Origin of the sequence: Microbacterium sp. CH12i, from assembly GCF_000685355.1 — a bacterium.
GTDB lineage: Bacteria > Actinomycetota > Actinomycetes > Actinomycetales > Microbacteriaceae > Microbacterium.
This window is the reverse complement of sequence record NZ_JHET01000004.1, coordinates 173,015-283,709: the sequence shown is the minus strand read 5'-3', so window position 1 is coordinate 283,709 and position 110,695 is coordinate 173,015. Positions and strand designations below refer to the sequence as shown.

At 63.2% G+C, this 110,695-nt stretch carries 105 protein-coding genes and 11 pseudogenes (1 of these 116 only partly in view); 76 read left to right on the top strand and 40 right to left on the bottom strand.

The genetic code is table 11. From position 1 onward, the window contains the following. Together DC31_RS06385 and DC31_RS06380 are read right to left on the bottom strand one after the other, a co-directional pair. A partial coding sequence (locus DC31_RS06385) for an NAD(P)/FAD-dependent oxidoreductase (RefSeq protein WP_036278237.1) occupies positions 1 to 886 on the bottom strand: 886 nt, incomplete at its 3' end. After that, positions 883 to 1,266: a thioredoxin family protein gene (locus DC31_RS06380; protein WP_036278234.1), complete on the bottom strand. Its 384-nt coding sequence runs from the start codon at positions 1,264 to 1,266 to the stop codon at positions 883 to 885. The genes DC31_RS06385 and DC31_RS06380, both read right to left, overlap by 4 nt. A gap of 44 nt (positions 1,267 to 1,310) precedes the next feature. Between DC31_RS06380 and DC31_RS19245 the strand changes: the two genes are divergently transcribed. Continuing rightward, complete coding sequence (locus tag DC31_RS19245) at positions 1,311 to 1,541, top strand: IS3 family transposase (protein ID WP_372460301.1); 231 nt, start codon at positions 1,311 to 1,313, stop codon at positions 1,539 to 1,541. A 440-nt stretch (positions 1,542 to 1,981) separates the two neighbouring features. Further along, a complete protein-coding gene (locus DC31_RS06370; protein ID WP_051606499.1) occupies positions 1,982 to 2,212 on the top strand; it encodes a VOC family protein in 231 nt (76 codons plus the stop codon). 252 nt (positions 2,213 to 2,464) lie between these two features. Here the strand turns inward: DC31_RS06370 and DC31_RS19870 are convergent, their stop codons facing one another. Next, positions 2,465 to 2,599, bottom strand: coding sequence for a hypothetical protein (locus DC31_RS19870; protein WP_268748217.1), 135 nt, complete (start codon positions 2,597 to 2,599; stop codon positions 2,465 to 2,467). Between the two features lie 174 nt (positions 2,600 to 2,773). Here DC31_RS19870 and mobF point away from each other — a divergent pair, with 174 nt between their 5' ends. Next, the gene (gene mobF, locus DC31_RS06365; protein ID WP_081813742.1) at positions 2,774 to 6,331 is read left to right on the top strand and encodes a MobF family relaxase; all 3,558 of its coding nucleotides are present in this window, start codon (positions 2,774 to 2,776) and stop codon (positions 6,329 to 6,331) included. Positions 6,332 to 6,396: 65 nt separating this feature from the next. Here mobF and DC31_RS06360 read toward each other — a convergent pair whose 3' ends face one another. Then, positions 6,397 to 7,401 (bottom strand): DNA-processing protein DprA, encoded by a 1,005-nt coding sequence (locus DC31_RS06360; RefSeq protein WP_051606497.1) that lies wholly within the window; start codon positions 7,399 to 7,401, stop codon positions 6,397 to 6,399. Between the two features lie 600 nt (positions 7,402 to 8,001). Here DC31_RS06360 and DC31_RS06350 point away from each other — a divergent pair. The 7 genes from DC31_RS06350 to DC31_RS06320 all read left to right on the top strand — a co-directional run bounded on the left by DC31_RS06350 (position 8,002) and on the right by DC31_RS06320 (position 18,379). After that, positions 8,002 to 8,760, top strand: a complete 759-nt coding sequence (locus DC31_RS06350; RefSeq protein WP_235201370.1) for an AAA family ATPase — start codon at positions 8,002 to 8,004, stop codon at positions 8,758 to 8,760. Between the two features lie 245 nt (positions 8,761 to 9,005). Then, positions 9,006 to 11,567, top strand: a complete 2,562-nt coding sequence (locus DC31_RS06345) for a S8 family peptidase (protein ID WP_036278228.1) — start codon at positions 9,006 to 9,008, stop codon at positions 11,565 to 11,567. Positions 11,568 to 11,750: 183 nt separating this feature from the next. Next, positions 11,751 to 15,011 (top strand): NACHT domain-containing protein, encoded by a 3,261-nt coding sequence (locus tag DC31_RS06340; protein ID WP_235201369.1) that lies wholly within the window; start codon positions 11,751 to 11,753, stop codon positions 15,009 to 15,011. Positions 15,012 to 15,377: 366 nt separating this feature from the next. After that, positions 15,378 to 15,632 (top strand): helix-turn-helix domain-containing protein, encoded by a 255-nt coding sequence (locus DC31_RS06335; protein ID WP_036278368.1) that lies wholly within the window; start codon positions 15,378 to 15,380, stop codon positions 15,630 to 15,632. Positions 15,633 to 15,636: 4 nt separating this feature from the next. Continuing rightward, complete coding sequence (locus DC31_RS06330) at positions 15,637 to 16,803, top strand: tyrosine-type recombinase/integrase (RefSeq protein ID WP_036278224.1); 1,167 nt, start codon at positions 15,637 to 15,639, stop codon at positions 16,801 to 16,803. Beyond that, a complete protein-coding gene (locus DC31_RS06325) occupies positions 16,800 to 17,465 on the top strand; it encodes a type IV toxin-antitoxin system AbiEi family antitoxin domain-containing protein (protein ID WP_235201368.1) in 666 nt (221 codons plus the stop codon). Before DC31_RS06330 ends, DC31_RS06325 begins: the two co-directional genes overlap by 4 nt. Next, entirely contained in the window at positions 17,462 to 18,379 is a 918-nt protein-coding gene (locus DC31_RS06320) for a nucleotidyl transferase AbiEii/AbiGii toxin family protein (RefSeq protein ID WP_036278221.1), read from the top strand. Before DC31_RS06325 ends, DC31_RS06320 begins: the two co-directional genes overlap by 4 nt. Before the next feature lie 438 nt (positions 18,380 to 18,817). On the opposite strand, the gene DC31_RS06315 is transcribed toward DC31_RS06320, so the two are convergent. The 5 genes and pseudogenes from DC31_RS06315 to DC31_RS20200 form a co-directional block, all read right to left on the bottom strand. After that, positions 18,818 to 19,501, bottom strand: coding sequence for an alpha/beta hydrolase fold domain-containing protein (locus DC31_RS06315; protein WP_200872872.1), 684 nt, complete (start codon positions 19,499 to 19,501; stop codon positions 18,818 to 18,820). A 302-nt stretch (positions 19,502 to 19,803) separates the two neighbouring features. After that, positions 19,804 to 20,679: an alpha/beta hydrolase gene (locus tag DC31_RS06310; RefSeq protein ID WP_081813741.1), complete on the bottom strand. Its 876-nt coding sequence runs from the start codon at positions 20,677 to 20,679 to the stop codon at positions 19,804 to 19,806. Between the two features lie 3 nt (positions 20,680 to 20,682). Continuing rightward, positions 20,683 to 20,880, bottom strand: a complete 198-nt coding sequence (locus tag DC31_RS20210; RefSeq protein WP_200872871.1) for a hypothetical protein — start codon at positions 20,878 to 20,880, stop codon at positions 20,683 to 20,685. Between the two features lie 31 nt (positions 20,881 to 20,911). Beyond that, a pseudogene (locus tag DC31_RS20205) lies at positions 20,912 to 21,216 on the bottom strand (SDR family NAD(P)-dependent oxidoreductase); the annotation flags it as partial. Continuing rightward, complete coding sequence (locus DC31_RS20200; protein WP_200872870.1) at positions 21,108 to 21,698, bottom strand: SDR family NAD(P)-dependent oxidoreductase; 591 nt, start codon at positions 21,696 to 21,698, stop codon at positions 21,108 to 21,110. The gene DC31_RS20200 and the pseudogene DC31_RS20205, both read right to left, overlap by 109 nt. A gap of 106 nt (positions 21,699 to 21,804) precedes the next feature. Here DC31_RS20200 and DC31_RS06300 point away from each other — a divergent pair, with 106 nt between their 5' ends. Together DC31_RS06300 and DC31_RS06295 are read left to right on the top strand one after the other, a co-directional pair. Beyond that, positions 21,805 to 22,530, top strand: a complete 726-nt coding sequence (locus tag DC31_RS06300; protein ID WP_036278218.1) for a TetR/AcrR family transcriptional regulator C-terminal domain-containing protein — start codon at positions 21,805 to 21,807, stop codon at positions 22,528 to 22,530. A gap of 294 nt (positions 22,531 to 22,824) precedes the next feature. Next, the gene (locus DC31_RS06295) at positions 22,825 to 23,292 is read left to right on the top strand and encodes an AAA family ATPase (protein WP_200872869.1); all 468 of its coding nucleotides are present in this window, start codon (positions 22,825 to 22,827) and stop codon (positions 23,290 to 23,292) included. Positions 23,293 to 23,819: 527 nt separating this feature from the next. On the opposite strand, the gene DC31_RS19230 is transcribed toward DC31_RS06295, so the two are convergent. From DC31_RS19230 to DC31_RS06280, 5 genes and pseudogenes are all read right to left on the bottom strand, one after another. Further along, on the bottom strand, positions 23,820 to 24,065 hold the full coding sequence (locus DC31_RS19230) for a tyrosine-type recombinase/integrase (protein ID WP_235201377.1): 246 nt from the start codon (positions 24,063 to 24,065) through the stop codon (positions 23,820 to 23,822). A 122-nt stretch (positions 24,066 to 24,187) separates the two neighbouring features. Continuing rightward, the gene (locus tag DC31_RS06290; protein WP_235201367.1) at positions 24,188 to 25,048 is read right to left on the bottom strand and encodes a site-specific integrase; all 861 of its coding nucleotides are present in this window, start codon (positions 25,046 to 25,048) and stop codon (positions 24,188 to 24,190) included. Continuing rightward, positions 25,032 to 25,199, bottom strand: a complete 168-nt coding sequence (locus DC31_RS17505; RefSeq protein ID WP_081813740.1) for a helix-turn-helix transcriptional regulator — start codon at positions 25,197 to 25,199, stop codon at positions 25,032 to 25,034. Before DC31_RS17505 ends, DC31_RS06290 begins: the two co-directional genes overlap by 17 nt. After that, positions 25,196 to 25,710: pseudogene (locus tag DC31_RS17500) on the bottom strand (type IV secretory system conjugative DNA transfer family protein); the annotation flags it as partial. The pseudogene DC31_RS17500 and the gene DC31_RS17505, both read right to left, overlap by 4 nt. A 193-nt stretch (positions 25,711 to 25,903) precedes the next feature. Then, positions 25,904 to 27,801, bottom strand: a pseudogene (locus DC31_RS06280) (heavy metal translocating P-type ATPase). Positions 27,802 to 28,446: 645 nt separating this feature from the next. On the opposite strand from DC31_RS06280, the gene DC31_RS06275 reads away from it, so the two are divergent. After that, positions 28,447 to 28,692 (top strand): metalloprotease family protein, encoded by a 246-nt coding sequence (locus DC31_RS06275; protein ID WP_152545354.1) that lies wholly within the window; start codon positions 28,447 to 28,449, stop codon positions 28,690 to 28,692. 520 nt (positions 28,693 to 29,212) lie between these two features. Then, entirely contained in the window at positions 29,213 to 29,821 is a 609-nt protein-coding gene (locus tag DC31_RS06270; protein WP_200872868.1) for a hypothetical protein, read from the top strand. Here DC31_RS06270 and DC31_RS06265 read toward each other — a convergent pair. Then, on the bottom strand, positions 29,754 to 29,942 hold the full coding sequence (locus DC31_RS06265; protein ID WP_036278204.1) for a hypothetical protein: 189 nt from the start codon (positions 29,940 to 29,942) through the stop codon (positions 29,754 to 29,756). The two genes, DC31_RS06270 and DC31_RS06265, sit on opposite strands and share 68 nt — an antisense overlap. Positions 29,943 to 29,979: 37 nt before the next feature. Between DC31_RS06265 and DC31_RS06260 the strand changes: the two genes are divergently transcribed. From DC31_RS06260 to DC31_RS06250, 3 genes and pseudogenes are all read left to right on the top strand, one after another. Continuing rightward, entirely contained in the window at positions 29,980 to 30,579 is a 600-nt protein-coding gene (locus DC31_RS06260) for a class I SAM-dependent DNA methyltransferase (protein WP_036278356.1), read from the top strand. 303 nt (positions 30,580 to 30,882) lie between these two features. Beyond that, positions 30,883 to 31,110 (top strand): hypothetical protein, encoded by a 228-nt coding sequence (locus DC31_RS06255; protein WP_051606489.1) that lies wholly within the window; start codon positions 30,883 to 30,885, stop codon positions 31,108 to 31,110. Positions 31,111 to 31,206: 96 nt separating this feature from the next. Continuing rightward, positions 31,207 to 32,123, top strand: a pseudogene (locus tag DC31_RS06250) (phosphodiesterase). Here DC31_RS06250 and DC31_RS06245 read toward each other — a convergent pair. Together DC31_RS06245 and DC31_RS06240 are read right to left on the bottom strand one after the other, a co-directional pair. Then, positions 32,071 to 33,669 (bottom strand): stealth conserved region 3 domain-containing protein, encoded by a 1,599-nt coding sequence (locus DC31_RS06245; RefSeq protein ID WP_036278202.1) that lies wholly within the window; start codon positions 33,667 to 33,669, stop codon positions 32,071 to 32,073. The pseudogene DC31_RS06250 and the gene DC31_RS06245 overlap by 53 nt on opposite strands. 196 nt (positions 33,670 to 33,865) lie before the next feature. After that, positions 33,866 to 35,647, bottom strand: a complete 1,782-nt coding sequence (locus tag DC31_RS06240) for a molybdopterin-dependent oxidoreductase (protein WP_081813739.1) — start codon at positions 35,645 to 35,647, stop codon at positions 33,866 to 33,868. 309 nt (positions 35,648 to 35,956) lie between these two features. Here DC31_RS06240 and DC31_RS06235 point away from each other — a divergent pair, with 309 nt between their 5' ends. From DC31_RS06235 to DC31_RS19215, 3 genes are read left to right on the top strand one after another with little or no spacing between them, the layout of a single operon-like run. Next, the gene (locus DC31_RS06235; protein WP_081813738.1) at positions 35,957 to 36,643 is read left to right on the top strand and encodes a Crp/Fnr family transcriptional regulator; all 687 of its coding nucleotides are present in this window, start codon (positions 35,957 to 35,959) and stop codon (positions 36,641 to 36,643) included. 12 nt (positions 36,644 to 36,655) lie between these two features. Beyond that, entirely contained in the window at positions 36,656 to 37,330 is a 675-nt protein-coding gene (locus DC31_RS19220) for an MFS transporter (RefSeq protein WP_235201366.1), read from the top strand. Continuing rightward, entirely contained in the window at positions 37,327 to 37,899 is a 573-nt protein-coding gene (locus DC31_RS19215) for an MFS transporter (protein WP_235201365.1), read from the top strand. Before DC31_RS19220 ends, DC31_RS19215 begins: the two co-directional genes overlap by 4 nt. Positions 37,900 to 37,918: 19 nt before the next feature. On the opposite strand, the gene DC31_RS06225 is transcribed toward DC31_RS19215, so the two are convergent. Continuing rightward, a complete protein-coding gene (locus DC31_RS06225; RefSeq protein WP_036278199.1) occupies positions 37,919 to 38,353 on the bottom strand; it encodes a pyridoxamine 5'-phosphate oxidase family protein in 435 nt (144 codons plus the stop codon). Positions 38,354 to 38,458: 105 nt separating this feature from the next. Here DC31_RS06225 and DC31_RS06220 point away from each other — a divergent pair, with 105 nt between their 5' ends. Further along, on the top strand, positions 38,459 to 38,815 hold the full coding sequence (locus DC31_RS06220) for a LuxR family transcriptional regulator (protein WP_036278196.1): 357 nt from the start codon (positions 38,459 to 38,461) through the stop codon (positions 38,813 to 38,815). Between the two features lie 6 nt (positions 38,816 to 38,821). Here DC31_RS06220 and DC31_RS06215 read toward each other — a convergent pair whose 3' ends face one another. Then, on the bottom strand, positions 38,822 to 39,046 hold the full coding sequence (locus DC31_RS06215) for a hypothetical protein (RefSeq protein WP_036278194.1): 225 nt from the start codon (positions 39,044 to 39,046) through the stop codon (positions 38,822 to 38,824). Between the two features lie 282 nt (positions 39,047 to 39,328). Between DC31_RS06215 and DC31_RS06210 the strand changes: the two genes are divergently transcribed. The 5 genes and pseudogenes from DC31_RS06210 (at position 39,329) to DC31_RS20185 (ending at position 42,680) form a co-directional block, all read left to right on the top strand. Further along, positions 39,329 to 39,568, top strand: coding sequence for a heavy-metal-associated domain-containing protein (locus tag DC31_RS06210; protein ID WP_036278346.1), 240 nt, complete (start codon positions 39,329 to 39,331; stop codon positions 39,566 to 39,568). Positions 39,569 to 39,603: 35 nt separating this feature from the next. Beyond that, complete coding sequence (locus tag DC31_RS06205) at positions 39,604 to 41,547, top strand: heavy metal translocating P-type ATPase (RefSeq protein ID WP_036278192.1); 1,944 nt, start codon at positions 39,604 to 39,606, stop codon at positions 41,545 to 41,547. After that, positions 41,516 to 41,944 carry a cupin domain-containing protein gene (locus DC31_RS06200; protein WP_051606487.1) on the top strand — a complete coding sequence of 143 codons (429 nt, stop codon included), beginning with the start codon at positions 41,516 to 41,518 and terminating at the stop codon, positions 41,942 to 41,944. Before DC31_RS06205 ends, DC31_RS06200 begins: the two co-directional genes overlap by 32 nt. Positions 41,945 to 41,971: 27 nt before the next feature. After that, positions 41,972 to 42,202 (top strand): annotated as a pseudogene (locus DC31_RS20190) (alcohol dehydrogenase catalytic domain-containing protein); the annotation flags it as partial. Positions 42,203 to 42,311: 109 nt separating this feature from the next. Further along, on the top strand, positions 42,312 to 42,680 hold the full coding sequence (locus tag DC31_RS20185) for a hypothetical protein (protein WP_327036828.1): 369 nt from the start codon (positions 42,312 to 42,314) through the stop codon (positions 42,678 to 42,680). A gap of 49 nt (positions 42,681 to 42,729) precedes the next feature. On the opposite strand, the gene DC31_RS18405 is transcribed toward DC31_RS20185, so the two are convergent. The 4 genes from DC31_RS18405 to DC31_RS06185 form a co-directional block, all read right to left on the bottom strand. Beyond that, positions 42,730 to 42,891, bottom strand: a complete 162-nt coding sequence (locus DC31_RS18405; RefSeq protein WP_160173208.1) for a hypothetical protein — start codon at positions 42,889 to 42,891, stop codon at positions 42,730 to 42,732. Continuing rightward, entirely contained in the window at positions 42,888 to 43,094 is a 207-nt protein-coding gene (locus tag DC31_RS06195) for a hypothetical protein (protein ID WP_036278189.1), read from the bottom strand. Before DC31_RS06195 ends, DC31_RS18405 begins: the two co-directional genes overlap by 4 nt. A gap of 110 nt (positions 43,095 to 43,204) precedes the next feature. Next, complete coding sequence (locus tag DC31_RS06190; RefSeq protein WP_036278187.1) at positions 43,205 to 44,281, bottom strand: DUF998 domain-containing protein; 1,077 nt, start codon at positions 44,279 to 44,281, stop codon at positions 43,205 to 43,207. Between the two features lie 27 nt (positions 44,282 to 44,308). Next, positions 44,309 to 45,031 carry a VIT1/CCC1 transporter family protein gene (locus tag DC31_RS06185; RefSeq protein WP_036278184.1) on the bottom strand — a complete coding sequence of 241 codons (723 nt, stop codon included), beginning with the start codon at positions 45,029 to 45,031 and terminating at the stop codon, positions 44,309 to 44,311. Between the two features lie 161 nt (positions 45,032 to 45,192). Between DC31_RS06185 and DC31_RS06180 the strand changes: the two genes are divergently transcribed. Genes DC31_RS06180 through DC31_RS06150 form a run of 8 tightly spaced genes read left to right on the top strand, consistent with a single transcriptional unit; the run spans position 45,193 to position 51,811 of the window. Then, a complete protein-coding gene (locus DC31_RS06180; protein ID WP_036278182.1) occupies positions 45,193 to 45,786 on the top strand; it encodes a hypothetical protein in 594 nt (197 codons plus the stop codon). Then, complete coding sequence (locus DC31_RS06175; protein ID WP_152545353.1) at positions 45,738 to 47,615, top strand: FtsX-like permease family protein; 1,878 nt, start codon at positions 45,738 to 45,740, stop codon at positions 47,613 to 47,615. The genes DC31_RS06180 and DC31_RS06175 overlap by 49 nt, the downstream gene beginning before the upstream one ends. Further along, the gene (locus DC31_RS06170; protein WP_160173207.1) at positions 47,612 to 48,028 is read left to right on the top strand and encodes an FtsX-like permease family protein; all 417 of its coding nucleotides are present in this window, start codon (positions 47,612 to 47,614) and stop codon (positions 48,026 to 48,028) included. Before DC31_RS06175 ends, DC31_RS06170 begins: the two co-directional genes overlap by 4 nt. Next, positions 48,025 to 48,966, top strand: a complete 942-nt coding sequence (locus DC31_RS06165) for an ABC transporter ATP-binding protein (protein ID WP_036278174.1) — start codon at positions 48,025 to 48,027, stop codon at positions 48,964 to 48,966. The genes DC31_RS06170 and DC31_RS06165 overlap by 4 nt, the downstream gene beginning before the upstream one ends. After that, positions 48,963 to 49,703 (top strand): ABC transporter ATP-binding protein, encoded by a 741-nt coding sequence (locus DC31_RS06160; protein WP_081813737.1) that lies wholly within the window; start codon positions 48,963 to 48,965, stop codon positions 49,701 to 49,703. The genes DC31_RS06165 and DC31_RS06160 overlap by 4 nt, the downstream gene beginning before the upstream one ends. After that, positions 49,685 to 50,257, top strand: a complete 573-nt coding sequence (locus DC31_RS20180) for an FAD-dependent oxidoreductase (RefSeq protein ID WP_327036824.1) — start codon at positions 49,685 to 49,687, stop codon at positions 50,255 to 50,257. The genes DC31_RS06160 and DC31_RS20180 overlap by 19 nt, the downstream gene beginning before the upstream one ends. After that, positions 50,155 to 51,051: a dihydrolipoyl dehydrogenase family protein gene (locus DC31_RS19865; RefSeq protein ID WP_327036826.1), complete on the top strand. Its 897-nt coding sequence runs from the start codon at positions 50,155 to 50,157 to the stop codon at positions 51,049 to 51,051. The genes DC31_RS20180 and DC31_RS19865 overlap by 103 nt, the downstream gene beginning before the upstream one ends. 40 nt (positions 51,052 to 51,091) lie before the next feature. After that, complete coding sequence (locus tag DC31_RS06150; protein WP_235201364.1) at positions 51,092 to 51,811, top strand: alpha/beta hydrolase; 720 nt, start codon at positions 51,092 to 51,094, stop codon at positions 51,809 to 51,811. Positions 51,812 to 51,826: 15 nt separating this feature from the next. On the opposite strand, the gene DC31_RS06145 is transcribed toward DC31_RS06150, so the two are convergent. Continuing rightward, complete coding sequence (locus DC31_RS06145) at positions 51,827 to 52,525, bottom strand: NADPH-dependent F420 reductase (protein ID WP_036278171.1); 699 nt, start codon at positions 52,523 to 52,525, stop codon at positions 51,827 to 51,829. Between the two features lie 44 nt (positions 52,526 to 52,569). Beyond that, positions 52,570 to 53,214, bottom strand: coding sequence for a DedA family protein (locus DC31_RS06140; RefSeq protein ID WP_036278168.1), 645 nt, complete (start codon positions 53,212 to 53,214; stop codon positions 52,570 to 52,572). Positions 53,215 to 53,307: 93 nt separating this feature from the next. Between DC31_RS06140 and DC31_RS06135 the strand changes: the two genes are divergently transcribed. After that, the gene (locus DC31_RS06135; protein ID WP_036278165.1) at positions 53,308 to 53,688 is read left to right on the top strand and encodes a hypothetical protein; all 381 of its coding nucleotides are present in this window, start codon (positions 53,308 to 53,310) and stop codon (positions 53,686 to 53,688) included. Positions 53,689 to 53,692: 4 nt separating this feature from the next. On the opposite strand, the pseudogene DC31_RS06130 reads toward DC31_RS06135, so the two are convergent. From DC31_RS06130 to DC31_RS06120, 4 genes and pseudogenes are all read right to left on the bottom strand, one after another. After that, positions 53,693 to 57,090 (bottom strand): annotated as a pseudogene (locus DC31_RS06130) (error-prone DNA polymerase). Further along, positions 57,090 to 57,269, bottom strand: coding sequence for a hypothetical protein (locus tag DC31_RS20175; RefSeq protein ID WP_327036823.1), 180 nt, complete (start codon positions 57,267 to 57,269; stop codon positions 57,090 to 57,092). Before DC31_RS20175 ends, DC31_RS06130 begins: the two are co-directional and overlap by 1 nt. A gap of 59 nt (positions 57,270 to 57,328) precedes the next feature. Then, positions 57,329 to 58,657, bottom strand: coding sequence for a DNA polymerase Y family protein (locus DC31_RS06125; RefSeq protein ID WP_327036822.1), 1,329 nt, complete (start codon positions 58,655 to 58,657; stop codon positions 57,329 to 57,331). Further along, positions 58,654 to 59,322 (bottom strand): hypothetical protein, encoded by a 669-nt coding sequence (locus tag DC31_RS06120; RefSeq protein ID WP_235201363.1) that lies wholly within the window; start codon positions 59,320 to 59,322, stop codon positions 58,654 to 58,656. The genes DC31_RS06125 and DC31_RS06120 overlap by 4 nt, the downstream gene beginning before the upstream one ends. 219 nt (positions 59,323 to 59,541) lie before the next feature. On the opposite strand from DC31_RS06120, the gene DC31_RS06115 reads away from it, so the two are divergent. From DC31_RS06115 to DC31_RS06090, 6 genes are all read left to right on the top strand, one after another. Then, positions 59,542 to 60,024 (top strand): prepilin peptidase, encoded by a 483-nt coding sequence (locus tag DC31_RS06115; RefSeq protein ID WP_036278162.1) that lies wholly within the window; start codon positions 59,542 to 59,544, stop codon positions 60,022 to 60,024. Between the two features lie 66 nt (positions 60,025 to 60,090). Next, positions 60,091 to 60,306 carry a hypothetical protein gene (locus tag DC31_RS06110; protein ID WP_036278158.1) on the top strand — a complete coding sequence of 72 codons (216 nt, stop codon included), beginning with the start codon at positions 60,091 to 60,093 and terminating at the stop codon, positions 60,304 to 60,306. Continuing rightward, on the top strand, positions 60,296 to 60,913 hold the full coding sequence (locus DC31_RS06105) for a CYTH domain-containing protein (RefSeq protein WP_036278157.1): 618 nt from the start codon (positions 60,296 to 60,298) through the stop codon (positions 60,911 to 60,913). Before DC31_RS06110 ends, DC31_RS06105 begins: the two co-directional genes overlap by 11 nt. 43 nt (positions 60,914 to 60,956) lie before the next feature. Then, complete coding sequence (locus tag DC31_RS06100; RefSeq protein ID WP_036278154.1) at positions 60,957 to 62,117, top strand: type III polyketide synthase; 1,161 nt, start codon at positions 60,957 to 60,959, stop codon at positions 62,115 to 62,117. After that, complete coding sequence (locus DC31_RS06095; protein WP_036278151.1) at positions 62,114 to 62,824, top strand: methyltransferase domain-containing protein; 711 nt, start codon at positions 62,114 to 62,116, stop codon at positions 62,822 to 62,824. Before DC31_RS06100 ends, DC31_RS06095 begins: the two co-directional genes overlap by 4 nt. Then, positions 62,811 to 64,091, top strand: coding sequence for an FAD-dependent oxidoreductase (locus tag DC31_RS06090; RefSeq protein WP_051606483.1), 1,281 nt, complete (start codon positions 62,811 to 62,813; stop codon positions 64,089 to 64,091). The genes DC31_RS06095 and DC31_RS06090 overlap by 14 nt, the downstream gene beginning before the upstream one ends. On the opposite strand, the gene DC31_RS06085 is transcribed toward DC31_RS06090, so the two are convergent. Both DC31_RS06085 and DC31_RS06080 read right to left on the bottom strand, forming a co-directional pair. Then, complete coding sequence (locus tag DC31_RS06085) at positions 63,998 to 64,906, bottom strand: YegS/Rv2252/BmrU family lipid kinase (protein WP_036278149.1); 909 nt, start codon at positions 64,904 to 64,906, stop codon at positions 63,998 to 64,000. The two genes, DC31_RS06090 and DC31_RS06085, sit on opposite strands and share 94 nt — an antisense overlap. Before the next feature lies 1 nt (position 64,907). Beyond that, positions 64,908 to 66,536 (bottom strand): FAD-binding oxidoreductase, encoded by a 1,629-nt coding sequence (locus DC31_RS06080; RefSeq protein ID WP_036278147.1) that lies wholly within the window; start codon positions 66,534 to 66,536, stop codon positions 64,908 to 64,910. A 20-nt stretch (positions 66,537 to 66,556) separates the two neighbouring features. Between DC31_RS06080 and DC31_RS06075 the strand changes: the two genes are divergently transcribed. Then, positions 66,557 to 67,168, top strand: coding sequence for a TetR/AcrR family transcriptional regulator (locus DC31_RS06075; protein ID WP_235201362.1), 612 nt, complete (start codon positions 66,557 to 66,559; stop codon positions 67,166 to 67,168). Further along, positions 67,165 to 68,748, top strand: coding sequence for a glycerol-3-phosphate dehydrogenase/oxidase (locus DC31_RS06070; RefSeq protein ID WP_036278145.1), 1,584 nt, complete (start codon positions 67,165 to 67,167; stop codon positions 68,746 to 68,748). The genes DC31_RS06075 and DC31_RS06070 overlap by 4 nt, the downstream gene beginning before the upstream one ends. A 70-nt stretch (positions 68,749 to 68,818) precedes the next feature. On the opposite strand, the gene lpdA is transcribed toward DC31_RS06070, so the two are convergent. Together lpdA and DC31_RS06060 are read right to left on the bottom strand one after the other, a co-directional pair. Further along, positions 68,819 to 70,216, bottom strand: a complete 1,398-nt coding sequence (lpdA, locus tag DC31_RS06065; RefSeq protein ID WP_036278141.1) for a dihydrolipoyl dehydrogenase — start codon at positions 70,214 to 70,216, stop codon at positions 68,819 to 68,821. 9 nt (positions 70,217 to 70,225) lie between these two features. Next, positions 70,226 to 70,885, bottom strand: coding sequence for a copper resistance CopC family protein (locus DC31_RS06060; RefSeq protein ID WP_036278138.1), 660 nt, complete (start codon positions 70,883 to 70,885; stop codon positions 70,226 to 70,228). A 100-nt stretch (positions 70,886 to 70,985) separates the two neighbouring features. Here DC31_RS06060 and DC31_RS06055 point away from each other — a divergent pair, with 100 nt between their 5' ends. The 3 genes from DC31_RS06055 to DC31_RS06045 all read left to right on the top strand — a co-directional run bounded on the left by DC31_RS06055 (position 70,986) and on the right by DC31_RS06045 (position 72,805). After that, complete coding sequence (locus DC31_RS06055; protein WP_036278135.1) at positions 70,986 to 71,471, top strand: FHA domain-containing protein; 486 nt, start codon at positions 70,986 to 70,988, stop codon at positions 71,469 to 71,471. Continuing rightward, positions 71,471 to 72,160, top strand: a complete 690-nt coding sequence (gene ftsR / locus DC31_RS06050) for a transcriptional regulator FtsR (protein ID WP_036278133.1) — start codon at positions 71,471 to 71,473, stop codon at positions 72,158 to 72,160. The genes DC31_RS06055 and ftsR overlap by 1 nt, the downstream gene beginning before the upstream one ends. 99 nt (positions 72,161 to 72,259) lie before the next feature. Further along, positions 72,260 to 72,805 carry a MerR family transcriptional regulator gene (locus DC31_RS06045; protein ID WP_036278130.1) on the top strand — a complete coding sequence of 182 codons (546 nt, stop codon included), beginning with the start codon at positions 72,260 to 72,262 and terminating at the stop codon, positions 72,803 to 72,805. A 57-nt stretch (positions 72,806 to 72,862) separates the two neighbouring features. Here DC31_RS06045 and DC31_RS06040 read toward each other — a convergent pair whose 3' ends face one another. Then, on the bottom strand, positions 72,863 to 73,675 hold the full coding sequence (locus tag DC31_RS06040) for a ParA family protein (RefSeq protein WP_036278326.1): 813 nt from the start codon (positions 73,673 to 73,675) through the stop codon (positions 72,863 to 72,865). Positions 73,676 to 73,768: 93 nt separating this feature from the next. On the opposite strand from DC31_RS06040, the gene DC31_RS06035 reads away from it, so the two are divergent. From DC31_RS06035 to DC31_RS06025, 4 genes are read left to right on the top strand one after another with little or no spacing between them, the layout of a single operon-like run. Beyond that, complete coding sequence (locus DC31_RS06035) at positions 73,769 to 77,176, top strand: pyruvate carboxylase (protein ID WP_036278127.1); 3,408 nt, start codon at positions 73,769 to 73,771, stop codon at positions 77,174 to 77,176. 43 nt (positions 77,177 to 77,219) lie between these two features. Next, the gene (locus DC31_RS19200) at positions 77,220 to 78,257 is read left to right on the top strand and encodes a hypothetical protein (protein ID WP_235201361.1); all 1,038 of its coding nucleotides are present in this window, start codon (positions 77,220 to 77,222) and stop codon (positions 78,255 to 78,257) included. Further along, a complete protein-coding gene (locus DC31_RS19195) occupies positions 78,209 to 78,901 on the top strand; it encodes a MinD/ParA family ATP-binding protein (RefSeq protein WP_235201374.1) in 693 nt (230 codons plus the stop codon). The genes DC31_RS19200 and DC31_RS19195 overlap by 49 nt, the downstream gene beginning before the upstream one ends. After that, a complete protein-coding gene (locus DC31_RS06025; protein ID WP_036278122.1) occupies positions 78,901 to 79,392 on the top strand; it encodes a peptide deformylase in 492 nt (163 codons plus the stop codon). The genes DC31_RS19195 and DC31_RS06025 overlap by 1 nt, the downstream gene beginning before the upstream one ends. A gap of 51 nt (positions 79,393 to 79,443) precedes the next feature. Here DC31_RS06025 and DC31_RS06020 read toward each other — a convergent pair. After that, a pseudogene (locus tag DC31_RS06020) lies at positions 79,444 to 81,271 on the bottom strand (AMP-dependent synthetase/ligase). 182 nt (positions 81,272 to 81,453) lie between these two features. Between DC31_RS06020 and DC31_RS06015 the strand changes: the two are divergent. Together DC31_RS06015 and DC31_RS06010 are read left to right on the top strand one after the other, a co-directional pair. Further along, positions 81,454 to 82,139 (top strand): annotated as a pseudogene (locus DC31_RS06015) (lysophospholipid acyltransferase family protein). A gap of 38 nt (positions 82,140 to 82,177) precedes the next feature. Then, on the top strand, positions 82,178 to 83,518 hold the full coding sequence (locus tag DC31_RS06010) for a class II 3-deoxy-7-phosphoheptulonate synthase (RefSeq protein ID WP_036278120.1): 1,341 nt from the start codon (positions 82,178 to 82,180) through the stop codon (positions 83,516 to 83,518). A gap of 28 nt (positions 83,519 to 83,546) precedes the next feature. Here DC31_RS06010 and pknB read toward each other — a convergent pair. Both pknB and DC31_RS06000 read right to left on the bottom strand, forming a co-directional pair. Continuing rightward, positions 83,547 to 85,492: pseudogene (pknB, locus tag DC31_RS06005) on the bottom strand (Stk1 family PASTA domain-containing Ser/Thr kinase). A 74-nt stretch (positions 85,493 to 85,566) separates the two neighbouring features. Beyond that, a complete protein-coding gene (locus tag DC31_RS06000; RefSeq protein WP_051606481.1) occupies positions 85,567 to 86,544 on the bottom strand; it encodes a LysM peptidoglycan-binding domain-containing protein in 978 nt (325 codons plus the stop codon). 129 nt (positions 86,545 to 86,673) lie between these two features. Between DC31_RS06000 and DC31_RS05995 the strand changes: the two genes are divergently transcribed. Next, positions 86,674 to 87,024: an Rv2175c family DNA-binding protein gene (locus DC31_RS05995; RefSeq protein ID WP_327036821.1), complete on the top strand. Its 351-nt coding sequence runs from the start codon at positions 86,674 to 86,676 to the stop codon at positions 87,022 to 87,024. 9 nt (positions 87,025 to 87,033) lie between these two features. Here the strand turns inward: DC31_RS05995 and DC31_RS05990 are convergent, their stop codons facing one another. Beyond that, on the bottom strand, positions 87,034 to 88,110 hold the full coding sequence (locus DC31_RS05990; protein ID WP_036278117.1) for a polyprenyl synthetase family protein: 1,077 nt from the start codon (positions 88,108 to 88,110) through the stop codon (positions 87,034 to 87,036). A 99-nt stretch (positions 88,111 to 88,209) separates the two neighbouring features. On the opposite strand from DC31_RS05990, the gene DC31_RS05985 reads away from it, so the two are divergent. The 19 genes and pseudogenes from DC31_RS05985 (at position 88,210) to DC31_RS05895 (ending at position 106,377) form a co-directional block, all read left to right on the top strand. Beyond that, positions 88,210 to 88,599 (top strand): DUF3040 domain-containing protein, encoded by a 390-nt coding sequence (locus tag DC31_RS05985; RefSeq protein WP_036278114.1) that lies wholly within the window; start codon positions 88,210 to 88,212, stop codon positions 88,597 to 88,599. A 263-nt stretch (positions 88,600 to 88,862) separates the two neighbouring features. Beyond that, positions 88,863 to 89,294 (top strand): division/cell wall cluster transcriptional repressor MraZ, encoded by a 432-nt coding sequence (gene mraZ, locus DC31_RS05980; protein ID WP_036278111.1) that lies wholly within the window; start codon positions 88,863 to 88,865, stop codon positions 89,292 to 89,294. Between the two features lie 100 nt (positions 89,295 to 89,394). Then, positions 89,395 to 90,333: a 16S rRNA (cytosine(1402)-N(4))-methyltransferase RsmH gene (rsmH, locus tag DC31_RS05975; RefSeq protein ID WP_036278107.1), complete on the top strand. Its 939-nt coding sequence runs from the start codon at positions 89,395 to 89,397 to the stop codon at positions 90,331 to 90,333. Continuing rightward, positions 90,330 to 90,899, top strand: coding sequence for a hypothetical protein (locus DC31_RS05970; protein WP_036278104.1), 570 nt, complete (start codon positions 90,330 to 90,332; stop codon positions 90,897 to 90,899). Before rsmH ends, DC31_RS05970 begins: the two co-directional genes overlap by 4 nt. A gap of 23 nt (positions 90,900 to 90,922) precedes the next feature. After that, positions 90,923 to 92,707 carry a peptidoglycan D,D-transpeptidase FtsI family protein gene (locus DC31_RS05965; RefSeq protein ID WP_036278102.1) on the top strand — a complete coding sequence of 595 codons (1,785 nt, stop codon included), beginning with the start codon at positions 90,923 to 90,925 and terminating at the stop codon, positions 92,705 to 92,707. A gap of 27 nt (positions 92,708 to 92,734) precedes the next feature. Further along, a pseudogene (locus tag DC31_RS05960) lies at positions 92,735 to 94,146 on the top strand (UDP-N-acetylmuramoyl-tripeptide--D-alanyl-D-alanine ligase). After that, positions 94,143 to 95,255, top strand: a complete 1,113-nt coding sequence (gene mraY / locus DC31_RS05955) for a phospho-N-acetylmuramoyl-pentapeptide-transferase (RefSeq protein WP_036278099.1) — start codon at positions 94,143 to 94,145, stop codon at positions 95,253 to 95,255. The pseudogene DC31_RS05960 and the gene mraY overlap by 4 nt, the downstream one beginning before the upstream one ends. Continuing rightward, the gene (gene murD, locus DC31_RS05950; protein ID WP_036278097.1) at positions 95,252 to 96,787 is read left to right on the top strand and encodes a UDP-N-acetylmuramoyl-L-alanine--D-glutamate ligase; all 1,536 of its coding nucleotides are present in this window, start codon (positions 95,252 to 95,254) and stop codon (positions 96,785 to 96,787) included. Before mraY ends, murD begins: the two co-directional genes overlap by 4 nt. Beyond that, complete coding sequence (ftsW, locus tag DC31_RS05945; protein ID WP_036278094.1) at positions 96,756 to 97,949, top strand: putative lipid II flippase FtsW; 1,194 nt, start codon at positions 96,756 to 96,758, stop codon at positions 97,947 to 97,949. The genes murD and ftsW overlap by 32 nt, the downstream gene beginning before the upstream one ends. After that, on the top strand, positions 97,946 to 99,019 hold the full coding sequence (locus tag DC31_RS05940; RefSeq protein WP_036278091.1) for a UDP-N-acetylglucosamine--N-acetylmuramyl-(pentapeptide) pyrophosphoryl-undecaprenol N-acetylglucosamine transferase: 1,074 nt from the start codon (positions 97,946 to 97,948) through the stop codon (positions 99,017 to 99,019). Before ftsW ends, DC31_RS05940 begins: the two co-directional genes overlap by 4 nt. Positions 99,020 to 99,038: 19 nt before the next feature. Beyond that, entirely contained in the window at positions 99,039 to 100,439 is a 1,401-nt protein-coding gene (murC, locus tag DC31_RS05935; RefSeq protein WP_036278087.1) for a UDP-N-acetylmuramate--L-alanine ligase, read from the top strand. Positions 100,440 to 100,442: 3 nt separating this feature from the next. Further along, positions 100,443 to 101,345 (top strand): FtsQ-type POTRA domain-containing protein, encoded by a 903-nt coding sequence (locus DC31_RS05930; RefSeq protein WP_036278086.1) that lies wholly within the window; start codon positions 100,443 to 100,445, stop codon positions 101,343 to 101,345. 165 nt (positions 101,346 to 101,510) lie between these two features. Next, positions 101,511 to 102,648: pseudogene (gene ftsZ, locus DC31_RS05925) on the top strand (cell division protein FtsZ). A 7-nt stretch (positions 102,649 to 102,655) separates the two neighbouring features. Further along, complete coding sequence (locus tag DC31_RS05920; protein ID WP_036278082.1) at positions 102,656 to 103,336, top strand: YggS family pyridoxal phosphate-dependent enzyme; 681 nt, start codon at positions 102,656 to 102,658, stop codon at positions 103,334 to 103,336. A 40-nt stretch (positions 103,337 to 103,376) separates the two neighbouring features. Continuing rightward, a complete protein-coding gene (locus DC31_RS05915) occupies positions 103,377 to 103,859 on the top strand; it encodes a cell division protein SepF (RefSeq protein WP_036278079.1) in 483 nt (160 codons plus the stop codon). 3 nt (positions 103,860 to 103,862) lie between these two features. Beyond that, positions 103,863 to 104,162, top strand: coding sequence for a YggT family protein (locus DC31_RS05910; protein WP_036278077.1), 300 nt, complete (start codon positions 103,863 to 103,865; stop codon positions 104,160 to 104,162). A 116-nt stretch (positions 104,163 to 104,278) separates the two neighbouring features. Next, complete coding sequence (locus DC31_RS05905) at positions 104,279 to 104,899, top strand: DivIVA domain-containing protein (protein ID WP_036278069.1); 621 nt, start codon at positions 104,279 to 104,281, stop codon at positions 104,897 to 104,899. 48 nt (positions 104,900 to 104,947) lie between these two features. Continuing rightward, positions 104,948 to 105,475, top strand: a complete 528-nt coding sequence (gene lspA, locus DC31_RS05900; RefSeq protein ID WP_235201373.1) for a signal peptidase II — start codon at positions 104,948 to 104,950, stop codon at positions 105,473 to 105,475. A 2-nt stretch (positions 105,476 to 105,477) separates the two neighbouring features. After that, positions 105,478 to 106,377 carry an RluA family pseudouridine synthase gene (locus DC31_RS05895; RefSeq protein ID WP_036278064.1) on the top strand — a complete coding sequence of 300 codons (900 nt, stop codon included), beginning with the start codon at positions 105,478 to 105,480 and terminating at the stop codon, positions 106,375 to 106,377. A 50-nt stretch (positions 106,378 to 106,427) separates the two neighbouring features. Here DC31_RS05895 and DC31_RS19190 read toward each other — a convergent pair whose 3' ends face one another. Together DC31_RS19190 and DC31_RS05890 are read right to left on the bottom strand one after the other, a co-directional pair. Continuing rightward, positions 106,428 to 106,598, bottom strand: coding sequence for a hypothetical protein (locus DC31_RS19190; RefSeq protein ID WP_235201360.1), 171 nt, complete (start codon positions 106,596 to 106,598; stop codon positions 106,428 to 106,430). Next, a complete protein-coding gene (locus DC31_RS05890; RefSeq protein ID WP_235201359.1) occupies positions 106,577 to 107,026 on the bottom strand; it encodes a TetR/AcrR family transcriptional regulator in 450 nt (149 codons plus the stop codon). Before DC31_RS05890 ends, DC31_RS19190 begins: the two co-directional genes overlap by 22 nt. Before the next feature lie 113 nt (positions 107,027 to 107,139). Here DC31_RS05890 and DC31_RS05885 point away from each other — a divergent pair, with 113 nt between their 5' ends. From DC31_RS05885 to dnaE, 4 genes are all read left to right on the top strand, one after another. Next, complete coding sequence (locus DC31_RS05885; protein ID WP_036278061.1) at positions 107,140 to 107,736, top strand: DUF6230 family protein; 597 nt, start codon at positions 107,140 to 107,142, stop codon at positions 107,734 to 107,736. A gap of 93 nt (positions 107,737 to 107,829) precedes the next feature. Beyond that, positions 107,830 to 108,174 (top strand): DUF6114 domain-containing protein, encoded by a 345-nt coding sequence (locus DC31_RS05880; RefSeq protein WP_051606479.1) that lies wholly within the window; start codon positions 107,830 to 107,832, stop codon positions 108,172 to 108,174. Beyond that, a complete protein-coding gene (locus DC31_RS05875) occupies positions 108,171 to 108,881 on the top strand; it encodes a hypothetical protein (protein ID WP_051606478.1) in 711 nt (236 codons plus the stop codon). Before DC31_RS05880 ends, DC31_RS05875 begins: the two co-directional genes overlap by 4 nt. A 47-nt stretch (positions 108,882 to 108,928) precedes the next feature. Then, a protein-coding gene (gene dnaE, locus DC31_RS05870) for a DNA polymerase III subunit alpha (RefSeq protein WP_036278059.1) crosses the window boundary here: on the top strand, positions 108,929 to 110,695 show its 5' portion. The gene runs 1,752 nt beyond the window's last position; only the first 1,767 of its 3,519 coding nucleotides appear in the window; its start codon is at positions 108,929 to 108,931; the stop codon falls past the right edge of the window.

The following is a 110,695-nucleotide window of genomic DNA, read 5'->3' as shown; positions in this document are numbered from 1 at the left end:
CGACCGGCCGGCGCACCCCGGTGACCGGATCGACGCTGACCGTTGCGTCTCCGACCGCCCAGACCCCATCGAGGGAGGTCCTGCCGTGCTCGTCCACGACGAGCGCGCCCTGCTCGCACACAACACCCGCGGCCTCGAACACGGCCGTGTCCGGCCGCACCCCGGCGGCCAGCACGATCACATCCGCCGCCAGACGGGTGCCATCATCGAGCACCACCGTGTCCTGATCGGGGCCGGTCACGATGCTGCGTGCCGCGGTCCCGGTGTGCACGGCGATGTCAAGCCTGGTCAGTTCCTCTTGCACGAGCCAGGCGTGCTCGGCCTCCAACGGGGGAAGCACCTGCGGGGCGCACTCTACCACCGAGGTGGCCAAGCCCTGCCGGGCCAGCGCTTCGGCGGCCTCCAGCCCGATGAATCCCGCGCCCAGCACCATCGCCCGTCGCGCGCCCGCCTCCACGCGCTCGCGCAGCCCGGTCGCATCCTCCACCGTCCGCAGCGTCTGCACCCGCAGCGAGTCCAGCCCCTCGATCGGCGGGCGAGCGGCTACCGCCCCTGGCGAGAGCACCAGCGCGTCGTAACCGATCCGTTCCTCACCGGCCGAGGTGCGCACCACCACCTCGCGAGCGGCCGCATCGAGCGCCACGACCTCGTGACCGGTGCGCACATCCAGGTTCAGCGCCGCCCGCAGACGCTCCGGCGTCTGCACCAGCAACCGATCCGCTTCGACGATCTCCCCGCCCACGTAGTACGGCAGACCACAGTTCGCGAACGACACATACCGCCCACGCTCCAGCACGATGATCTCCGCGGACTCGTCTAGGCGCCGCGCCCGTGCCGCACAGCTCATCCCGCCGGCCACGCCGCCGACGACCACCACACGGGTCACCGTCGCGTCTCCGAAGCCTTGTCGTCCCGAGCTGCCACGGCCGTACGAACCTCATCCATGTCCAGCCCGCGCATCCCGGCGATCATCTGCTCCAACTGCGGCGCCCGCAGCGCACCCGGCTGAGCGAATACTATGACGCCCTCCCGGAACGCGACCAGCGTTGGGATCGAGGTGATCCCGAATCCCGCCGCCAGTTCCTGTTGCGCCTCGGTGTCGATCTTGCCGAATACCACGTCCGGGTGCGCCTCCGACGCCGCCTCGAACACCGGCGCGAAGCTCCGGCATGGACCACACCAGTCCGCCCAGAAATCCAGCAGCAGCATCGGACTGTCCTCAACCACCCGGGCCAGGTTCTCACTCGTGATCTCTCTCGTCGCCATGAGACCATTATACCCCCTGGGGTATTTTCACCAAATAGTCATCCCTGCGACGTGGCCGCCCGCCGCTTCTCGCGCAGTCCGCCAACCTCCGGCTGCGCGGCCCCTGGAAGACTGTCGAGCAGGTCGAGCTCGCGACCCTCGAGTGGGTGTGGTGGTGGAACAACCAGCGCCTCCACGGCGAGCTCGACATGCGCACCCCGATCGAGGTCGAGACGGCGTACTACGCTGACATCGAATCAGCCAATCCGGCATCCGCCGGGCAAGGCTCCCGATAGAAACGAAAGTCAGGCCGATTCAAGGTGAGGTTGAACCGGGGCGGGAACCGGCGGATGAACGCTGCGATCCGCCGCATCGCGATCACCTAGAAGCGCATGCACCAGCCCGCGCAGGACTACCTCGCCGCCGGGCGGGCGCTGGGGAACTCCAACACCGAGGCCATCCGTGCGCTGAAACGACACCCCGCCAGGCGAGTTTTCCCCCTGCTCCGGTCGACCGAGCCCGTAACGCTGGTGTCCGATCGGCGTTCGGTCGCGCTGTTAGCCGTGTAGCCGAGAACTCGCTCTCGACGTCACGATCACTTGCACGAGACAATGGGACGCATGGACGTGTAGAGCGTGACGGTCGGGCTACCAGTCAGCGACTCGAACCGAGCCGTCAAGTGGTATGAGGACGTGTTCGCTCTGGCGATCCAGACCTCGCACCCGCCGAAGGTGTCGTGGAGTTTCGGCTGGGCACGATTTGGCTACAGCTCGGCGAAGAGCCGACAAGCCGCTCCGGGGCGGAGGTCGTGACCCGGTTCGAAGTCAGCGACGCCGCCGCAGAACGGGAACGTCTGATCGGAGAAGGCATCGAGCGCGGGCCGCTCGAACACGTCCCGGACGCTATGGACTACTTCGACTTCCCCGACCCCGACGGCAACAAGCTCAGCTTCTACTCCGAGGTATAGCCCTCGGATGACTGTCGACCGCGGAGCTTCGAGCTGCTGGACCCAATCCCGTCCGTGACATTGAGGCAGAGGAACCCGCCGCAGAGCACATCGACGGGCTCAGCCTGGCTCCAGTCGATGGTGGTGATGTCGCCGAGATTCGGGGCGTCGGGCCAGCGGTGCGCGAAAACCGCGGGCGACGGGCTCGTTGATCTCGGAGAACCACACGGTGTGGGCGCCGAACACCTGCTCGACGGCGAGGTCGAGCCCGCCCTAGCCGGAGGACAGCGGCCCGGCCGGCAGACGGCGGTCGGCGTTCTCGTTGTTCAGCTCGCGCATGAAGACTCCGGCGGATCGGTGGTCCCCGCTCAACGCCGGGTTCGTCAGCAGCCAGGTGCTCGCACCCACTCCCGAGATCGTTCCGAGTCCGTCCGTCCGGCGCCGCGCGGAGCCGTCGTTCCGACTGTCCCTCAGGGCTGCCACGCGTCTTGCAGATCGAGGTCGCGACAACTCGCGTGTGATTTCTGAAGTCGCCGATCCTGCTTGTTTACCTCCTCCTTGATGGAGGGAAGGTGAGCTGCGGTGACGGTGTCGATGCGGGTGATGTCGGCGGGCGACGGCTACAAGTACCTGCTGCGCACAGTGGCCGCCGGTGACGGCGACCGAGATCTCTCGACTCCGTTGACGAGGTATTACAACGCGGACGGCACGCCGCCGGGGCGATGGATGGGCAGCGGCCTCGCGGCACTCGGAAGCGGGCAACTAAGCGACGGCGATGAGATCACCGAGGCGCAGCTCCAGCTGCTGATCGGCATGGGTCGTGACCCGCTTACCGGCGTGCCGCTCGGCCGATCCTACCCGGCGTACAAGTCGGTGGCTGAGCGAGTTCAGGAGCGAGTCGGTGCGCTCGATCCGGGGCTGGGTCCGACCGCTCGAGGCCGGGCCGTCGCGGCGATCGAAGCGGAGGAATCCGAGCGTGGCACTCGACGGGCGGTGGCCGGATATGACTTCACCTTCTCTATCCCGAAGTCCGCCTCCGTGCTGTGGGCAGTCGCTGACACAGGAACGCAATCACTCATCGTCAGTGCACACCATGCAGCGGTTGCAGAGGTGGTTGCGTTTATGGAGCGCGAGGTTGCAGCCACGCGCGCCGGTGCAACCCCTGGGGACGGTGCCGTTGCACAGGTCGAGGTGCGTGGGTTGATCGCGACAGCCTATGACCACTACGACTCACGCGCGGGTGACCCCCATCTGCACACGCACGTCGTGATCAGCAACAAGGTGCAGACAGTGCTCGACAACAAGTGGCGAAGCTTGGACGGGCGGCCCCTGCACGCTGCGACAGTGGCGCTCTCCGAGTTCCACGAAGCCGTGTTCGCCGATCACCTCACGCGGCTCTTCGGAGTTGAGTGGGAAACGCGTGAGCGCGGACGGGAGCGCAATGCGGCATGGGCGATCGCGAAGGTCCCTGAACAACTTGTGTCCGAGTTCTCGTCGCGGTCGCGGCACATCGACGAGGAGAAGGATCGTCTCATCGCTGCGTACGTGGAGAAGCACGGCAGGCAACCCTCCAGCACGACGATTATCAAGCTGCGTGCCCAGGCGACACTCGCTACACGCCCGGAGAAAGAGATCCACTCCCTCGCCGACCTCACTGCTCAGTGGCGGCAGCGGGCGGGCAACATCCTTGGTGGCGAGGCAACCCGCTGGGCACGTGAGGTCACCGCGAATAACGCGCCGTTGCTCTTGCGCGCTGATGATGTGCCGCTTGACGTCGTTCGCGGGCTGGGACAGAGCGTCGTGACTGTAGTTGGGGAGAAGCGTTCGACGTGGCGCCGGTGGAATCTCACGGCCGAAGCTGCCCGGCAAACGATGCGGTACCGTTTCGCGAGCACACGCGATCGTGAAGCGATCATCGGCATGGTTGTGGATGCTGCTGAGGCTGTGTCGATTCGACTCACGCCGCCCGAACTGGCATCCAGCCCTGCCGTCTTTCGCAGGAGTGACGAGACGTCGGTGTTTCGGCCGAAGAACTCCACGGTGTTCTCGTCTGGTGAGCTGCTCGACGCCGAGGAGCGCCTGCTTCAACTCGCGCACACAACGACGGGCCCGACTGTCTCGTTGGAGACGGTCGAGCGGATCGTGCGAAAGCCTGATCGTGAGCGGTTGGTGCTGGGGGAGGACCAAGCGTCCGCGCTGGCGGAGATCACGGTGTCCGGTCGCATCGTCGATCTGCTTGTCGGTCCCGCTGGTGCCGGGAAAACAACCGCGATGAGGGCGCTGCGATGGGCGTGGGAGAAGGAACACGGGAAAGGCGCTGTCGTCGGACTTGCGCCTTCGTCGAGTGCGGCACAGGTACTTGCTGAGGATCTTGGGATCGCGACCGAGAACACGGCGAAATGGTGGCAGAACCATCTCCAAGCAGGCGTAAGCTTCCAGCCGGGTCAGCTCGTGATCGTTGATGAAGCGTCGCTAGCGGGAACGCTCTCGCTCGACCGAATCACCCAGCTCGCGGCTGAGGTCGGAGCGAAAGTGCTACTCGTCGGCGACTACGCACAGCTCCAGGCTGTCGACGCGGGCGGGGCCTTCGGGCTGCTCACACATGACCGCAATGACGTGCCCGAACTCGTCGATGTTCACCGCTTCACGCACGACTGGGAAAAGCGGGCGTCCCTCGATCTTCGCCATGGCCACACCGACGTCATCGACACCTACGACGAGCACCAACGCATCGTTGACGGGGACACCGAGGAAATGATCGATTCAGCGTATACCGCCTGGCGCAGCGATCTCGTCGCGGGGCGTGCAACGGTTCTCGTCTCAGACTCCAATGAATCGGTGACCGCACTCAACAACCGAGCGCGCACCGATCTGATTCTCGATGGCGCCGTTCGCGGGTCACGTGAGTCTGAGCTGCACGACGGAACCCATGCGGCATCCGGAGATATCGTCATCACGCGCCGCAATGACCGCCGCCTACTGGCAGGGCGAGGCTGGGTGCGCAACGGAGATCGCTGGAACGTCGTCGATGTTCGACGCGATGGATCGATGCTTGTTCGACGGGCTGGAAGTTCCTGGGGGACCAGCGTTCTTCTGCCAGTCGACTATGTAGCTGAGCACGTCGAACTCGGCTACGCCGTGACATCCTTCCGCGCGCAAGGCCTCACCACCGATACTGCCCACGTGCTCGTCGACTCGACCATGACCAGGGAGACTCTCTACGTGGCGATGACGCGGGGCCGTGACGCCAATATCGCCTACGTTGCCATCGATACGCCCGACACTTCCCACGATGGACCACATCCTGGTGAGAACAATGAAGTCACTGGCCGCAGTATTCTCGGCGGCGTGCTCCAGCACGTCGGCGCCGAACTCTCTGCGCATGAAACGATCGCTGTCGAACAAGAGTCCTGGGGAACGATCGCCCAGCTCGCCGCAGAATATGAGGCGATCGCCGCCGCAGCGCAACGCGACCGGTGGGCCGCTCTGGTTCGGACATCCGGCCTCAGTGCAGACGAAGCCGATGATGTAATTGGCTCGGATGCGTTCGGCCCCTTGACCGCAGAGCTGCGCCGAGCTGAAGCAAACCATCATGACCTGGCCAACTTGCTCCCACGTCTCGTCCGTGCCCGTGGCTTTGGCAATGCGGACGACATCGCTGCCGTCATCCGACACCGAGTTATCGACGCCACCGCGCGACCAGCTGGATCAGGCCGCACACGCAAGGTGCCCAGGCTCATCGCCGGGCTCGTACCCGAAGCGATGGGACCGGTTGCTGATGACATGCGTCAGGCGCTCGATGAACGTCGTGACCTCATCACGCAGCGAGCCGACGCAGTGCTCGGCGAAGCCTTCGTCGATGATGCGCAATGGATCGCGTCACTCGGTGAAGCTCCCGCTGCCGCATCGGGGCGTGAGAGGCGGCAGTTGGCGGCGCGGACAATCGCCGCGTATCGCGACCGATACGCCGTCACGACGCCGAGCCCGCTTGGGCTCCGACCCGAGGCCACGGCGCAGCGAATCGATCACGCGAGGGCCGAAGCAGCACTCACCGAGATCCGCCGTATGAACGCCGGGGCCAAGGTTGTGCAGTCCCATCGTGAGCCGTCTGAGCGGACTTCGGAGGGGCGGGTGCTCTGACCGCTGCCCAGTCTCGCCGGTGCACAAACTTTTCTCCAGTCAACTGCGCTGAAGAAGATGAGCGATTACAGGCCGCGTGAATCGGGTGAGCGACGATCCCACGCTGCAGCGATGCGAAATGCTCGTGACAGCTCCGTGTTGTGGTCGTTGCTCTTGTCCTCGTCGGCGAGTCGAAGAACGTCTTCGGAACCTGTGAGCAAACGGGCGCGTCTGTCTTGAATGAGGATGTTGGAGCCATAGCTGGCGGCACTCGTGACGGGGCCAGGAACTGCACCGACTGAGCGACCAAGCTCCACTGCTTCGTTGGCGACACGGAGCGATCCTGACCGCGCCCCCGCCTCAACGATCACCGTCGTCGAGGAGAGCGCGGCCATAATCCGGCCACGATCGAGAAAGCGCTGCCGTGTTGGTGCAGCACCCGGTGCAACCTCAGAGACGAGGAGACCTTGTTGCTCAATACGCGCAAACAGATCCGTGTGTCCGGCAGGGTATGCGCGATCGACCCCACCCGCGAGGACTGCAATCGTTTTTCCACCGGTCGCCAGCGCCGACTGGTGTGCGACTGCTTCGATACCGTAGGCACCGCCAGCGACAACGACACGGCCACTGAGCGCGAGGTCACTGGCGAGTTCAATCGCCATGTGGTCCCCATACGCGGTGGAGGCGCGCGCACCGGTCAGCGTGATGCGGTCGGCGAAAGGCTTGGCCAGCAGCGCAGTCTCGCCACGCGTCCAAAGTGCATATGGTGTGCGTGCTCCGAGATCGTTGAGGGCGACTGGCCAATCCTTCTCACCCGGAATCACGACCCGGAGGCCTTGTCGCTCGAAGGCCGCCATCTGTGTGGCCAAGGTGTCGGCGCTGCTCACAGTGTGCAAGCGTTCGCGCCATACTGCCGCTGCGATTTGGTCGAGGCCGGGCACCGCACTATCAGAATCAGCGAGGCGCAGCAGCTCGACAGCGCCGACTCGGGCAAGGAGACGACCGGTCGACGGATCATTTGGTGCAGCCACGAGCGAGAGAACGGTACGCGCGCTTCGCTCGTCGTGTCCGAGAGAAGAGAGGGAAGTCATCGTAGGGCTCCTTCACGGCCAGTCATCACCGTGCAGGTGCGCGGCACCGCCCTTTCCTATGTCGTTGGTTCGGCGTACCCTGGAACCAGGCGACACACTCAATGTTCGCCATCGCCCGCGCGATGGCATGACGGCCCCAGGGCAGTCCTCCAAGGTTCAACGTTGCCGAACCATGAGAGGACCGTTGTCATGCTTCGAATCATCTGGGTCGTCAGCATCCACCTCCGCAACTTCATGCGCAGGTACATGCCCACCAACATCCTGCTCGACGCGATTCGAACCCGCCGCGGGCTCAAGTGGGGCGTGCCCGCGATGCTCCTCGCAATCCCGTACCTTCTCGCCGCGAGCGTCTGCACTGCGCTCATCGACGGGGGGAGCGTCCCGTTGGCTCTACGTCGTTGCTCTTGTCTGCATCTGGAACGCGCTCAAGTTCATCGGGATCGGGCCCGTCAGCGTCGTTGCGTTGGGGCGTGTGAAGTCGCGGGAGTTCGGTGCTGATCACCGGGCGCGGTATCCGTCCATGTCGGAGGTGCCCCGGTAGACTGACGATGTCCGCACGCATCGGGAGGCATCAAGAAGCGCTCTGAGAGGAGGTCCCACATGGCGACCAACGATCAGCTTAAAGCGCTTGTGAAGAGCCACGCCGATGGCGATGACCCGCAGTTCTACGCCGTCGCAATGCAAGTCGCAGCGAAGGCGGCTCGTGCCGGGCAGTCAAAGTTTGCTCAAGAACTTCGCGATCTTGTCAATGAACTGCGAGAGCGATCCGGGCAGAAGGCGCGCGTAGCCTCGATTGTTCCTTTCGCCCAGCCGAAGGGCGAGCTTGGTTCGCTCCTCAACGTTTCGTACCCTGAGGCGCGACTCAACGACCTGGTTCTCACCGGAAAGCTCGACGACCGACTGAAGCACGTCCTTCTAGAGCAGCGACAGCGCGATGCACTCGCTAAGCATGGGCTGACTCCTGCCCGTCGCCTTCTGCTCACCGGCCCTCCCGGGACCGGAAAGACCTCGACCGCGCGCGTAATCGCTGGCGAACTAGGACTGCCGCTGTTCTCCATCCGGCTGGACACCGTGCTTACCAAGTTCATGGGTGAGACCGCGGCCAAGCTGCGTCTGATCTTCGATGCTCTCGCCGAGACGCGTGGCGTCTACCTTTTCGACGAAGTCGATGCGCTCGGCGGCGACCGCGCCGCCCAGAATGACGTGGGTGAGATCCGACGGGTCCTTAACTCTTTTCTTCAGTTCCTCGAAGAAGACACGTCTGAGAGCGTCATCATCGCGGCGACAAACCACCCACGGCTGCTTGATAACGCACTTTTTTCGCCGTTTCGATACGGTAATGGACTTCACGTTGCCTGACGATGCCTCGGTGGAGTTGGTTGTCAAGAACCGGCTCTCATCGTTCCAGATCAACAACCTGAGTTGGGCGCGCATCGTTCCAACAGCGCGTGGTCTCAGCCACGCTGAAATCGCTACGGCAGCGGAGAACGCCGCGAAGCGAGCGATCCTGAGTGGGCGATCGCGAGTGCATACGGACGACCTCATCACAGCACTAGAAGAACGCCCGCGGCCAACTTTGCAAGCTGATAGGACCGTTTAGCGAGATGGCTGAGAGAGACCGTCCGCACATTGTTGTGCCGACGCCCCCTGCGACGGAGTCGTTCACACCGATATCGTTGGCGGTGACGCCAAAAGGTGGTGGCTTTGGAGGTAACCGGCCGGCTCACGGCCTACGGCTGACCGGCGAGTTCGAGAGCGCCTTTACCCAGTCGGATCATGATGGCGAGAACAAAGGAACGTACATTACGTTCGTGTCGTTCCCGGGGCTTGAGCTCGCGATCGAGAGCCTTGAATCGCATCGCTCCGGTGAACAGCCCGAACTCGTTGCTGTCCAAGAAGAGCAGAACGCCGATGGCGTGGTGATCATCGCGACCGTCTTCATCCCGGACGGTAAGAAGGAGTTCTTCCTCAAGAAGCTCGAACAGTACGTGGCTACGGCTGAGGTCGAGACGGGAAAACCGAAGAATGCTGCCTTGATCGAAGGCATCGCGTCGATCCGACTCGCGACTATCCGTCAGCTATGGACTGATCCGGCAGACGAGTTCCCTGCGCTCCAGACGCAGCTACGTTGGTGGGAAGTCTGGCTGCGAAAGAGCGACGGGAAGGAACACGAGCGCCTCGCTGACTACGCGGGCCAACAGAACTTGCGAACCAGCGACCACTACCTCGGTTTCGGAGATCGCATAGTCCTCTTGGTCCAGGCTTCAGCGGAGCAGCTTTCCAGGATGTTCCGCACCATTGATGACATCGCGGAGCTGCGCCGACCGCACGAGGTTTCCTCTTTTCTGCCGAACATTTCGGCGTCCGAGCAGGCTGACTGGGTACGTGAGCTTCAGGGGCGAGTAGAGCACGCCGAGTTGGGGTCACCCGTGGTCTGCATCCTTGATCGAGGAGTCCAAGCGGGACACCCGTTGCTCGAAGAGTCGTTCGCGTCGTCGGATCTCCATGCCGTGGAGTCAGGCTGGCGAGCTGATGTGGCCATCTGGAGTCACGGTACCGAAATGGCAGGCCTTGCCCTGTACGGCGACGTACAGGCAGCAGTCGCTTCCAATCAACAGGTCAGGCTTGGGCACCGGCTCGAATCAGTCAAGCTCCTGCCGGACACAGCGGAGAACGACCCCGACGTCTATGGGGCAGTCACCGCTCGCGCGGTTGACCAGCCCGAGATCACCGCCCCTGAACGGTCTCGTGTTTTCATGTTGGCGATCACTGCACCTGCAGCCCCAGCAAGCTCCGGGGCGAATGCACAAGACCGTCCGAAGCAAGAATCGGGCCGCCCCACGGCATGGTCCGCCACCATAGATGCTTTGGCGTTCGGTCGTGCTATCGACGACACCTCACCAAAGTTCACATACCTGAACCGCGACGAAGCACCCAGGCCACGGATTTTCGTCATCTCAGCGGGCAACATCCGGGACGTCCGCGCTGAAGACGACCATCTCGACCGCAGCGACGCTGAAGCAGTCGAAGACCCCTCGCAATCATGGAACGCACTGACTGTCGGTGCGTACGCGGAGCACGATGCGATGGACCATGCTTTGGATATTTTCGAGGGGTACGTTCCCGTTGCGCCGCGCGGAGAACTGTCACCGACCAGTCGCACGTCAGTCTCTTTTGATCAGAAACGCTGGCCTTTCAAGCCAGAGGTTGTAGCCCCCGGCGGGAACCTCGCGCGCTCGCCAGCGGGCACTGAAGTTGACACACCCGAGAACCTCGCGATTCTAACGACGCGCATGCAACGACCGGGCGAGGGGTACTTCACCACTTCTCGCGACACGTCTGCCGCTACAGCTCAAGTCGCAGCCATCGCCAGCGACATTAGAGCTGCGTATCCGCACCTGCGTGCGGAGACAGTACGGGCACTGATCGTCCATTCGGCTGAATGGACAGACGCGATGAGAGCGCGAGTCGAGGGCGTATCCACCAAAAAGGAGGCCGTGAACCTCTTGCGCCGCTACGGGATGGGCGTGCCAAGCCTTGATCGTGCGACGCGCAGTGCGGCAAACGCTCTCACGCTGGTCGACGAGGCAGTGATTCACCCGTACGAGCGTGACGGCAACTCCAGCAGCGGGACTGCCCGCGAGATGAATCTGCATAAGTTGCCATGGCCGATCGCCGAACTATCGGCACTCGGGGAGACCAAAGTCCTCCTGAGGGTGACCCTCTCGTACTTCGTGGAGCCAAACCCCTCGAGCCGTGGTTGGACTGGTCGATACGTCTATCCGTCTCACGGACTCCGCTTTGCGATGAAGCGACCCGAGGACAGCGTCGATGCGTTCCGGCAGCGAGTGAACAAACAGGCACGCGAGGACGGCCAAAAGCCGCTCAAGCTCAACGCTGAAAAGGGCTGGTTGTTCGGTCGTGACCAGCAGACCTCGACGGGATCACTCCACACCGATATCTGGAGAGGGTCAGCGGTCGATCTTGCGAGCAAGGAAGCCGTTGCCGTTTATCCCGTCACGGGTTGGTGGAAGAACCGCCCGAAACTGGACCAGAGCGACCGAGGCGTCAACTACTCGCTTGTGGTGAGTATCGAAGCGCCGGAAGTGGAAGTCGATCTCTGGACGCCGGTTTCGCAGCAGATCTCGACAGTGATCCAGGTTTAGACGTGATCACACGAGCCGCAGAAGGAAAAGTGGATGCAACTCATTCACTGGCAGGCGCTGGCGTAAGGAAGGCCGCTCGTGTCTGAGAGTCGACATCGATACCTCTATGAACGCTTAGGCGATCACGATTTTCAGCAGCTCGTGAGTGCCTTGCTAGCTCATCAGTTCCCCGACTACATACCGATGGCGCTGCGACAGGCCGACGGTGGTCGCGACGGACTACTCCGCGTTGACGCCAATAAGTTGCTCGTTTATCAGGTCAAATGGTCAGTCAACGGCAAGGAAAAAAACCCGGTGAGCTGGCTTGACCAGGTCGTTCGCGGCGAGGAAGCGAATCTTCGACGCTTGGCCGACGAAGGCGTGCGCCGCTACTTCTTGGTCACCAATGTGGCCAGCACGGCAAAGCCGCGATCGGGCACTTTTGATCAGTTGGACAAGAAGCTTCAGGAGTACGCGAAAGAATTCGGCTTCGAGCAGATGACTTGTATCTGGCGCGAAGCACTGAATCCCTGGGTCGACAATGCGCCGACCGAGACGAAGTGGGCCTATGCCGACATGCTTGCCGGATGGGACCTAATTCGCTACCTCAGCGCTGAACAGGTTGGCGCAACAAAGGACCAAGCGAATCGTGATCTGATCCGCAAAGTTGCGGCTGCGCAGTGGGAAGACGATAAGCGGGTCAAATTCAGCCAGTCTGATGTCGATCGCGAGAAAGTCGTCGACCTCTTCGTTGATGTCACTGCAGACCGAGTGCACACTGTGGCCAGCAGTCATCAGCAGGCTCGCCCTTCGACCGAACTCGGGGGTGCAGCCGCGTATCTACTGAAAACGCCAGCCCCCTTCACTCTCGTCCGTGGTGCTCCAGGGCAAGGCAAATCCACGCTCAGCCAGTATGTTTGTCAGGCACACCGCAGACTGTTCATACCAAGTGCCGAGCAACCAACTTCATTGCCTGAGCTGGATAAGCCGCGGTTTCCAATACGGCTGGATCTCAGCGACTACGCGCTATGGCTCAGCGGGATTGACGTTTGGAATCACTCCGATCACGGCAGGCAGCGCAAGTTCAGGACTCGCAAAGCTGGGCAAGACACAATCGAGTGCTTTGTCGCGGACCTGATGACACACGAAAGCGGAGGCATCTCTGTCGAGGCTAAGACAGTGCAGGACATATTCGAACGCGTCCCGAGCCTTGTTGTACTCGACGGACTCGACGAGGTCGGCAGCACGAGCATGCGCCGCAGGATCGTAACTGAAATCGACAAGTTTGTAGGCCGTGGGAAGTCGTATACCGACGCTCCAAGGGTGGTGGTGACCACGCGCCCGAGCGCGGGTGAGTTGCCGGAGCCTTCGCCGAAGCTATTTGAGATAGTTACGCTCAACCAACTCACCGTCGAGCAACGTGACGCCTATCTGCGTAAGTGGTGTACGGTCCGGGGAATCGGAGGTAAGGACGGTCGAGCCCTACGGAAGAGCTTCAAAGAGAAGAGCCGAGAGCCGTATATTCGTGAACTCGCAGGCAACCCAATGCAACTGACGATCCTCCTCGACCTCCTCCATCAGCAAGGCGCGGCGACGCCGACACAGCGGACGGACCTTTACGACAAGTACGTTGAACTGTTGCTGGCTCGCGAGGCGAACAAGCATCCCAAGGCAGTCCGTGATCACAAAGAAGAGCTGCTTGAGATCATTCCGTTCCTGGGATGGTACCTCCACGCGCACACGGAGGAATCGCAGATCAATGGCCGCATGAGCGTCGATGAGCTCAAGGCAGCGATGCGGCATTTTCAGCACGCCTACGGCAACCGCGAGTCGGTCGTTGATCAACTCTTCGAAGGTGCCAGTGATCGGCTGTGGGCACTAACCAGCAAGATTGATGGCACATACGAGTTCGAGGTGCTTTCGCTGCGGGAGTATTTCGCCGCGCGGTTTCTGTATCGCAATGCTGGTGAGGGAGATCCCGGGTTCGACAGCACTTCGGTCCTTCGAGAGCTGCTACGACGTCCATATTGGCTGAACGCGGCCAGGTTCTATGGCGGCAACGCCAAAGGAAGCGACATTTACCCACTCACCGCAGGGATCGAGGAGGAGCTATCGCAAAGCACGTCGCCTGCGTCCTACTTGGCAGCATGGGCGCTGCTCACCGACGGTGTCTTCCAGCGTCGTCCCCGCGAGGCACGCAAAGTGCTCACAGCCCTTTGCTCAGACGACGGCATTAGATTTCTGCTCGCCGCGCTCGACCGTCGCGATATCGTCGCACTGCCTGCGCTACCCGATCTCCCTGACGGGGACGGTGCCGACCCCACCTGGAATCGGCTCACGGAGCTGATCCGTGTGGATCCGGCGAATCCGGGGAACGCGCAGCGGGTGCGGGTATTACGTGAACTACTTAATCAGCGTGGGCCGTTCGCTGAATGGTGGCACGAACAACTTTCTGGCGTGATCGGCACACCGCAGCAGAACCTGTGGCTGAAGATCGGCGCTGAATGCGAAGCCGGTGCGGGTATCACGGTATCCTTCGAGCGGATCGACTTGTCCGATGGTGCTGCCGAATTGTTCTTGAGCACAGGCCTTGTCTCCTCAAGCGGAAGTGCGCTTGAATCTGCACTCCTTGACGCAGTCTTGGAGGGCGAGTGCCCGACAGTGACTTCGACACGATCTCTGCCAGCACAAGTCGCAGTTGCTTTGGCGCCGAGAGGGTTCCTTACAACGTCGATGACAGGATTTGTTGCCAGCGACGAGAGGACAAAACGTCGCCGAAGTGAGGCAATCAATCAGCTTCGGAGAGCTCGCTCTCCATACGAGGGAATCGCCAAGCAGCGGGCAGTAAAGGTCGGGCAGAAAGGTAGTACCTTCCCCTGGTCTGAGACCGCCGCAGCGCTTTACCAGCACGCTGGGCGATGTTGGCTTGCATCCGAAATCGCCATCATCGGAGCCGCCTCACCTTTTGCCCCTGCTTATACCAAGATGCCAGCTTCGACTGCCTTTGGACGGGCCAGCCATCCTTCCGAACTCCTTGCCCAAACCGTGAAGAACAAGAGCAACGCGTCTTGGTGGCGCCAGCAGCTCGATGGTCTCGATGACGACTTGAGTAGAGCAGAATGGGTCCTAGCCCTTTGGAGTATTGCTTCCGGCCCAATCGTCTCGGAGCTGTTGGACCTTCTCGAAGGTGTTCTGGGGCAACTCCCGGAACCGAAGCGCCGCACGGTCTTGCGCGCGGCAGAAATGATCGCTTGCTACGGCTGGCTGTCGAAGCGACCCGTGAGTGTCGATGCAGTGACAGCGCACCTCCGTGTCCTCAACGGGCTGCGTACTTCGACACCGCAGTTCACCGATCTAGAAATTCCAGAACGCATAATCGATGATCAGTCGGGGGAGGCATCTCTTCTGAGCATCGCCAGGGCTGAGAAGTGGCTAAAAGTTGACGCTCGGGCGGCTTATCGATAGCTCCGCCGGGATAGAGGCGTTGACACCGAAAGGGGACCAAAAGGGGACCACAACCATGGAAACCATGCATCCCGTGACGTGCTCTGCATGATCTGAGCCGCAGAAGTACGCGGGAGAGACGCGAGATTGAGAAGTTGGGACGCCTGGGGGTCAAGGGGTCGCAGGTTCAAATCCTGTCAGCCCGACCAAAGAATCGCGGAAACTCAAGGGTTTCCGCGATTTTTCGTTGGTGAGATTTGATCCGGCCATCTAATACCCATCTAAAACCCCTCCTGAATGACCCTCTGACCAGCGCTTTGCTCGGTTCGCGAAGGTCGCTTACGGATAGTTTCGGTTGTTGTGGAGCGTGCGGCGCACCTGGTCTGCATGACCAGTCCAACCCCGCTTCCATTTCCTCTGCCCGATCTGCCGCCGCTGCTCGATATCCGAGAACTGTCGGCGTACCTCGGTGTGCCCGTCTCTACGATCTACGACTGGCGCTCGCGCGGTGTCGGCCCGCGCGCGTACCGTTTCGGCAAGCACCTCAAGTTCGCTGTCACAGACGTGACCGAGTGGATCGAAGCGCAACGCGACCCTGTGCGCGCTGTGCGACCTGCACCGCCTCAGTCTCCCCGGAGGTGATGCGATGAGCCGCCCGCGCCTGACGATCGGCACCTACGGTGAGATCACGACCCGTCGTCGTCCGAGCGGGCGCACGGAAGCCCGCGCTCGCTACCGCGACTGGGACGGCGCCACTCGGCTCGTGCAGGCAAGCGGCGACACTGCGGCGGTCGCAACCCACGCGCTGAAAGCCAAGTGCGTCGACCGCAATCTGATTGCGCCGAGCGCAGGCTCGCTCACGGCTGACAGTCCGTTCCCAGAGCTTGTGGCGTACTGGCTCGAAGACATCGACTTGGAGGACCGGCTAGCGCCCGGCACCCGGCAACTGTATGAGCGCGACATGCGCACCCTCGTGCTGCCGGTATTCAAGGATTTGACGCTGCGCGAGATCGGTGTCGCTCGCTGCGACCAGTTCTTGAAGCGACTTGCGAAGGATTCGTATTCGAAGGCGAAGCATGCGCGTGTGGCGCTGCGACTTGCGCTCGCGTTGGCCGTGCGGCACGAGGTGCTGTTGCGCAACCCCGTCGATCACGTTGCGCGGTTGCATCGCGACGCGCGGGTGCCGGACGCGTTCACGCCTGAGGAGGTCACGGCGATCCGTGCGGCGATCGCGTATTGGGAGGCCGGGCGCGATGTGTCGGGGCCGAAGCCTGACGGGCAACTCGGCGCGATCGTCGAGGTCATGTTGGGCACTTCCGCTCGCATCGGCGAGGTTCTCGCGATTCGCCGCCGCGACATCGATCTGAGCGTGCCCTCCGTGCGGATCACTGGAACGATCATCAGCCCGAAAGGCGAGCCGACGACGCGTCAGGATCACCCCAAGACCGCACGCTCGCGGCGCACGATTCAACTCCCGGGATTTGCTGCGCAAGCTGTGCGGCTTCGGCTGAAGCAACTCGACACGATCGACCCCGACGCACTTCTGCTCTGTTCCCGCGCGGGCACCCCGCTGACGACGAATAACGTGCGCCGCCAACTCCGCCACGTGATGAACATCGCAGGGATCGAAGGCGTCACCCCGCACAAATTCCGCCGCACGGTCGCGACTACCATCAACGAAAATGCAGGTGTCGAGCTGGCGTCTCAACTGCTCGGCCACACTGACCCAGCGATCACGATCAAGCACTACATCCGCCGCAACGAAACCGTCAATCCCGCGACTGCGGGGCTGCTGGAGAAGGCGTTCGGATGACGAGGTTCGGAACCCTGGTGATCAGAAACAGTGACAGGTATACTGTATGTGTAGCTATTTATGACCGAGTGGAGGTGAACATGGATGCTGCACTGCTGCCAGACATGCTGGGATATAAAGACCTCGCAGACGAGGGGCTGACGCGCAGGCAGTTCGAGCGACTGATCGAGGCTGAGGATTACGAGCGGATCGCACCTGGTCAGTTCCTGCGGTCCGGCGCGACGGACGATACTACGGCCGCGTGGATGGCAATCGGCGCAAAGCGACCGCAAGCGACACTTTGCCTGCTGACGGCGTTGTCGATCCATGACCTCACCGACGAGATTCCAACGCGCAGTAACATCGCCATTCCGCGAGGTACTAAGCCATTGACCGTGTGGAGCGCGCCGATCAGTTGGCACCACTTCGGTGCCGCAACTTTCGACATCGGCCGTAGCGAACACGCGCTGCCTGGTGGGAGAACGATAGGACTATATTCCGCGGAACGCACCATCATCGATCTGTTCCGCCTCAGTCATGAATGGGGCAGCGACCTCGCAATCGAAACGCTCAAACGATGGCTCCGTGTCAAAGGGAACAGCCCGTCCCGATTGCTCACCATTGCCAAGAGCTTCCCGAAAGGTAGACCTGCACTACGGAACGCTCTGGAGATCCTCCTATGACGCCGAAACCACAACATGGCACACCCGATGGTGACGCGATCCTGGCGATTCAGAAACTCGCACGTGAGACGGGCGGCGACGTGCAAGAGCTGCAGACCCTGTATGTGCTCGAAGCACTTCTCGCTCGCATTGCCGCGTCACCGCACCGAGACGACTTCGTACTCAAAGGGGGAGTGCTGTTGGCGGCATTCGCCGCACGACGTCCTACCAAAGACATCGATCTCCAAGCCACCGGGTTATCTAATGATGCCGATGACGTGGCCGGGCGGTTGCGTGAGATTGCCGCCATCGAACTGTCTGACGGGGTGGCCTTCGACGCAGACAGCATCATCGCATCTGCCATTCGAGACGGTGATGCTGATGAATATGCTGGCGTGCGCGTGCGACTCGTCGGTCACCTCGGTCGTGCTCGGCTCACTGTCGGGATCGACGTCAACTTCGGTGACCCGATATGGCCAGCTCCTCAACTCATCGAGCTGCCGCGCATCGTGCCACTCGATCAACCGCCGGTTACGCTGCTCGGCTATCCGCTCGCAATGGTGCTCGCTGAGAAGATCGTCACCGCGATCGATCGAGGGGAGGGGAATACGCGCTGGAGGGACTTCGCTGACGTCTACACGCTTACTCACCTTCACTCCGTTGAAGCAGCCACGCTCCGAAACTCACTGGAAGCCGTGGCAGCTTACCGAGGCGTCACCCTCGCTCCAGTGTTACCGGCACTCGCGGAGATGCCCGAGCGTGCGCAACCCAAGTGGCGCGCCTGGCGTACACGCGTAAATCGCCAGAAGGAACTCCCCGAAGCCTTCGCCGACGTACTCAACGAAGTTGCCCGCTTCAGTGACCCCGTGTTGCTGGGGACGGTCAAGGGGAGTTGGAAGGCCGCAGAGCGGGCTTGGACGGATCACAGTCGGTAGATCTGTGGACGAATTGGGAACGTGAGCGTACCTTGGAAGTATGGGATCGATCAACGCTTCCGGCACAAAACCGTAGCTATGGTCCGATCACACTAGGAACAACGGTGACGCAAAATTTGCGTCACCGTTGTTTTGTGTCTCGCAGAGAATGCGGAGGCACCGTAGTTGTCTCCCACACACTCCAACGAGCTGCCGCAGACGACTGAGTAGCCCTCTGCCTTCGATGAAGTTTCTGAACCTTACATCCGACTGGTGACACTTGAGAACCCCCGCTCTGGTGCTGCCACGCGTCTTGCAGATCGGGGAGAAAGATCCCCTACATCGGTGGGAGCGGACGCTGGCGGATTTGGAGGACTTCACGGTGTCGATGATAGGCGGCGCGCACCAGCGCAGCCTCGAGACTACCGCGGAGTGGCTGGCTTCTTCTCCGGGTGGTGTCTATGGCCGACCGGATGTGAATGCCTGCGTCGTTGCGTGGGCGATCTTCTCGTAGACGGGTAGGACGACTTCTCGTGTGGCGCCGAGGATGTTGAACCCGTGTCCGACATCGGGCAGGTCGATGTGCTCGATGAGCGAGCCCGCCTGCTGGAGCCGTGCAGCGTATCGGGCGCCTTCGTCTCGGAGGATGTCTTTGCGTGCGGTGATGAGCAGTGCCGGCGCGATGCCGGCCAGTGAGGCCGTGTCACCTGTGCCGGCGGGCGAGATGAGTCGGTCTTGGCGTTCGCGCGGGTCGGGGCAGTAGGCGGTGTCGAAGATCGGTCCCATCCTGATCAGGAACGTCTCCTTGCCCCCCGCCTTCTTGCTCGCAGCAGGGATGGTCAGGTCCAGCGGCGGGTACATCAGCACCTGCAACCCGATCCGGGGTGTGCCCTCCTCGAACGCGAGGCGTGCCGCGCCGGCGGCGAGGGCGCCACCGGCGGACTGTCCACCAACCGCAAGCCTGCTGCCATCCCACGGCCGTTCGGGAGCCGCCGCCCAGATGGCGACGTCGTAGGCCTGTTCGACGGGCCCGGGGAAACGCGATTGTGGGGCGGGGATGTAGTCCACGTTTACCACGGTCACGTCGGCGTGGGTCGCGATATATCGGCAGAGGGCATCGTCTTGCTCCGGGTGGCGTAACACGAACCCGCCGCCCGTAACACGAACCCGCCGCCGTGGAAATTGACGTACACCCCCTTGCCGATCGGGCCTCCGGGCGGAGAATACTGGAAGGCCGTGATGGCTCCATGGCGGGTGGGAATGCTGACTTCTTCCGTGATCGCGGGGAGCTCCGTGAAGGCGCCCGGCGCCAGGCGCGGGGCGCCGGGCGCCTTTTGGGCCAGTTTCGCGATTCCGTCAGCCAGCCACAGGGGGACGGCCATGTCAGCGTGCCTCGTCGGTTGATCGGTTGAAGATGCCGGCCAGCCAGGAGCGGGACCGGTCCATCAAGGCTGTCGCGGGTTCGCTGTCGCGAGCCCAGTTCTCAAACCGTGCGGTGCGCCCGGGATGACGTCGAGTGTGGTGGGGACGCCAGCCTCCTCGAGCCGGGACGCGTAGTCGATGTCTTCGGCGTAGAAGAGCTCGATGTCACCGACTGCGATGTAGGTCGGTGGCAGCCCGGTCAGGTCGGTGCGGCGTGCGGCGGCCGCGTATGCGGGCACGTCGTCGGTGCCGGAGGTGCCGGGGAGGTAGCCGCTCCAGCCGACCCGGTTGGCGCGGTTGTTCCAGATCCAGTGGTCGATGTCGTCGAGTGAGGTGTCGGCGGCGGTGCGGTCATCGATCATGGGGGCGAACAGCCACTGCCCGATCGGCTGCACCCCGCCGTCGTCGTGGAGACGCTGGACGAGCGCGGCGGCGAGGCCTCCGCCGGCGCTCTCTCCGCCGATCACGATCCGGGTGCGGTCCACCCCGAGCTCGGATGCGTGATCCTGCACCCATCGCCAGGCGGCGCGGACATCGTCGTGCGCGGCGGGGAACGGGTGGTCGGGGGCGAAGCGGTAGTTGGCGGAGACGACGGTGATCCCGAGATCTCGCGCGGTCTGCGCGCAGAGGACTTCATCTTGCCGAGCGTCACCGTAGAGCAGCCCGCCGCCGTGGATCCAGAATAGGCCTCCATCGTTCTGGCGGGTGTCGGGCGTGTAGATGCGAAGCCGGATGCCGTCGGCCTTGATTGTGCTGACGGTGACCGTCTCGGTCTTGGGGACGCGCATCACGCGGGTCGCGAGACGGATCACGGTGCGCATGAGCGTCTTGGACGCGTCGGGGACGGGAAGCTTCCGGGTGGCGTCCCGGAGGGCGGGGTCGACTTTGGTGAGGTCCATGGGTTACTGCACCGACCATCCGCCATCCGAGGGCAGGATGGCGCCGTTGATGTTCACGGCGTCGTCGCTGAGCAGGAACGTGATCGACGCGGCCAGCTGCTCCGCGGTCGCGATCGAGGGGATCGCGGCTCTGGAACGGCGCCAGCCGGGCAGATCCTGCCTCCGACGGGTGGGAGGGCATCGGGATGCCGGTGGCCACACCGCCCGGGGCGACCGCGTTGACCCGGATCCCCTGAGGTCCGTACATGAACGCGGCGCTGCGGGTCAGGCCGATCACCCCGTGCTTGGACACCGTGTAGGCGTTGCCGGACGCGTTGCCGCGCAGGCCGGCCTCGGAGGTGACGTTGACGATCGCGCGGCGCCGGCCGCGAGCATGAGCGGGATGACGGCGCGGGACAGCTTGAACCCGCCGGTGAGGTTGATCGCGATCACCCGATCCCAGGTCTCGTCGCTGGTCTCGTGCAACGGCGAGAAGTCGTCGTTGATCCCCGCGACGTTCGCCAGCCCATCGATCCGCCCTTCGGCCGCGGCGACGATCGCGTCGATGTCGTCCTGCTTCGCGATGTCACCGACCACGTGATGATCTCCGCGTCCGGTAACGCCGCCGCAAGTCCTTCGAGTCGGTCCGAGCTGATGTCGACGGCCACGACACGTCCGCCCTCGCGGGCGATCCGCTCGGCGGTCGCCCGACCGATACCCCCGGCCGCGCCGGTCACGACGACCGTCTTGCCGGTGAAGCGTCCCAAGGTGACCTTCTCCACCCACCCCGACGTCTCGGTCTCCTCGGGCGCGACCCCGCCGTTGGCTTGCAGCACCAGGTCGTCGACGACCTGCTGCGGCATCTTCCCCTGGCTCATCACCACCAGTTGCTGCAACGGCAGCCCACTGACGGGGCCGAGCGCATCGTCACCGACGCCGGCCTGCTGCAGCAGCCCCCGGATCAGCGGACCACCCACCGGGTGTTCCAGCCATGTCCCGACCGTGCTGTGGGCGGTCAAAGACTTCGTGGTATCTGCCATTGGGTGAGCTCCTTTGAGACGAACGGCGTCGCGTAGCGGACACCCGTCTCCCAATAGTAGATATTCATGGGCGTGAATTCAATGTCATCGAGCCTAGACTGCACGCATGGCAGATACGAATCCGTCGTCTTCCCCGAGCAGACGCGGGCGCGGCAGCCGGGCAGGACTCACAACCGCGCGGATCGTCGACGCGGCTCGAGGACTCGACGCCGAGACGATCACGGTGAAGGCCGTCGCCGACCGCCTCGGAGTGGACCGGGCCGCGGTGCACCACCACGTCAGCGACCTCGACACCCTCCGTGAACTGATCGCTCTCGACGCGTTCGTGGGCAATCTCGGACCCGTCACCATCCCACCCGACGCGGACTGGCGGCAAGCCTGCCGCCTCCTCGCCCTGTCCATGCACGACGCCGTGCTCGCCTCGAAGGGTCTCGGGGTCTACATTCGGCTCACCTCGGCGAACGTCGCCCTGCTCGAACCGGTCGAAGACACGCTGCGCATCATGATCGCCGCCGGATTCGACGACGAAACCGCCGCCAGCAGCCTCGCCGCACTCGCAACCCTCGCCGGAGCGATCGCCCGGGAGCGCCTCGTCGCCGAACGATCCAGCGGGCACCCTCAGCTCCCCGAACTGCAGCACGCACTCGACGAAGCCGACCCGACCAGCCTCACCATCCTGCGACGCCTCGCCCACGCCGACCTGGTGAGCTTCAACGACGCCCAACTGCACACAAGTCTGGACCTTTTCCTCGACGGCATGGCCACCCGACTGGGCCTCATCGCGCCCCTCGGAGAGGCGAAGCCGTCGCGCCGTCTGTCTGGCACGGCATAAGCACGGCTCATCAGCAGCCGAGAGCGCGGAACTGGCGGGCGGCACCAAGCTCCATTACTAACGCCTACTCACGTCCGCTGAAGTGCAGAGCGAGACGTGCATTTCCGCGGATGGATCACCCTGACTGCTCGACACTACCTATTCGCCCCATTCCAATACGCCCCCTTCACCGGTATAAGCCGACTGAAATGTAAAGCGGTTAGTCTGTTTTGGTCGGGTTCGATCTGAGCCTGATCGGTGCTGAGCGGCGCGTTTCACGTCTCAATATCAGTGGTGGAGTGTAATATCAGGCCGGTGGTAATCAACAAGACTTTAGGGCCTCGCGTCGTGATGATGTGTGGGCCAGGTGGTGCAGGAAAGACCACCTACGCCAAGCGCTTGGAGAGTGAGGGCTGGAGACGGTTGTCTTTCGAGGTTGAGTTCTGGGATCGCGGAATCACGACCATGCCCTCCGCCGAAGTGGTCGCAGAGCTGAAGGCGCGCTTACTGCGCCATGTCGCGGCGGGGAACGATGTCGTGCTCGACTTCGGATTCTGGTTCCGGCGACAACGGGATGAGTTCCGAGCGATACTCGCACCCGAGGGCATCGTGCCGGAGACTGTTTACATCGCTACGAGCCTTGAGACCATCCTGAGCCGGGTCGGTAACAGGCGCGGCAGGCAGGCAGACGATTGGCCTCTCACCAAGCAGACGGCGACTGAATACTTTGAGCGTTTCGAACCGCCGACGTCCGAGGAAGGACCGCTCGAAGTGGTCAGCTAAGTGGTGTTGATTAAGTCTGTTGTGATCCAGAGCGGGATTGCGGCGAGGCTAACGCCGACCGCTGCTGGTTCGCTGCCGCACTCGGAGTGTAGTAGAGACTCATGGTGGAACTGCTTCGGGAGAGGCAGGTCAGGGCTTGATACGCAGTCAAGTGGAGATCATCAATTACTCATCTCAATCACCCGTGACTGATCGCCAGCGACTGGGTAGACTAGCCCGAGGAGAGTCACTCGATTCCCCGTACGACCAGGGAAAACTAGAGAATTCCGCAAGCTTTCGATGAGGTCAGAAAACCTCCAAGGGGTCGCAGGTTCAAATCCTGTCAGCCCGACAGAAAATCCCTGATGAGAAGCAATTTCCATCAGGGATTTGTTGTTTCTGAACATCGTTTTCTCTGGTCCCCCTCTGGTCCCCCTGGACAGGTATGCGTGGTCGACCTGTGGATGACAGAATCCGTCGCGATGCCCTGTCTGTGGATAAGGGGACCAAAAGGGGACCAGAACGGTGGAAACCCACGACTGAGCCGCTCACAGTCCACGTCCGGTGCCTTGCCGTGGCCGTCCTGAAGTGTTCGGGCGGGCGTCTCTGCTGAGGAAGGCGTTGGCTTGTTCTGCGGCGGATGCGAGGTGGCGGTCATCGGGGTGGAGGTAGCCGCGTGTTGTCTCGATTGAGGCATGTCCGAGGATCTCTTGGAGGACATGGAGGGGGACTCCGGCGTCGGCGAGCCAGGTGGCACCGGTGTGTCGGAGGCCGTGCCGGGTGAGGTTGGGCAGGCCGAGGTCAGCAACGACCTGGTCCCAGCTGGTGGCGTCGCGAACGGTGACTGTCGTGAGGAAGCCGCCACGCGGACCGACGAGGAGTGGTGCGTCCGATTGCTTGAACGCGCAGAGTCGTTTCAGGACGGCCGGAGTGGGTCGAGAATCGGCACGCGACGCTCTTTGCGGCTCTTGGTTGGCTTGGTGATGAGGCCGCCTCTTCCGGGGAAGACCTGTCGTCTGATGATGACGAGGTTCTTTGTGAAGTCCACGTCTCCGACTTGAAGTCCGGAGACTTCTGAAGAGCGTGCTGCCAGTAGAGCGGCGAGCATCACGAAGTCTGAATAGGACTGATGGACGTCGCCGCAGGCAGAGGCGAGCTGGTTCAGCTTCTGCAGGTCAGGGATCGCGTGTGCGCGCGGGGCAGCATCTTCGGCTGGTTGCACTCGGAAGGCGTTTCGGTGGAGACTCCGCTTCGCCCGGTGCTTGGCGGGATTGATTGTGATCAGACCATCGCGAACGGCTTCGTCGAGCACCCGCACGAGTGGCGCGATGGTGTTCTTGATCGTCGATGCGCCGTATTGCTTCTCCCAGTCATCGATCGTGCGGTCGATCATTCCAGCGGTGATTTGCGTGACGGGCAGATGGCCAAGCGCCGGGAGCACTCGTAGCCGAAGACCATACCGGTAGTTGTCTCCGGTGGAGGTCATATCGAGGCCGCGTGCCCATCGATCGTCGATCGAGGTGAAGAACTCCAGCGTCATGGAGACGTCCATTCCCTTGACCGAAGAGTTCCGGAGCGTTTCGAAGAATGCCCGTGCGGTTGCCTCGTCCTTCACGATCTCGGCACGGATCACGCGCTGCTTGGTGAGCGGATCGGTCCAGCGTGCCCGCGCTCGAATTCCGTAGGAGCGTCGTTCCATGTCGGTGGAGATCCTCACCCCGATCGGTGGCACCGGACGGGGTGAGGACTCCGGCATTGGCTCAGTTGGGCGGGCCATGGTGCGGCTCCAAGTTCTGCAGCCATTCGTCGATTGCTTCGAGCCGGTATCGGGCGATACCGCCGAGCTTGATGAATGGTGGTCCGGTCTCTGCGGAGCGCCACCGAGACAGTGTCGATTCGGAGACCTTCAGGTACGAGGCGACCTCCACCGCAGCCCAGAGGAGACGCCTTCGGCAAGCTGCTGAGGATCAAATACGGCGACCGGACCGACCCGTTCGCGTGCCCGCATCGTTGCCGTCAGATTGTCGGGCCGGGTCGACGTCGTCACCACTGCACCCGGCGCATCGAGGATCGCCGGGATCACAATGTGTAGGCCCTTACCCGAACGCGGCGGGCCGATGAGAAGGATCGAGTCTTCGACGCTGGCCCATACTTGTTTGCCGTGCGAACGCCCGAGCAGGTAGCCCACGTCCTCGGGCTTTGGCTGATCCAGCGAAGGCGCAGCGTCACAGCCCGGCGCAGGAGCGCCTTCGTGGATGCACTGGTCACCACCTCGTGACTGCTGGCAGTTCCCGCGAGGCGCCGTGGATCGGCATCGACGTTGTGCGAGTGCCCACGCCAACGGACCCCAGCCCACCCGATAGCACCGCCGAGCATCAGGAGCAGTAGTACTGCAATCGACCAGTAGAGGACTGTATTCAGGCCAGGTGCCTGCAGCACCTCGGCCGGGCCAAGAGCCCCGCCGCGCCCAAGCCCGCCCCCGCGGCAAGTAGAGCCCTCCGGGGAATCTGCCTCGGAACATCGGTTCCCGATCTTGCTTCATTTTCAAGAGCCTACGCGGTTTGCTCAAATTTCGATCGGGACGAAACACACTGCATGTGGCGGAAGCGACTTTGCAATAAATGAGTTGTGATCAGTCCGCGATGCCGGCGCCCGCTCGCGGACTCTGGTCCGTCGGCACGGGGTTCGCAGCCGCTTCGCGTACGTCGAGCCGACCGCCCACCGCTCGCAGGGCGGCGAGAATCGTCGCCAGGTCGACGAACTCCTGCATAATCGCGCCAACGGTGGCGGGAATCACGCCGAAAGCCGCGATCACCATCAACACGACCGAAATCGCGATGCCCAGCCAGATGCTTTGAAGGGCGATTCGAACGGTGTCGCGTCCGACCGTGACGGCGAACGCGACTCGGGAAATGTCGTCGTCGAGGATCACCGCATCCGCCGATTCGCTTGCCGCAGTCGCGCCTTTCGCCCCCATGGCGATGCCCACGTTGGCCGCCGCCAGAACCGGCGCGTCGTTCACCCCGTCACCGACCATGATCACGGGTCGATCGGTGATGCGGCCGACCTCCGCTACCTTGTCCGCCGGCAGGCATTCGGCTCGAACCCGGGTGATGCCCAGCTCGTCGGCGACGTGCTGCGCGGTTTCGGCGGCATCGCCGGTGAGCATCATGATCTGCCTGACCCCCAACTGCTCCAGTCTGTACAGCGTGGCTTTCGCGTTCCCCCGCAGGTGGTCGCTTGCCAGCAGGCTCCCGCAAACCGTCCGCCGATCGCGACGTAGACGGCCAACTGGCCGGATGCGATCTCGGTTCGCCGGGCATCCGGAGTATGTTGGGCGACGAAGGCGAACTTGCCGACTACCACCTCGCGGCCCTGAAACTGCGCGATGACGCCATTCGTCGCGGCTTCTCGCGCTGACTCGGCCTCGTGCAAGGGCAGACCGCGTTCCCTCGCCGCAGCAATCATCGAGGCCGCAAGCACATGCGACGAATACTGCTCGGCGCTCGCCACGAAGGTCAGCACCTCGTTTGCAGTGAACGGATGCTCGGGCCGCACCTGCGTGAGGGTTGGCGTTCCATGGGTGAGAGTGCCGGTCTTGTCGAAGACCACCGTCTTCGCCGCAGACAGTTGTTCGAGCACCCCGCCGCTCTTCACGATGACGCCGTTGTGCGCTGCGCGGCTCATACCGCCGATGAATGCCACTGGCGCCGCGATCAGCAACGGGCACGGTGTGGCCAGCACCAGCACCTCGGCGAACCGCACCGGATCACCACTCAGCCACCACGCGATCCCGCCGAGCGCCAACGAGAAGAGAGTGAACGGCACCGCGTACCGATCGGCGAGGCGAACCATCGGCGCCTTGCTTTCAGCGGCTTGCGCGACCAGCGCCACGATTTGCTGGTACTGGCTGTCTGCTGCTGCCTGCGTCGCCCGGATCTGAACGGCCTGCTGGCCGTTCACCGCACCACTGAGCACAGTGTCACCGAGCAGTTTCTCCACAGGGATGCTCTCACCGGTGATCGAGGACTGGTCGAGGGTGGTCTCGGGGGAGAGCAGAACACCGTCGACCGGCACTATCTCCGACGGGCGCACCAGCAGCACATCGCCCACGCGCACCTCATCGACCGGCACATCGCGATAGCCGCCATCCGTCGAGCGGTGCGCGAGCTGCGGCGCACGGGCCAGCAGCGCGTCCAACTCCCGTTTGGCGCGCTGGTTCGCATAGTTCTCCAGGGCCTCGCCGCCGGTCAGCATGAGCACGACAAGCAGGGCCGCGATGTACTCACCAACCAGCACCGTGGCCACGATTGCTGTCACGGCGAGGATGTCGAGACCAAACTCCCTACGTAGCATAGCCCGCACCATCCCGACGGCCTGCCACGCAGCGATCGCGAGGGAATATCCGCTGAACAGCCACTGCACGAGCCACCCGGCGCCCACAAGTGCCAGGACGATCCCGGCGACGCCGACGCCGATCGTGACCGTAACCAGCCAGTACCGACGCGCGAGGGAGACTATGCGGGACATGAGCCGCACTCTATCCCAGACTTCCGTTCGTCGCCGCGTAACTCTCGTCAGCAACGCTCGGGTTCCGGACCGATCGCGAATCGACGGCCAGAGATCTCGGTCGGCGTGATTCGCACAAACGTGAATTTGAGCGTGGGCGCGCACCGTGTCAGGCCGAGCGCCTCCGCCCTGGCGATGTCGGCTTGCCCCTCCTCTACTTCGGACTCGGTGTGTTCGAACTAATGCTCGTTCTCGCCCTTTTGGGAATAGCGCCGGCATTCGCATCGTCATGGGAACGCACTGTTCGGGGCCAGTCGAACAAACAGTCAACTCAAGCGGATGCCTCCGCTAAGAAGTCATGAACCGGACGAGACGGCACCCCGCCGCTAATCGCGGAGACATGGGCCGCATACGAGGATCAGTCGGGGCGGATTAGTCTTGAACCCCTGAGGGCACCGATGAGGAGACGATATGGGCGATCAGAGCTGGCCGCGGGACACCGCGGTACTCCCTATGACATAACATCGGACAGTCGATCTCAAGGACAGGAAGTTCACCATCGCTGTCCAGGTTCTTTTCGGGGTGATCGCTCTCGTCGCTCTGGGAGCCGCGCTCCTACTTGGCCTTCCTCTAGAGAGCAGCTGGAGTCCCATTCTCATTATTCTCGTGACCCTGGCCGCTTGCCTCATCTATATGGCGGCGCATGAAGTGACACATGGGGTCGTGTTGCAGGTACTGACCAAGGTCAAGCCGTCCTATGCGTTGCTATTCCCTCTTGTGACGACGGGGAACCGGGCCTATCTCACCCGGCGAAGCGCCGTGATCGTTGCCGTGGCGCCTGCGGTCATCTGGGGACTCGTGCTGCTCGCGGCCTTGCTCACCCTTCCACAGGATTATCTGCTGACTGCATAAATACTGCTGGCCCTGAATTTCGCAGGATCCTCGGGAGACTTCGTCGAGGTGTACGTGGTGTCGCGTCAACCGTCCGATGCGCTTGTCCAGGATGACGGGAACAAGGTGGTCGTCTTCGTGCCTCAAGTTTCGCGATAGCGGTCACCCGGCAGCGATGCTCAGGTCGTCAGGCGCGCATTACTGGGCGCCATCAGCGCCCCATCCGGTTACATAACTCGCCCGGCGCCCGCACGGTTGGCGCAAGTAATGAAAGCCCAGCATCGACGCGGTTGTAACATTGGGTAGCTATCGACTGCGCTCTTCTTGCTTTGCCGTTGTTCTCGATCGAATAGCCATCGTTGTCACACCAACCACAAAGGTCGACTCGGTCTGGTAGTGCCGCCCGGGGCATAGTCTGTGCGTGGCCCGTCCTTGCGGGTCACAGAGGAGCAAAGATGCGCGCATTGGTCGTCTACGAGTCCCTATGGGGCAACACTGAGAAGGTCGCGCGCGCAGTCGCAGACAAGTTAGCCGGCGTGGGTTGGGCGCGATCGGCCTGGTGGCAGGTGTTATCGGTGCGGTGATCGCGGCTTTCGCGACACGTAGCTCAACATCCACAATCACCAGTTATTTTCAACACTTCGCCGCCGGCCTGATCATCGCCGCCGCGACTCTGGATCTGCTTCCTGAGGCGCTCGACCTGGGTGCCGGCTGGCCGCTGATCATCGGCTTCGTGGTGGGCACCGCATTCATGCTGGCGCTGCGCGCGCTCCTTACACGATTCGGCCACGGACATTCCCACGGCGACGAGCATGACTACGCGCGCGGTCACGGTCACGGTCAAGCCCAGACTAAGGCTGCCACAGGTGTGAACCTGCGCCTGGTCATCGCCCTTGTCGTCGTGGTCCTGATCGACGGAGCCATCATCGGTGTCGCGCTGTCGGCCGGGGGTGCGGCGGCCCTCCTGATTGCGATCGCGCTCTCGATCGAGCTGCTGTTCGTCGCCGCGTCCACGGCCGGATCCACGCGTGCGCGCGGCGGCTCCATCGGGACTGCGATCGGTGTGGGCGCATTTGTGTCGGTCATGATGCCCATCGGAACAGCAGGAAGCCACCGGCCGCCATCGCGATGGTGCCCGTGCTCTCCTTGATCTGGTATGCCTCCACCAGCAGCTCCGCGACCGCGGTGAACAGCAGCGCCGCCGCACCGAAGGCGAGGCCTGCGACGAGCAGCGGGGCGGCGACTCCGGCGAAGACGAGGGCACCGAGCACAGCTCATCCTAATGATGCTGATGTGGCGGAGATTCCCATGACGACGGACCAGGTCATCGACGCATATGGTTCCCGGGCGCGGGGACTGGCGAACATGCTGGATGCGATGGTGCCGGCCGAAGATCCCGACCGTGCCGTGATCGAACGGTGGGCTGACACCGTCTCAGGCCCGATTCTCGATGTCGGCGCGGGCACCGGCCGCTGGAGTGGTCACCTCGCCGGTCTTGGGCGCGACATCGAAGGCCTCGAACCGGTCAAGCAGTTTGTCGAGATCGCGCGCGGGGCCCACCCCGCCGTTGCGTTCCGGCTCGAGTCGCTTGCCGACCTCGACGGCTCGGAAGAACGGTGGGCCGGGATCCTCGCCTGGTACTCGCTCATCCATCTGGGTCCCGATGAGCTACCGGAGGCGCTCGCCACCCTCCGCGGGGTCCTCGAGGACCACGGAAGCATTCTCATTTCATTCTTCTCCGGCCCCCGACTTGAGGTCTTCGGCCATCCCGTGGCGCCCGCTTACCTGTGGCCGATGGAGAGTTTGGACCGTGCGCTCGAGCAGGCCGGATTTCGGGTCATAGACCGATACTGGGACCCGCGGGCTCCCCACGCATACGTCACCGCGCGGGCCGCATCCCTCCGTTGAGCACAGAAATCAGGGCAACGCGAGGAAGTTGCGACGAGGGGACCGGCCAGCTCGCACCCAATGTGAAGATGCCGTCTTCACCTGGATAAGCGAGTTATCGGTGATTCAGGAGAACGCCTGATCCGCGTACCTGGGGATTAAGGGGTTTACCCCGCTCGGGTCGGCGAAGCGAGCCCCTTGGCGGCACAGCTGCAGAGGCATCCGCCACTCTCGAACGAGCGGATGTCGCACCCACCGCCCGCGGCGAAGAGCTCTCGATCGACGACTTCGTGCGCATTGCGCGCACGACCGTAGAGTGGGGGCATGCCAGACCCGGTCGAGTTCATCAGGACGGCCCAGTTTGGCACTCGGATGACGGTACGCACACGCATCGATGGGGGCTTCACCGATGCGGTCGGCTACCTGCGCGAGCGCGACAACGACGAGTGCGTGCTCGAAACGCGTCGCGGTCTGGTCACCATTGCCTTGGATCGGGTCCACTTAGCCAAGGCCGTGCCGCCTCCACCGCCGCCCCGGGCGCCGCGTATCTGAGCTGATTCGCGCACAGTTCACCGTGTTGCCCGGTCCTCGTCATCTGGCACCGGTAGCATTCCGGGCAACCGCGAGCCGAGGCGAGGAGCCGAAACGATGCGCAGCGCTGAGTATCCCTTACCTGAGCAGACCATTCTGCACTTGAGTGACACCCACCTGACCGCAGAGGGCACACTACTGTTCGATCTGGTGGATGGCACCGAACGGCTGGCCCGCGCGCTCACCGTGTTTGAAGCATCCGGCATCACGCCCGACGCGATCGTCTTCACCGGCGACCTCGCCGACCTGGGCGAGCCCGCCGCCTACGCGGCCCTGCGTGCCTTGTCGAGCCGTTTGCCGAGCGATTGGGTGCGCGAGTGCTGTGGGTCATGGGCAATCATGATGACCGTGGAGCGTTCCGTGAAGGACTGCTGGATGAAGCCGCCGACCTACGGCCGGTAGACCGGGTCGACGAGATCAACGGGCTGCGCGTGATCACTCTCGACTCGACCGTTCCGGGCGCGCACTATGGCGAGTTGCGCGACGAGCAATTGCGGTGGCTTCGGGATGAATTGGCAACGCCGGCGCCGCTGGGCTCGATCCTCGCGATGCATCACCCTCCCGTGCCGAGCGTGCTGCCGTTAGCGGTGAGCGTCGAGCTGCGCGATCAGTCGCGGCTCGCCGAGGTGCTGCGCGGCACCGACGTGAGGGCGATCATCGCCGGTCATCTGCATTACTCGACCTTTGCGACATTCGCGGGCATTCCAGTCTCGGTCGCATCGTCGACCTGCTATTCGCAAGACCTTACTGTTCCGACCGGTGGCACGCGTCCGCAGGACGGCGCGCAGACCTTCAACCTCGTGCATGTGTTTGATGACACGGTCGTGCACTCGGTAGTGCCGATCGACGCGCCGCGCACACTTGAACACATCGACGCGGCGGAGGTCCGTCGGCGGCTGTCCGCCGACGGTATCGGACCGTTCAGCGCACGAGCGACGGATTCTCCGACTGAGCCGATCGCCCAGCATCGCTGACGTCAGCCCGCTCCCACGGCGGCAGCACAGGAAACATCCGATCCAGTGCCCCGCGAATAGCGCGGATTCTGACTTCTTCGGGGAGTTCCGTCTCACCGCCGTCGTTGAGACAGAACATATCGACATCAGTGCTTTCGGCCAGCCGCTCCATGCGTCGAAGCGAGGCTGCGAGCGTCGTCTGCACGTATCGCACTCGGGGTTCCCGGGTGGCAACGGCCCGCCCGGTCATGAGCGCGTAGTAGTGGAAGAGGCTGTTGGTCACTGAGATGTCGTCGGCGGAGCGGAATCGAGATGCCGCGGTGCGCTCGAAGTCCTCAGGGAACTCACGTTCGAGTTCGGCCATGACGCTCTTGCGCAGCGGGGTGGCACAGTGCGAGAGGTCGCGCGTGATCGTGCGACCGAACCGGGCTCTCAGGAGTTCCCGGTTCACTCGAAGGCCATTATCGTGGCCGCTGCGATGCGGTGCGGGTATTCCGGTGCCGATGCGCACTTCGGATTCAACGAACTTCGTCACCCCCGCTGACGTGAAGAACAGCTCCGGGGAGACCGAGCGACCGAAGAACATGTCGTCGTTCGCATAGATGAAGTGTTCGGCGATGCCAGGGATTCGGTGCAACTGCGACTCGACGGCGTGTGAGTTGTGTGTGGGCAACACCGACGGGTCGGGGAAGAACTCCTCGCTGCGCATGAGTGTCACCTTCGGGTGATCGACCAGCCATGCGGGGGCAGCCGAATCAGTCGCGATGAAGATGCGCCTTACCCATGGGGCATACATATGAACGCTCCGCAGCGCGTAGCGCAGTTCGTCGACATGACGGTACCGGGCGGGACCGTCATCGCCCTCGCCGACGACGTACTCAGCCATCTGCGCTGCCCGTTGGCGCTGGAACTCGCTGGTGGAACCATCGACCCATGAGAACACCATGTCGACGTCGCCGATGAACTCATGCGCCTGCGGATCGAACATGCCCGCGATCGTGCGCCACTGGCGACCGTAGCGTTCGATGGTGGTGAAGGATAGATCGTCGCGAGGGATGACGCGCCGGGTGAGCACATTGTCGTTCGGAGCCTCGACGAGATCGTCCTGCAGGCGCCAGAACTCCACGCGCACCCCGAGCGATGCGCCGTAGCGCAGCGAGCGATTCGTCGTGATGCGTGGGCGATACACGCGCACGGCCCGCGGGTCGGCAGCCTGCTCAGCAAGCGGGGCGGATGCTTCGCTCGCGAGCACGGGCGGCTGCTGCTTCGCTTTGATGTACAGGGGTTCGCCATCGCACACCGCCGCCAGCGCGGCGATGACTGCAGCATGTGCATTGACGTCGACCGCGAGCGCGGGGACGAAGTGATCGCTTCGGATCAAGACAACCTCGATCCCGGTATCCTCCAATGCGGCCGCGACCAAGAGCAGGTCATCGATACGCGCCTGTTGCGGTGTTACTGAGTCATGGACGATGTGCAACACACCCCCGTCAAGGACGACGTCATCGCGATCAAGCAGAGCAGACCACGGATGCGGTTGTTCAGGGACGAGTGTGAGTGTTGGCAACGAGACCTCTTTCGTGACGCGACAGGAGCTAGGCGCCGAGGCGCGGGAGAGCGGGTGGAACCCGGGGGCGCGAACGTCAATTCAAGCGCCATCCAGTACAACACACTGCGGTGCCAGATCATTCCATCCGGTCCGTGACCCAAATCCTCAGGTCGCCGAGTCGCCCCAGCCTCGGGCGTCCCAAAGCGCCGTTTTCCTAAATGGACTGTCGATAGCCGAAGAATTCGTGATCGTTGTTGTAGCCACCCAATCCGCCGCCCACTTCCGAGAAATGTTCGACGAACTCGATTCCCTTGATCCATTTGACCAGTTTGAAGCCGAGTTGGACCTCGTTGCGCAGTCGAATGGGTGCGCCATGACCGAACGATAGCGTGTCGTCATTCATGTCATAGGCGAGCATTGTGAGCTTGTAGCTCATTTGCTCGATCGGCTGGGCGTCATAATAAATACCGCCATCCGGCCCGACGGCGTATGAGTAGAAGATCACCCATTTCGCCTCTGGCTTGGGTTTGACCACATCGAGGATCGATTGCATCGACACTCCGCCCCACTTAGCGACACCGGACCAACCCTGGATACAGAAATGTTGGGTGATCTGCTCGTGGTTCGGCAACGCCCGCAACTGTTCCAGGCTCAGGTCGACGGGGTTCTCGACGAGACCGTTTATGCGGAGTTTGTAGTCGGCGAAGTTCCCGGCCTCAAGCTGCTTGTACTCGTCGGTCTCGGGGTATTTGCCGTTGTGCCAGAAGTATGGGGAGATGTCCTTCTCCGTGTACTGACCCGGCTTGGAGTCGAGGTGTTCGAACAGTCGTTGCGCGGGACCGATCAGCGCGTAGCCGACCTTCTGCACGACCCGCGGATGCCGGTATGTGAACGGTGTGGCCGCCACCCACGCAAAGATGACGACGACCATGGAGACGGCGAAGATCCCAAAACCTACCCATGAGCCGTCGTCCCGGCCCGCATACATATGGTTCAGATTGCGGAGGGCCCCGGTAGTCAGCACCAAGGTCACGTGCACGACGATGAACATGACGAACCAGCAAAGTACGAGGAAATGCAGTGACCGGGCGAGCTGGATGCTGAACACAGAACTGACCCGGCGGAACCGGGTAGACAATGCGGGGGACATTCCCAGCCCGGTTATCAGGGCTGCCGGCGCTGCAATGAAAACGGTGATGAAGTAGGCGATGATCTGCAGGCTGTTGTAGTTGACCCAGCCGTTCTCCACCGGCCAATCCAAAGAAAGATACTGAATCGCAACCGAAATGGAGTTCGGGATTACGTCCCAGCTCATCGGGACCAGACGCATCCACTGGCCGGTGGCAAAGATCAGAATGTAGAAGACGATCCCGTTGAGTAACCAGAGGGTGTCGACACCGAGATGCCACCAGCGGGCGAGACCGATGGAGTGCCGGCGGCCAGGCAATCCGACACCGTCAGGCAGCGTGATTGAGTCTTGCTTCGCGGTGTAGAGCGGGTCAGAAGGCACCGGCTTCTGCATCCGGAACCAGTCTTTACCCGGGGTGGAATGCCTGGTCCAGTAGAACCGGGGATGATCGGCAATGATCGTGACGCCAGAGCGGATGATGAAAATCATCAGGAACAGGTTCAGGAAGTGTTGCCAGCCGAGCCAGGCTGGGAAGCCGACCGGTGCGTTGTCCGGAAGCTCTGATTCGCCCGGATACTGCCGGATGAAGTCCTGCACGGTCGGGAGCTCGCGGATTCCCGTGGCGACCGCAATGCCGATGATCAGGAGAACAAGCCCGATCGGAATCAGCCAGAGCAGGTTGAACCACTTGCTCCGCCCGATTCGCACGCGTGGTGCGACACCGTATTGGGCGGGAAGCCCTCCGGCCCAATGCTCATCGACCGCGGTGTAGTGCTCGCTGTCGAGTTCAGACCGGAAACTCAGTTGCGCACCGTCCGGCCCAACATCGGGTGCTGGCACATGCTGGTCTTGCGAAGAGTTGGCCATGCCCGGAGTCTAGTTACCGGCTTGACTCAGAACGAGGAATAGTGCTAATTGAGCGAAAGGTTCTGAGGTTATCGCCATTCGTGCACGGTTTTGTGTACGAATTCCGATGCGACGGTATCTTTCCTCGTAGTGGTCATCATTTTCGGATGCCCGACCACCGACCGACGGGAGGGGCGCGTGACTTCATCACAGGACAGCCCAGATCTCTCGCGGGTGGCTCAACCGCACGTGCACGCACCGTTGAACCGGCGGCAGATTCCGCTGCGCAGCACCTGCGCGCAGCCGCACCATTGCCCGAGGCCGTTACGCATGCGGATACTCGCACAAATTCCGTTCTTCGCCGGGCTAAGCGAGGACGACCTCGACAGCATCGATAAACGGATGGTCTCCCTTTCCTGGGCAGAAGGAGACCACCTCTATTCGGCGGGCGAGCCGGCTGACCACCTGTATGTGGTGGCCGCCGGTCAGGTGAAAGTCGTCCGGTCAACGAGAAGTGGGCAGGACACGATTGTTGATGTCCTTGCACCGGGCGAGCTCGTTGGCAGCCTGAGCATCGGGCGTCAGGCCGGCTATCCCGAAACAGTCGCCGCCATGGTCACGACGTGCGCATTGCGAATCGAGACCACCGCGTTCCGCGAGGTGCTGCTCGAATATCCCTCGGTGGCTCTGCGGGTGCTCGACGATGTGACCGCTTTACTGGGGAGTGAGCGTTCAGACGCCGGTCAGCACACTTCGAGTACGGTCGCTCAGCGCGTCGGGATGATGCTTCTGCATCTCGCAGATAAATTCGGTCGAAACGGCGAAGACGTCGACGGCGTGCTGATTCAGCTCCCTCTCACTCGCGCGGATCTGGCCGGAATGATAGGTTCTACGCCCGAATCTGTGTCACGCGTGATGAGCCGGCTGCGTAAGGAAGGCGCCGTCGATTCCGGGCGGCGCTGGACCTCGATACTCGACCGGGACAAACTTGCAGCCATCGTCGCATCCAATAAGTAATTAAGGTGACTCATGCGTTCTCAACGAGCACAGCCAATCACCTCACGCGCCATGCTCATGCTCGTCGTCGCCGCCGTGGGCTACGCGCTGAACTTCTGGGCCTGGGCTCTTCTCAGCCCGCTGGGGCCCCTATACAAGGATCTGCTCACATTATCAGGTAGCCAGCAGGCACTTCTCGTTGCGATTCCCGTGCTCGTCGGCGCACTGGGTCGGATACCAGTGGGAGCGCTGACCGATCGGTTCGGCGGTCGGATCATGTTTCCCGCAATCTCGGCCGTTTCGATCATTCCCGTGCTTTTTCTGGGCTTCTTCGGACAAACGTCATACGTCGCCCTCGTCATCGGTGCTTTCTTCCTGGGCGTCGCCGGCACGATCTTCGCCGTCGGTGTACCGTTCGTCAACGCATGGTTCCCACCCGAAAAGCGGGGAACGGCGGTGGGCCTGTACGGCATCGGGATGGGCGGCACGGCGATCGCGGCACTGACCACCGTCCACCTCTGGAACAACCTGGGGAATGCCTCCCCCTTCCTCATCACCTCGGTGGCGTTGGCCGTTTACGCCGTCGTGTCGTGGATGCTCCTTCGCGACTCACCCGATCGCACGGTCCCTACGACATCGTTGCTGAGCCGGCTCAGCACGACGCACGAAGCGCCGTCACCTGGCAAACGTCTCTCCTTTATGCGTTGAGCTTCGGCGGATACGTCGCATTCTCGATCTTCCTGCCCACGTACCTGCAGACCGCTTACGGTCTCGAACTGGCCGACGCATCCGGTCGGATGGCCGGCTTCGTCGTCGTTGCCGTGTTCTGCCGTCCACTCGGCGGGATACTCTCCGACAGGTTCAACTCAATTTCGGTCCTCGCTGCCAGTTACGCAGTGATCGCGACCGCCGCTGTGGGATTGGCATTCACTCCGCAAGACGTTCAGGACGGATCGATCCCGCTGGTCGCGACCGCCTGTTTCCTCACTATGGCAGCCGCGCTCGGTGCGGGTTCGGGTGCCGTATTCGCGCTCATCACGGAGGTCGTCGATAGCGACAGGATCGGATCAACCACCGGCTTTGTCGGCGCCGCCGGTGGTCTCGGTGGTTTCGTTCCTCCGCTGTTGCTCAGTGCCCTGTACGAAAGCACCGGCACCTATGGCGTCGGGCTGATTCTTCTGGCCCTCGCGTCACTGCTGTGTCTCCTCGTAACGCTGACGCTCACGCGCGCGGCACGAAATGCGCACCGAGAACGTGTTGCGCAGGTCGGCACCTGAAGGCAGCACGATAATCGCGCTATGAGGCGTCGATTTCTGGATCCGGGTCGTCGCCGAAGATAAAACGCCGACCGCTGAGTTCGTGAACGTCGATGCGCACGTAGTGACGTTTGACGCTCGCAATCCACGAGTTCAGGGGCAGCTGTTCGGCCTCGGCAATTTCGGCTTCGGTTTCGAGGGCGTGCGCAGTGCCTTTGGCGACGATGCTCCAGCCTTCGGTCGCGGTGTAATGATCGACTTCAAAGGCGACCTTCTCGTTTGCCGTGAGGCCGAAAAGTTTCGTCCCCTCTGCGGTACGGAACGTCACTGAGCGGGCGTGCGCCACATAGTTGACCGGGAAGATTTCCGGCTGTCCGGCGATCGAAACTGCGACCCGTCCGAAACTTGCTGTCGATAGCAACGCCCACGTTTCGTCTTCACTGAGTACTTTGATGCTCTCGTTGGTTTCGCTCATGACTCGTGTCTACGCGCTTCTACCCTGCAAAACCAGATGCGTGCCTGATTCGCTGGCCTCCGCCGGTCGGCCTCGGTTTTGTAGTGGCAGACATACACTGTCGGCATGCAGAAGATCTCGATCGAGGCTCTGGCCCGCCAACAGCTTGCTGCCGCGGCCGACGCGGGTGGCCGTCGCGCCGCAGACACGGTTTACGGCGGCCACGAGAAGTCCTTGCGCCAAACCGTCATTGGGATGCTCAAGGGCTCCTACTTGGGCGAACACGACAACCACGACGATGCCACCGTCTACGTGCTCCATGGCCGTATCCGGCTATGGGTGGGCAAAGACTTCTGGGAAGCCCGGATCGGAGACCTTCTCATAGTGCCCGATGCCCGCCACAGTATCGAAATGTTGGAGGACTCCGCTCTGCTGATGAGCGTAGCTAAGCGGCCCTACCCTCCCGGACAGCTCGCGCCATGAAATAGCTCAAGCGTGCTTGTCTTTGACGGTCAGCTCTTCGAGGAGCAGACCGAGCCCGCTTCCAAGCATGAAGACGTCTCGGGCGATGCCCATCCCTGCTGGCGCGGGGCGGATGCCATCCTTCAACGTCATGCCGGGAGTCTTGAGATACACGCCCATCAGCATCCCGGAGAACCCGATCAAACCCGCAGAGACCAACCAGGTCGCGAAGACCAGCGGCCTTTTCAGCATCCAACGACCGCTTGCCAATTCCCGTATTGAGGATAAATAGGCCGCAGGCCAGACGCGGCGGCATTTGGTGAAGTTTCACGAACATGACAATTCTCCAGACGCTGATAGCGATTCGGATTCTATAAATTTCGGATTCTATAAATTCAGCGTATCGACAATGCTCCTTGCCTGTCAGCACATAGTTGCGGCTAAATGATGCCCATCATGGTGCGCACCGCGCATTCACCGTACCGTCGTAATTACCCCGGTAGCTGGGGTGAATACCATCGGAAGGACAACATCATGAGCACCATCGCTCCCGCCATCACCCGCACCATCCTGCGCGCCGAAGGGTTTTCCTGCCCCTCCTGCGTGTCGAAGATCGAGAAGCAGGTCGGGCGTGTGGACGGCGTCTTCGCGATCAAGGTCCATTTCGCCTCCGCCCGCATCGAGATCGACCACGACCTGTCGGTCGTGAGCGTCGACGAATTGGTGGCGGCAGTCGCAAAGGCCGGTTATAAGTCACGCCCCGCCACATTCTGACCGTGCCGTAGCCAACTCGCAGAAAGGCAAGTGCCATGAGCACATTACGCAGCTGGATGAATAACCGGTGGACGATCCCGGCCGTCTCAGGGATACTGATCATCGCCGCGCTCGTGATCCTCCAGGTATCTCCTATCGACACGGTCGGGAACATCGTCATGGTGGCCGCCGCAGTGGTGGCTGGCACCCGTATCGTGATCAACGCTGTGCGGGCGCTTCGAGCGAAAGTCATCGGTATCGATCTGCTCGTTTCGGTGGCGGCGATCGGTGCAATTATTATCGGTCAATATTGGGAAGCCGCCGCGGTGACTTTTCTCTTCGCGATCGGTCATGCCCTCGAGGCGGCAACCTTGAACAAGACCAGGTCCGCCCTTGCTGAACTGGTCGCTGTTGCTCCCGACGTCGCCATCGTTATGCGCGACGGTGAGCAGATGGAGGTTTCCGCTGGTGCGGTGATCATGGGCGAGACCGTCCTGGTCAAGAATGGTGCGAAAGTGCCCGTCGACGGCGAAGTCATCGGCGGTACCGGCACCCTTGATGAGGCCTCGATCACGGGCGAATCCATGCCGGTAGAGAAAATGATCGGTGACCGGGTGTTCGCCGGCACCGTCTCACGGAGCGGGTTCTTGCAGGTGAGTGCCACCGGCGTTGGTGCTGACACCACACTGGCCAGAATCATTCACCGGGTCGAGGACGCCCAGGATGCTAAGGCCAAAACGCAAGTGTTCATGGACCGTTTCTCGTCCTGGTATACCCCCGCGATTATGGTCCTGGCGCTCGTCGTCGGCCTGCTCACCACTGACATCGTTCTGGCGCTGACACTGCTGGTCATCGGTTGCCCAGGTGCCCTCGTCATCTCCATCCCCGTGTCCATCGTTGCCGGCATCGGCCGGGCCGCGAAAGATGGCATTCTCATCAAGGGTGGGGAGTTCCTGGAGACCTCTGCGAAGATCACCGCCGTCGCTGTGGACAAGACCGGCACGTTGACGATGGGTCGCCCGCGGGTGACCGACGTTGTCGTACTGGACAAAAGCATGACCCGGGAGCAGGTACTGACCTGGGCGGGCCGTGCCGAAGCCGGTTCCGAGCATCCGTTGGCCCGCGCGATCCTGGACGCCGCAGTGGGCGAAGGCCTCAGCGTCACCGGTCTGCCGGAGTCAATCGAACCCGTCCCCGGTAAGGGAATCGTGGTCAACACCTCCGGCCGCCGTGTCTTGATCGGCAACCTTGCCCTGCTTGCCCAGTACGGAATCGAGGACACTGCTGCCGCTGCTCGCGTTGCGGATGAGCTGGCCGAGTCGGGCCGCACCCCGATGATCGTCGCTATTGATGACGCGGTCGTGGGTGTGGTCGGCGTGGCCGACGAAGTGCGCCCTGACGCTGCCCAGATGGTGACGAACCTGCATGCCGCGGGTGTCAAGAGAGTCATCATGCTCACCGGAGATGCACCGCTGGTAGCCAACGCTATTGCGTCGATCACCGGCGTCGGCGAGGTCCGTGCTTCGCTGCTGCCTGAAGAAAAACTCAATATCGTCACCCAGCTCCAGGCCGAGGGATATGTCGTGGCAATGGTCGGTGATGGTGTTAACGATGCTCCAGCTCTGGCTACAGCAAACATCGGAGTCGCGATGGGAGCCGCCGGGTCGGCCGTGGCAGTGGAAACCGCTGATATCGCGCTCATGGGCGATAACCTCCTGAAGCTCCCCGAGGCGATCTCCCTGGCCAGACGCACGGTGAACAATATGCGTCAAAATATCGCCATCGCCCTGATTACCGTCACTCTGCTTCTGCTCGGCGTATTGCTTGGCGGGGTGACGATGTCGATCGGCATGCTCGTCCACGAAGCATCAGTCCTGATCGTCATCATCAACGCCATGCGCCTGCTACGCAGCCACGGCCGCTACACCGTCGGCACCTCAACCATTTCACCCCCAACGGAGGAACATCATGAGTACACAACAGCGCTTCAGCATCGGTGAGAACGTCGAGCACTTCACGATCGGCGAACTAGCCAAACAGAACCCCGACTTCCGGCGGGTGCTGTGGACCGGTAAGCACTCCCAGATCGTCATCATGACCATCCCCGCCGGTGGAGAGATCGGCGAAGAAGTCCACGAGAACACAGACCAGGTCCTCACATTCATCAGCGGTACCGGGGAAGCCGACCTGGCCGGCCAGACCCATCCGATCGAGGCAGGCGACCAGTGCGCCGTGCCGGCAGGCACCCAGCACAACTTCCGCAACACCGGCAAGGAGCCCCTCTCGCTGTACACGATCTACAGTCCACCCGAGCACGCGGTAGATGCAGTCCACGCCACGAAGGAAGACGCCGACGCTGCAGAGCAGTCAGGTAAGGACGAACCACCCGCTGCCTGAGCGAACAAGTTCGGGCAACCCACCGGTATGAGATCGACTCAGAAGAGGAAAGCCAAAATGTCCAAGGTGTACGTATACAACCGCCATGGTGGCCCCGAGACACAGGAACTTATCGACCGTGCGATCCCCGTTCCCGGCCCTGGGGAACTGGGTGTGAAGGTCCGCGCTGCGGCAGTCAATCCGGTGGACTGGAAGCTCCGATCTGGACGCCTTGGCCAGAACCAGGAATTACCGGCGGCGATGGGACGCGAAGTCGCGGGGACCGTCACCGCTGTGGGCGACGGTGTCAACGGTCGCGCAGTCGGCGACGAGATCCTCGGCCCCGTGGCACCGGGCCAGGGTGCCGGTGCAACCCTGGTGCCCTACGGTGACGGGGCACTTTTCTCGGCTGCGCGAGGTCGCTCCCGACGGGGTGGACCTTATCCTCGACCTCGTCGGTGGCGAGGCACTACGCGACGTCGCCGAACTGGTCACCAACTCGACCAGAATCATCTCCGCTGCGGATGCCACCACCGCTAACCAGCTCGGCGGAGCTGCGCTCGAGCGCACCGCCGAAGTAATGGCCAAGATCACCGACGTTATCAAGTACGGCCTGGTCAATCCTCACGTCTCAGCGCTCTACCCCCCTCGCACGCGCCGGAGAAGCCATCGCCGTCGTCGAGGACGGTCATGCCACCGGCAAGGTCGTCATCGAAATGGATTCGGTATGACTTCCGCCCAACACTGGTCGTCCTAAGCCAGCCGTGTCGAGTTGCTGAGCCGCGTCGTCGCGCCCCCGCAACTCGTCAAGCCACCAGCAGGAACACGATCTGCCCAACAAAGACCAAGAGGACGATCGAGCCAACGATGATCGCAATGAGCGACACGGGGCTCTTTGCGCGGCGACTGACGATCCCGAGGACGAGGGTCGCGACTGCAGGGATCACATTCACGATGGATGCGGTCATTGAGAATCCGAAATACCAGCGAACGCTTCGTTGTCGGAGTTCGTGGCTGTTGCGAACAGCAGAATAAGCGTCGCGAAGAGCCCGATGGCTGTGAGCGAGGTGAGGATGATCGTGGCGATCATCAGCCCCTTCGAGATGGCGGGTTGAGACGCGGCTTTGACCGCGGGTACGGGCTGGGCCAGCTCGGGAGTGTTGAACGACATGTGGTTCTCCTCTATTTACATCTCACACTTTCATCCCGGCCCATTTGCAGTAATAGACCTAGGTCGTTCTTGAGTCGACCCGGTTCCCGATCCGGGACCGGGCCGTCAGACTAGGCGCGTTGGCTCGTTACACCGAGGAAGCGGATGAAGACGGCAATCCACGCGAAGATGAGTGCGAACACGATGATCTCCAGCGCAGTGAGAGTGAAGTAGCCGACGAAGAACAGCACGATAGAGACGACGGTCGCCGCGAGGAATGCCCAGCTCGATAGGAAGTAAGCGCTCGGCATCCCGCGAAGCACCTTCGGTCCGGCGATCAGGAGTACGAGGAACACGATGGCCATTCCAATGGCCGACAGGTTGTGCAACAGCAGGTGCACGTTTACGGGAAAGACGCCAACCAGCGCGAGCATGGTGCCCATAATCACGAAGAGGGTCGAGACAACCCGTGGCGCACGCGAGTACTGCAGCATGCGCGTTCGCCGGAGTGACGTCAGATCATTCGCGATATAGACGGCGAATGTTGTCACGAGCAGACCACCAGCGATCAGAGTGCCATTGAAGACGTAGCTGGAGAGGTCTGAAAACGAGCCCAGTTGGCTGAAGTGGATCTTCCACCACCCGGCGTCTGGCGTGGTAATCATCGCAGTGAACGTGCCAATCACGACGAAGGCCATGAGCAACGACGACATACGTTGTGTCGTCATCCGCGAAACCGAGAGATACACGATATATGCGGTGAGGCCGAGTGTGACCGACATCAGCACGATCGACCAGAAGGTGATGATCGGCAGGCCGATGAACCCTTGCCCGATTAGCCGGTAGCCGGCATAAACCGCGAGGAATGTGAGCGCGGTGTGCGCGATGACGACGGATATCGTGTTGACCGTAAATTTCCATGATGGGAGTGAGCGCCGCCACTCCTGACCCGGAAGGTTGCGTGAGCGCCAGTACCCCGTGATGGATACCGCGATAGCGACTAGGCTGCCGCCGATCGCAGCCAGCAGACCGAACGACCTCGCGACTTCTTCGAGCTGCAGGTCGGGAGCACCCAGCGCCACCACAAGCCCGTAGATAGCACCGAGCACACCTGCGCCAGCAGCCGCATAGATCGCTTCTGATTCTGCGCGGAGAGCGGGTGCGAGATTTCCAACTTTGGGACCCGGAGTCGGGGTCTTCGCTGACATAGGTTCAGTGTAGGGCGGCAGGGGGCCCTACACCGCGCCCGTACTGCCCAGCCACGAGCCAATGGCGAATGTAACGGCCAGCGCCGCGGCACCGCCGATCAATACTCGAATGGTCGGGCGTAGCATCGGTGCGCCGCCGAGTCTTGCTCCCAGCGCGCCGGTGATCGCAAGCGCGATCATCACCGCAACAAATGTGACGGGGATCTTCAGCGTCTCAGGCAGGAATGCCGCCGTGAGAAACGGCAGTATCGCGCCGGAGAGGAACGCGATCGCCGAGGCAAAAGCCGCGTGCCAGGGGCTGAGTACTTCGTCGGGATCCAGATTCAGCTCGGCATCCAGATGCGCACGCAATACATCGTGCTCGGTGAGCTCCTGCGCGACTATCTCCGCCGTCTCAGCGCTCAGGCCCTTGGCCCGATAAATCCCGACCAGCTCTTCCAGTTCGGCTTCGGGCGTCTCGGCGAGCTCGCTGCGCTCCTTCTCGATGAGTGCCCGCTGCGAGTCTGCGGAGCTGGATACCGAGACGTACTCTCCGAGTGCCATTGAAATCGCACCTCCGATAACGGCAGCGGCGCCAGCGGTGATAATGGCCCCGTTATCGGTGGTGGCGCCGGCGACACCGACGACGACCGCGGCGACAGAGACAATGCCGTCGTTGGCGCCGAGGACTCCTGCACGCAACCAATTCAGTCGTGATGCCACATTCTGGTCGTGTGGCTCCACACCGTGCTTCGTTGGTTTCTGATCCATACTCGCCAGCCAACCACTGGCAGGTATCTTTTCGCTAATAATCGAAGCCACCGTTTCACGCACACGCGTGAGGCCCGATCCCATAAACTGCCGCAGGGCACTCGCAACCGCCCCACCACCGCCGGAGGTGAACCGTCGTACATTCGTCAGGGGATCTTCGAGTGTGGGTCGGTGCTCTCGCAATGCGACGCTGGCGGGCGCAGTTCAAGTTATTCGCCCTCGTCCTGGCCGTTGCCGTCATCGCCGGATCGGTGCTTGCTGGCTCGCTGCTGCTTGTGCGCTCTGCAGAAGAGGCGGGCGTTCGCGATTCCTTGGCGTCGATGGCCGGTGAGCAGGTCGACGTCACCATTCGCATGATCGGTCCCCAGAGCCCCGTTGCTGACACCCGAAAGGCTTTGGATAACGCGACCGCGCAGGCCTATGGGGACGAGGTCAGCTGGTCGAGCACCGGCTGGGTGACCTCCAACTGGCTGACGAACGCCGCGAGTGTCTATGCCTACCTTGTCGAACTCGACGATCCGGCTGCCGCGGCAGAACTCGTGGCGGGACAATGGCCGACTTCGGGACTCGGCATCGCAATGCCCGAGGTTGCCGCGCGCTCCCTCGGTCTTGTCGTTGGCGACACGTTCACGTTGGTAGACGACAGGACTCCCATCGATTTCCACGTGGATGGACTCTACCGATCATCGCAGCCGGACTTGTGCAGATGCGCATCGGGGTGCTGGATCCAGCATCCGAGAGTGATCTGCGCATAGTCCAGGGCCAGTTACCCAACGATGCTGAGGGGGAGGCTGGCGGGCCGGTCGAGGTCGCTATCTCCGCTGCCGCTGCCGAGGCAACAGGACTCGCTGTCGGCGATTCCTTCACCGTCGGGGACGGCGCAAGCAGTGATGACATCACCGTACGCGTTGCCGGTGTAGCGGAAGCGGTCGACGCCTCGGACCGGGCGTGGGTTGACCTTCCAGGGGTGTGGGAACCGCGAGAGATCGCTTCACGGGGAAGTCGTTCTGGCGTGGCATTTACCGCTCTGAGCGTCGCGACCGCATTCGATCGAGCGTCGAGCGAATTTACAGATGTGTCGATGGGAACTATCCGCACGTCGTTCGAGCCTTCAGCATTCAACCTGAAGCGAATCGATGACGTGCGTGAGAAAATCGACTTGATAGAGACGTTCCCCTCGTCGATCAGCGAGGGAACACCACTCGTTCTCAACGCCACTTCGGGTTACGAAGACGCGCTGGTGGGGTTTACCGCGGCGGTGACTGCCGCAACGGCTCAGCTGTCTGCGCTCGCTGCGGGGTTACTCGGCGTCGCCCTGCTCATTACCGTGCTGGCGAGCACAGCGTTGGCTCGTCGTCGGCGAACAGAGATTGCGCTGCTTCGTTCACGCGGAGCCTCGCTTGGTGTGATCGGCGCACATGCGCTCGTTGAATCAGTAGTTGTCACGCTGATGGGCGCAGGTCTGGGCGTAGCTGCTGCTTCGTTGTTCGGTGATCGCATCGAATCGCTGTTGCTCGTTTCGGGCGCGTTGGTCATCGTCATGATTGCCCCCGTCGTCGTCACGCTGAACTGGGCAATGGAAACGCTGTCGTCGTCGCGCATACGCGCAGTCCGCGTTGCCGGGTTCGCAGTGCTGGTTGCCATGGCAGTCATGGCTGTGATCGCGCAGGGCTCAGGAGTGAGCGTGGAGGCTGCGAGTATCGACCCGCTCGCTCTTGCTGCTCCCATACTGTGCGCTGCAGTGGTCGCGCTGGTGCTTTCACCGCTTTCCGGAGCAGCTGGATGGCCGATCTCGAGGCTGGCTTCTCTCACGCGCGGCCCGGGGACGCTGCTCGCTGCGTCAAGTGCCAGGTACGGCCGTTCTGCCGTGACACTATTCGCGCTGATCCTCGCCGTCAGTGTCGCGATCACATCCTTGGTGCTGCTGCATACCGTGGCGGCCGGCCAAGAGTCTGCCTCCTGGCGGACAGTGGGCGCCGACGTTCGTATCGAGGATGCGACGGATGCCGCTGCGCTGGTTGACGCATTCGATAATGCTGGTGCGACAGCAGCGTCGATAACGCAGATCACGCGCGCAGACGTCACCGGTAGCGGCAGCCCGATCAATGCGACGGTCTTTGCGGTTGAAGAGGACTACGCCCGGCTGTTGTCGGCGCTTCCGGCCGACCAGGCACAGCGTGCCAACGCCGACGGCGTGAGACGACTTGTGACTCAGGAGGACGGCGCTCAGGGCTCGGTGCCCGTGTTGCTTGATACCCGACTGACAGCTTCCACTGAAGGTGAGAGCGTCACCCTTGATATCGGCGGCACGGCTGTTCCGGTAACCGTCGTCGGTGAACTTGCAGTCAGACCGCCTGGGCAAGGGAGTTCGGTGTTCGTCGACAGATCGCGATTGCTGGCGTATCTGGACGGAGCACCCGTGTCGGGTGGTGAGACGTTGGCGGCCGTTCCGCTGTCAACGGTGTTTGCCACCGGCGCGCGCGCTCCACCGCAGAGGCGATCACCGACGGCAATGAGGGCAGCGTCACTATTCGTGAAGATATCCTCGCGAAGTTGCGCGGCGGTGCCCTGGTGTCGGGTGTGACCGCAGCAACGATGCAGTCGCTTATCGGAACGGGCATCCTGGCGCTGTTGGCGCTCGTTGTCACCACCGTTCTCGGTTCTCGGCGTCGGGGCCGGATCCTGGCGTTACTGAGGGCGCTCGGCGTACCTCAGCGAGCCAGCTTTGCACTTGTCGCTGGTGAGCTCGTGCCGCTCGTCGTGAGTGGGGTCGTCGGCGGAGGCATTGCTGCTGCGATCGCAATCGGCGCAGCCGGATCGGCTTTCGGCGTCGATACTCTCGCGGGAGGCCCCGCACCGATCATCGTGTCGCCATGGCTCATCGCCGCAATCGTCGGGGTCGCCGCAGCGGCTTTGGTAATTGCGATTGCGGTAGACATGCCGCTCTCGCGGCGCGTCAGCACGGCAGAGATCTTGCGCACAGGGGAGGAATCATGACCATCAGCAGTTCGCTCTCCGAAGCGAGGGGGTCGGGATTTGGGGCGGATGCTCTTATCTCCTGCGACAGCGTTGTGCGGGTGTTCCGCGCCGGCGGTGGTGAGGTGCAGGCGTTGCAGGGCCTTGATCTCCTCGTGCAGGAGAAGGACATGCTCGCGATCGTCGGGGCGTCTGGATCGGGCAAGTCGACACTCCTCGGCATCCTTTCGGGGCTCGACGCGCCGACGGCCGGTAGTGCACACGTGGCGGGGCATGACCTCACGACGATGCGCGGGGCAGAGCTCGTAAGGTATCGACGATCCACCGTCGGCCTTGTGCGCCAACAGTCATCGCGTAACCTCTTGCCGAACCTCACTGCCGCCGAGAATGTGTCCCTTCCTCTCGCCCTCGCTGGGGTCGGTCGACGGGAAAGGTCGAATCGGTCCAGCGAGCTGTTGCGGGCGCTGGGGCTCGCCGATCGGATGGAGCGACGGCCAGCGCAGTTATCAGGCGGAGAACAGCAGCGCGTCTCGATTGCGGTGGCACTGGCAGGTTCGCCTCGAGTGCTTCTCGCCGACGAACCGACAGGTCAACTCGATGAGAAGACAAGTGACGAGGTGTTCGGGGCGCTCCGTGCGGTCAACGACAGGTTTGGATGCACGATCGTGATCGTTACACACGATGCCACAGTCGCGAGTCAGGTTCGGCGAACCGTGGCGATCCGCGACGGTCGTATCTCATCCGAGACACTCCGTCGTGAGGAACTCGATGCCAGCGGCGTTGCGACGCTGTCCGAAGAGGAGTTTGCCGTGCTCGACAAGGTGGGCAGGCTTCAGCTCCCCAGCGAATATCGTGAGGCTCTTGGCCTCAACGAGCGGGTGCGGCTCACGCTCGAGAATGACCACGTCGGCGTCTGGCCGCAGCGCATGTATGACGATTCCGAGGAGGAGACGCGATGACCGACGTGCTCGTGGTGGAGAATCTGACTCGAACATATCGCACGCCAGCCGGTGAAGTCACGGCTCTCAAAGACGTCTCTTTTCGGATTCCGCGGGGTGAGATTGTCGCCCTCTCCGGGCGGTCAGGGTCGGGCAAGACCACTCTGCGGAACTGCGTCAGTGGCCTCGATCTCCCCACCTCCGGCACGGTGCTGTTGGACGGGCAATCGGTGACGGGGCTCGACGAAGCGGCGCGCACGCGCATGCGCCGCGACTCGATCGCGTTCATTTTCCAGACGTTCGGTCTGCTGCCTCACCTCACGATCGCCGAGAACGTGGGGCTTCCGCTGCGTCTCCGGCGAGAGCATCCTGAGCGCCGTGAAGAACGCGTGGCGCATCTGCTCGATCTGGTCGGCCTCGCACGACGTGGTCGATCTCACCCGGATGAGCTGTCAGGTGGACAGCAACAGCGCGTTGCCATTGCGCGTGCCTTAGCTAATTCACCGCGGCTGCTCATCGCAGACGAACCTACCGGGCAACTCGATGCCGCCACCGGGGCCGCAATCATGGACCTCATCCGATCGGCGGTACATGCCGAGTCAGCAACGGCACTGATTGCCACTCACGATAATTCGGTTCAAGATTCAGCCGACCGTATTCTCCACATCGCGGACGGAACGCTCAACGCCGTTGCCTTGCGGTATCGCGTGAGCAAACCCGACAGACGTAGGGTGCTGTCATGGCTGAAATCGAAGTAGACGTCCTGGTCATCGGTTGGGGAAAGGGTGGCAAGACCCTGGCCGGCGCTCTCGGCAGGCAGGGACGGAGTATCGCTCTTGTCGAAGAGTCCACCTCGATGTACGGCGGCAGCTGCATCAACATCGCCTGCGTGCCGACCAAAGATCTGGTGCACAGCGCCTCCGAGCGCCGTCCAGCGGATGACCCGCAGGCCTGGTTCACATATGCGGTGGCAGGCCGCGACGCTCTCACGAAGAAGCTGCGCGCTCGCAACCACGCGATGCTCGATGAAGTCGACAGCGTCACCCTCATCGACGGGCACGCCCGATTCGTTGGCCCGCACGACGTCGAGGTAACCGCAGGAGCAGATGTGCTCAGCATCCGCGCGCAGACGATCGTCATCAACACCGGAACGCGCCGGCCGAACCTGCGTTCCCCGCGGAGAGCACGCGACTGTTCGACTCCACCACGATCCAACACATCGAGCCGCTTCCAGAGCGTCTCGTCATCGTTGGCGGTGGGTATGTCGGACTCGAGTTCGCCGGAATGTTCTCGAAGTTCGGCTCACAGGTGACGGTCCTCGATCACGGCGAGGTGTTCCTCAAGCATGAAGATCGCGACGTCGCGGATGCCGTGAAGTCGTTGCTCGAGGAATCGGGAGTAGAGATCATCCTCGGTGCGGACGTGAGCGGGGTGAGCGATCAGGAGGACAAGAACGGTGCGGTCGTGGAGATGACCGTGGGAGATATGGCCCGCCAGATCGTCGCGGATGCCGTGCTGGTGGCCGTCGGCCGGAGCCCGCGCACTGAGGGCCTGGGACTCGACGCCGCAGACGTCAAGGTCGATGAGCGCGGGTACGTCGTCGTCGACGAGCGTCTGCGCACATCGGCTGAGCACATCTTCGCTGTCGGTGACGTCAACGGCGGTCCGCAGTTCACGTACATCTCTCTCGACGACAACCGAATCGTCATGGATCAGCTGAATGGCAGAGGGGAGCGCTCAACCGCAGACCGCGTCGCCGTCCCGCACACGACATTCCTCACGCCGCCGCTCGCGCGCGTCGGTGTCAACGAGGCCGAAGCGCACGAGAGCGGCCGAAACGTTCTGGTCGCCGTCAAAGCCGTCGCCGATATTGCTGCCATGCCGCGGCCGAAGATCGTCGGGGAGACGCACGGGCTGATCAAAGTGTTCATCGATGCTGACACTGATCTGATCCTTGGCGCGACGGTTTTCTCGATCGATGCGCAAGAAGTGATCAACCTGATTGCGCTCGCAATGCGTCATGATGTGACCGCCAGCGAATTGCGCGACAGCATTTGGACCCACCCGTCCAGCACTGAAGCACTGAACGAGGTGCTTGCCGCGTAGCATCCGTTAATGCCGGCGTAGGCCCTCTACGCGCGCACAAGTGGAAGGATTGCAACATGGATCTGATCTTCGTGCACGGCGCCTGGTTCGCGACGGACAGTGGTGGTGGCAACAGACCGCTGACCTCCTGAAAGAGCGGACCGGTATCCGGAGTCGAGCCGTCGCGCTGCCCTCATGTGCAGAGGCGACACCGCAGGACACCGCGGGCGGGCTTTTGGCTGACGCGGCCGCCCTGCGCCGAGAACTCGATCAAGGCGATGCCGCGATCGTTGTCGGACACTCGTACGGCGGCACTGTCATCGCTGAGGCCGGAAGGCATCCGGCGGTGGAGCATCTGCTGTTCGTGTCGTCGTACCTGCCCGAGGTCGGACAGTCTCAAGGAATGATCATGAGCGGCGAGAGCGATCCGGCCTCGATCGGCGACAACGGCGACGACACGTTGAGCTTGGCGGGATACGACGTGGCATCGTTCGGAAGCCGATTCCTGCAGGACGCAGACGAAGCAACTCAGCGTGAGGCCTGGAATCGCGTGACCGCTCAGGCCGCCGGGGCGTTCATGACGCCGACCAGCGTTGCTGGCTGGCAGGGAGTGGACTCGACCTACATCGTCTGCGAGCAGGACCGCAGCACATCGATCGAGTTGCAGCGTTTTCACGCAGCTCGAGCGACGCGCTCGGTGGAGCTGCCGACCGGGCACCATCCGTTCATCTCACGCCCGGATCTCGTCGTCGAGCAGCTGGAGGCGCTGATCGCACCATGAGCGTCCGCTGAGCAGCTAGTTCCGAGTTTCCCCGCGCGCCCGCGCCACGATGATGCCCCGCTGCGAGGCGGGGAAATGCTCGAGCATTTCACGCAACTGTGCGGCATTGATATCCGCGCCGAATGCCTCGGCGCCTGGCTCCAGCATGATCCCGGCGGCGAGGGGGCCGGCGATCACCGGATCGAAGCCGAGATCGTCGACGAGCACTGACGCGGCCTCGAGGTCTGCCGCGTCGTCACCGGCAATTGCGATCGCTTTGCGCCCCGAGGCGCCTGCGGGTCGCGTCTCGTCTTCGAGGTCTTGGTAACCCATGTGACTCAGCGCTTTCACGACGCGAGAACCGGTGAGGAAACTCTGCACGAGTTCGCTGGTCGAGATGCGCGGATCGCTCAAGTCATGACGGATGCCGTCGGCTGCCCACCAGTAGTTCATCGCGTCGATAACCAGAACATCGCGCAGCATCTCGACGGGGAGTTCGCGGTGTCTGCCGAGCGGCAGCGCGAGAATGACGGCATCCGCTTCTTCGATGGCTGTGTCGATGGACGCGGCCTCCGCCCCGATAGCTCTCATCGCCGGAGCAATCAGTGCGGGATCCTTGGACGTCGCGACGAGGACTCGATAACCAGCGGATGCCGCGAGCCGAGCGAGCACGGTGCCCAGCTTGCCGGCTCCGAGGATTCCGAGGGTACGGATTCTCTGCGCTTCGCTGTCCATCTCGCCATCGTAAGACGCTGGACGTGCCCGTGCCGCTGAGCAGGTCAGTCGACTGAGACTCGGTTGCGCCGCACCTGACGCACACGCAGGACGATCCATGCCGCGACAGCGACAATCACCACCACGATCACGACCTTCTGGAACACGCCGGCGTACTGCTCTACGACATGCCAGTTGGCTCCGAGGTAGTAACCCGCGAGCACGAAAATCGTGTTCCAGATCGCGCTCCCGGCCGTGGTGAGAAGCGTGAATCGCAGCAGGGGCATTCGTTCGATACCCGCCGGAATTGAGATCAGGCTGCGGAAGATCGGGATCATGCGTCCGAAGAACACTGCCTTTGAACCATGCTTGTCAAACCACGCTTCGGTGCGCTCGACGTCTGTCACTTTGATCAGCGGAATCCGCTCGGCGATGGCGTACATGCGACGCCGACCCAGCCAGGCTCCGACGCCGTAGAGGGCGAGAGCGCCAACGACCGAGCCGACGGTAGTCCAGATGAGTACCTCGACGAGTCCCAGGGATCCCTTGGCGGCGGCGAACCCCGCCAGCGGCAGGATGACCTCACTCGGCAGTGGAGGGAAGAGATTTTCCAGCGCGATCGCGAGACCGGCGCCGAAGCCGCCCAGCGATTCCATGAGCGAGACAGCCCACGTCGCGACGGCGTTGAGGTTGTCGGCTCCAGAATCCATGCTCTCCAGCGTATGAGAGCGCACCTGTGGAACCCCGCAGAGTCACGCGATGTTCACTCTTGTTTCAACGCCGCAACTTCGTAGGCTGTAGCCATGGACAGGACGATCGTGATCGCGGCGTCGGCGCCGATTCCGCACGGGCATCGTATAGAGGTTGTCGAGCGTGTGGATGACACGGGTGAGCGTGCCGTGATGATGGTCATCGACCTGGAGACTCGAGTCAAATACCAACAGGGCACTCCGTCGGCCTCTGATGCAGTGGCCTGGACGGGGCGAGTCTTGGAGTGCACGATCGTCTCGGCAAAAGGTAGAGGCAGTACGACCCTGCTGGTCGACCCGATCGGGCCGGGGTCGTCGGAAGCCGACGTCGCGCTCCGCGGGGCGGATGCTGCGGCATTCGCCGCCAAGGCTGAGGCTGACCGGTGGGGCGGGGCAGATCGCGTGCCAGAGCCTAAAGCTCCGCGATTCTGGTGATTCGTCAGCGGAAATCGCGGGACCGATGCTCAAGACCGGTCTGCAGATCCTGAAAAGCATCCGCGAGCACGTTGATCACCCCCTCTGGTGAGCGCTCCAGGATGCCGCGCACAATCAGCGCGGGTGAATCCCTGGCGATACGGCGGTAGCGGTTCCAGACGCCCGTTGAGCAGACCACATTGACGAGTCCGTCTCATCTTCGAGGTTCAAGAACGTGACACCGGCTGCCGTTGCCGGGCGCTGCCGATGCGTGACGAGACCCGCGACCTCGATACGCCGACCGACCTCGTGCTCTCGTAGACCGGCAGCGGTGAGAACACCCCGCTCATTCAGTGCGGCACGAAAATGCGTCATGGGGTGATCATCGGTGGAGAGTCCGGTGGTGGTGAGATCGGCGGCCAGTTGCTCGTAACTGGTCTGGTCGGTAAATAGCGGTGGCTGCACTGACACCGTTGTGTCGGGGAGGTAGCGGGCACGGTCCTCGGCGGCGGCACCAGAGAGCCAGATCGCCTCACGTCTGCTGAGTCCGAGGCACTCGAATGCTCCCGCTGTCGCCAGCGCTTCTAACTGGGCGGCAGTGGCATCCGTGCGGCGCACCAGATCATGCAGATCACGGAAAGGGCCGTGCGCCTTCCGCTCGGCGACGATGCGCTCAGCCATCGGCATCCCGATGCCGCGTACATCTGCGAGCCCGAGTCGCACGGCGAAGGCGTCATCTCGGCGATGTGCGGGTGATTCATCGGGGGCGTCGATACGGAACGTCTCGGCGGCAGGGTGCTCGGGGAGGAGACAGGAACTCTGCCCGGAGGGGACAGGAGAGTCATTTGCGTGTTCCAGCATCGCCGCGGCATCCGAATCATGCAGATCGGGGCGGCGCACCTCGACGCCATGCCGACGGGCATCTGCAGTCAGTGTGGCTGCGGAGTAGAAGCCCATCGGCTGGGAGCGCAGGAGACCTGCGAGGAACGCGGCGGGGTAGTGCAGCTTCAGCCAAGAACTCGCGTACACGAGGAGAGCGAACGAGAGCGAGTGCGACTCTGCGAAACCGAAGTTGGAGAACGCTTGGATCTGTGCGTAGATGCGGTTCGAGGTGGCCTCATCTAAGCCCTTCGCTGCCATGCCGGTGTAGAGCTTCGCCTTGATTCGTTCGATCTTCTCCTGACCGCGCTTGGATCCCATCGCCCGCCGCAGCAGATCGGCCTCGTCTGCCGTGCAGTCACCGAGAGTCGTCGCCATCTGAATGAGCTGCTCCTGAAAGATCGGGATCCCCAGGGTGCGTTTCAGAATCGGCTCCAACGAGGGGTGTGCGTAGGTCGCCTTCTCTTGGCCAAGTTTGCGGCGAACGAACGGGTGCACGGCCCCGCCCTGGATAGGGCCGGGGCGGATGAGGGCGATCTGGATGACGAGATCGTAGAAGCAACGCGGCTGCAGACGGGGGAGTAGGCCGATCTGTGCGCGGGACTCGACTTGGAAGACACCGATCGAATCCGCACGGCAAAGCATGTCGTAGACCGCAGCCTCTTCTTTCGGGAGGGTCTGCAGAGTCCACTTCTCGCCGGTGGCCTCGGCGATGAGGTCGAAGCAGTGCTGGAGGGCAGCGAGCATGCCCAGCCCCAGCAGGTCGAACTTCACCAATCCCATCCAGGCCGCATCATCCTTGTCCCACTGGATGACCGTGCGGTTCTTCATGCGGGCGTGCTCTACCGGCACCACCTCGCCGACTGGCCGCGCGGTGAGTACCATGCCGCCCGAATGGATGCCGAGATGCCGAGGGGCCTTCAACAGTTCTCCGGCATACTCCAACACGGTGGTCGGGATGTCATGACCGTCGGTGGGCATCAGATCGGCACCCCAGCCGTCGACCTGCCGTGACCAGGCATCTTGCTGGCCGGGGGCATGACCGAGCGCCCTCGCCATATCGCGCACCGCGTTCTTCGGACGATACTGGATGACGTTCGCCACCTGCGCTGCGCGATCCCGACCGTACTGCGTGTAGACCCACTGGATGATCTCCTCTCGGCGATCGGAGTCGAAGTCCACATCGATGTCTGGCTCTTCTTCACGGGTAGTGGCGAGGAAGCGCTCAAAGGGGAGCCGATAGAGGATCGGATCGACCGCCGTGATACCCAGCAGGTAACAGACCGCGCTCGCCGCAGCAGACCCCCGCCCCTGACAGAGGATGCCGCGGCGCTTCGCTTCTGCGACGATGCCGTGCACGATGAGGAAGTAGCCGGGGAAGTCTTTCTCCTCGATCACATTCAGTTCGCGCGTGATCCGTGCGCGTCCTTCGGCATCGAGTCGTGGATATATCTCGGGGACTGCAGCCCAGACCAGGGCGCGGAGATGACTCATCGGCGTGTGTCCCTCCGGCACCTCCTGCCGAGGAAGCGCGGGGCGAGCGCGACGCAGCGGAAAAGCGGATGCCGCAGCGATGCTCAGCCCCTGCGTGATCGCCCCCGGGTAGCGCTGGAACCGGGCAGCCATCTCCGCCCCACTGCGCAGATGCGCTGAGCCGTGAGAGGGAAGCCAGCCGTCGAGCTCATCCATACCGCGAGTAGCTCGAACCGCCGCGACGGCCTCGGCAAGACGGGCACGTGTTGGAGCGGTGTAGTGCACGTTGTTCGTCGCCACAACGGGAAGCTGATGAGCTGCGGCAAGATCTGCAAGTGCGTCGTTACGACGACTGTCCAGTGGGTCGCCGTGGTCGATGAGTTCGACGACGACCTGATCCTGTCCGAACAGATCGGCCAGCCGGCGCAGCGGCGTCGCAGCATCCCCTCGAACGAGGCCTTGGCGTACGCCGCCTTTGCGGCAGCCGGTGAGGATTGTCCATTCGCCGCCCGCGCTCGCCGCGAGGTCATCGAGGTCATAGACCGGCCGCCCTTTCTCTCCACCGCGCAGCTGTGCCCTGGTGATGGCCCCGGAGAGCCGGTGATAGCCCTCCATCCCTCGGGCGAGGACGAGCAGATGTTCTCCGACCGGGTCAGGTACGCCATTCTGCGGCCCCGGCAGTTCCAGTGAAAGTTCGGCACCGAAGATGGTCTGCACCTGTGCACCGCTGACATCGGCAGCCTCGGCAAAGCGGGCGGCGCCGTAGAAACCATCATGGTCGGTGATTGCGAGGGCAGTGAGTCCGAGCCGTTCTGCCTCGGCGATGAGATCTTCTGGGGAGGAAGCGCCGTCGAGGAATGAGAACGAGGAGTGCGCGTGCAGTTCCGCATAGGGGACGGCATCATTGGGCCGGACGATATCAGGCGGTGGATCTGCCTTACGCCGCCTGCTGACCGGACCGGGGTCTGGGCGCCGCGGAGGGAGCGCACCAGGGGGTGCGGTGGGTTTGGTGGGGTCGCTGAGGGTCTGCTCGAGCTCTTTCCATGACAGCGGCGGGTTATGAAATCCCATCAGCGGTACCGTCCTTCGACCCACCAGGCGTTGTCTTCCCAGAGCACCAGCCAGGCGCGCTGAGCCTCATCCACGATCTGGAACCGCTGGGCGAAACGGGCGTGTTCAGCGTCCCAGGCGTGCTCGCGCAGCGGCCAGGGACCAGCCCAGCTCAGCACCGGTGTTTCTTGGATCTGCACGGGAGGAGCGGAGAGGGTCCCGCGCTCATCGACAGAGGGTGCAGTGCCATCTGCCGCCATCACCCGAGCCGGAAGCGGTGGGGCGAACACTTCGGACGGGTATGGCGGAGGAAGGCTTCCGGGCCAGGGAAGGCGCTCGTCGCGCTCTGGTGGCACTCGGTCGCCCCAGGCTGAAGCAGCTGCCGATCGGCGAGACGACGCCCGCCGATGACGACAGGGGTGACCACGCCACGATGACCGAGCATCGCCTGCACGCGGGAGACGGCATGGTGCAGTCGCTGCTCTGGGCCCTGCCCGAACAGCCCTGGCTGATGATGGGCGCTGTCGTCGACCCTGGTCGGAACGATTCGCACCTCGGCGATGCCGGCACCCACACGATCGACGGATGCTCCGCTTGGACGAAGCCCCTCTAGCTGCCAGCGCACCCGGTCGACCAGATCACTTGCCTCGAAAGATGTCGGATGCATCCACACTCGTGAGGAGATCGCACCGTCGTCGTCGGTGAAATCGATCCGCACCTCGGTGCACACCTGTGCGAGCTCGGCGAGGGCGGCGGTGACGGCATCCGCTGTTTGTCGCACCGCGAAAGCCACCTGATCGGCATGCTTTAGCGGGCTTTCGAAGACGACCTCGCGTGCCAGCTCTGGTTCGGGATGCTGTGGCGTCAGCGGCCGGGAGTCAGCGCCGGAAGCCAGCGCGTGCAACCGTGCGCCGCGTTCACCCAGCCGATCGCGAATGTCGTCTTCGGCGAGAGTAGCGAACTCTGCGAGGGTGCGGATGCCGAGCCGCTGCAGCAGCGCGGTCACTTCTTCATCGCCCAGCGACTGCACGGGGAGCGGTGCGAGGAACTCCTGCGACCTACCGGGGTCGACGATGAGCGTCGGGGTTGCCAGACGTGCAGCCTGTTCTGCGGTGAAAAGCCCGTCGGCAATAGCTGCACGAGAGCCCGGATGGTTGTGTTCGGCGAGAGCCTCGATCAGCCGCAACGCGGCCTGCTCCTCCCCGCCGTAGTAGCGGGCGGCTCCGCGAGCGCGTAACGCGGCAAGTCCTGGGCGCAGTGGCTGCACTCCAGGAACCAGGTCTTCTAGCAGCCTCAGCACAGGCAGGAAGGCACGCTCATCTCGCCGAGGATCGGCCGGGATAAGACGAAGCGCCGGGGAACGGGACTGTGCGAGCCGACGACGCTGACCGCGGCGCACACCCTGCGCGCGGGCCGCCGCTGAACAAGCGACGATTATGTTTGCCTGAACGATCGCAACTGGTTCGCCTGCAACTGGTTCATCGGTAACAGGTTTGTCAGTAACAGGTCGGCCAGTAACGGGCGAACCAAGAGCCGCACGCACAGGCCAATCGGGAAGCCACAGCACCAGGTGGCGCGGGGGCATCATCCGGCCACCGCCCACGTTTCAGTTTCAGCGGCAGCGGCACCGGCACCGGTAGCAGGTAGCGGGGTCATGGCGCGCAGGGGAGGAGCCACAGTATCTACTCGACCGAGAGAAGTAGGCATTCGCACCCGCACGCGGCTCGAGCCCTCATGTCGTCTTCCCGAAGCGCGCAGCGTCACGGTGCGATCAGCAAGCAGCCCCCACCCGGAGCCCAGACCGTGCCACTCGGTCTCTTCCACCCGGATCGTTGCCTCGCTTTGTGGCCAGGGCGCCGTGACCAGCAGCGTGCAACCACGATCACGCAGTCGTGCGTTTAGCCGGGCGATGTCAGCATCCGATACCCGACTGCGTGGATGCACGGCGATGAGCGGGATCACCTCGGAGAGTGCGGTGGCGACCGTGAGCCAGCGCGGACCGGGATCAGGCACGAGGACGAGGCGTTCTAGCTCGACGCCGAACCCGGCCATCGCCTCGACGCCGATCGTGGGCATTCCGATGACCGCACACCAGGCCCCTTTCTGCGACGGGGTAGCGAGCAGCGCGCCCAACAGGCTGGGGGAGGGAGAGATCGAGTACGAGGAGCCCACGCGCAGCCCAGAGTCAGGCAGCAGTCCCTCAAATGCGGGATCGATGGGCAGGAAAGGAACATCGCTGCGTCGTCGCTGCATGCGAGTGATCTCGCTGCGGAGGCGATGCAGATCCTGCGCGCGGGAGGCTGTGCCTCACGGGGGAGAGCGGTCGGGGCGGAGAGTGCGGTGCCCATGCATCCATCCTCGAATATAAATACGAATAAATCAAGTAAGGATTCGAGAGTAATTCGTACATCAGACAATGGAGTTATCCACAGCCCCAAATCGCGACAGGCGCAGTTCTCGTACTCTTCGGGGATGGTCCCCGCATCCGCAGTGCACATGGTCATCGTTGTGCTTGCGTACCTCGCGCTACTGGGGATCGGCGGCTGGCTGATCGTCATTGACGGGCGAACGCACCGACTCCCGAACCGGATTGTGCTGCCGACGCTGGGTGGTGCATTGGTGCTGGTCATCATCGATGCGCTGGTGATGGGGGAGGTCTGGCCGCTGACCCGCGCGGTAGGAGGCATGCTGGTGCTCTGCGGCTTCTACATCGTGATGCGCTTTGTGAGTCGAGGGGGGATCGGCGGCGGAGATGTGAAGCTCGCAGCTGTTATCGGTCTCGTTCTGGGCTGGCACGGTTGGCAGGCTCTCGCCGTGGGCGCAGCATCAGCGTTCGTGCTCGGTGCCCTCTACGCGCTCGCGCTCATGGCGTTGCGGCGGGCCAACGGTGCCACCCGCATCGCATTCGGCCCCTGGATGATCATCGGCGCGATCCTCGGGGTGGTCGTGGCGTAGACGCGGCGTGAACGCCTGACCGGTGCAATCACGCCAGACATCGAAACACGGCGCTATGGTGTGCACATGGCAATTGCACGACTTCACGGAGGCCCGCTGGACGGGCAGATCATTCCCCTCGACGACGACGCTGATGGCAAGCTGATCGTCCCGTACAGCGAGACGCAGGTGGTGTATCACCGCAAGGGTGAGGCGCAGAACACTGGAACCAGCGATGGACCTACCGAGATCGAGTACTGGTACGAGGAGTCCCTCGAGGACATTGTCTCCAGTGACGACTGAGCCGTCACGCGCCATCGAAGTCGAGCGCAAGTACGACGTCGATACCGATACGCCGCTACCTGTCTGGACAGCGATTCCCGGTGTGACGGAGATAACCTCTGGTGAATTGCGCGTGCTTGATGCGCGCTACTTCGATACCGCCGATGCCGCGCTTTCTCGTGCCGGAGTGGCGTTGCGTCGTCGCACGGGTGGACCCGACGAGGGCTGGCATGTGAAAGGCCCGCGCGAGGGCGATGGCCGCCTTGAGCTGGGATGGCCACTCGGTGACGGCGATGACCTGCCGGATCCCGTCGCCACTGCGATCGCACGGTGGACGACCGAACCGCTCAGCCCGCTCGCCCGCATCGAAAACGACCGCACTGCATACCTGCTCACCGGTCCTGCGGGTGTTATCGCTGAGTTCGTCGACGACCGTGTCCGCGCCACTGACCTGCGTCAGAACGTGCAGCGGGAATGGCGCGAGTGGGAGATGGAACTAGGACCAGCTGCCCCGGAAGATGCTGCCGGACGCGAAACGTTCTTTACTGCCGTCGAGATGGCCATTTTTGCGGCCGGTGGTCGGCACTCGGCATCCGGATCGAAACTCGCACGCGCCCTCGGTTTCTGACCCGCCTCTTTCTCAGGACGTCATCCCGTGCTTGAGTGACCTCATGAGTCATCCCACTATCCTTCGTTCGCTGCAGACGATCGTTCCTGACACGACATTGAGACAGGACGAAGTACGGGACGTCTTCGCCGCCCAGCCAGACATTGGGCGATTGGCAAAGCGAATCGTGACGGCGTCATTCAACGGATCCGGCATCGACACTCGTTACACGGTGCTCGACGAGCTGTCTTTTTCTGCAGAAGTCGAGTCGCCGCAGTTCTTTGACAGAGAAACCGGCACGCTGCTTTCCCCAGGAACGAAGGCGCGTAACGAGATCTACGTCCGCGAAGCGTGGAAGCTGTACGTCGAGGTGGCTCGTCGAGCGCTGCAATCTGACCCAGACATCACCGCCGCAGACATCACCCATGTGATCACCGTTTCGTGCACCGGATTCTACGCGCCAGGCCCCGACTACGAGATCGTCCGCGCACTCGGGCTGGCCGGCAACGTGCAGCGCTATCATCTGGGATTTATGGGGTGCTACGCCTCGATGCCCGCGCTGCGCGCGGCGCATCAGTTCTGTGTTGCGGACCCGAATGCGGTGGTCCTCGTCGTCAGCGTGGAACTCTGCACTCTGCACCTGCGCTCCTCTGATGATCCGGATATGATCGTGGCCACGTCCCTCTTCGCCGACGGTGCGGCTGCTGGTCTCGTCACCGCACGGCAGTTTGATTCCGACGTGCGCGGCTTCGCGCTGGACCGCTTCCACACCGACATCATCCCGCAAGGGAAGGAGAGCATGGCGTGGATGATTGGCGATGAGGGCTTCGAGATGATTCTGTCCACGGCCGTGCCGCAGCTCATCGGAGAGAACATTTTCGGCGCGCTCCGCCCGCTCTATGCCGACGAAGACAGGCTCGCTGCCGCTTTCGACGAAGGGACGATCGGCGAGCAAGTTTCACACTGGGCGATCCATCCCGGTGGGCGCAGCATCCTGGACCGAGTGGAGGAGCGGCTGAGTCTCTCCGAGCAGCAGCTTCATCCCGCGCGAGAGGTCCTGAGACAGTACGGCAATATGTCCAGCGCCACCGTGCTATTCGTGTTGCGGCGCATCCTCGAGGAGGAAGACGCACACGACGGAGACCGGGTGTCGGCCATGGCGTTCGGACCGGGCCTCACCGCAGAGACCGCACTCATGACGGTCGTCGCACCCCAGCATCCATGAGCACTGATCTCTCCATTCGCGCGGTCGCCATCCGAGAATTGATGGATGATCCAGACGCAGACCTTCGGATGCTGGAGCGCACTTACGACCGGTTCTCCCTTGTGAATTCCGTAGTGTCTCGATGGCGTGCGGTGTACCGCCGTGAGATTCGCCCGCGTGCGCAGAAGCAGTCAATCAGGCTCCTCGATGTAGGCGCAGGCGGCGGTGATGTGTCACGTGCGATCGCCGCATGGGCACACCGAGATGGGCTGTCGATTCATGTCACGGCTCTGGATGCTGACGCGAGGGCGATCCGGTGGGCACTCGGTCGCGGCGGCGGAGTGGACTATCGATGCGCGTATACGAGCGATCTGGCCGGCGAGGTCTTCGATGTCGTGATCTCCAACCATCTGCTGCATCATCTGATCGGCGATGAGCTGCCCGACCTGCTCCAGGACTCTGTCCGTCTCGCCACCGCCGGTGGGCTCGTTCTGCATCGAGATATCGAGCGGAGCCGGTTCGCTTACTGGGGATTTGGCGCCGGTACCTTGCCGTTCGAGAAGAACCTGCTCGCCGACTCTTTCATCAGGGCCGATGGGCTCACCAGCATTCGTCGGGCGTATACGTTCGGCGAGCTTTCCGCTGCCGCCCCACCAGGGTGGCGGGTTCGGCGGGCCTTTCCTGCGAGGCTCGAGCTCAGATGGGAGAGCTCGAATGCCTCATCATGACGTTGCGATCGTGGGCGCTGGCCCCGTCGGACTACTCCTTGCCTGCCTGTTGGCGCAGGAAGGGATCGATGTGGTCGTGTACGAAAACCGTACTGGCGCCGATGACCGTTCACGGGCAATCGGCATCCATCCGCCGGGGCTCGCCGCGCTCGATGCCGTGAATCTTGGCGCACAGGTGCGCGAAGAGGCGCTCGAACTTGAGGGGGGAGAAGTGCTCTGCGGCGGACGTACCCTCGCATCGATCGCCTTCTCCGCGAAACAGCGCGTGCTAATCCTCCCTCAGCGTCGTACGCACGCCCTGCTGGTGGAGCGCATCGGGCAGCTGCCGTCGGCGACGCTGTGCACTGGTCACGAGGTTCGCGAGCTTCGTAACGAGGGCGACTTGCTCTGCCTTGCGGTGCACACAGATAGTGCGCACCGAGCGGACACAGCGTCGTTTGTCATTGCGGCAGACGGCGTGCGCAGCGGCATCCGAAGTCAGCTGGGCATTGGCTGGCGTCAGCAATCGGGAAGAGGTTCGTACGCGATGGTGGATATCCCCGATGCGCAGAACTTCCCGCGCGCCCAGCTGTATTGCGAGCCCGCAGGGCTCGTCGAGTCGTTTCCGCTTCCGCTGGGTGGCAGGCGCTGGGTTGCGGCTGACCCGGAGCGCGCCCTCGGCGATGCGGAGGCGTTCGCGCGCGTGATCTGGGAGCGGACCGGCATCCGGATCGATATGCCAGCAGGGCTTCAGCCCACTGCATTTCAGGCGCGTCAGCATCGCGCTGCGCGCACAGTGGGGGGCCGGGTGGTGCTCCTCGGCGATGCAGCGCATGAGACCAGCCCGATCGGCGGGCAGGGCATGAACCTGGGATGGGCAGCCGCGCTCCACCTTGCGGTGGTGCTCGAACAGTCGCTGCGCGACGATCTTCCCGATTTCCGGGCATACGAGCGCGTCACTCGGCGTGCCGCTGTACGTGCACAGCGACGATCGTCGTTCTACATGGCGATGGGACACCCGGCCGAGGGTTTCGGGCTCGAGCCTCCGCAACACGGTGATCAGAGCGCTCGGGACAGCGCCGCTTCGTCGGCGCACGGCGAACATGATCACCATGCAGGCCGGGACCCGGCCGACACCGTACTCGAACGGAGGTTGATTGGCGGGCACCACTGCGCCCTCGGCCGACGTGCAGTTTACGCGTCGGTCGAGGGCAGGAGAACAATCAGTGCCCCGGGTAGCGTTCGGACACGTACGCTCTCGGTGCCGATGCGCTCGCCGTCGGCGTAGACGAGAAGACCAGGCGCTTTAACCTCTACCTCCGCTGCCCGCGACGTCGTCGCAGCGGGGAGCTGCGTGTGCGTGCCACGCAGGAGGTGTGGGAACAGGCGGATGAGCTGAAAACGGCTTAGAGGCGCGATGTGAACGACGTCGAGGAGGCCATCGTGCGGATCGGCTTCGGGACAGATAGGCATGCCGCCCCCATAGGTGCGGGTGTTTCCGATGGCGATGAGCGTGCCATCGGAGACGGGACTCTCGGTGCCGTCGACACTCATCGTGAAGCGCATCGGAGTCAGACGCGTCAGCTCGATGAGCAGAGCCAGATAGTAGCGTGCACGCCCCGGCGGCCAGCGCAAGCGATTGGTGCGCTCGCTGACTTTCGCATCAAAGCCGAGGGCCGCGACAGTGAGGAAACGCGCAGTGCCCTCCGGGCACACCGCCTCGCCCACATCGACGGCTCGTGGGACTCCGTACATTGCGGCTTCGGCCGCGACGGCTGCTGTGTCAGCGGATCCGAAAGGGATGCCAAGAGCTCGAGCGAGGTCGTTGCCGGTGCCAGCCGGCACTAGCACGAGCGGGACTCCGGAGCCGACGAGCTCGTCGAGCACGATCGAGAGTGTGCCATCGCCACCGACGAGAACCAGCACATCGGGTTTGGCATTGACCGCCTCCGCGGCGAGGCGCCGAGTCTCGGCCACCGACGATGCGGTGTGCACACTCGGCTCCAGACCAAGCGTGCGAAGGCGCTCGACGGCGGCGTCGCGGGCGACAGCACCCTTTCCGCGCCCTGCGTCAGGGTTGGCGAGAACGAAGACCTTGCGCATGTCAGGACTTCTGCCGGGCAGCGGTCACAGGCAGTACCGCGCCGGGGTTCATGATGCCTGAGGGGTCAAGCTCCGCCTTCACCGCGCGCAGCAGCCGGATGCCGCCTTCGCCGATCTCGCGGGCAAGCCAAGGTGCGTGATCACGGCCGACCCCATGGTGGTGGCTGATTGTGCCGCCGTGAGCGAGGATCGCATCGTTCACGCGCGTCTTGATCAGATTCCACTCCTCAACGGCATCTGCGCGCAGGTTTCCGATGATTGTGAAGTACAGCGCTGCGCCGGTGGGATATACGTGCGAGATATGGCACAGCACGAGCGACTTTGAATCCTGAGCGGTGAAGCCCGACCTGATTGCGTCGGTGACGGCGGCTTTCAACGGCTCGATCTTTGCCCAGACCGTTGCGGTTTCCAGCGTCTCGCAGAATGCGCCGTAGTCAAGGAGCGCATCGCGCAGGTAAGGCGCACCGAAGCGTCCGTCAGCCCACTCTTCTGCGGGAACCGGGCCGGTGGAGCGCCCGCCGACGTCGGTGAGTACCCGTGCCGTCGTGGCCTGGCGTTCGGCGGTGAGAGCAGCATCGCCCTCGAAGACGGTCACCGCGCTGCATCCTTTCGCCAGCGCCTTGCCGACGCGTCCATGCTGCGCGAGGCCGATCCCGGTCTCGGCCTCATCGGAGAGTCGGATGACAGTGGGGCCCGTACCGAGCTGCGCTACACGGCGAAGCGCGGCGGTGCCCGTCGCGAAGTCGGGAAACGTCCACGCTTCGTATCGGTGCGTTTCGGGCAGCCGGTGCACGCGCACGCTCAGCTCGGTTATGACGCCGAGAATTCCCTCCGCGCCGAGGAAGAGGCGCATCAGGTCTGGGCCGGCAGCAGACCCGGGTGCCCCGCCAAGAACCACCTCGCCGGTAGGGGTTGCAATGCGAAGGGCTGTGACCATCGTGTCGAAGCGCCCGTTACCAGCTGAATTCTGTCCTGCTGAGCGGGCGGAGGCGAATCCTCCGAGCGTGGCATAGAGGAAGCTCTGTGGATAGTGACCCAGTTCGAAGCCGTGCGCGGAGAGGAGACGCTCGGCTTCAGGACCTGTGGTGCCGGCGAGGAACCGTGCCTCAGCGCTGACCTCATCGAAGTGCAGGAGTCCGCTAAGTCGACGCAGATCGAGAGCGATAACTGCTCGGTGGTCGGCACGCTCGGGGCTGAGCGCGCCGACGACGCTCGTCCCGCCCCCGAAGGGAACGATGGCGATGTCATGCGCGGACGCGTAGCCGAGCACGGCGAGGACCTCGTCGTGGCCGGACGGCGCGACAACGGCGTCGGGTGCATCCTGACGTGTTTCACGCAGGCGCAGAAGATCGGGTGTGGAGCGGCCGCCCGAGTGGCGGATGCGGGACTCAGCATCCGTATGGATGGCGTCTTCGCCGACGATCGCAGCGAGGCTGGTGTGGTCCTCGACCGAGAGCACGGAGGGATCGAGGACGACATCAGACAATGCCGCTGCTGGTTTCGGGCGGCGGACTCTGCCGATGACTGTCCGGAGCAGAGCGCGCACTGCCAGCGGAAGGTCTCGTGCCAGGGTAGGGTCGCCCCAGCCGTCCCAGCGGGTGATCGCGGCTGGTGTTGTCTCCGTCGTCATGCGTTACAGTGTGACATATCATGGAAATTCGTCAAGCAACAGTGATGGCGCCGATCGACACCAAGCTCCCGGATTGGGATGACGCCGACGCGCGATTGCTAGATGAGGCCTCCGCTCTCATCGCCGCACGCGGAACTCGCGGACTCACGATTGCAGAGCTCGCACGTGAGGCGCGGGTGAGCAGACCGACGATCTATCGCCGCTGGCCGGGAACCGACGAGGTGGTGCGTGCGGCACTTCTTCGACAGACCGTCTTGATAGTCGCGCAGCTCTCAACCGAGGAGAGCACACGGGAAGACCTCGTTGCCGAAGTATTGCGGTTTTCCGACCTCTTCCGGGAAGACCTGGTGTTCGCGCGTCTGCTGGAGCGCGAACCTGAAGCATTCACCCAGTACAGCCTCGAGAGGATCGGATCGAGCCAGCGTGTCATGCTGCATTGGCTGGAAGAGGCCATTGCTCGCGGTCAGGGCGGCGGCACAGTCAGGGAAGGCGCGCCAAGCGATATGTCGGTGATGCTGCTGCTCATCGTGCAGTCGGCAGTTCTCTCGCATAACGCGGTGTCTTCACTGATTGGCGCAAACGAGTGGCGAGCCGAACTCACCCGCGCCGTGGACGGGTACCTGCGGCCATGACCCGCGACGTCGGCGTGCGAGCGTCGTCGGTGCTGAACGCGAGCAGACGTGTTCGCGAGTTGAACCTGCTCGCAGACGCTGGTGAGGTCGATCTCCTGGTGATCGGTGGCGGAGTGACTGGGGCTGGCGTTGCGCTGGATGCCGCAAGCCGCGGCCTCTCCGTCGTCCTCGCCGAGGCACACGATCTCGCATTCGGCACGAGCCGGTGGAGCTCGAAGCTTGTCCATGGCGGGCTGCGCTACCTCGCTTCCGGCGACATCGCAGTTGCCAGAGAGAGCGCCGTCGAGCGACATCTGCTCATGACCCGCATCGCGCCGCATCTCATCCGGCCGCTTCCGCAGCTGCTGCCGTTCGTGGACGGCGTCTCGACGAAGCAACGGGTCATCGGCAGCACCGGATTCTTGCTGGGAGATGGTCTGCGCAGGGTGGCGGGGACACCCGCTGCCGTGCTGCCGCGTCCGCGGCGGGCGTCTGCCGGCGAGGCGGTCGCGATGTTTCCGGCGTTGAGTCGCCGGGGGCTGCGTGGCGGGATGGTCGCCACCGATGGTCAGCTCATCGACGATGCGCGGCTCGTCACCGCGATCGCCCGCACCGCAGCGGCGCACGGCGCGACAATCTTGACTCGAATGCGGGTGACGGAATCTGACGGTAACGGCGCGACGCTCGTGGATGAGCTCGGCGGGGGAACGCTTCGCCTACGTGTCAGGTCCGTCGTGAACGCGGCAGGGGTGTGGGCAGGACAGATCGATCCCGATATCCGTCTGCGGCCAAGCCGAGGCACGCACATCGTCTTGGATGCCGCGGCGCTGGGGAACCCGTCTGCGGCGCTCACCGTGCCGCATCCCGGATCGATCAGCCGTTTCGTCTTCGCTCTTCCCGCCCAGCTCGGTCGGGTCATTGTCGGTCTCACCGACGTCGACGCACCGGGTTCGATCCCCGACGTGCCGAGTCCGACTGAGGATGAGATCGACTTTCTGCTCACCACACTGTCGCTGGCACTGGAACGACCGCTGAATCGAGACGACGTCCGTGGTTCGTTCGCGGGGCTGCGCCCGCTCGTCGAATCGGGCTCCGGCGACTCGACGGCCGATATCTCACGACGACACCGTGTCGAGGTGTCATCGAACGGCGTCATCGGCATCCTCGGCGGGAAACTCACCACGTATCGTGCAATGGCGAGGGATGCCGTTGATCTCGCGTGCCGACACGGGGGATTGAAGGCCCCCGCTTGCCGGACCGATTCGCTTGCGCTCGTGGGTGCGCCCGGCTCCTCGGTCCCCTTCGCATATCCCGATGCCGGTGCGCCGACCGAAGATCCGTCACGGTCGCTGGTGGCTCGTTTCGGCGACGAAGCGAGTGCGGTGCTCGCCGCGGGCGGGACGCGGGGCGCAGAGCGGGTGGCAGAGGGAATTGACGTCATCCGCGCAGAGGTGGAGTTCGCGGTGCGGGCGGAAGGAGCCCTCGACGCTGACGACGTGCTGGACCGTCGCACTCGCATCGGTCTCGTCCCGGAGGAGCGAGCGGCCGCGGCGGATGCTGTCGCAGAGCTCGTGGCCGAGACGCTCGCGGACCTGGACTGAAACGTCGAACGGCCCGGCAGGCAGTGCCTGAACCGGGCGTTCGATGGTGCTGATTAGAAGACGGTGCTGATCAGAAGTTGATCATGTGGCCCGCGAGGCCGTGGAAGCCCTCCTGCAGTGCCTCCGACAGCGTCGGGTGCGTGTGCACGTTGCGGGCAAGCTCTAGAGCGGTGAGGTCCCACTTCTGCGCGAGCGTCAGCTCAGGAAGAAGCTCGGAGACATCAGGGCCGATCATGTGAGCGCCTAGGAGTTCGAGGTGCTCGGCATCCGCAATGAGCTTGACGAAGCCGACCGGCTCGCCAAGGCCGTGCGCCTTGCCGTTGGCCATGAACGGGAACGACACGACCTTGATTTCGTGCCCTTCGTCCTTCGCCTGCTGCTCGGTGAGGCCGAAGGACGCAACCTGCGGCGAGCAGAACGTCGCACGCGGCATCATCCGGTAGTCGCCCAGAGTCTGGGTCTCGGCCTTGCCGATGGTCTCGGCGGCCACGACGGCTTGAGCTTCCGCAACATGTGCGAGCTGCAGCTTCGCGGTGACGTCGCCGATGGCGTAGATGCCGTCGACGTTCGTGCGCATGTGGTCATCGATGTCAATCGCGCCGCGCTCAGTGAGCTTCACGCCGGTCTTATCGAGACCGAAGCCCTCGATGTTCGGGGCGAAGCCGACCGACATGAGCACCTTGCCGGCTTCGATGGAGGCCTGCTGGCCGTCCTTGCCGGTGTAGGTGACGGTGACGGACGCGCCGTTGTCGACGATGGTCTCGACCTTGGTGGAGGTGAGGATGTCAACGCCGTAATTCTTGTACTGCTTAGTGATCTCCTTCGACACGTCGGCGTCCTCATTGGGAAGCGCGCGGTCGAGGAACTCGATGATCGTGACCTTGACGTCGTAGTTCGTCAGAACGTAGGCGAACTCCATACCGATGGCGCCAGCACCAACGATGACGATCGACTCCGGCAGCTCACGAGAGAGGATCTGCTCTTCGTAGGTGACAACGTTCTCGCTGAGCTCGACGCCAGGGAGCAGGCGAACCTTCGAGCCGGTAGCGATGATGGCGTTGTCGAAGGTGACCTCTTCGGTGCTGCCGTCAGCCTTGGCAACGGAGATCGCCTTGGGGCCGGTGAAGGTGCCGCGACCGTCGTACTCGGTCACCTTGTTCTTCTTCATCAAGAAGTGGATGCCCTTGACGCGGCCGTTCGCGACCTCGCGCGAGCGGTCAAACGCCTTGCCGAAATCCATCGTGATCTCGCCGGAGATCCCGAAGAAGTCGGCCTTGTGCTTCAGCGTGTGCGCGAGTTCCGCGTTCTTCAGAAGAGCCTTCGAAGGGATGCATCCGACATTGAGGCAGACACCGCCCCAATACTTCTCTTCGATGATTGCGGTCGACAGGCCGAGCTGTGCGCTTCGGACGGCGGCGACGTAGCCGCCAGGGCCCGCACCGAGAATGACGACATCGTAATGTGGCATGCGTTAAGCCTATCGCTCTGTCGAGGCGTCGGAATCGGATTTTCCGCCACGTCCGCGTCGCGTCATCACGGCGATGAGCGCGCCGCCGCCAGCGGCAACGATCAGGCCGCCGATGATCCATGGCAGCGCATCGAGGAACGAGCTGTCGGGGGTTGTGTCGGTGGGCTCGTCTGTGCCAAGCGGGGCGACGGGCAGCGCGGACTCTGTGGCACTCGGTGCGGGTGCCGGCGTGGCATCCGGTGTGGGTGTGTGTGTGGCGGCAGCCGTTCCCGTCGACACGTTAAAGGTGAACTCGCCAGACGTAGGGTGACCGTCGCTCGAGACCACCTGCCAGAGCACATGGTATTCACCAGCGGCGGCCTCAGCCTTGAGAGGCTGGATCACCATCGCACCATCCAGTTCGGGCGCGCCATCGGTAACAGAGTTTCCTGCGGCGTCCTCGACGACCACGGCCGTTCCACCGTCGCCACCGATCAAAGCTGCGCTGAAGGTGAGTGTCAGCTGTTCAGGAAGCGTCTCGACCGTAGAATCCGCGGCAGGATCAGAGCTCGCGAGCGCGTCATGTGCAGCCGCGGGCTGAGGCCACGCGAACAGCAGCAGAAATGCGGCGAGGAGAGTCGCGGCCAGCGCGATCGGGGCGGGAGAGTGTCGAAGTGTGAGGATGCGCACGAGTTCAGCATAGGAAATCTCGTTGTGCGGGTGCTGAGTCGCACAGACCCTCCCGGACCGGGCGCGTGATCAGTTAGTCTGGACGGAGAGGAGGGCCACCGTGACAGATAACGACAGCCGATCAGTACCCAACGCGGCAATTCACCGCGATGGTGAGCAGAAGCACGACGCCACACAGACGTTCGGGCACGACTCAGACCTGTCATTCGTGCCCTTCGGTGCTGATCTCACCGATGTTGAGCAGGCCGCAATCGATGCCCTGCCCACCGGGTCTGCGCTGCTGCTGGTGCGCTCCGGCGCTCTCGCAGGCGCCCGCTATCTGCTGGACACCGACGTGGCCACAGTCGGACGCCACCCAGAAGCTGACATCTTCTTCGACGACGTCACTGTCTCGCGCCGTCACGCCGAGTTCACCCGCTCTGGCACATCGTTCGAGATCATCGACCAGCGTTCACTCAATGGCACGTACGTCAACGGAGAGCGCGTCGATCGCAGCCCGCTGGCCAACGGCTATGAGCTGCGCGTCGGCAAGTTCCGCCTGATTTTCTTCGCCTCACCCGCAGACCTTGCGGCGGCTCCCGAATAATGGCGGCACTTCACGCCCGCGACCGCTCTGCGTCCGCGGGTCTTCTGAGTATCGGTCAGGTGCTTGCCAGGCTTACGCCTGAGTTTCCCGATCTCACCTCCAGCAAACTGCGCTTCCTCGAAGTTCAGGGCATCGTCAGCCCTTCGCGCACCGACTCGGGCTACCGAAAGTTCTCGCAGGCTGACATCGACCGGTTGCGTCTCGGTCTCACGTTGCAGCGGGATCACTACCTGCCGTTGAGCGTCATCCGCGAACAGCTCCATGATGCTGAAGCGAACGGTGACTCACCGACCACGCTCACGCCACCCCCTTCCATTGCGCCTGCGCCTCGCCGCTACCGGCGGGATGAGCTACTTTCGGCAGCAGGGGCGGGCCCCCAGATCCTCAACGATGCCATCAGCACCGGCATCATTACGGCCGCTGAAAGCTACCCGGAGTCGACGGTCACTCTGTTGCGCGGTCTCGTTGCTCTTGACCGCCACGGCATCGAGCCGCGACACCTGCGAACCCTGCGCCAGAGCGCAGAACGAGAAGTCTCGTTGATCGAATCGGCGATGTCTTCGCTGCTTCGTCGCACGGATGCCACGTCTCGCGGCAAAGCGCGCGAGATGGCCCCGGAACTTGCGACCAAGATCGATGAAGTGCGCTCGCTCTTCGTCAGAGAAGCACTCACCCGGGTGCTTTCGTAACGAACAGGTTGCGACACACCTTCACCTAAGAGCGGATGTCATTGCCGGTGACATGGCACTGCTCTAGCGTGGAGGTAATTGCTTCAGGGAGGATTTCAGATGAATGCGGATGAGCTTTCAGGCACCCCGCAGTTCGCGAGCGAACTCCTCTTCACGGACGGCCTGCCAGCAATGGATGACGAGGTCGGCTACCGAGGTGCGGTCGCAGCTCGTGCTGCCGGCATCACCTACCGTCAGCTTGACTACTGGGCGCGCACCGAACTGGTCGAGCCCACTGTTCGCGGTGCCAGCGGCTCTGGCTCGCAGCGCCTTTATGGCTTCCGCGACATCCTCGTACTCAAGCTTGTCAAGCGACTGCTCGACACGGGCATCTCGCTGCAGCAGATTCGCACAGCCGTTGACCAGCTCCGTGCCGCCGGCATCCGCGATCTCGCTGGCACCACGCTCATGAGTGACGGTGCGTCTGTCTACCTGTGCACGTCGAACGACGAGGTCATCGACCTCGTCAGCCGCGGCCAGGGTGTGTTCGGCATCGCTGTCGGCAAGGTTCTGCGAGAGGTCGAGTCGACACTCGTCGAATTCGACGCCACCGCTCCCGACCCGGTCGATGAACTCGGTGCTCGTCGCGCCAAGCGCACCGCTTGATCCTTCCACCAAACGAAAGCCACACCGCGAGGTGTGGCTTTTCGTTTGCGACTGGCGTCAGGACTGTGGGCCGCTGTCTGACACCGGAACTCGACCGGTGCGAATGATGCGGTCAAGCAACAGATCGAAGTCAGCCGCGAGTTCCTGAGCAGATTCACCGGGCCAGATGTGCAGCGGCTTTGCGGCTCCCTGCGCTTGCTGGAGTGAGGTGCGCTCCGGCAGCTGCGGCGCGAGCACCAACGGGCCGAACATGTCGCGCAGTTCCTTGATGCGGAACTGATGCTCGATCGACTGCGGGCGCACGCGGTTGACCACGATACCTAGCGGCTGCAAGCGGGGGGAGAGCCCCCGACGAATCTCCTCGATCGCACGAAGCGCGCGGTCGGCTGCGGCCACAGAGAAGAGTCCGGGCTCGGTGACCACCATCACGCGGTCACTGGCGGCCCACGCGGTGCGCGTGAGGGCATTCAGCGAGGGTGCACAGTCGACGAGTACGAGGTCATAGTCAGATTCGACGGAGGCGAGCGCCTCTTCGAGTTTCCAGACGTCGCGCACGCTCGGATGCGGGCCATCGAAGTTGATGGCAGAAGGGCTCCCGATCAGCACGTCGATAGTGCCGGGGTGAACCTTCGCCCAGCCACTGGAGGTGATCGCCTGACGGACGACTTTCTCTTTCGGATTCGCCAGGACATCGGCGATGTTGAGCCGGCCAGCGACCTGGATATCCATTCCGGTCGACACATCGGACTGTGGGTCGAGGTCGACGACTAGGGTCCGGACGCCTCGGGCGAAGGCCGCTGAGGCCAGTCCGAGAGTCACGGTCGTCTTGCCGACGCCCCCCTTGAGAGAGCTGACGCTTAGTACGTGCACGGACACCACGTTACCTTCCCCTAGGCTGGGTGGACACTCAGCCCCGCCCCGTGTACGTCGAAAACGGCGTGCGTCGAGCTTTCAGAGGTGTGCATGTTCCAGAAGATTCTTGTAGCCAATCGTGGCGAGATCGCGATCCGTGCCTTCCGCGCGGCATTCGAGGTAGGAGCACGCACCGTCGCGGTCTTTCCTTATGAAGACCGTGGATCTCAGCACCGGCTGAAGGCAGATGAGGCCTACCAGATCGGTGAACGAGGCCACCCCGTTCGTGCATATCTCAGCGTCGACGAGATCATTCGGGTCGCGCTCGAATCTGGCGCCGACGCGATCTATCCCGGCTACGGTTTCCTCTCTGAGAACCCTGACCTCGCTGAGAAGGCGGCGGCGAACGGCATCGTCTTTATCGGACCGCCAGCGAATGTGCTCGAGATGGCGGGCAACAAGGTCGAGGCCAAGCACCACGCGATCGAGGCTGGAGTGCCTGTGCTGCGCTCCACCGAGGCCTCCGCTGATGTCGACGAGCTCGTTGCTCAGGCCGATGGCATTGGCTTCCCGCTGTTCGCCAAGGCCGTTGCTGGTGGTGGCGGTCGCGGCATGCGTCGAGTTGCAACAAAGGGTGATCTTGCTCCGGCTCTCGCTGAAGCGATGCGCGAAGCGGAGAGCGCTTTTGGCGACCCGCGGATGTTCCTTGAGCAGGCGGTTCTTCGCCCGCGCCACATTGAAGTGCAGATCCTCGCTGACAAGACCGGTGAGACCGTGCACCTGTTTGAGCGAGACTGCTCGGTGCAGCGGCGTCACCAGAAGGTCGTGGAGATCGCGCCTGCCCCGAACCTTGACGAGGACGTCCGGCAGGCACTTCACGGCTACGCCATCGCGTTCGCCCGTTCGATCGGCTACGAGAACGCCGGTACCGTCGAGTTCTTGCTGGAAACAGCGGGGGAGCGCACCGGTGAGGTCGTGTTCATCGAGATGAACCCGCGCATTCAGGTCGAGCACACAGTGACCGAAGAAGTCACAGACGTCGACCTCGTGCAATCGCAGATGCGGATCGCCGCGGGCGAGACCCTTGCCGAGCTGGGGCTGCAGCAGGGCGACATCCACCTGCGCGGGGCGGCGCTGCAGTGCCGCATCACCACGGAAGACCCGACACAGGGATTCCGTCCTGACACGGGCAAGATCACCACTTACCGCTCGCCCGGTGGCGCCGGCATCCGTCTCGATGGCGGAACGGTTCACCAGGGGGCACAGATCAGCCCTCACTTCGACTCGATGCTCTCCAAGCTCACCTGCCGCGGACGCGATTTCGAGGCGGCAGTCGGGCGTGCTCGTCGTGCGCTGGCAGAATTCCGCATCCGCGGCGTCTCAACGAACATCCCGTTCCTGCAGGCGCTGCTCGCAGATGAAGACTTCGTGAATGGCGACCTCAGCACCTCATTCATCGATGAGCGCCCCGAGCTGCTTCGTGGACAGGTCTCGAAGGATCGCGGTACCAAGCTGCTCAACTGGCTCGTTGACGTCACTGTCAACAAGCCGAACGGGCCGCATCCGGGAACTGTCGACCCGATCACCAAGCTGCCGAACATTGATCTGACGTCCGAGCCGTTGCCCGGGTCGCGCCAGCGTCTGCTCGAACTCGGCCCAGAGGGCTTCGCTCGCAGCCTTCGCGAACAGACTGCCCTGGCGATCACCGACACGACCTTCCGTGACGCGCACCAGTCGCTACTGGCAACCCGGGTGCGCACGAAGGATCTCGTCGCGGCAGCCCCGTACCTCGCGCAGCTCACTCCGGGTCTGCTGTCCGTTGAAGCCTGGGGAGGTGCGACCTACGACGTCGCACTCCGGTTCCTCGGCGAGGACCCGTGGGAGCGCCTTGACAAGCTGCGCGCGGCGCTTCCGAACATCAACATCCAGATGCTGCTTCGCGGTCGCAATACGGTCGGCTACACCCCGTACCCGACCGAGGTGACAGAGGCGTTCGTCGCTGAAGCCGCAGCCAGCGGCGTCGACATCTTCCGCATCTTCGACGCGCTCAACGACGTCTCTCAGATGCGCCCCGCAATCGATGCTGTGCGAAACACCGGCACTGCCATCGCTGAGGTCGCACTTTGCTACACGGGCGACTTGATGAACCCCGCTGAGGACCTTTACACGCTGGATTACTATCTCGGCCTCGCGGAGCAGATCGTGGATGCCGGGGCTCATATCCTGGCCATCAAAGACATGGCGGGCCTGCTGCGCCCTGCCGCGGCATCAAAGCTCGTCACCGCGCTCCGCGAGCGCTTTGATCTTCCGGTGCATCTGCACACGCATGACACTCCTGGTGGTCAGCTTGCGACCCTGCTCTCTGCCAGCGCGGCTGGCGTTGACGCGGTGGATGCAGCATCCGCCCCGCTGTCTGGAACAACCAGCCAGCCCTCGCTTTCTTCACTGGTTGCGGCCCTCGCCCACACCGATCGCGACAGCGGCATCGATCTCGATGGCGTTTCGGACCTTGAGCCGTATTGGGAAGCCGTGCGCAATCAGTACGCACCATTCGAATCGGGCCTGCCCGGGCCGACCGGCCGGGTGTACCACCACGAGATTCCCGGTGGGCAGCTGTCGAATCTGCGCCAGCAGGCCAAGGCCCTCGGTCTCGCCGACGACTTCGAACTCATCGAGGACATGTACGCCGCTGCCGACCGAATCCTCGGTCGGGTGCCCAAGGTCACGCCTTCATCGAAGGTGGTGGGCGACCTCGCTCTGCACCTTGCAGCGGTGCGAGCGGATCCCGCCGACTTTGAGGCGAACCCAGAAAAGTACGACGTTCCGGATTCGGTTGTCGGCTTTATGGCGGGCGAACTGGGAGATCTTCCGGGTGGCTGGCCCGAGCCGTTCCGCACCAAGGTGCTGGCTGGTCGCGAGGTGCGCGTGGGCTTCACCGAGATCTCAGAGGACGATGAGAAGGCACTGGCAGGCACAAGCCAGGAGCGTCGCGAGCGGCTGAACACCCTGCTGTTCCCCGGGCCGACGCGCGAGTTCTCGCAGCAGCGTGACCTGTTCGGCGACGTATCGGTGCTCGATACGAGCGATTACCTCTATGGACTGGTCCAGGGCCAGGAACACCTCGTCGAAATCGATCGCGGTGTTCAGCTCTATGTCGGGCTCGAGGCGATCGGCGAGGCAGACGACCGTGGCATGCGTACTGTCATGACGACCCTCAATGGCCAGTTGCGACCAGTGTTCGTGCGGGACCGCTCGATCACCGTCGATGCGCATGAGGTAGAAAGGGCCGACACGTCCAAGCCCGGTCAGGTAGCGGCGCCATTCTCCGGGGTGGTCACTGTAAAGGTCGAAGTCGGAGCGACGGTTCGGGCCGGCGAACCGGTTGCATCCATCGAGGCTATGAAGATGGAAGCGGCCATCACCGCACCCGTCGACGGCGTCATTGAGCGGCTCGCGATCGGCGAGACGCAGCAGGTGGATGCCGGGGACCTTTTGGTGGTCATACGTCCCGCCCAGTAATCTTGTGCGAGCGACACGGTCGCACAAGCTGGGGAGTGACACTGTGACACCGAAGAACACATCAGACTCTGCGGAGGATGATTCCCTCGGCGTGCTCGACGAAGCTGCCTCGCTGGATACCACTGGCATCGGAATCCTCGGACAGACCGCGCAGGTGAGTGTCGTGCTTCCGCGCGACGAGGATGACGATCTCGTCGACGACTCGGTTGTGGATGGTGCGATCCACTCAGAGCTCATCGTGGATGAAACGCCACTCCTGGAGGAACCGTCTGTCGGTCGTATTCTGCCGGGCACGACGGGCATCGTCATCGAACTTCCCGCGGAGGACCCCTCCGACGAAATTGTTGAGGCGACCGTCGAGCCGGAGCTCGAACCGGAACTGGAACCGGAGCTAGAGACTGAAGACGAACCGGAACCTGACGCTGAAGCCGACGTTGAAGTTGAGGTCGAGCCGGAGATTGAGGCCGAACCAGAACCCCAACCCGAGCCCGAACCTGAACCCGAACCAGAAATTTCGACGCCCATTGCCGCGGCGCCTGCGCCGCGTGCCGAGACCGCTACGTCCGCGTGGATTGCCACCGCGATGAGGCATGACGCGTCGGCATCCGCATCCGTGCCGAGCACGCCTGCGGCATCCGAGCATGCAGAAAAGAGCGAGAGCGTGACCCCACCCGCGGAAGACCCGAAGCCGGCCGAGACCTCGATCGTGCCGCGACGGGCCGCGTCGCGTCCAGAGGTCGCGATGACGTCGAAGCGGCTGGACGATCAACTCGGCCACTCGTCTCGTGAGTCTGCAGACCTTCTCACCGCCGATCGTCTGCTCGATCCGCACCAGATGACGAAACCCGAACCAGAGGCGCGTGGAATCATCTCCTCTACTCGATCTCCGGACACCGTATCAACATCGGTGACGGCAAACGCGCGCGGGAGCGCAAAGCGCTCACCTCACGGATCGCGGCACCATTCGCTGGCGGCGCACGGTTCGTGCCCGTCCTGTCGCGAAAGGGTGGCGTGGGCAAGACCACGATCACGATGCTTTTGGGCATGGCTCTGGCGGATGCTCGCGATGATCGCGTCATAGCGGTCGACGCGAACCCTGACCGCGGCACGCTCGCTGATCGCATCCCGCGCACGAACAGCAAGTCGGTGCGCGATCTCGTCCGCATCCACGATGAGGTACGGGGATATCACGACCTCTCGGCAATAGTCGCTCGAGACTCGACCCGGCTGGACGTGCTGGCATCCGATTCTGACCCGCGCGTCGCAGAAGCGTTCAGCGACGATGATTACCGTGACGTCGCCGGAGTTGCTGCGCACTACTACTCGCTCGTCCTCACCGACACCGGAACCGGTATCGTGCATTCGGTCATGGGGGCAACTCTTGACCTCGCGGATCAGCTCATCATCGTCTCTGGTCTCAGCGTCGACGAGGCGCGGCTAGCATCCGAGACACTCACTTGGCTCGAGACAAACGGCTATGCCGACCAGGCGCGTAACGCCATCATCGTCCTCAACCAGTCCACGCCCGGTAGCCCGCTCGTGCGCCTGAATGAGCTCGAGGCGCACTTTGCCACCCGCGCGAAGACCGTGGTGCGGATGCCGTACGACTCGCAGATCGCCGGTGGCGGCGCGATCGTCTTCGCCAACCTCCAATCCGAGACGCGCCAGGCGGCGCGCGAACTCGCAGCGCTCCTCGTCGAGGGCCTGCGCACGAGCGTGAACTGATGGCTGTCCGCGAGATCCGAGTCTTCGGCGACCCTGTGCTGCGCACGGTGTGCGCGGCGATCGAGCAGATCGACGACGGCGTGCGCGCCCTAGTCACCGATCTCATCGACAGCGTGGAGCTGCCGGGTCGTGCTGGCGTCGCTGCCCCTCAGATCGGTGTTGCCGCCCGCGCGTTTAGCTACAACATCGACGGGGACATCGGCTACGTCCTCAACCCCGTCTTGACCGAAGTGCGAGGCGACCCGGTGCCCACCGGCGAAGGGTGCCTATCTGTTCCAGGACTCTGGCACGACGCGCTGCGTCACCCGTGGGCGCGTGTCGAGGGCATCGACCTCGACGGTAACCCGGTCGTGCTCGAGGGCGAGGGGCTGCTCGCCCAAGCGTTGCAGCATGAAACCGATCACCTCGATGGCAAGCTCTACCTCACGCGCCTCCCGCCGGAGATACGTAAGATCGCGATGCGCGAAGTACGCGAGAGCGACTGGTTCTAATAACGATGCCCTCACCGAAAGGTGAGGGCCATCGTTATCGTTCTTGCAGTATCAGCCGCCGATGGCGACGTTGGTCGTGTTGACCGGCTGATCGTAGAGCGCGGAGATCTCGTCGGCGAAGTCCGTCATGATGACGTTGCGCTTGATCGACATCTTCGGTGTCAGGTGACCACTGTCTTCGGTCCACTCCGAGTCGAGGATCGTGAACTTTCGAATGGACTCGGCTCGAGAGACGTTGTTGTTCGCGCGGTCGACCGCGCGCTGCACCTCAGCGCGCACAGCCTCGTTCTTGGACGCGTCAGCCAACGACATGTCGGCGGGCAGCCCGTTGTTGCCCAGCCAGGTGGGGAGCATCTCCGGGTCGAGCGTGATCAGTGCTGAGATGAACGGCTTCTGGTCACCGACGGCCACGACCTGACTGATGATCGGGTTTGCGCGGATCGGGTCTTCCAGTGCGGCGGGCGCGACGTTCTTGCCGCCTGCCGTGACGAGGATCTCTTTCTTGCGACCGGTGACGGTGAGGAAGCCCTCAGAATCGAAGGAGCCGATGTCGCCCGTGCGGAACCAGCCGTTGTCAAAGGCCTCGGCCGTAGCTTCGGGGTTGTTCCAGTACTCCTTGAAAACGTTGATTCCCTTGACTTCGATCTCGCCATCTTCTGCAAGACGACGCCGACGCCTGGTAGTGCGGGGCCGACTGTTCCGATCTTCGACTTGTCAGCAAGGTTGACCGTCGCGGGGGCAGTCGTCTCAGTGAGGCCGTAACCCTCGAGAATCACCACACCGAGGCTGTGGAAGAAATGACCGAGCGCGCGCCCAGGGGCGCAGAGCCAGAAACCGCGTAGACAATGTTCCCGCCCATCGCCTCGCGGAGCTTTCCGTAGACGAGCTTGTCGAACAGGGCGAACTTGATCTTCAGACCGAACGGGATCTTCTCACCCGCTTCGAGCAGCTTGGAGTGTTCGATCGCGGCGGCAGCCGCGGCGCGGAAGATCTTGCCCTTGCCGCCAGCTTCAGCCTTTTGCTCGGCGGAGTTGTACACCTTCTCGAACACACGAGGCACAGCCAGCAGGAAGGTCGGCTTGAACGACCCGAGTGCGGGAAGCAGTTGCTTCGTGTCGGGCTGGTGCCCGGTACGGACACCAGCGTGTACGTTCAGAAGCGAGATGAACCGTGCGAACACGTGAGCGGTGGTGATAAACAGCAGCGTCGAAGAGCCCGGGGTCTCTACGACCTTGTGGAGCGACTTGGCAGAGTTGCGCGTCAGCTCGACGAAGTTGCTGTGCGTGAGCACGCAGCCCTTCGGGCGACCGGTCGAGCCTGAGGTGTAGATGAGGGTCGCGATATCCGATCCCACGGCGAGATTGCGACGGCGTTCGATCTCAGCATCCTCGACGTCGACACCGGCAGCAGTAAGCGCGTCAATCGCGCCGACGTGCATCTGCCACACCTCGCGGACCAGAGGCACATCGCCGCGCACCTCATCAACCTTCGAGAAGTGACCGGCCGATTCCACCATGAGGGCGATGGCGCCGGAGTCTTCGAGGATCCACTGGATCTGCGCGGGCGAGCTGGTCTCATAAATCGGAACCATCACGGCACCGGCATAGAACAATGCGAAATCGACCAGCGTCCACTCGTAAGTGGTGCTGGCGAGGAAACCGACCTTCTCGCCAGGCTGGATGCCAGCGGCAACGAAGCCCTTGGCAAGGGCGATCACCGCGGTTTGAAAATCAGCGGCGGTGATATTGCGCCAGCCCGCGCCATCCGGCACGGAGAACAGAGCCAGGTTGGGAGTGGCTTCGACGCGCTTCACCAGCAGATCTGTGATGTTCGCTTCGGGATCAGCGGGGACGATCGCGGGGACTTCAAATTGAACCACGGCAACTCCTTCGGTACCGGTCGGGTACGGCTTTGTCACAGAGTCTAGGGCACATCGACCGGTGGGCGAGGTCGGTTTTGGGATTCAGTTGCGGGAGTTGTGGAACTCAGTCGCGCAATCGCGGAGAGTCCCGCGCGGCGTTATGACAGTCGACGTCACGGGCAGAGATAGACTTCGTGACGATGTTCTACTGGCTGATGAAGTACGTCATGATCGGCCCCGTGGTCAAGGCGCTCTTTCGTCCTTGGATCGTGGGGCGCTCGAACGTGCCCCGAAACGGTGCCGCGATCCTGGCGAGCAATCATCTCTCTGTGTCTGACTCGGTTTTTCTCCCGTTGCTCATCGACCGGCCGATGTCGTTCCTCGCGAAGAGCGACTATTTCACTGGCCGGGGGCTCAAGGGCTGGGCAACCAAATACTTCATGAAGGCGACCGGACAGATCCCCATCGATCGTTCGGGCGGAAGGGCTTCTGAGGCATCCTTGAACACCGGGCTTCAAGTGCTGGGCCGAGGAGACCTGCTCGGCATTTACCCCGAGGCACGCGCAGCCCCGATGGGAAGCTGTACCGTGGACGCACAGGTATTGCACGGATGGCGCTTGAGGCGAAGGTTCCGGTCATCCCGCTGATCATGGTCGACACCGACACGGCAATGCCGATCGGGCGCACCGTGCCCCGGATCGTTCGCGTCGGGATCGTCATCGGCGAGCCGCTGGACTTCTCTCGCTACGAGGGTATGGAGAACGACCGCTACATCCTGAGGTCGGTCACAGACGAGATCATGGTCGCGCTTCAGCGGCTCGGCGAGCAAGAGTACGACGATGTCTACGCTTCGTCTGTGAAAGACCGGATGCCGCAGCGCCCGTGACGGCGATACTGATCGCTTGCGGCCAGTAAGCTGGATAGATGCCTCAGCAGCACGACACGGCCCTGGATGCCTGGCGAACTCTCCCCATCAAGCAGCAGCCCACCTGGCTCGACGCCGAGCGGGTGGCCGAAGTATCACAGCAGATCGCCGCGCTCCCGCCGCTGGTCTTCGCTGGTGAGGTCGACAACCTTCGCGATCGGCTTGCGCGCGCAGCATCCGGTCAGGCGTTCCTGCTGCAGGGTGGTGACTGCGCCGAGACGTTTGCCGGCGCGACCGCCGAGCAGATCCGCGACCGCATCAAAACCGTGCTGCAGATGGCCGTCGTACTCACCTATGGTGCATCGATGCCCGTCGTCAAGATGGGGCGGATGGCAGGACAGTTCGCCAAGCCGCGCTCCAGCGACACGGAGACGCGTGGCGACGTCACGCTGCCCGCCTACCGTGGCGACATCGTCAACGGCTTTGACTTCACCGAAGGTTCTCGCCGGGCGGATCCGGGTCGTCTGCTGCAGGGGTACCACACCGCGGCGTCGACGCTGAACCTCATTCGCGCCTTCACGCAGGGTGGCTTCGCCGACCTTCGTGAGGTGCATTCGTGGAACAAGGGCTTCGCCCAGAACCCGGCGAATCAGCGCTACGAGCGCATGGCTGGCGAGATTGATCGGGCCATCAAGTTCATGGAGGCCGCAGGCGCCGACTTCGACGAGCTCAAGCGCGTCGAGTTCTTCACCGGCCATGAGGGCCTGCTGATGGACTACGAGCGTCCGATGACACGGATCGACTCTCGTACGGACACCCCGTACAACACCTCAGCGCACTTCCTCTGGATCGGGGAGCGCACGCGTGACCTCGACGGTGCACACGTTGACTACTTCTCGAAGATCCGCAACCCGATCGGTGTGAAGCTGGGCCCGACGACGACTCCCGAAACGGCTCTCGAGCTCATCGACAAGCTCGACCCGAACCGCGAGCCAGGACGCCTGACGTTCATCACTCGCATGGGTGCCGGAAAGATCCGCGACGCTCTGCCGCCGCTGCTGGAAGCCGTGCGCGATTCGGGTGCGACTCCGCTGTGGGTCACTGACCCGATGCACGGCAACGGCATCACCACGCCCACCGGGTACAAGACGCGTCGCTTCGACGACGTCGTGGACGAGGTGCGTGGCTTCTTCGAAGCGCACCGTGCCGTGGGAACTTTCCCTGGCGGCATCCACGTCGAGCTCACCGGCGACGATGTCACCGAGTGCCTCGGCGGTTCAGAGAAGATCGACGAGGCCGCGCTTGCGACCCGCTACGAGAGCCTCTGCGATCCGCGTCTGAACCACATGCAGTCGCTCGAGCTCGCCTTCCTGGTGGCAGAGGAGCTCGAGAAGCGCTGAGCTTCTGATTGCTTAAGCCCGCTGAGCTTTAGAGCCCGCTGCTGCGGATGAGAAGTGTGACCTGGGTGCCAGCCCGGCGCATGGTTCCAGCAGCGGGGTCAGTTCCGGTGACTTCGGTGAGGCCATTCGGGAACGGCGTCCACAGCAGGTTCCACGTCGGCTCGAACCCGGCGTCGCGCAACGTCTTGGCGGCCTGGTCTCGGTTGCTGCCGGTGACGTCGGGCACCGCGAACAGCTGAGGCCCCAGAGAGACGACGAGCGTCATGGTGTCGCCCGGGCGCCAGTTTCCGCCGCCGTCACGGTCGAGCACGCTGATGACGTGGCCTTCCTCGACCGAGTTGTTGTACTCTTCGGTCGTGGTCGTCGCTATGTTCTTTGCGCCGAGGGCATCGGATGCCGCGGATGCCGTCATGCCGACAACATCGGGGAGCGAACCCAACGAGACGACCAGGTCGACGGTGTCGGACTCGAATACGTCGCAGCCGTCGCCGCACTCGTACGCGTCTCCACCGGCGCGCGGCGTGACGCTCGCATTGATGACTACGCCGTTGTCTGCCCGCGAATACAGCATGAGGTCTTCAGCGGAGACCTCGACCTTGAGATCAGCGAGGTACGCGCGAGCTTCATCAGCAGTCTTACCGTTCAAGGCATCGAGCGTGTGCTGCGCCGGGCCGAGGGAGACAAAGACGCTCACTTCGCTGCCCTTGTCGAGACGCTCGCCCTCGTTGGGATCTGTGCGGATCGATAAACCGGTTTCGATCTCGATGGAGTTCTCTTCGGCGCGCACCGGAACGAAACGTCTTTCGTCAGTGCTGATGCGGCTTCGTCGTAGGGGAGACCGGCCACTGCCGGCACCGGCACGAGCGACCCCGGCCCTGATCCGAACCACCAGCCGACTCCGCCGGCGAGAACGGCGAGCAGCAGGACGAGCGAGAGCAGGAAAGCGCCGCGCGCGCGGCGCTTGGAGGTGCGTCGTCGCAGTAGCGTCGCGTTATCGATGGGCTGGTGAGATACCGCCGCAGTGGGGTTGTCGATCACCATCGTGGAGGGCATGACCTTGGTGAGATCGCCGGAATCACTCTGCGAACGCAGTGGCGTGGTCGCAGTGGTGATGGTCGCGGGAGAGACGCCGAGTGATCTTTCGATCTCGCGCAGACGGTTGAGCATCTCCTGTGCATCGTCCGGACGTTCATCCGGCGACTTCTCGGTCGCCCAGAGCACGAGTTCGTCGAGCTGTTCTGGCACGCCAGGGTTGCGGACGCTTGGCCGTGGAACCGACTCGGTTGCATGCTGGAAGGCGATCTGCATGGGCTGTTCGCCCTTGTACGGCTGCTCACCGACGAGCATCTCGTAGAGCATGATGCCGAGCGCATATATGTCGCTGCGGGCATCGGCAGTGCCGCGGGTAACCAGCTCAGGTGCGAGGTAGGCGATTGTGCCAAGCAACTGGGCCCCGGTTGCGGTGTTCGCAGTCGTCGCGCGGGCCAGCCCGAAGTCACCGATCTTGATGCGACCATCTTCGGCAAGAAGCACATTTTCAGGCTTCACATCGCGATGGACGATACCCGCCTTATGAGCAGCTGCAAGCCCCGCAAGAATCGCATCCATGATAGTGATGGTCTGCGGAATCGTCAGCCGGCGTTGTTCACGCATCAGTTCGCGCAGCGTAATGCCGGGCAAATACTCCATGACCAAGTAGGCGAGCTCGCCATCCTGCCCCTGGTCGAACACGTTGACCACGTGCGGATCTGCGAGGCGTGCGGCGGCACGTGCTTCTTGGATGAACCGGCTCTGGAAGACGGAGTCATCGCTGAGATGGCCGTGCATGACCTTCAGAGCGATTCGGCGTTCCAGGCGGAGGTCGGTTGCCACATACACCGTGGCCATCCCGCCGCGCGCGATGCGGGCACGCACGCGATAGCGACCGTCGACAAGTCGCCCGATGAGCGGGTCGGCCTGCTGATTGGTCGTCACGTACTGAGTCTATGAAGAACTGGCTGAAAGCCAGGGGAGCGGCTCACCTTTTCGGCCGGGAAATCGCCCGGATTTCAGCCGTAAAGGGCGATCCACTCATAGGCTTGCGCCTCCCAGGGGGCATAACGCGCCGGGTATGCCGAAATCTGCACTGACTGCGCAGCATCGCTGAGGCTCATGTTGTCCCACCCGGCGATGTCGAGCAGGCCGCGCGTGTTCGATCCGTTCGGGTCTGATGCGCCGCCGTAGAAAACGCGGATGCTGCGCTCACGATCCAGGATCTGCTCTGGCGTTCCCCAACCTGTGCTTGGCCGCTGTTGGAAGAGACCGAGGGAATCGCGGTCGCCCCAGTCCAGGTTGCTCAACCACGATTCGACCATCGAGGTGGCGAGCGCGATTGCGATGCCGCGGTCAGGGACGCCGAGGTCGCGCCCGATGCGAATGATGAGCGCGGCATTCTCCGCTTGCACAGCATCGAGCGTGGCTGTCTGCGGCGTAGGAGCGGATGCCGACTCTGGAGCCGGTGCCGATTCTGGAGCCGGGGCAGCCACCGCAGCCGCCGGAGCCGCCGTGGCGACGACTAGAGTCTGCCCTGGGTAGATGATCGACGATGCGTTCAGCCCGTTCGCGGCGAATACTGCGTCTGTAGACGTGCCATATTGTTGGGCGATGTCGAAGATGGTGTCGCCGGCAACCACGGTGTGCGTGGTGTCAGTGGCGGTCGGCACGATCGGGTCAGTAGTTGCGGCCGGCGCAGCTACGGGCGCAGGCGCGGCAGGAGTTGCCGGCGCAGGGGCAACGAGCGCAAGCGACTGTCCGGGATAGATCACCGATCGCCAGCTCAGACCGTTCCAGGTGAGTACATCGACCGTGGCGAGGCCGAACTGCGCAGCAATCGCGGAGACAGTATCGCCGTCTTGCACGGTGTAGGTCGCAGGGGCCGCGGCGGCAGCAGGTGCGGCGCCGAGCGTGCTCGCCAGTATGCCTACGACTGCTGCCGGAACGCCGATCTGGGCAATCCCGGCACGGGTATGCAGGGTGTTCAGTCTCAAGGTTTTCCCCTTTCGGACTCCTGAAACGCTGACACGGAAGTAAATAGATGTCAACCAGAGTGACGCATGTGACTGAAGTGATTCGAGTGGCGATGTGCGATGTGGGCCACTAAATGAGATAGTCGAAACGTGTCTGAGACTGCTCCCGAAATTACGGCCATCGAATGGCTGACCATGCCCGAACTCGTCGAGATTCTTGACGAGCCACTGGGACGTGTGCGCCGGATGATTGCCGAGCAGTACCTGATCGGCTCGACTCGCAACGGCACGTTCGCCGTGCCAGCGGTATTCATCGTCGATGCTCACCCACTGGCATCCCTGCGGGGCACGATTATTGTTCTCACCGATGCCGGTTTCACGGACGATGAAGCGATCAACTGGCTGTTCAGCGAGAACGACGAGCTCGGACGCACACCGATCGCTGCTCTTCTCGACGGACACAAGAGCGCGGTCCGCCGCGTGGCACGCACCCTGGCTTGAGTCGTCTATTCAGGCAGTGCGCACCGTTGCTGCCCGTGCCAAGTCGCGCAACTCGCTGACGGACGCATTGTCTAGCCGTGCACCCGTCAGTGCGCGGTCGGCTTCGTGCGCATAGGAAGAGATCATCTCCTCCACCTGTGCCAGAGCGCCCGACTGCGTGATCGTTGCCTGCAGCGCCGACACCTGCTCGCCGTTGAGTTCGGGGTCACCGAGCAACTCATCGAGCACGCGGCGAGCCGAGGGCTCTAGACACTGCCGCGTTAGAGCAACCAGCACAGTGCGCTTGCCTTCGCGCAGGTCATCGCCTGCGGGCTTTCCGGTGACAGCTTCTTCGCCGAACACTCCCAACACGTCATCGCGCAATTGGAATGCCATCCCGATCGGGTGTCCGAATCGCCGGAGCGATTCCTGCTGGGCATTATCGGCGCCGGCGAGGAGTGCGCCGAGAAGCAGCGGCTGCTCGATGCTGTACCGCGCTGATTTCAGCGAGACGACGCGCAGCGCACGCTCGGCGTGTTCTGAATCGGGGTTGACCTCCCAGGCAGACTCCTCGGCGATATCCAAGAATTGTCCGGTGGTGACATCGCGCCGCATTCGCGCGTACTCGCGACGCACGGCGGCGGCGTGAGGGTGTTCGGTGAGTGCGAGCTCGAGCAGATCGTCGCTCCACGCGACGAGAAGATCCCCCAACAGGATGGCCGAGGCGCGGCCGAATGCCTCGGCGTCGCCTGACCAGCTGAGCGCACGGTGTCGTTGCTGGAGTGCACGATGCGCTGCGGGGCGTCCGCGACGTGTATCGGAGTTGTCAATCAGGTCGTCGTGAACGAGGGCCGCGGATTGGAAGATCTCCAAAGCAGAACAGAGATCCCATAGGGCGTCTGATTCGCTCGCTTTTCGATCTGCGAAGCGTGCCACCGCCTGCCATCCAGCGTGGCAGAAGCGTGCCCGCAGACGTTTTCCGCCCTGCAGAGTGTGGGCCGCGGACTCGATGAAAAGCGCGGCATCTGGACCATAAGCATCCGACTCGGATCCGACCAGTGTGAGGAAGTGATCCAAGCGGGCCGCGACGGCGTCCTGGACTTGCATGGGGGAGGGCACGATAATCAGCTTAGGTTCTCAGCCGATGGCTAGCCTCGGCCGTTTTGCGAGCGTAGAATGAAAGACACTAAACCCAAGGGGGGCGTAATGCCACTGTCTGAACAGGAGCAGCGTCTGCTCGACGAGATGGAACGTCATCTCCTCCACAATGACGCCGATATCGTCACTGCGCCCTCAGGCGATCGCACGCTCAGCTACCGCAACCTTGTCTATGGGGCTGTGCTGTTGCTCGTCGGGGTCGGTGCCTTGGTAGCTGGAGTTGCTCTCGGCAGCCAGCTGGGTGCTGTCGGCAGCATCATTGTTGGCGTCATCGGGTTCGCCGCGATGGTGGCGGGCGTGATCCTCGCAGCTACGCCTGCGCGACGCATCGGTCCTGTCCCCGAGCGCAAGGGTCCCCCGAACAAGTCGCCGCAGAGTTCGCCGTCCTTCATGGATCGCATGAATGACCGTTGGGATCGTCGACAAGACGGTCGCTGACCTTCCTGATTTATAGGCCCGGATGCATTGAGCATCCGGGCCTTTCTTCGTTTTTGGGTGCGCTTATTCAGGCGTCTGGTGGCTAACGCCCCAGATCCCTCCACCCGCTCGGTGGGCTGTTTTGACGCGTAATCACGCGGATCGTTTACCGAGATATCACGAGGTATGCCAAACTGACCCCATTTCCTCATAGGAATGTGGAGGAAAGTGGAGTAAAGTGGGGAATACCTCGATTTGGCCGGATACAGAGGGGGTGATGGCCGATGTTGTTAGGAACTCATTCACCGAAGCTCGACGACAAAGGTCGAGTCATCCTTCCGGCGAAGTTTCGCGAAGATCTCGGTGGCGGCATCGTTGTCACCCGTGGACAAGAGCGTTGCCTCTACGTCTTCAGCACTGCGGAATTCGAGGCGATGCACGAGCGGATCCGCCAGGCGCCCCTCAACAACAAGCAGGCCCGTGACTTTCTGCGCATGTTCCTTTCCGGAGCGAGTGCAGAGATGCCGGACAGCCAGAACCGCATCACCATCCCCAGCCACCTTCGCCAGTACGCCGGGCTCGAGAAAGAGCTCGTCATCACGGGCGTCGGCGCGCATGCCGAGATTTGGGATGCTGCGGCGTGGAACGCCTACCTCGAGGCTGGCGAGGACACGTACTCAGAACTTGAACAGGAGGTGATTCCGGGACTCTTCTGACCTTCGACTGTGATGCCCCGCCGCTCCCGCCCCGACACACTTCCCCGGTGCCGGGTCGAGAAGCGGAGGGGGATCAGAGTCAAAGGTCACCGGAAAGACTATGAACCTTCGCGACATCCACACCCCGGTCCTCCTTGAGCGCTGTATCGAACTGCTCGCGCCGGCACTGCAGGCAGACGGCGCCGTGCTCGTCGATGCAACGCTCGGCATGGGAGGGCACTCCGAAGCCCTCCTCGAACGGTTCGACAACATCCGCCTCATCGGCCTCGACCGTGACACCGACGCACTGCGCATCGCCGGCCAGCGGCTAGAGCGGTTCGCCGATCGGGTCACACTCGTGCACACGGTGTACGACGAGATCGGCCTGCACGCGCATGGAGCGGCCGGCATCCTGATGGATCTCGGCGTCTCGTCCTTGCAGCTCGACGACGCAGACCGAGGCTTCGCGTACTCCAAAGACGCGCCGCTGGACATGCGGATGGACCAGACCAAGGGCACAACCGCAGCCGAAGTCATCGCCACTTACAGTGAAGGAAACCTCCGCCGCATCTTCGAGCGCTATGGCGAAGAGAAGCTCTCCGCGCGCTACGCCCGATTCATCGTGCAGGCACGGGACGTAAAACCACTCGAGCGTTCGCAGGACCTTGTCGATCTGCTGCAGGCCGCGACTCCCGCCGCCGTGCAGCGTGCCGGTCACCCTGCGAAGCGCGTGTTCCAGGCGTTGCGCATCGAAGTCAACTCCGAGCTCAGCGTGCTCGCCGACGCGATTCCCTCGGCGATGGACGCACTCGCCGTCGGCGGTCGGATCGTCGTGATGAGCTATCAGTCACTCGAGGATCGTTTGGTGAAGCAGGCATTCGCAGCGGCATCCGCCTCCACAGCCCCGGCGGGCTTGCCCGTCGAACTCCCACAGCACGCGCCACGGTTTCGCACCATCACTAAAGGCGCTGAGCTGGCGAGCGATGAAGAGAAGCAGCGTAATCCACGTGCCATTCCGGTGCGTCTGCGCGCCGCCGAGCGAATCAGGGAGGCAGCATGAGCCGCGCCACATCGGCTGCACTACTGCCCGAACCACTTGCACCCACTCCGCGGCCATCGCGTCGCCTCGCGCCCGTCACTGCACCGGCTCCGCGCCGGCGCCCGAAGCTCGCGTACGCGCTCATCGCCCTCGGCGGCGCGGCCGCGATCGGTGCGGCGCAGATCGGTCTCTCTCTGGCGATCACCCACGATTCCTTCGCGTTGGCTGATCTGGCCTCACAACAGCGTGAGCTCAACCTGCAGGCGAGCGCGCTCGACGACGAGTTAGCCGGCATCAGCTCGCCTCAGTTGCTGGCAACCAAGGCTTCTGAACTGGGTATGGTCGTCGCCGGCTCTGCCTCCTACCTTCGGCTCAGCGATGCGGCAATACTCGGTGCGAACACTGGTGCTGACTGGCGCTCCACGGTTGATCCGATGGGCAGCGGCGCTGTGCACAATGCCCTCCTGAACCAGAAAGCGCTGGCCGCGGCTGAAGAGCCGCAGCCTGCAGACGGCGCAAGCACGATAGTCGACCCAAATCTTCCCCCTCCGATCACTGACGGGCTCCCCAGCCCCACGACCCGCTGAATCACCTCGACTGAGAGAACATCATGACGACACGAGCAACACGCGGTCCGCGCCGTCGCACCGTCGTCGCTCTCGCAGTGATCCTTGCGGTGCTCGCGGCATTCGTGGTCCGCTTGGTCGACATCCAGGTGGTGAGCGCGAGTGAGCATGTCGAAGACTCGCTCCACGTCGGAAAACTCGGCAGCACCCAGACGCTGTACGGCAATCGAGGCTCGATTCTCGATGCCAACGGAACAATCCTCGCGCAGAGCGTGACCGTCTACGACGCTCAGCTCAGCCCAAAGGTCATCATGCTCCTCGAGAACAACGAGGAGCACCCCCCGGAGATGTCGTGGACCGAAGCCGCCGACAAGATCGCCGAAGTCACCGGTCAAGATGCTGATGAATTGCGCGCCGGGGTCGCTGACGCCATCAAAGCGAACCCCGAATCGGAGTACTACCAGCTTCCGGGTGGGCTCAGTACCGAGAAGTACTTAGCGCTCAGGGATCTTGGACTCGTCTATCTGCATATGACGCCGCGTGAAACCCGGGTATACCCGAACGGTGCTGTCGCCGGAAACATCGTCGGTTATCTCGATAGTGCTGGCGTGGGTCAAGCCGGTGTCGAGCAGCTCGAAGCATCATGTCTCGCCCCGACGAACGGCGAACGCACCTACCTGCGCGGCAAGGACGGCGTCGTAATCCCGGGCAGCGAGCGCACCGTCGATGCGCTCGATGGTGGGGCAGTGCAGTTGACGATCAACTCCGATCTCAACTGGTACATGCAGCAGATGATTGCGGAAGAAGCCCAGAAGATGGGGGCGAAGGCCGGCACAGTTACGGTTGTCGAGGTCAAGACCGGAAAGATCAGGGCGGCCGCAGAGTGGCCTTCTCTCGACCCCAACGATCTTGATGCATCCTCTCCCGAGGACTGGGGAACCCGCGTATTCGGTACCACTTTCGAGCCCGGCTCGACGTTCAAGGCAATTACCGCGGCCGCCGTGCTTGATGCCGGGGCCGCAGATCTGAACACGACAATTTCGGCCGCCAGTCGTGAAGTGTTCCCGAACGGCACTGTCATCAACGACGCGTTCGTGCACGCGGCGTATAACTACACGCTCGCTGGAGCGCTCATCGACTCGTCCAACGTGGGAGTGTCAAAGTTCGGCACCATGATCGACGCCCAGACTCGGCACGACTACATCGAGAAGTTCGGCGTCGGCGAGAAGACCGTGGACTTCCCGCGTGAGGAGAGCGGCGTTCTGCACCCCGCCGCGAACTGGGACAGCGCGTCGCTCTACACGACGACCTTCGGCCAGGCGCTCACAGTGACGGCGCCGCAGATCGCTGGCGCATACCAGGCGATTGCGAACGGCGGAGAGAAGATCGACCTGTCACTCATCGAATCGTGCACCGAGGGTGACGGCACCGTCTTGAAGTCGGATGCACCTGCTCACGAGCAGATCATCTCGGAGACGACGGCGAACTCGGTCTCCCGCATCCTCGAAAATGTTGCGGTCCAGGGCGGGCTGTCCGAACAGGTTCAAATTCCTGGATATCGCGTGGCGATCAAGACCGGTACCGCGCAGAAGCCGATGGAAGATGGCAGCGGCTACAAGCCGGGCGCGTACTACACCAGCATGGTCGGCTTCGCGCCGGTCGATGACCCTGAGTACGTTGTCGTGGTCACTCTCGACGAGCCGACTAGGGTTGTTTCATCAACAGCAACGGCATCCGCCTTCCAACAGGCGATGACTCAGGTGCTAAAGACCTACCGTGTCTCGCCGTCCACAATTCCGATGGATGAGCTGCTCCCCAAATTCAACTAGCGGCCTTCAGCCGCGCATGGAGATGTCATGATCGCCCTGTCGCTTGCCGAGATCGCCGCCATTACGCGCGGCGATCTGCGTGCGTCGATGCCGACACCGCAGAGACTGTGGTGAACGGTGTCGTCGACACCGATTCGAGGAAGATGACTGCCGGTTCGATCTTCGTCGCGAAACCAGGAGCAGAGACTGATGGGCACCGTTTCGTTGGTGCTGCGGTTGATAACGGTGCGGTGCTCGCTCTGGTCGAGCACCCGGTCGAGGTGGCGGTATCCCAGATCATCGTTGCGGATGCCGTGACCGCTCTTGCTGATCTCGCGCGCGCTGTCGTCGCACGTGTCCGCGAGGGCGGACAGCTGAAGACCGTCGGAATCACCGGTTCCAACGGCAAGACCACGACGAAGAACTTCCTCGCGCGCATCCTCGAAGATGAGGGCGAGACGGTCGCGCCGATCGACTCGTACAACAACGAGGTTGGCGCCCCGGTCACCATGCTTCGCGTCACCGAGAGCACTCAGTACCTCGTCAGCGAATTCGGTGCCTCAGGTCCCGGCGCCATCGCGCACCTTGCGGGACTCGTCGAGCCAGATGTTGCCGTCATCCTCATGGTCGGCATGGCGCATGCCGGTGGGTTCGGCGGCGTCGAAGAGACGGCGAAAGCGAAAGCTGAGCTGATCACCGCATCGCGACCGGGTGGATTCGCCGTGCTGAACATTGACGACCCGCGCGTGGCAGCGATGAGCGAGACGGCGGTTGCCCACGGTCTGAGCGTCGTCGGCTTTGGGCAGAACTCCAACGCCGAGGTGCGCGCACGCGACGTGCTCGTGGCGGCAGACGGCACGCGCTCAGCGATCGACGCCGCAGGAGAGAGCCTGCCGCTGCATTTGAAGGTTCTCGGCGCGCACCACATCACCAACGCCCTCGCCGCGATCGCTGCGGCCCGTGTGCTCGGCGTGCGCACCGCAGCTGCGGTCGCGCGGCTCGAGACGGTCGAAATTGCCGAGCGCTGGCGCATGCAGCCCATGGGCAACGAGCGCGTGCGCATCATCAATGACGCCTACAACGCAAGTCCGGACTCGATGGCGGCGGCACTTCGCACGCTGGCACAGATCACTGGCCCCGAGGAGCGCACGGTCGCCGTCCTCGGCGCTATGAGTGAGCTGGGTGAGAGCGCGGGGGAAGAGCATGACCGGATCGGCCTGCTCGCGGTGCGACTGAACATCAGGCGCATCGTCGTTGTCGGACCTGAAGCCCGTCGCCTCTATCTTTCTGTCGTCGGCGAGGGATCGTGGGACAGCGAAGCCGTGCATCTCCCAGACCAGGACGCAGCCTTCGAGTATCTGCGCACCGAGCTCCGTGACGGGGATCGCGTGCTGGTGAAATCATCCAATTCCGTGGGCCTCAGGCATCTCGGCGATCGTCTGGGAGAATTGTTCTCGTGAGATCACTCCTCATGGCCGCGGCGATATCGCTTGCCTTCACCCTGTTCCTGACTCCGGTCTTCCTGCGGCTCTTCCGCAAGTGGGGCTGGGGCCAGGTCATCCGCACGCCCGAAGACATCGCGAATCCGAGCCACGAAGCCAAGCGCGGTACGCCCACGATGGGCGGCGTGATCTTCATTCTTGGCACGATCGTCGGATACTTCGTCGGCGTCTACGTCGGCGGCGATGGGCAACCCGCGCTGTCTTCGCTTCTCGTACTGTGGCTGATGGTGGGCTTCGGTGCGGTGGGTTTCGTCGACGACTTCATGAAGGTGCGCTCCCAGCGAAGCCTCGGTTTGTCGGGGTGGCGCAAGGTCATCGGGCAGATGCTCGTGATCATCCCGTTCGGCATCGTCGCCCTGAACTTCCCCAATAAGTGGGATCAGACCCCGGCCACCAAGTTCGTCTCGCTGTTCCGCGACATCCCGTGGTTGAACCTCTTCGTGTTCGGCGTGGTGCTCGGCTGGATCCTCTATCTCCTGTGGATCTCGATCATTGGCATCGCTACCTCTAACAGTGTGAACCTGACCGACGGACTGGACGGACTCGCCGCGGGCGCCGGAGTCTTCGTCGTTGGCGCATATACGCTGATTGCCTTCTGGCAGTTCAAGCAGCCCTGTGCGGGTGAAGGCTTGGACGTTGCGGCGCTGGGCGGATGCTACGAAATTCGTGACCCGTTCAACCTCGCCATCGTCGGGGCGTCCTTTGCTTCGGGACTCATCGGATTCCTCTGGTGGAACGCGCCGAAGGCCAAGGTCTTCATGGGTGACGTCGGATCGATGGCGATCGGCGGCGTCATCACGGCGATGGCGATTCTCACCCACACCGAGCTGCTGCTGTTCGTGATCGCCGGTGTGTTCGTACTCTCGTCCGGGTCAGTGATCCTCCAGCGCGGCTACTTCAAGCTGACCCGCGGCAAGCGGCTGTTCCTGATGAGCCCGTTCCATCATCATCTGGAGATGCGCGGCTGGCCTGAGGTGACGATCGTTGTGCGTCTGTGGATCGTCGCTGGCCTGCTGGCAGTCTCGGCCGTCGGGCTCTTCTACGTCGAATGGCTCTCGCTGGCATGACCGCTGAACGTCTGGATACTCTGACCAGCTGGCATGCCGACTGGAGAGGCCTGCGCGTTGCCGTCCTCGGCCTGTCCATGACCGGCTTCTCTGCGGCCGACACACTGGCCGAACTCGGTGCCGACGTGCTCGTGCTGTCCGAATCGGCATCCGAGGAATACGCGCGGCTGATTCCCGTCATCGGCGCACGACTTGAACTCGGTGCGTTCAGTGACGTGCCGCAGACGCTTCGAGACTTTGCGCCCGAGGTCGTTGTCGCCTCGCCGGGATTCTCGCCGTCGCATCCTGTCATCCGCTGGACGCAGGCTGCCGGGATCGCGCTCTGGGGCGACGTTGAGCTCGCGTGGCGGGTGCGCGACAAGGTCGTGCGACTGGATGGCACTCCCGCTGACTGGGTGCTCATCACCGGAACCAACGGGAAGACCACCACGACTCAGCTGACCGCGTCGTTGCTTGTCGAGGGCGGGCTGCGTGCGGCGCCCTGCGGTAATATCGGCATCCCGGTTCTGGATGCCGTACGTGACCCGAGCGGTTTCGATGTGCTGGTCGTTGAACTCTCCAGCCACCAGCTCTGGTACCTCGGCCAGAGCAGTGCTGCCGGTGAACTCGTGCCGTACGCCTCGGTGTGCCTGAACCTCGCCGACGACCATCTCGTCTGGCACGGCAGCGCGCAGGCGTATCGCGATGCGAAAGCATACGTGTACCGCAACACCCGCATCGCCTGCGTCTACAACAAAGCCGATGAGGCCACGCGCATCATGGTGGAAGACGCCGACGTGATCGAGGGTGCCAGGGCGATCGGCTTCGACCTCGGGGTTCCCGGACCGAGCGATCTCGGAGTTGTCGACGGCATCCTCGCCGACCGGGCCTTCCACGACGATCGCGCGCACAGCGCCCTCGAACTCACCACCGTCGCCGAGCTCGCGAAGGCGGGTCTGGACAGCCCGCACATTGTGCAGAACATCCTGGCTGCCAGCGCGATCGCGCGCTCACTCGGCACCCCGCCGGAGGCTATCCGTCGCGCGCTGGAGTCGTTTCGCCTGGATGAGCATCGCATCCAGGTCGTCGCGCGTCATGCCGGAATCGTGTGGGTCGATGACTCCAAGGCAACAAACCCGCACGCCGCAGCGTCATCGCTGCGGGCATTTCCCGGTGCGGTGTGGATCGTGGGCGGCGACCTCAAAGGCGTCGATCTCTCGGAGCTAGTGGCGGATGCAGGAAGATCTGCGAGTGCAGCGGTCATCATCGGTGCCGTCCGCGACGAAGTTGTGGCGGCATTCGAGCGACACGCGCCGACAGTCCCGGTGTTCGAGGTGGTCACTGGCGAGACTGGTGAGGTCATGAACCGCGTAGTGGAGATCGCCGCGGGGATCGCCGTCGATGGGGGAACAGTTCTGCTGGCTCCCGCCGCAGCATCCTTCGATCAGTTCACCAGCTACTCGGATCGCGGCCACCGTTTCGCCGAGGCGGTGCGGAGCTGGATCGACCGGGGGAGCGCGGATGACGCAGGTAGCCCGCCCACCGCGCTCTGAGTCCTCGCGGCCTGAATCCCGGGGGCTCGCCGCACGCATCTCGCTGGGACGCCTGTTCACTCCGCCGTCTTCCGAGTTTCTGCTCATAGCCTCTACGGCGCTGTTGCTGACGGTCTTCGGGATCATCATGGTGATCTCGGCCACCAGCGCTACCGAGACAGGGGTCATGGACACCGCGCTCAAACAGGCGATGTTCGCGGCCGTCGGCATCCCGATGATGTTCTTGGTGAGCAGGCTGCCTGTTGCGTTTCTCAAGAAGATGTCGTGGCCGGCACTGATCGGTGCGGTGATCTTCCAGCTTCTGGTGTTCACCCCGCTCGGTATCGAGGATGCGGGCAACCGCAACTGGATCGACCTCGGTTTCTCGTCGGTGCAGCCCTCGGAGTTCCTCAAGCTCGCCCTCGCGCTCTGGGTGGCCTACGTGCTGCTGCGAAAGCGCGCGCTGCTCGGTGTATGGCGCCATGTGTTCATTCCGGTGATCCCGGTGGGTCTGCTCGCAATCGGAACCGTCATCGCGGGTAAAGACCTCGGAACGACGATGGTGCTCGTGCTGATTTTGCTCGGCTGCCTGTTCTTCGCTGGCGTCAAACTGCGTCTGTTCATCCTCCCAGTGATCCTGGGCGCAGCCGGCATCGCTGCGCTGGCAATCTTCAGCCCCGACCGGATGCGACGCATCAGCGCTGTCTGCTCTGACATGAACAACTACGAGAACGACTGCTACCAGTCGATCCATGCGGTGTGGGGCATGGCAAACGGTGGCATCTTCGGCCTCGGTCTCGGTAACTCCCAGGAGAAATACGGCTGGCTGCCTGCCGCTGCCAACGACTTCATCTTCGCGATCGTCGGCGAAGAACTCGGGCTCATCGGCTGCCTCGTCGTGCTGGCACTGTTCACATTCTTCGCTGTCGGCGCCTTCCACATCATGCGCAAGACCCCCGACCCGTTCATCCGCGTTGCAGCAGGTGGAATCACCGTCTGGATCCTCGGCCAGGCGCTCATCAACATCGGCGTCGTGATTGGCGTCCTCCCCGTCATGGGCGTGCCGCTGCCGTTCATGTCACAGGGTGGTACAGCGTTGCTTGCGGTGTTGCTCGCATGCGGCGTGCTCCTCGCATTCGCTCGCACGATCCCCGCAACCGAACGGGGTAAGGTCACCCAGTGACCACGTACCTTCTTGCCGGTGGGGGAACCGCCGGCCATGTCAATCCGTTGCTCGCCGTCGCCGATGGGCTGCGCGAAAAAGACCCGCAGGCCGACGTTCTCGTGCTCGGCACGAAAGAGGGCCTGGAATCGCGACTGGTCCCTGAGCGCGGCTACGAGCTGCTGATCGTCGACAAGGTGCCGTTTCCTCGTCGCCCTAACCGCCAAGCGGTGGCATTCCCCAATCGATTCCGCCGCGCGATCGCGCAGGTGCGCGCGCATATCCGTGACCGCGGCGTCGACGTCGTTGTCGGGTTCGGCGGGTACGCCTCGGCGCCAGCGTATGTGGCTGCTCGTCGCGAGCGGGTGCCTTTCGTCGTGCACGAAGCGAATGCGAAGCCGGGACTGGCGAATGTCCTCGGAGCGCGCTGGGCCGCGGGTACCGGGGTTGCCTTCGAGGGCACGCCGTTGAAAGGCAGTGAAGTTGTGGGTATGCCGTTGCGGCAGGAGGTCATCTCACTCGACCGTGCTGCCTCTCGCGCCGAGGCGGCCGAGGCCTTCGGGCTAGATGCCGCGCGTCCGGTACTCCTCGTCTTCGGCGGCTCGCTGGGCGCACTGCGTCTGAATGAGGCGTTTGCCGGTTCCTGGGGCGATATCCTTGCCGCCGGATGGCAGCTGCTGCACGTGACGGGGGAGCGCAGTGAGTTGGTCGATCCAGAGGTGCCGGGATACGCGATGCGCCGCTATGTCGATCGGATGGACCTCGCCTTCGCACTGGCAGATCTGATCGTCTCTCGGGCCGGCTCTGCGACGGTCAGTGAGGTCAGTGCGCTCGGCATCCCTGCCGCCTACGTGCCGTACGCGGTGGGCAACGGCGAACAGCGCCTGAACGCGGCATCGGCAGTCGACGCGGGGGCGGCGATTCTGCTCGACGATGCCAGCTTCACTGGCGATACGGTGCGCGACACGATCGTGCCGCTGCTCGGGGACCGTGCGCGCATCGACCGCATGGCGGCCGCCGCGGAACACGTCGGTACCCGCACGGGGACCGCGAACGTGATCGCGATGATCGACCGCGCGCTGAGCGCGTGAGAATTAGGATGGATAGGACATGATCAGACCTGACCTCTCCCTCCCGATCCCGGAGTCCATCACCGCCGCCCACTTCATCGGGATCGGTGGTTCGGGCATGAGCGGACTCGCGAAGATGTTCCTTGATGCGGGCATTCGCGTTTCTGGGTCCGATCGGGCCGACAGCGACAATCTGCGGGCCATAGCCGCGGCCGGAGCCACTGTGCACGTCGGACACGACGCCGCCCACCTGGGCGACGCCGACACGGTCGTGCACACCGGAGCAATCTGGCCCGAAAATCCTGAGTTCGTCACGGCGAAGCAACGTGGACTGCACGTCATCCACCGCTCTCAGGCGCTGCACTGGCTCATCGGCGGACGTCGACTCGTGTCGATCGCGGGTGCGCATGGCAAGACGACTTCGACGGGGATGGTTGTTACGGCGCTGCAGGCGCTGGGAACGTACCCGAACTTCGTCAATGGTGGTGTGATCGAGCAACTGGGGACGTCAAGCGCCTCCGGTTCCGACGATCTCTTCATCGTCGAGGCCGACGAGTCTGACGGCACCTTCCTGCTGTACGACACCGCTATCGCTTTGATCACCAACGTGGATCCCGACCACCTCGACCACTTCGGTTCGGACGAGGCTTTTCATGACGCCTTTATCCGCTTCGCTGATCGTGCGAGCGAAGCTGTCGTGATCTCGAGCGATGACGCGGGTGCACTGCGGGTCAAGGCCGGACTCTCGCACCAGAATGTGATCACCTTCGGTCTTGCCGAAGGTGCCGACGTGCGTCTCACTGATGTCTCCACTGCCGGCCCCGTAGCTGCGACGCTGACCTACCAGGGTGTGAGCGCGCATATGCAGTTGCTCGTGCCGGGCGAGCACAACGCGATCAATGCGGCAGGTGCGGTCGCAGTGCTCCTCGTACTCGGTCACGACCTTGCTGATGCCGCGCGCGCCGTTGAGTCATTCTCAGGCACCGTGCGTCGCTTCGAGCTGCACGGTGCCGAACGAGGGGTGAGCGTCTACGACGACTACGCACACCATCCCACTGAGGTGAAGGCCGCGCTCGAAGCTGCTCGTAGCGTGGTGGGCGCTGGTCGCATCATCGCCATCCAGCAGCCGCACACGTACTCGCGCACCCAGCACATGTACCGCGAGTTCGCCGAGGTGCTTGAGGCCTACGCCGACCACACGGTCATGCTCGATGTCTATGGCGCGCGCGAAGATCCGGTTCCCGGGGTCACCGGCGAACTCGTCAGCGACGCCTTCGCCGACCAGGAGCACGTGCACTACGTGCCGGACTGGCAGGCGGCAGCCGATTACACCGCGGCTGTTGCCCGCGAGGGCGACTACGTGATCACGCTGGGCTGTGGGGACGTTCACCTGATCATCCCCCAGGTGCTCGAATCGCTTCGTCGGGCAACCGGAGTCTGAGCGATGCGTCGTCCGCCGCCGCTTCCGACGCCGCCGGAGCAGGAGACGAAGCCCGCCCCGGCTCGCCCTCCGCGCCGACCCCGCGATGTCGGTGCGGAATTGGTCGAAGCTGAACCGATAATCGCGCCGGTAGAACCGGAGACACTGGAAGGCCTCACTGCTCGGGACGTCTGGCGTGCTGCACGCGCTCGGCGAAAGACCCTGCGCGCAGAGATCCGTCGCTTCACGCAGCGCTCCCGCCGTCGAAGGATCATCTGGCTCTCGGCGCTGGGCGCAGTGGTGCTGCTGATCGGCGGCAGTATCGCGTCGGCCTACAGCCCGCTTTTCGCCGTGGAGAAGATCACTATCGTCGGTGCATCCACGCTCGACCTCGCAGCCGTAGAGGCCGCGCTCAGCGACCAAATCGGCACGCCGCTCGCGTTGGTGAGCGACAGCGAGATCAAGGCTGCGCTGATTGCGTTCCCGCTGATCGAGACGTATGCGCTGGAGGCGAAGCCGCCGCACGGACTCACTGTGCGTATTGTCGAGCGCACGCCGATCGGCGTCATTGAGTCGGATGCCGGATACACCCTTGTCGACGCCGCCGGTGTCGCGCTCTCGACCACTCCCACTCGGCCGGAGGGGCAGCCGGTGCTGCGCGTCTCCGGTGGCATCAAGTCCGACGCTTTCGAGTCCGTCGGGCTCGTCGTTCGCTCGCTGCCCGTCGAGGTGCGATCACTCGTGAGCGAAGTTTCGGCGACCACGCTGGACGATGTCACGCTGAAGCTCTCGACCGGACTCACCGTCGTGTGGGGGAGCGCCGAGGATTCGGTCATGAAGAGTCAGACCCTGAGCAAAGTTCTGATTGCACGACCGGACGCGAGCAGTGTGGATGTCTCTTCGTATCTCGTTCCGGTCGTCGGCTGACCCCGTTCTGCAGCGAAACCGGCGACACGCCCGTGTCGTTGCGCGTGCGCGCGAATAAGCCGCATACCTTCGAACAAGAGAACGCAATACCGGGAAACACTTTACACCTCTAGTTGAGGTTTAAGGTTCACATTCTTTCCAGGCTCGATACATCGGAGGCCGGCCATGAGCCAGAACCAGAACTACCTCGCCGTGATCAAGGTCGTCGGCGTCGGCGGTGGCGGCGTCAACGCCGTCAACCGCATGATCGATCTCGGCCTGCGTGGCGTCGAGTTCATCGCTGTCAACACCGACGCGCAGGCGCTGCTCATGAGCGACGCCGACGCAAGCTCGACGTGGGCCGCGAGCTCACTCGCGGACTCGGCGCAGGTGCGACCCCGAGGTCGGCCGCCGCGCCGCGGAAGACCACGCCGAAGAGATCGAGCAGGCACTTGCTGGCGCAGACATGGTCTTCGTCACCGCAGGTGAAGGTGGCGGAACAGGTACGGGTGGCGCCCCCGTCGTCGCACGTATCGCAAAGTCGATCGGCGCGCTCACCATCGGTGTCGTCACGAAGCCGTTCTCGTTCGAAGGCCGTCGTCGTCAGAGCCAGGCCGAGGCCGGGGTCGCCCAGCTCAAGGAAGAAGTCGACACTCTTATCGTGGTGCCGAACGACCGCCTGCTGGAAATCAGCGACCGTGGCATCTCGATGATCGAGGCGTTCGCGACCGCGGACCAGGTGCTCCTTGCCGGTGTGCAGGGCATCACTGACCTCATCACGACACCGGGACTCATCAACCTCGACTTCGCCGACGTCAAGTCGGTCATGCAGGGTGCGGGCTCTGCGCTCATGGGCATCGGTTCCGCCCGCGGCGCCGACCGCGCGATCAAGGCCGCCGAGCTTGCCGTCGAATCGCCGTTGCTTGAGGCATCCATCGAAGGCGCACACGGAGTGCTGCTGTCGATCCAGGGTGGTTCGAACCTCGGAATCTTCGAAATCCACGACGCGGCCGACCTCGTCAAGGAAGCAGCGCACCCCGAGGCGAACATCATCTTCGGAACCGTCATCGACGACACTCTCGGCGACGAGGTGCGCGTCACGGTTATCGCGGCAGGCTTCGATGGCGGAGAGCCGGCACTGCGCCTCGACCCGATGGTGGTCTCTCGCCCCGATGCGAGCACGCTGCCGGAGGTGACTCTCTCGGATGAGCCGGCCCCCGCTGCAGCCCCGCAGCGGGACAACCAGCCCGCGCCGCGTATCGCGACGAGCCTGGAGCCCGCGTTCGTCGATGATGACATCGACATTCCCGAGTTCCTGAAGTAGGAGCGCTTTGACTGACCTCGCAGCGCGGCTGTCGGCGATCGATCAACAGATCGCGGACGCCGCGCGCACGGCAGGACGGGATGCCGCGGAGATCAGCCGCATCGTGGTGACGAAGTTCCACCCGGCATCCCTCGTGCGCGAGTTGCACGCGCTCGGCGTGCGTGACGTCGGTGAAAACCGACAGCAGGAGCTGTCGGGCAAAGTCGACGAGCTACAGCTAGACGGTCTGCGCTGGCACTTCATCGGCCAGGCTCAGACGAACAAGGCCGCAGCGATTCGACGCAGCGCGGATGTCGTGCACTCCGTCGACCGCATCAAGCTGGCCGATTCCTTGCACCGCGCTGGTGAGGGGGACGATGTGCTTGATGTTCTCGTGCAGGTCAACCTCACCGATGAAGCAGGTCGCGGCGGCGTGGCGCCAGACGAGGCAGAGACCCTCGCCGAACACATCCTGACGCTGCCCTCGCTGCGCCTGTGCGGTGTGATGGGTGTGGCTCCACTCGATGAGACGCCGGCAACGGCATTCGCACGGCTGCGTGGCATCGCCGACCGCGTGCGCACGATCGCACCAAACGCCACCTGGATCTCCGCCGGCATGACCGGCGACTTCGTCGAGGCGATCGCTGCAGGCGCGACACACCTGCGGATCGGCTCGGCAATCACCGGACCCCGGCCTGACCGGGGTTAACCTCGAAACAGATCAGCCCATGTCAAACACGGAGGACACGATGGGAAACCCGCTCAAGAAGACCATGGTGTACCTGGGCCTCGCCGATGAGGAAGAGGCCTACGAAGAGCAGCTCGCCCCGGCGCCTGCTCGCGCACATCGTGAACGCGACCGCGATCGTGACCACGAAGATGCCGCTCCTGCACCGGTGACGCCGCTTCGACGCCCTGTCGCAGTGCGCCAGCCTGCCGCCGGTGTGGTCAACGAGATCCTGACGGTGCACCCCAAGCAGTACCGTGACGCGCAGCTGATCGCAGAGAGCTTCCGCGAGGGCGTTCCGGTGATTATCAACCTGTCGCAGATGAGCGACGCCGACGCGCGACGCCTCATCGACTTTGCGAGCGGTCTTTCTCTCGGTCTCTACGGTCGTATCGAGCGCGTCACCAGCAAGGTGTTCCTGCTCTCGCCGGAGAACATTGCGGTATCGGGCCACGGAGGTATCGCGTCTGCAGACCCTGAGACTTCGGGCTTCGACCAGTCCTAAGCCGTGGCAACGCTGGTCTCAGCGATCGCATCGATCATTCATCTGATCCTGCTGATCTACATCTTTGTGCTGTTCGCGCGCCTCATCTTGGACTACATCCCGTTGTTCAATCGTGAGTGGCGCCCGAAAGGCGGCGGCCTCGTCGCGGCAGAGTTCGTGTACTCCGTCACCGACCCTCCGATTCGGTTCTTCCGGCGTTTCATACCTCCGCTGCGCGTCGGCACGCTCTCACTAGACTTCGGATTCACATTCACGATGCTGGGTGTGCTGATCCTGATGTCAATCGTGCGCGCTTTCATCTGATCCCCACTCGGGGACTATGATTGCTCGGAGGTGCGCGCCCCGGGTACGCGCCGGATAAATACCGAGCCATACTTCAGTCACTGGCAACAGAACTCATCGAAAGAGGAGCCGAGATAATGGCACTGACCCCGGATGACGTCGTCACCAAGCAGTTCCAGCACGTCCGTTTCAAGGACGGCTTCGACCCGGACGAGGTTGATGACTTCCTCGACGAGATCGTCGTCGAGTGGCGTAAAGCCCTCGAAGAGAACGCTGAGCTGAAGACGAAGCTCGCCGCCTACGAGTCCGGTGAGACCCCGGCCGCAGCCGAAGAAGCACCCAAGGTTGTCGACGAGGTGCCCGCACCCGTCGCCGCACAGCCCGCTCCTGTCGCTGTCGAGCCGGCGCCCGCAGCCGCAGGCACGGGTTCGACGACTGCCACTGCTGGCATTATCGAGCTCGCTCAGCGTCTGCACGACGAGCATGTCGCCGAGGGTGAGAGCAAGAAGAACCAGCTCATCTCCGAGGCACAGACCGAGGTTGACCGCATTCGCACTGAGGCTCAGGCCAAGGAGCGCGAAGAGTCGGCCCGCCTTGAGCGCGAGCGCAACACATTGGAAGCCCGCATCACCGAGCTCCGCAACTTCGAGCGTGACTACCGCTCGCAGCTGCGCGGTTACATCGAGGGTCAGCTGCGCGACCTCGACGAGAAGTCGACGTCAACGGACTCGACGCCGGTCTCTGCAATCGGTCTGTAGGTCGTCCTTTTGCCAGGACGTCGTCCCCTTCGTCGGTCGGCGGCCGGCATCATCGTCGCGATTCTCGCGGCTGTGGTGCTGGCCGCCGATCAGTTTGTGAAGTACCTCACCGTCGAAAACCTGCCGCTGCACGAGCCTGTCCCCGTTCTCGGTGAGTTCCTTCAGCTGTACTACGTACGAAACCCCGGTGCCGCGTTCTCGCTCGGTAGCGAGGTCACGTGGATCTTCTCGATTGCTCTCGCTGTCGTCGCGATCATCATCATCTGGAAAGCCTTCGGTCTGCGTTCACGACTGTGGGCAGTGGTGCTCGGATGCTTGTTGGGCGGAGTGCTCGGCAACCTGACCGACCGACTGTTGCGCGAACCGGGCTTCGGAGTCGGACACGTCGTCGACATGATCTCCATGCCGTGGATGATGCCAGCAATCTTCAACGTCGCCGACATGTTCATCGTCTGCGGCATGATCGCGGTCGCTTTGCTGGTCGTACTCGGGCTTCGCTTCGACGGGACGCGTGAGAAGGACGACGTCGCCGTTGCTGTGGAGTCGAACGTTGCAGAGTCGAAAAAGGACGCCTGAGAATGGAGTCGCGATCGCTACCCGTCCCTGACGGGCTCGAGGGCTCGCGCGTCGACGCCGCTCTGGCGAAGATGCTCGGGTTCTCCCGCACCTTTGCGGCAGAGGTCGCCGAAGCCGGCGGCGTGAGCGTCGATGGCATGACGCTGGGAAAGTCAGACCGACTGCGTGCCGGAGGCTGGCTCAGTGTCGAATGGCGTCCCAAAGAAGAACCCAAGATTGTTCCCATGGTTGTTCCGGAGCTCGGAATCATCCACGATGACGATGACATCGTGGTTGTGGATAAGCCGTCTGGCGTCGCTGCTCACCCCTCGCAGGGCTGGGAAGGACCGACTGTGCTCGGCGCTCTCGCCGGCGCGGGGTTCCGCATCGCCACAAGCGGCGCCGCAGAGCGTGCGGGCATCGTGCACCGACTGGACGTCGGCACGAGCGGGCTGATGGTGGTCGCGAAGACCGAGTCTGCGTATACCGTTCTCAAACGTGCTTTCAAGGAGCGCACGGTCGAGAAGATCTACCACGCGGTGGTGCAGGGGCATCCTGATCCGCTCGCGGGCACGATCGAGGGGCCTATCGGGCGCCACCCAAATCATTCGTGGAAGTTCGCCGTCACGCCGACAGGCAAGGACTCTGTCACCCACTACGAGACGCTTGAGGCCTTCCCTGGGGCTTCGTTGCTGGAGATTCACCTCGAGACCGGCCGCACGCACCAGATTCGCGTGCACATGGCCGCTCACCGGCATCCGTGCGTTGGTGATCCGCTCTACGGCGCGGACCCGACGATCGCCGCCAAACTCGGCCTCACCCGCCAGTGGCTGCACGCGCACAAGCTCGCCTTCACACACCCGGCAACAGGGGAGTGGGCCGAGTTCGAGTCACCGTATCCTGGTGACCTTGCGCACGCGTAGAGCTGCTGCGCGGCGACTGAGACACCTCAAGGGCTCAAGGGAGCAAGGGCTCAGAGAGCGCTGTCGCGGGCCGCAGCGACGGCACCGTCGAGGGTGCGCAGCAGAAAAGCGACGAGATCAGCGTCGTCCGTCCGGTCGTCGGGGGCGACGGTAACGAGAACTTCTTCTGCGAGGGCGACCCATCCGCGAAGACTGATGGTCAGAGCACGCGTAACGGGCACCCCGAGCTCGGCGAACGCGTCGCGAAGATGCGCGGCGTGAGTTCCCGTGCTTCATCGACGACACCCCGAACAGTCGGATCGCCACTCGCGACGCCGCGCACGAGGGAGGAGAAAGTGCCGCGGTGTTCGCGAACGAATGCGGCGAATCGTAGCAGCGTGTCGTCGATGCGCTCGCGAGGGGGCAGATCGAGCCGGGGCTCGGTGGCCTGGATGAGGGAGTCCCTGGCCGTCGTGACGATGGCGCGGTGCATGCCCTGTTTGGATTCGAAGTAGTGGAACACGAGCGCCCGCGAAATCCCGGCCCGGCGGGCCAGCTCGTCGATCGTGAGGTCGCCAAGAGGGTGGTCTGCGAGAAAGCTCACCCCGAGAATGAGCAGCTGCGTGCGACGCTCATCAGGCGTCAGGCGATTGCGGCGCTCAGCGGACATGCCGCCAGCCTATCGGCCACCCGCGCGGGGCGATGCAGTATTGACTCTGAGTCAATTACGATTATGCTCGATCAAGTGCCGTCGAAGAAGACGGCCCGATACCAGGAGGATCGATGAAGTTTCCGTCTCTCACTCGCTCGCACGCTGGCCGCGTCACACTCGCGGCGGTACCCGTGGGAATCGTCGCGGCAGTTCTGCTCGGCGGAATCGCACAAGGAGCAGTCCCTGTCTCTTTCGCTGTCTCGGGCAGCCAGTTTCAGATCGGGGCCACGCAGCTCGACGGCACTGGCTTCTCGCAGTACGCCGGTGTGGCCACCGACACCGAGGGCGGGGAGCACGCTGTGGCGATCGCGAACATCAAGAGCGCGACACTGAGCGATCTCTGCCAGTCGGTCATCACCGAGACGCCCCTCGGCACGGTAGGCGTACTGATCACCGCAGGCGGTGACGGGAACCCAGCGTCCGCAACCGACCTCCAGATCGGGATGACGGGACTCAAGGGCGATGCATCGTTCGGGAACATTCGCATCGGGGTTGACGCCTCGACGGTGAACACCGACGCCAAGGGCACACCCGGCGACTTCGCGCAGGACGCCGACACCGTGACCATCGCCAACCTCCAGCAGACCGCCTGGAGTACTCAGGCCGCGGTGTTCACGCTGACGGGCATGAACCTGCAGCTGACGGACGGATCGCAGGGATGCTTCTGAGCGAGTCGGTCGATACGCGAGCGAGCATGCGCACCAACGTGCGGGGCCGTTTCTCGAGCTGGCGCAGCGAGCGTCCGTTCATCGGGGGGTATTTTGATCGCGATCAGTGGAATCGAGATGTTCTTCTCCGGGCAGCTCGATATCGGGCACCTTCACGTTCAGCTCGGCATCGAGGGTCTGCAGGCGACGATAATTCCGGTGATGCTGCTTTTGCTCGGCATCCTCGCAATCACGATGCCAGCGCACCACGTCTTCTACGGGATTATCGCGCTGGCCGTGGGGCTGTATGCCATTGTCGGCGTCAACCTCGGCGGCTTCCTGATCGGAACGGTTCTCTGCTGTGTCGGTGGTGTGCTGGTGGCAGCGTGGATGACTCCGCAAGCCCGCGCAAATTCGAAGGCGCAGCGTGCCGCACTGGCGGCAGGGGATAGCGAGTGAGGCCGCCTCGACTTCGCGTCGCCGCGGTACTCGTTGCACTGGTGGTTGCAACGCCCCTCATGGTGAACGCGGCACCGTCACCGCGGTACACCGGGTTCTGCGACTCTTTCCTCTCGTTTCTGTGCCCGAAGCCTGCGCCGACACCGGGGTCATCGACTGCCCCCGCGGCGCCCGTGGTCCCTTCCGCCCCGGGCGAGACACTCACCGAGCCGGATGCCGTCGTTCCCGTGGCACCGGACAGCACAGTCCCTCCCACCGCAGAAGCTCCCGTTCCCGCCCCTGTCGATGATGGTGCGCCGATTTTCACTGGCACGCCTGCGGCAATGGGTGCGGGCGGACTTTCGTTCACCGGGCTCAAGGGGATCAGTATCGTCAGCGTCCCCACGATCGACGGCAGCACGGTGCGAGCGTTGAAGATCAGCGCTGAGTCAGTCACGATCACCGATTTCAGCCTCTCCGTCCGACCGCCGGATGGCCCGGGCCTCGTCACCAACGCCGACACGATGTCACTCCAAGGAAACGTGTCGGTGTATCTCGGATCGGCCACGGCGACCGCTCTCGGCGGCGCACCGCTCACACTGGGGCTCGACACACCGCCATCTCTCGATGAGATTGAACCCGGTCTCCTGAACGTCTCTTTCGGGTTGGTGGGGTCTATCGCTGACTCGATCTCGTACACGAACACCGATCAGCGCATCGTGGAGTGAGCCCATATCAAACCCCGGCGTCTGTGCCCCGACGTAGACTCGAACTCGTGGCATCCGACTCCTTCGTTCACCTGCACGTGCACAGCGAATACTCGATGCTGGACGGTGCAGCCAAGATCAATTCGATGACGCAGGCCGCCGCCGATTACGGCATGCCTGCGATCGCCGTCACCGATCACGGCAACACCTTCGCGGCCTTCGAGTTCTACAATGCGGCGAATGCGGCCGGCGTCAAGCCGATCATTGGTCTCGAGGCCTACGTCACCCCCGGCACTCATCGCGGCGACCGCTCGCGAGTCGCCTGGGGCGCACCTGAACAGAAGCGTGACGACGTCTCTGGTTCCGGCGCATACACGCACATGACCCTGTGGAGCCAGAGCACAGAGGGCATGCACAACCTCTTCCGGCTCAGCTCGCTCTCGAGTCTTGAGGGCCAGTACTTCAAACCCCGCATGGACCGCGAGCTGCTGCAGACGTACGGTAAGGGGCTTATCGCTACGACCGGGTGCCCGTCCGGCGAAATTCAGACCCGTCTTCGTCTGGGGCAGTACGACGCGGCACGCGCCGCCGCTGCCGAGTTTCAAGACCTCTTCGGTAAAGACAACTACTTCGCCGAGATCATGGATCACGGGCTCGATATCGAGCGCCGCGTCATCACCGATCTGCTGAAGATTTCGAAGGACCTCAGTATCCCGCTGGTCGGCACGAACGACTCGCACTACACACACCAGCATGAGGCTGACGCGCATGCCGCGCTGCTGTGCGTGCAGTCCGGCTCGACGATGGATGATCCGAACCGCTTCAAATTCGACGGCGACGGCTACTACATCAAGACCGCGCAAGAGATGCGTCAGCTCTTCCTCGACCACCCAGAGGCGTGTGACAACACGTTGCTGATCGCAGAGCGCTGCGAGGTCGAGTTCAACACCTCGGCCAACTACATGCCAAACTTCCCGGTGCCAGAGGGCGAGACCGAAGACAGCTGGCTTGTCAAAGAGGTCGAAGCAGGCCTGCACTATCGGTATCCGGCTGGAATCCCAGACAAGGTGCGCAAGCAGGCCGAGTACGAGACCGGAATCATCCTGCAGATGGGGTTCCCCGGCTACTTCCTCGTGGTTGCTGACTTCATCAACTGGGCGAAGGAGAACGGCATCCGCGTCGGCCCTGGCCGCGGTTCCGGTGCAGGCTCGATGGTCGCGTACGCCATGAAGATCACAGACCTTGACCCGCTTGAGCACGGCCTGATCTTCGAGCGTTTCCTTAACCCTGAGCGCGTCTCGATGCCCGACTTCGATGTCGACTTCGATGATCGCCGCCGCGGCGAAGTGATCGACTACGTCACCGACAAGTACGGCGACGAGCGCGTCGCGCAGATCGTCACCTATGGCACGATCAAATCCAAGCAGGCGCTGAAGGATGCGGGCCGGGTTCTCGGCTTTCCGTTCAGCATGGGCGAGCGTTTGACCAAGGCGATGCCGCCGCCCGTGATGGGCAAGGACATGCCTTTGGATGGCATGTTCGACTCGAAGCATCCGCGCTATAAGGAAGCCAGTGAGTTCCGCGCACTGATCGAAACCGATCCAGAGGCGAAGACGGTCTTTGACCGCGCCATCGGGCTCGAAGGTCTGAAACGCCAGTGGGGCGTGCACGCCGCTGGCGTCATCATGTCGAGCGAACCGCTGATCGACATCATCCCGATCATGCGCCGTGAGCAGGACGGTCAGATCGTCACGCAGTTCGATTACCCGTCGTGTGAGGCCCTCGGCCTGATCAAGATGGACTTCTTGGGGCTGCGAAACCTCACGATCATTTCG

What these genes read in the sequence shown, in the direction of transcription:
- DC31_RS06145 (WP_036278171.1), bottom strand. Translation starts at nt 52,525, where the DNA reads ATGGACAGCGAAGCGCAGAGAATCCGTACCCTCGGAATCCTCGGAGCC.
- DC31_RS05930 (WP_036278086.1), top strand. Translation starts at nt 100,443, where the DNA reads ATGCGTCGTCCGCCGCCGCTTCCGACGCCGCCGGAGCAGGAGACGAAG.
- DC31_RS05990 (WP_036278117.1), bottom strand. Translation starts at nt 88,110, where the DNA reads ATGCAAGTCCAGGACGCCGTCGCGGCCCGCTTGGATCACTTCCTCACA.
- DC31_RS06240 (WP_081813739.1), bottom strand. Translation starts at nt 35,647, where the DNA reads ATGGCCAACTCTTCGCAAGACCAGCATGTGCCAGCACCCGATGTTGGG.
- DC31_RS06310 (WP_081813741.1), bottom strand. Translation starts at nt 20,679, where the DNA reads ATGGACCTCACCAAAGTCGACCCCGCCCTCCGGGACGCCACCCGGAAG.
- DC31_RS06225 (WP_036278199.1), bottom strand. Translation starts at nt 38,353, where the DNA reads ATGAGCGAAACCAACGAGAGCATCAAAGTACTCAGTGAAGACGAAACG.
- DC31_RS05895 (WP_036278064.1), top strand. Translation starts at nt 105,478, where the DNA reads ATGGAGTCGCGATCGCTACCCGTCCCTGACGGGCTCGAGGGCTCGCGC.
- murC (WP_036278087.1), top strand. Translation starts at nt 99,039, where the DNA reads ATGATCAGACCTGACCTCTCCCTCCCGATCCCGGAGTCCATCACCGCC.
- DC31_RS06290 (WP_235201367.1), bottom strand. Translation starts at nt 25,048, where the DNA reads ATGGCCCGCCCAACTGAGCCAATGCCGGAGTCCTCACCCCGTCCGGTG.
- DC31_RS06070 (WP_036278145.1), top strand. Translation starts at nt 67,165, where the DNA reads ATGACCCGCGACGTCGGCGTGCGAGCGTCGTCGGTGCTGAACGCGAGC.
- DC31_RS05970 (WP_036278104.1), top strand. Translation starts at nt 90,330, where the DNA reads ATGAGCCGCGCCACATCGGCTGCACTACTGCCCGAACCACTTGCACCC.
- DC31_RS06120 (WP_235201363.1), bottom strand. Translation starts at nt 59,322, where the DNA reads ATGCAGCGACGACGCAGCGATGTTCCTTTCCTGCCCATCGATCCCGCA.
- DC31_RS19195 (WP_235201374.1), top strand. Translation starts at nt 78,209, where the DNA reads ATGCTTTTGGGCATGGCTCTGGCGGATGCTCGCGATGATCGCGTCATA.
- DC31_RS20200 (WP_200872870.1), bottom strand. Translation starts at nt 21,698, where the DNA reads ATGGCAGATACCACGAAGTCTTTGACCGCCCACAGCACGGTCGGGACA.
- rsmH (WP_036278107.1), top strand. Translation starts at nt 89,395, where the DNA reads ATGAACCTTCGCGACATCCACACCCCGGTCCTCCTTGAGCGCTGTATC.
- DC31_RS06300 (WP_036278218.1), top strand. Translation starts at nt 21,805, where the DNA reads ATGGCAGATACGAATCCGTCGTCTTCCCCGAGCAGACGCGGGCGCGGC.
- DC31_RS06190 (WP_036278187.1), bottom strand. Translation starts at nt 44,281, where the DNA reads ATGTCAGCGAAGACCCCGACTCCGGGTCCCAAAGTTGGAAATCTCGCA.
- DC31_RS06085 (WP_036278149.1), bottom strand. Translation starts at nt 64,906, where the DNA reads ATGCGCAAGGTCTTCGTTCTCGCCAACCCTGACGCAGGGCGCGGAAAG.
- DC31_RS06205 (WP_036278192.1), top strand. Translation starts at nt 39,604, where the DNA reads ATGAGCACATTACGCAGCTGGATGAATAACCGGTGGACGATCCCGGCC.
- murD (WP_036278097.1), top strand. Translation starts at nt 95,252, where the DNA reads ATGACCGCTGAACGTCTGGATACTCTGACCAGCTGGCATGCCGACTGG.
- DC31_RS06115 (WP_036278162.1), top strand. Translation starts at nt 59,542, where the DNA reads ATGGTCCCCGCATCCGCAGTGCACATGGTCATCGTTGTGCTTGCGTAC.
- ftsR (WP_036278133.1), top strand. Translation starts at nt 71,471, where the DNA reads ATGGCGGCACTTCACGCCCGCGACCGCTCTGCGTCCGCGGGTCTTCTG.
- DC31_RS06135 (WP_036278165.1), top strand. Translation starts at nt 53,308, where the DNA reads ATGGACAGGACGATCGTGATCGCGGCGTCGGCGCCGATTCCGCACGGG.
- DC31_RS06160 (WP_081813737.1), top strand. Translation starts at nt 48,963, where the DNA reads ATGACCGACGTGCTCGTGGTGGAGAATCTGACTCGAACATATCGCACG.
- DC31_RS19220 (WP_235201366.1), top strand. Translation starts at nt 36,656, where the DNA reads ATGCGTTCTCAACGAGCACAGCCAATCACCTCACGCGCCATGCTCATG.
- DC31_RS06095 (WP_036278151.1), top strand. Translation starts at nt 62,114, where the DNA reads ATGAGCACTGATCTCTCCATTCGCGCGGTCGCCATCCGAGAATTGATG.
- DC31_RS05915 (WP_036278079.1), top strand. Translation starts at nt 103,377, where the DNA reads ATGGGAAACCCGCTCAAGAAGACCATGGTGTACCTGGGCCTCGCCGAT.
- DC31_RS06075 (WP_235201362.1), top strand. Translation starts at nt 66,557, where the DNA reads ATGGAAATTCGTCAAGCAACAGTGATGGCGCCGATCGACACCAAGCTC.
- DC31_RS06195 (WP_036278189.1), bottom strand. Translation starts at nt 43,094, where the DNA reads ATGTCGTTCAACACTCCCGAGCTGGCCCAGCCCGTACCCGCGGTCAAA.
- DC31_RS06035 (WP_036278127.1), top strand. Translation starts at nt 73,769, where the DNA reads ATGTTCCAGAAGATTCTTGTAGCCAATCGTGGCGAGATCGCGATCCGT.
- DC31_RS06010 (WP_036278120.1), top strand. Translation starts at nt 82,178, where the DNA reads ATGCCTCAGCAGCACGACACGGCCCTGGATGCCTGGCGAACTCTCCCC.
- DC31_RS06125 (WP_327036822.1), bottom strand. Translation starts at nt 58,657, where the DNA reads ATGATGCCCCCGCGCCACCTGGTGCTGTGGCTTCCCGATTGGCCTGTG.
- DC31_RS06165 (WP_036278174.1), top strand. Translation starts at nt 48,025, where the DNA reads ATGACCATCAGCAGTTCGCTCTCCGAAGCGAGGGGGTCGGGATTTGGG.
- lpdA (WP_036278141.1), bottom strand. Translation starts at nt 70,216, where the DNA reads ATGCCACATTACGATGTCGTCATTCTCGGTGCGGGCCCTGGCGGCTAC.
- DC31_RS05885 (WP_036278061.1), top strand. Translation starts at nt 107,140, where the DNA reads ATGAAGTTTCCGTCTCTCACTCGCTCGCACGCTGGCCGCGTCACACTC.
- DC31_RS05905 (WP_036278069.1), top strand. Translation starts at nt 104,279, where the DNA reads ATGGCACTGACCCCGGATGACGTCGTCACCAAGCAGTTCCAGCACGTC.
- DC31_RS06100 (WP_036278154.1), top strand. Translation starts at nt 60,957, where the DNA reads ATGAGTCATCCCACTATCCTTCGTTCGCTGCAGACGATCGTTCCTGAC.
- ftsW (WP_036278094.1), top strand. Translation starts at nt 96,756, where the DNA reads ATGACGCAGGTAGCCCGCCCACCGCGCTCTGAGTCCTCGCGGCCTGAA.
- DC31_RS06255 (WP_051606489.1), top strand. Translation starts at nt 30,883, where the DNA reads ATGCCAGACCCGGTCGAGTTCATCAGGACGGCCCAGTTTGGCACTCGG.
- DC31_RS06185 (WP_036278184.1), bottom strand. Translation starts at nt 45,031, where the DNA reads ATGGATCAGAAACCAACGAAGCACGGTGTGGAGCCACACGACCAGAAT.
- DC31_RS06090 (WP_051606483.1), top strand. Translation starts at nt 62,811, where the DNA reads ATGCCTCATCATGACGTTGCGATCGTGGGCGCTGGCCCCGTCGGACTA.
- DC31_RS06210 (WP_036278346.1), top strand. Translation starts at nt 39,329, where the DNA reads ATGAGCACCATCGCTCCCGCCATCACCCGCACCATCCTGCGCGCCGAA.
- DC31_RS06045 (WP_036278130.1), top strand. Translation starts at nt 72,260, where the DNA reads ATGAATGCGGATGAGCTTTCAGGCACCCCGCAGTTCGCGAGCGAACTC.
- mraZ (WP_036278111.1), top strand. Translation starts at nt 88,863, where the DNA reads ATGTTGTTAGGAACTCATTCACCGAAGCTCGACGACAAAGGTCGAGTC.
- DC31_RS05985 (WP_036278114.1), top strand. Translation starts at nt 88,210, where the DNA reads ATGCCACTGTCTGAACAGGAGCAGCGTCTGCTCGACGAGATGGAACGT.
- DC31_RS06215 (WP_036278194.1), bottom strand. Translation starts at nt 39,046, where the DNA reads ATGCTGAAAAGGCCGCTGGTCTTCGCGACCTGGTTGGTCTCTGCGGGT.
- DC31_RS06340 (WP_235201369.1), top strand. Translation starts at nt 11,751, where the DNA reads ATGGCGCTGCGACAGGCCGACGGTGGTCGCGACGGACTACTCCGCGTT.
- DC31_RS06175 (WP_152545353.1), top strand. Translation starts at nt 45,738, where the DNA reads ATGCGCATCGGGGTGCTGGATCCAGCATCCGAGAGTGATCTGCGCATA.
- DC31_RS06140 (WP_036278168.1), bottom strand. Translation starts at nt 53,214, where the DNA reads ATGGATTCTGGAGCCGACAACCTCAACGCCGTCGCGACGTGGGCTGTC.
- DC31_RS06260 (WP_036278356.1), top strand. Translation starts at nt 29,980, where the DNA reads ATGACGACGGACCAGGTCATCGACGCATATGGTTCCCGGGCGCGGGGA.
- DC31_RS06330 (WP_036278224.1), top strand. Translation starts at nt 15,637, where the DNA reads ATGAGCCGCCCGCGCCTGACGATCGGCACCTACGGTGAGATCACGACC.
- DC31_RS05890 (WP_235201359.1), bottom strand. Translation starts at nt 107,026, where the DNA reads ATGTCCGCTGAGCGCCGCAATCGCCTGACGCCTGATGAGCGTCGCACG.
- DC31_RS06320 (WP_036278221.1), top strand. Translation starts at nt 17,462, where the DNA reads ATGACGCCGAAACCACAACATGGCACACCCGATGGTGACGCGATCCTG.
- DC31_RS06350 (WP_235201370.1), top strand. Translation starts at nt 8,002, where the DNA reads ATGGCGACCAACGATCAGCTTAAAGCGCTTGTGAAGAGCCACGCCGAT.
- DC31_RS06220 (WP_036278196.1), top strand. Translation starts at nt 38,459, where the DNA reads ATGCAGAAGATCTCGATCGAGGCTCTGGCCCGCCAACAGCTTGCTGCC.
- DC31_RS18405 (WP_160173208.1), bottom strand. Translation starts at nt 42,891, where the DNA reads ATGACCGCATCCATCGTGAATGTGATCCCTGCAGTCGCGACCCTCGTC.
- DC31_RS06335 (WP_036278368.1), top strand. Translation starts at nt 15,378, where the DNA reads ATGACCAGTCCAACCCCGCTTCCATTTCCTCTGCCCGATCTGCCGCCG.
- DC31_RS06360 (WP_051606497.1), bottom strand. Translation starts at nt 7,401, where the DNA reads ATGACTTCCCTCTCTTCTCTCGGACACGACGAGCGAAGCGCGCGTACC.
- DC31_RS20180 (WP_327036824.1), top strand. Translation starts at nt 49,685, where the DNA reads ATGGCTGAAATCGAAGTAGACGTCCTGGTCATCGGTTGGGGAAAGGGT.
- DC31_RS06345 (WP_036278228.1), top strand. Translation starts at nt 9,006, where the DNA reads ATGGCTGAGAGAGACCGTCCGCACATTGTTGTGCCGACGCCCCCTGCG.
- DC31_RS06380 (WP_036278234.1), bottom strand. Translation starts at nt 1,266, where the DNA reads ATGGCGACGAGAGAGATCACGAGTGAGAACCTGGCCCGGGTGGTTGAG.
- DC31_RS06200 (WP_051606487.1), top strand. Translation starts at nt 41,516, where the DNA reads ATGAGTACACAACAGCGCTTCAGCATCGGTGAGAACGTCGAGCACTTC.
- DC31_RS06080 (WP_036278147.1), bottom strand. Translation starts at nt 66,536, where the DNA reads ATGACGACGGAGACAACACCAGCCGCGATCACCCGCTGGGACGGCTGG.
- DC31_RS06235 (WP_081813738.1), top strand. Translation starts at nt 35,957, where the DNA reads ATGCGGATACTCGCACAAATTCCGTTCTTCGCCGGGCTAAGCGAGGAC.
- DC31_RS06110 (WP_036278158.1), top strand. Translation starts at nt 60,091, where the DNA reads ATGGCAATTGCACGACTTCACGGAGGCCCGCTGGACGGGCAGATCATT.
- DC31_RS06025 (WP_036278122.1), top strand. Translation starts at nt 78,901, where the DNA reads ATGGCTGTCCGCGAGATCCGAGTCTTCGGCGACCCTGTGCTGCGCACG.
- DC31_RS06325 (WP_235201368.1), top strand. Translation starts at nt 16,800, where the DNA reads ATGACGAGGTTCGGAACCCTGGTGATCAGAAACAGTGACAGGTATACT.
- DC31_RS05965 (WP_036278102.1), top strand. Translation starts at nt 90,923, where the DNA reads ATGACGACACGAGCAACACGCGGTCCGCGCCGTCGCACCGTCGTCGCT.